This window comes from Pseudomonas siliginis, assembly GCF_024072275.1.
Taxonomy (GTDB): domain Bacteria; phylum Pseudomonadota; class Gammaproteobacteria; order Pseudomonadales; family Pseudomonadaceae; genus Aquipseudomonas; species Aquipseudomonas siliginis.
This window is the reverse complement of record NZ_CP099598.1, coordinates 631,482-746,824: the sequence shown is the minus strand read 5'-3', so window position 1 is coordinate 746,824 and position 115,343 is coordinate 631,482. Positions and strand designations below refer to the sequence as shown.

86 protein-coding genes and 2 tRNA genes (2 of these 88 cut by a window edge) are annotated in these 115,343 nt (G+C 60.9%); 48 read left to right on the top strand and 40 right to left on the bottom strand.

The window, feature by feature from the left end; all coding sequences use genetic code 11:
* Nucleotides 1-2,058, bottom strand: the 5' portion of a protein-coding gene (locus tag NF676_RS03765) for a type III effector 1 (protein WP_435406604.1). The gene continues 1,767 nt to the left of window position 1, outside the view; the window shows 2,058 of its 3,825 coding nt (coding positions 1-2,058); its start codon is at nt 2,056-2,058; its stop codon lies off the left edge, out of view.
* Nucleotides 2,059-2,381: 323 nt separating this feature from the next.
* Between NF676_RS03765 and prmA the strand changes: the two genes are divergently transcribed.
* The 8 genes from prmA to NF676_RS03725 all read left to right on the top strand — a co-directional run bounded on the left by prmA (nt 2,382) and on the right by NF676_RS03725 (nt 12,732).
* On the top strand, nt 2,382-3,260 hold the full coding sequence (gene prmA / locus NF676_RS03760; RefSeq protein WP_252879367.1) for a 50S ribosomal protein L11 methyltransferase: 879 nt from the start codon (nt 2,382-2,384) through the stop codon (nt 3,258-3,260).
* A 30-nt stretch (nt 3,261-3,290) separates the two neighbouring features.
* The gene (locus tag NF676_RS03755) at nt 3,291-4,550 is read left to right on the top strand and encodes a DUF3426 domain-containing protein (protein WP_056787688.1); all 1,260 of its coding nucleotides are present in this window, start codon (nt 3,291-3,293) and stop codon (nt 4,548-4,550) included.
* A 184-nt stretch (nt 4,551-4,734) separates the two neighbouring features.
* Nucleotides 4,735-5,745 (top strand): tRNA dihydrouridine synthase DusB, encoded by a 1,011-nt coding sequence (gene dusB, locus NF676_RS03750; RefSeq protein ID WP_101158318.1) that lies wholly within the window; start codon nt 4,735-4,737, stop codon nt 5,743-5,745.
* Nucleotides 5,742-6,062 (top strand): DNA-binding transcriptional regulator Fis, encoded by a 321-nt coding sequence (gene fis / locus NF676_RS03745; RefSeq protein WP_002555375.1) that lies wholly within the window; start codon nt 5,742-5,744, stop codon nt 6,060-6,062. The genes dusB and fis overlap by 4 nt, the downstream gene beginning before the upstream one ends.
* A gap of 83 nt (nt 6,063-6,145) precedes the next feature.
* On the top strand, nt 6,146-7,753 hold the full coding sequence (purH, locus tag NF676_RS03740; protein ID WP_041480673.1) for a bifunctional phosphoribosylaminoimidazolecarboxamide formyltransferase/IMP cyclohydrolase: 1,608 nt from the start codon (nt 6,146-6,148) through the stop codon (nt 7,751-7,753).
* A gap of 147 nt (nt 7,754-7,900) precedes the next feature.
* Nucleotides 7,901-9,196 (top strand): phosphoribosylamine--glycine ligase, encoded by a 1,296-nt coding sequence (purD, locus tag NF676_RS03735; protein WP_252887255.1) that lies wholly within the window; start codon nt 7,901-7,903, stop codon nt 9,194-9,196.
* 99 nt (nt 9,197-9,295) lie between these two features.
* On the top strand, nt 9,296-12,073 hold the full coding sequence (locus tag NF676_RS03730) for a hybrid sensor histidine kinase/response regulator (protein WP_252887254.1): 2,778 nt from the start codon (nt 9,296-9,298) through the stop codon (nt 12,071-12,073).
* A 62-nt stretch (nt 12,074-12,135) separates the two neighbouring features.
* Nucleotides 12,136-12,732, top strand: a complete 597-nt coding sequence (locus NF676_RS03725) for a MarC family protein (protein ID WP_016771870.1) — start codon at nt 12,136-12,138, stop codon at nt 12,730-12,732.
* 78 nt (nt 12,733-12,810) lie between these two features.
* Here the strand turns inward: NF676_RS03725 and NF676_RS03720 are convergent, their stop codons facing one another.
* The 8 genes from NF676_RS03720 to NF676_RS03685 all read right to left on the bottom strand — a co-directional run bounded on the left by NF676_RS03720 (nt 12,811) and on the right by NF676_RS03685 (nt 27,124).
* A complete protein-coding gene (locus NF676_RS03720; protein ID WP_252887253.1) occupies nt 12,811-19,917 on the bottom strand; it encodes a TcdA/TcdB pore-forming domain-containing protein in 7,107 nt (2,368 codons plus the stop codon).
* Between the two features lie 368 nt (nt 19,918-20,285).
* On the bottom strand, nt 20,286-21,986 hold the full coding sequence (gene cobJ / locus NF676_RS03715; RefSeq protein ID WP_252887252.1) for a precorrin-3B C(17)-methyltransferase: 1,701 nt from the start codon (nt 21,984-21,986) through the stop codon (nt 20,286-20,288).
* Entirely contained in the window at nt 21,986-22,720 is a 735-nt protein-coding gene (locus NF676_RS03710) for a precorrin-2 C(20)-methyltransferase (protein ID WP_370695113.1), read from the bottom strand. Before NF676_RS03710 ends, cobJ begins: the two co-directional genes overlap by 1 nt.
* Nucleotides 22,717-23,343, bottom strand: coding sequence for a precorrin-8X methylmutase (locus tag NF676_RS03705; RefSeq protein ID WP_056787678.1), 627 nt, complete (start codon nt 23,341-23,343; stop codon nt 22,717-22,719). Before NF676_RS03705 ends, NF676_RS03710 begins: the two co-directional genes overlap by 4 nt.
* Nucleotides 23,336-24,634, bottom strand: coding sequence for a precorrin-3B synthase (gene cobG / locus NF676_RS03700; protein WP_252887251.1), 1,299 nt, complete (start codon nt 24,632-24,634; stop codon nt 23,336-23,338). Before cobG ends, NF676_RS03705 begins: the two co-directional genes overlap by 8 nt.
* A 155-nt stretch (nt 24,635-24,789) precedes the next feature.
* A complete protein-coding gene (locus NF676_RS03695) occupies nt 24,790-25,440 on the bottom strand; it encodes a hypothetical protein (protein ID WP_252887250.1) in 651 nt (216 codons plus the stop codon).
* A gap of 51 nt (nt 25,441-25,491) precedes the next feature.
* Nucleotides 25,492-26,529: a hypothetical protein gene (locus tag NF676_RS03690; RefSeq protein ID WP_252887249.1), complete on the bottom strand. Its 1,038-nt coding sequence runs from the start codon at nt 26,527-26,529 to the stop codon at nt 25,492-25,494.
* On the bottom strand, nt 26,453-27,124 hold the full coding sequence (locus NF676_RS03685; RefSeq protein ID WP_252885247.1) for a hypothetical protein: 672 nt from the start codon (nt 27,122-27,124) through the stop codon (nt 26,453-26,455). Before NF676_RS03685 ends, NF676_RS03690 begins: the two co-directional genes overlap by 77 nt.
* Before the next feature lie 225 nt (nt 27,125-27,349).
* Between NF676_RS03685 and cbiE the strand changes: the two genes are divergently transcribed.
* The 8 genes from cbiE (at nt 27,350) to NF676_RS03645 (ending at nt 35,799) form a co-directional block, all read left to right on the top strand.
* On the top strand, nt 27,350-28,561 hold the full coding sequence (cbiE, locus tag NF676_RS03680) for a precorrin-6y C5,15-methyltransferase (decarboxylating) subunit CbiE (RefSeq protein ID WP_252887248.1): 1,212 nt from the start codon (nt 27,350-27,352) through the stop codon (nt 28,559-28,561).
* Nucleotides 28,554-29,651: a cobalt-precorrin-5B (C(1))-methyltransferase gene (locus tag NF676_RS03675; protein ID WP_252887247.1), complete on the top strand. Its 1,098-nt coding sequence runs from the start codon at nt 28,554-28,556 to the stop codon at nt 29,649-29,651. The genes cbiE and NF676_RS03675 overlap by 8 nt, the downstream gene beginning before the upstream one ends.
* Nucleotides 29,648-30,364, top strand: coding sequence for a cobalt-precorrin-6A reductase (locus NF676_RS03670; protein ID WP_150638220.1), 717 nt, complete (start codon nt 29,648-29,650; stop codon nt 30,362-30,364). Before NF676_RS03675 ends, NF676_RS03670 begins: the two co-directional genes overlap by 4 nt.
* A 317-nt stretch (nt 30,365-30,681) precedes the next feature.
* Nucleotides 30,682-31,080, top strand: a complete 399-nt coding sequence (locus NF676_RS03665) for a DUF2946 domain-containing protein (protein ID WP_041480684.1) — start codon at nt 30,682-30,684, stop codon at nt 31,078-31,080.
* A gap of 48 nt (nt 31,081-31,128) precedes the next feature.
* The gene (locus NF676_RS03660; RefSeq protein WP_056787657.1) at nt 31,129-31,608 is read left to right on the top strand and encodes a copper chaperone PCu(A)C; all 480 of its coding nucleotides are present in this window, start codon (nt 31,129-31,131) and stop codon (nt 31,606-31,608) included.
* Between the two features lie 21 nt (nt 31,609-31,629).
* Nucleotides 31,630-32,076: a DUF2946 domain-containing protein gene (locus tag NF676_RS03655; protein WP_252879356.1), complete on the top strand. Its 447-nt coding sequence runs from the start codon at nt 31,630-31,632 to the stop codon at nt 32,074-32,076.
* A gap of 84 nt (nt 32,077-32,160) precedes the next feature.
* Nucleotides 32,161-34,281, top strand: coding sequence for a TonB-dependent copper receptor (locus NF676_RS03650; RefSeq protein WP_252887246.1), 2,121 nt, complete (start codon nt 32,161-32,163; stop codon nt 34,279-34,281).
* Between the two features lie 144 nt (nt 34,282-34,425).
* A complete protein-coding gene (locus NF676_RS03645; RefSeq protein ID WP_252887245.1) occupies nt 34,426-35,799 on the top strand; it encodes a PepSY-associated TM helix domain-containing protein in 1,374 nt (457 codons plus the stop codon).
* A gap of 51 nt (nt 35,800-35,850) precedes the next feature.
* On the opposite strand, the gene NF676_RS03640 is transcribed toward NF676_RS03645, so the two are convergent.
* Nucleotides 35,851-40,890, bottom strand: coding sequence for a DUF4329 domain-containing protein (locus NF676_RS03640; protein ID WP_252887244.1), 5,040 nt, complete (start codon nt 40,888-40,890; stop codon nt 35,851-35,853).
* A gap of 129 nt (nt 40,891-41,019) precedes the next feature.
* Here NF676_RS03640 and urtA point away from each other — a divergent pair, with 129 nt between their 5' ends.
* From urtA to ureC, 11 genes are all read left to right on the top strand, one after another.
* A complete protein-coding gene (urtA, locus tag NF676_RS03635; protein ID WP_056787644.1) occupies nt 41,020-42,285 on the top strand; it encodes an urea ABC transporter substrate-binding protein in 1,266 nt (421 codons plus the stop codon).
* Nucleotides 42,286-42,500: 215 nt separating this feature from the next.
* A complete protein-coding gene (gene urtB / locus NF676_RS03630; RefSeq protein WP_056787641.1) occupies nt 42,501-44,003 on the top strand; it encodes an urea ABC transporter permease subunit UrtB in 1,503 nt (500 codons plus the stop codon).
* Nucleotides 44,003-45,082, top strand: a complete 1,080-nt coding sequence (urtC, locus tag NF676_RS03625; protein ID WP_056787639.1) for an urea ABC transporter permease subunit UrtC — start codon at nt 44,003-44,005, stop codon at nt 45,080-45,082. The genes urtB and urtC overlap by 1 nt, the downstream gene beginning before the upstream one ends.
* Nucleotides 45,079-45,948, top strand: a complete 870-nt coding sequence (urtD, locus tag NF676_RS03620) for an urea ABC transporter ATP-binding protein UrtD (RefSeq protein WP_431078302.1) — start codon at nt 45,079-45,081, stop codon at nt 45,946-45,948. The genes urtC and urtD overlap by 4 nt, the downstream gene beginning before the upstream one ends.
* A 135-nt stretch (nt 45,949-46,083) precedes the next feature.
* A complete protein-coding gene (gene urtE, locus NF676_RS03615; RefSeq protein ID WP_016771889.1) occupies nt 46,084-46,782 on the top strand; it encodes an urea ABC transporter ATP-binding subunit UrtE in 699 nt (232 codons plus the stop codon).
* A 43-nt stretch (nt 46,783-46,825) separates the two neighbouring features.
* Nucleotides 46,826-47,665, top strand: coding sequence for an urease accessory protein UreD (locus tag NF676_RS03610; protein ID WP_252887243.1), 840 nt, complete (start codon nt 46,826-46,828; stop codon nt 47,663-47,665).
* 227 nt (nt 47,666-47,892) lie between these two features.
* Nucleotides 47,893-48,195, top strand: coding sequence for an urease subunit gamma (ureA, locus tag NF676_RS03605; RefSeq protein WP_003221215.1), 303 nt, complete (start codon nt 47,893-47,895; stop codon nt 48,193-48,195).
* Between the two features lie 9 nt (nt 48,196-48,204).
* Entirely contained in the window at nt 48,205-48,738 is a 534-nt protein-coding gene (locus tag NF676_RS03600; protein WP_252877350.1) for a GNAT family N-acetyltransferase, read from the top strand.
* 5 nt (nt 48,739-48,743) lie between these two features.
* Entirely contained in the window at nt 48,744-49,280 is a 537-nt protein-coding gene (locus NF676_RS03595; RefSeq protein ID WP_236169796.1) for a GNAT family N-acetyltransferase, read from the top strand.
* Nucleotides 49,277-49,582: an urease subunit beta gene (locus NF676_RS03590; RefSeq protein WP_095180936.1), complete on the top strand. Its 306-nt coding sequence runs from the start codon at nt 49,277-49,279 to the stop codon at nt 49,580-49,582. The genes NF676_RS03595 and NF676_RS03590 overlap by 4 nt, the downstream gene beginning before the upstream one ends.
* 139 nt (nt 49,583-49,721) lie before the next feature.
* The gene (ureC, locus tag NF676_RS03585; RefSeq protein ID WP_041480696.1) at nt 49,722-51,422 is read left to right on the top strand and encodes an urease subunit alpha; all 1,701 of its coding nucleotides are present in this window, start codon (nt 49,722-49,724) and stop codon (nt 51,420-51,422) included.
* A 60-nt stretch (nt 51,423-51,482) separates the two neighbouring features.
* On the opposite strand, the gene NF676_RS03580 is transcribed toward ureC, so the two are convergent.
* The 3 genes from NF676_RS03580 to NF676_RS03570 form a co-directional block, all read right to left on the bottom strand.
* Nucleotides 51,483-52,883 carry an SET domain-containing protein gene (locus tag NF676_RS03580; RefSeq protein WP_252887242.1) on the bottom strand — a complete coding sequence of 467 codons (1,401 nt, stop codon included), beginning with the start codon at nt 52,881-52,883 and terminating at the stop codon, nt 51,483-51,485.
* Between the two features lie 203 nt (nt 52,884-53,086).
* Complete coding sequence (locus tag NF676_RS03575; protein WP_016771896.1) at nt 53,087-53,392, bottom strand: chaperone modulator CbpM; 306 nt, start codon at nt 53,390-53,392, stop codon at nt 53,087-53,089.
* Between the two features lie 23 nt (nt 53,393-53,415).
* Nucleotides 53,416-54,360, bottom strand: coding sequence for a DnaJ C-terminal domain-containing protein (locus NF676_RS03570; protein WP_024011397.1), 945 nt, complete (start codon nt 54,358-54,360; stop codon nt 53,416-53,418).
* A 290-nt stretch (nt 54,361-54,650) separates the two neighbouring features.
* Here NF676_RS03570 and NF676_RS03565 point away from each other — a divergent pair, with 290 nt between their 5' ends.
* A complete protein-coding gene (locus NF676_RS03565) occupies nt 54,651-55,925 on the top strand; it encodes an Hsp70 family protein (RefSeq protein ID WP_130929365.1) in 1,275 nt (424 codons plus the stop codon).
* 172 nt (nt 55,926-56,097) lie between these two features.
* Here the strand turns inward: NF676_RS03565 and NF676_RS03560 are convergent, their stop codons facing one another.
* The 3 genes from NF676_RS03560 to NF676_RS03550 all read right to left on the bottom strand — a co-directional run bounded on the left by NF676_RS03560 (nt 56,098) and on the right by NF676_RS03550 (nt 58,606).
* Entirely contained in the window at nt 56,098-57,111 is a 1,014-nt protein-coding gene (locus tag NF676_RS03560; RefSeq protein ID WP_016771899.1) for an AI-2E family transporter, read from the bottom strand.
* Between the two features lie 331 nt (nt 57,112-57,442).
* The gene (locus NF676_RS03555) at nt 57,443-57,748 is read right to left on the bottom strand and encodes a PsiF family protein (RefSeq protein ID WP_016771900.1); all 306 of its coding nucleotides are present in this window, start codon (nt 57,746-57,748) and stop codon (nt 57,443-57,445) included.
* A 63-nt stretch (nt 57,749-57,811) separates the two neighbouring features.
* Nucleotides 57,812-58,606 carry an AraC family transcriptional regulator gene (locus NF676_RS03550; protein WP_252877347.1) on the bottom strand — a complete coding sequence of 265 codons (795 nt, stop codon included), beginning with the start codon at nt 58,604-58,606 and terminating at the stop codon, nt 57,812-57,814.
* A 96-nt stretch (nt 58,607-58,702) separates the two neighbouring features.
* Here NF676_RS03550 and NF676_RS03545 point away from each other — a divergent pair, with 96 nt between their 5' ends.
* Entirely contained in the window at nt 58,703-59,590 is an 888-nt protein-coding gene (locus NF676_RS03545; RefSeq protein ID WP_252887241.1) for a DMT family transporter, read from the top strand.
* Between the two features lie 96 nt (nt 59,591-59,686).
* On the opposite strand, the gene NF676_RS03540 is transcribed toward NF676_RS03545, so the two are convergent.
* Nucleotides 59,687-60,565, bottom strand: a complete 879-nt coding sequence (locus NF676_RS03540; RefSeq protein WP_252887240.1) for an esterase/lipase family protein — start codon at nt 60,563-60,565, stop codon at nt 59,687-59,689.
* Nucleotides 60,566-60,858: 293 nt separating this feature from the next.
* Between NF676_RS03540 and NF676_RS03535 the strand changes: the two genes are divergently transcribed.
* Nucleotides 60,859-61,389, top strand: a complete 531-nt coding sequence (locus tag NF676_RS03535; RefSeq protein WP_041480703.1) for a ferritin-like domain-containing protein — start codon at nt 60,859-60,861, stop codon at nt 61,387-61,389.
* Between the two features lie 101 nt (nt 61,390-61,490).
* Here NF676_RS03535 and NF676_RS03530 read toward each other — a convergent pair whose 3' ends face one another.
* Nucleotides 61,491-63,566 carry an AsmA family protein gene (locus NF676_RS03530; protein ID WP_252887239.1) on the bottom strand — a complete coding sequence of 692 codons (2,076 nt, stop codon included), beginning with the start codon at nt 63,564-63,566 and terminating at the stop codon, nt 61,491-61,493.
* 383 nt (nt 63,567-63,949) lie between these two features.
* Between NF676_RS03530 and NF676_RS03525 the strand changes: the two genes are divergently transcribed.
* The 7 genes from NF676_RS03525 (at nt 63,950) to NF676_RS03495 (ending at nt 69,144) form a co-directional block, all read left to right on the top strand.
* On the top strand, nt 63,950-64,333 hold the full coding sequence (locus tag NF676_RS03525; RefSeq protein WP_041480705.1) for a DUF2790 domain-containing protein: 384 nt from the start codon (nt 63,950-63,952) through the stop codon (nt 64,331-64,333).
* A gap of 154 nt (nt 64,334-64,487) precedes the next feature.
* The gene (locus NF676_RS03520) at nt 64,488-65,120 is read left to right on the top strand and encodes a TetR family transcriptional regulator (RefSeq protein WP_056787610.1); all 633 of its coding nucleotides are present in this window, start codon (nt 64,488-64,490) and stop codon (nt 65,118-65,120) included.
* Between the two features lie 300 nt (nt 65,121-65,420).
* Nucleotides 65,421-65,921 (top strand): urease accessory protein UreE, encoded by a 501-nt coding sequence (gene ureE / locus NF676_RS03515; RefSeq protein ID WP_056787607.1) that lies wholly within the window; start codon nt 65,421-65,423, stop codon nt 65,919-65,921.
* Nucleotides 65,918-66,592 carry an urease accessory protein UreF gene (locus NF676_RS03510; RefSeq protein ID WP_150638248.1) on the top strand — a complete coding sequence of 225 codons (675 nt, stop codon included), beginning with the start codon at nt 65,918-65,920 and terminating at the stop codon, nt 66,590-66,592. The genes ureE and NF676_RS03510 overlap by 4 nt, the downstream gene beginning before the upstream one ends.
* 23 nt (nt 66,593-66,615) lie before the next feature.
* The gene (gene ureG / locus NF676_RS03505) at nt 66,616-67,230 is read left to right on the top strand and encodes an urease accessory protein UreG (RefSeq protein WP_016771910.1); all 615 of its coding nucleotides are present in this window, start codon (nt 66,616-66,618) and stop codon (nt 67,228-67,230) included.
* 27 nt (nt 67,231-67,257) lie between these two features.
* Nucleotides 67,258-67,830: a HupE/UreJ family protein gene (locus tag NF676_RS03500; protein ID WP_041480708.1), complete on the top strand. Its 573-nt coding sequence runs from the start codon at nt 67,258-67,260 to the stop codon at nt 67,828-67,830.
* Between the two features lie 180 nt (nt 67,831-68,010).
* Nucleotides 68,011-69,144: an AGE family epimerase/isomerase gene (locus tag NF676_RS03495; RefSeq protein WP_252887238.1), complete on the top strand. Its 1,134-nt coding sequence runs from the start codon at nt 68,011-68,013 to the stop codon at nt 69,142-69,144.
* Between the two features lie 95 nt (nt 69,145-69,239).
* Here the strand turns inward: NF676_RS03495 and NF676_RS03490 are convergent, their stop codons facing one another.
* The 8 genes from NF676_RS03490 to amaB form a co-directional block, all read right to left on the bottom strand.
* Nucleotides 69,240-70,004 (bottom strand): SDR family oxidoreductase, encoded by a 765-nt coding sequence (locus NF676_RS03490; RefSeq protein ID WP_016771914.1) that lies wholly within the window; start codon nt 70,002-70,004, stop codon nt 69,240-69,242.
* A 744-nt stretch (nt 70,005-70,748) separates the two neighbouring features.
* A complete protein-coding gene (locus NF676_RS03485; RefSeq protein WP_016771915.1) occupies nt 70,749-71,465 on the bottom strand; it encodes an ABC transporter ATP-binding protein in 717 nt (238 codons plus the stop codon).
* The gene (locus tag NF676_RS03480; protein ID WP_016771916.1) at nt 71,462-72,334 is read right to left on the bottom strand and encodes an ABC transporter ATP-binding protein; all 873 of its coding nucleotides are present in this window, start codon (nt 72,332-72,334) and stop codon (nt 71,462-71,464) included. Before NF676_RS03480 ends, NF676_RS03485 begins: the two co-directional genes overlap by 4 nt.
* Nucleotides 72,331-73,632, bottom strand: a complete 1,302-nt coding sequence (gene livM, locus NF676_RS03475; protein ID WP_024011385.1) for a high-affinity branched-chain amino acid ABC transporter permease LivM — start codon at nt 73,630-73,632, stop codon at nt 72,331-72,333. Before livM ends, NF676_RS03480 begins: the two co-directional genes overlap by 4 nt.
* 3 nt (nt 73,633-73,635) lie before the next feature.
* A complete protein-coding gene (locus tag NF676_RS03470) occupies nt 73,636-74,550 on the bottom strand; it encodes an ABC transporter permease subunit (protein ID WP_041480712.1) in 915 nt (304 codons plus the stop codon).
* A gap of 241 nt (nt 74,551-74,791) precedes the next feature.
* On the bottom strand, nt 74,792-75,925 hold the full coding sequence (locus NF676_RS03465) for an ABC transporter substrate-binding protein (protein ID WP_041480713.1): 1,134 nt from the start codon (nt 75,923-75,925) through the stop codon (nt 74,792-74,794).
* Between the two features lie 368 nt (nt 75,926-76,293).
* Nucleotides 76,294-77,577: an L-pipecolate oxidase gene (amaA, locus tag NF676_RS03460; protein WP_252887237.1), complete on the bottom strand. Its 1,284-nt coding sequence runs from the start codon at nt 77,575-77,577 to the stop codon at nt 76,294-76,296.
* Between the two features lie 197 nt (nt 77,578-77,774).
* Nucleotides 77,775-79,265, bottom strand: a complete 1,491-nt coding sequence (gene amaB / locus NF676_RS03455) for an L-piperidine-6-carboxylate dehydrogenase (RefSeq protein WP_290128313.1) — start codon at nt 79,263-79,265, stop codon at nt 77,775-77,777.
* 164 nt (nt 79,266-79,429) lie between these two features.
* Between amaB and NF676_RS03450 the strand changes: the two genes are divergently transcribed.
* The 3 genes from NF676_RS03450 to nadE all read left to right on the top strand — a co-directional run bounded on the left by NF676_RS03450 (nt 79,430) and on the right by nadE (nt 82,599).
* Nucleotides 79,430-80,329, top strand: a complete 900-nt coding sequence (locus NF676_RS03450; protein ID WP_041480716.1) for a LysR family transcriptional regulator — start codon at nt 79,430-79,432, stop codon at nt 80,327-80,329.
* Nucleotides 80,330-80,543: 214 nt separating this feature from the next.
* Nucleotides 80,544-81,767, top strand: coding sequence for a nicotinate phosphoribosyltransferase (pncB, locus tag NF676_RS03445; protein ID WP_076565435.1), 1,224 nt, complete (start codon nt 80,544-80,546; stop codon nt 81,765-81,767).
* 4 nt (nt 81,768-81,771) lie between these two features.
* Nucleotides 81,772-82,599 (top strand): NAD(+) synthase, encoded by an 828-nt coding sequence (gene nadE / locus NF676_RS03440; RefSeq protein ID WP_252887236.1) that lies wholly within the window; start codon nt 81,772-81,774, stop codon nt 82,597-82,599.
* A gap of 167 nt (nt 82,600-82,766) precedes the next feature.
* On the opposite strand, the gene azu is transcribed toward nadE, so the two are convergent.
* On the bottom strand, nt 82,767-83,210 hold the full coding sequence (azu, locus tag NF676_RS03435; RefSeq protein WP_252887235.1) for an azurin: 444 nt from the start codon (nt 83,208-83,210) through the stop codon (nt 82,767-82,769).
* A 342-nt stretch (nt 83,211-83,552) separates the two neighbouring features.
* Between azu and NF676_RS03430 the strand changes: the two genes are divergently transcribed.
* Both NF676_RS03430 and NF676_RS03425 read left to right on the top strand, forming a co-directional pair.
* Nucleotides 83,553-84,140, top strand: a complete 588-nt coding sequence (locus NF676_RS03430; protein WP_024011379.1) for a cytokinin riboside 5'-monophosphate phosphoribohydrolase — start codon at nt 83,553-83,555, stop codon at nt 84,138-84,140.
* Between the two features lie 68 nt (nt 84,141-84,208).
* Nucleotides 84,209-84,397, top strand: coding sequence for a hypothetical protein (locus NF676_RS03425; RefSeq protein WP_016771927.1), 189 nt, complete (start codon nt 84,209-84,211; stop codon nt 84,395-84,397).
* 209 nt (nt 84,398-84,606) lie between these two features.
* Here NF676_RS03425 and NF676_RS03420 read toward each other — a convergent pair whose 3' ends face one another.
* The 4 genes from NF676_RS03420 to NF676_RS03405 form a co-directional block, all read right to left on the bottom strand.
* Nucleotides 84,607-85,497: a transglutaminase family protein gene (locus NF676_RS03420; protein WP_041480721.1), complete on the bottom strand. Its 891-nt coding sequence runs from the start codon at nt 85,495-85,497 to the stop codon at nt 84,607-84,609.
* On the bottom strand, nt 85,497-87,983 hold the full coding sequence (locus tag NF676_RS03415; RefSeq protein ID WP_252887234.1) for a circularly permuted type 2 ATP-grasp protein: 2,487 nt from the start codon (nt 87,981-87,983) through the stop codon (nt 85,497-85,499). The genes NF676_RS03420 and NF676_RS03415 overlap by 1 nt, the downstream gene beginning before the upstream one ends.
* Nucleotides 87,984-88,071: 88 nt before the next feature.
* The gene (locus NF676_RS03410) at nt 88,072-91,347 is read right to left on the bottom strand and encodes a transglutaminase family protein (protein ID WP_252887233.1); all 3,276 of its coding nucleotides are present in this window, start codon (nt 91,345-91,347) and stop codon (nt 88,072-88,074) included.
* 456 nt (nt 91,348-91,803) lie between these two features.
* Nucleotides 91,804-94,107 carry a YgiQ family radical SAM protein gene (locus tag NF676_RS03405; RefSeq protein WP_041480755.1) on the bottom strand — a complete coding sequence of 768 codons (2,304 nt, stop codon included), beginning with the start codon at nt 94,105-94,107 and terminating at the stop codon, nt 91,804-91,806.
* Between the two features lie 229 nt (nt 94,108-94,336).
* Between NF676_RS03405 and NF676_RS03400 the strand changes: the two genes are divergently transcribed.
* Nucleotides 94,337-97,042, top strand: coding sequence for a hypothetical protein (locus tag NF676_RS03400; protein WP_252887232.1), 2,706 nt, complete (start codon nt 94,337-94,339; stop codon nt 97,040-97,042).
* A 3-nt stretch (nt 97,043-97,045) separates the two neighbouring features.
* Nucleotides 97,046-101,686 carry an NEL-type E3 ubiquitin ligase domain-containing protein gene (locus NF676_RS03395; RefSeq protein WP_252887231.1) on the top strand — a complete coding sequence of 1,547 codons (4,641 nt, stop codon included), beginning with the start codon at nt 97,046-97,048 and terminating at the stop codon, nt 101,684-101,686.
* A gap of 39 nt (nt 101,687-101,725) precedes the next feature.
* Here the strand turns inward: NF676_RS03395 and dnaB are convergent, their stop codons facing one another.
* From dnaB to rnr, 7 genes are all read right to left on the bottom strand, one after another.
* Entirely contained in the window at nt 101,726-103,123 is a 1,398-nt protein-coding gene (dnaB, locus tag NF676_RS03390; protein WP_016771936.1) for a replicative DNA helicase, read from the bottom strand.
* Nucleotides 103,124-103,242: 119 nt separating this feature from the next.
* The gene (rplI, locus tag NF676_RS03385) at nt 103,243-103,689 is read right to left on the bottom strand and encodes a 50S ribosomal protein L9 (RefSeq protein WP_003221136.1); all 447 of its coding nucleotides are present in this window, start codon (nt 103,687-103,689) and stop codon (nt 103,243-103,245) included.
* An 18-nt stretch (nt 103,690-103,707) separates the two neighbouring features.
* On the bottom strand, nt 103,708-104,601 hold the full coding sequence (locus NF676_RS03380) for a hypothetical protein (protein WP_016771937.1): 894 nt from the start codon (nt 104,599-104,601) through the stop codon (nt 103,708-103,710).
* A gap of 36 nt (nt 104,602-104,637) precedes the next feature.
* Nucleotides 104,638-104,868 (bottom strand): 30S ribosomal protein S18, encoded by a 231-nt coding sequence (gene rpsR / locus NF676_RS03375; protein WP_002551829.1) that lies wholly within the window; start codon nt 104,866-104,868, stop codon nt 104,638-104,640.
* Between the two features lie 29 nt (nt 104,869-104,897).
* A complete protein-coding gene (rpsF, locus tag NF676_RS03370; RefSeq protein ID WP_016771938.1) occupies nt 104,898-105,320 on the bottom strand; it encodes a 30S ribosomal protein S6 in 423 nt (140 codons plus the stop codon).
* Between the two features lie 306 nt (nt 105,321-105,626).
* Complete coding sequence (gene rlmB / locus NF676_RS03365; protein ID WP_024011372.1) at nt 105,627-106,391, bottom strand: 23S rRNA (guanosine(2251)-2'-O)-methyltransferase RlmB; 765 nt, start codon at nt 106,389-106,391, stop codon at nt 105,627-105,629.
* A complete protein-coding gene (rnr, locus tag NF676_RS03360; RefSeq protein ID WP_024011371.1) occupies nt 106,388-109,018 on the bottom strand; it encodes a ribonuclease R in 2,631 nt (876 codons plus the stop codon). The genes rlmB and rnr overlap by 4 nt, the downstream gene beginning before the upstream one ends.
* Before the next feature lie 225 nt (nt 109,019-109,243).
* Between rnr and NF676_RS03355 the strand changes: the two genes are divergently transcribed.
* The 4 genes from NF676_RS03355 (at nt 109,244) to NF676_RS03340 (ending at nt 112,479) form a co-directional block, all read left to right on the top strand.
* Nucleotides 109,244-109,330: transfer RNA gene (locus tag NF676_RS03355), tRNA-Leu, on the top strand.
* 180 nt (nt 109,331-109,510) lie between these two features.
* A tRNA-Leu gene (locus tag NF676_RS03350) sits at nt 109,511-109,597 on the top strand.
* 306 nt (nt 109,598-109,903) lie between these two features.
* Nucleotides 109,904-110,914, top strand: coding sequence for an extracellular solute-binding protein (locus NF676_RS03345; RefSeq protein ID WP_016771941.1), 1,011 nt, complete (start codon nt 109,904-109,906; stop codon nt 110,912-110,914).
* Nucleotides 110,914-112,479, top strand: a complete 1,566-nt coding sequence (locus NF676_RS03340) for an ABC transporter permease (protein ID WP_252887230.1) — start codon at nt 110,914-110,916, stop codon at nt 112,477-112,479. Before NF676_RS03345 ends, NF676_RS03340 begins: the two co-directional genes overlap by 1 nt.
* Before the next feature lie 90 nt (nt 112,480-112,569).
* Here the strand turns inward: NF676_RS03340 and NF676_RS03335 are convergent, their stop codons facing one another.
* Nucleotides 112,570-114,504: a methyl-accepting chemotaxis protein gene (locus NF676_RS03335; protein ID WP_041480726.1), complete on the bottom strand. Its 1,935-nt coding sequence runs from the start codon at nt 114,502-114,504 to the stop codon at nt 112,570-112,572.
* A 139-nt stretch (nt 114,505-114,643) separates the two neighbouring features.
* Nucleotides 114,644-115,343, bottom strand: partial view of an adenylosuccinate synthase gene (locus NF676_RS03330; protein ID WP_016771943.1) — the 3' portion only. 590 nt of this gene lie beyond the right edge of the window; only the last 700 of its 1,290 coding nucleotides appear in the window; its start codon lies beyond the right edge, outside the window; it ends in the stop codon at nt 114,644-114,646.

The following is a 115,343-nucleotide window of genomic DNA, read 5'->3' as shown; positions in this document are numbered from 1 at the left end:
TGAATACACCGCGTCGCTCAATCGCGCCTGACTTCTGGCAACGCGTAAATCCCGGTCCATCTTTGACAGCAGCACGTTGCGGTAGGCAAAGCGACGCGGTTCGTAGGCAGCATCACGCGGGTCGAGATATTTGCCACGGATCTCGCTGGCGTATTTTTCACCCAGCCACGCCCGGCGCAGATACAGCGCCAGATCGGCGCTGCGCACCTGGCTCAGATCCTGGCCAACCGACGATCGCACGCCTTTTTTCGGATGTTCGATGCCGGAGTTGTCATCGTAGCCGTGAATGGCCAGGTCGAGCAGCGTGGCCACCTGCTGCTTCCTGCGGTCGGCGACGCCAGGGTTGTAATCGATCAACACAGTGGCCGGATCGACCGGTTCCAGCACGTTCTTGCTGCGCATATAGGGCGTGATCACTGCGGCAACCGAGCGCCTGGCGAAATCGACAAAAACCTCGAAACCGCCCAGCAGCTCGTTGAAAACCTGCTGATGAACGCTCAGTTCCTGATTCAGACTGCTGATGCGCCGGCGAGCCTCGAGCGCGAGCGTCGTGTACCAGCGCAGCGAGTTGTCCTGCTCGACCCGCTGCAGGTTGTTTGCCAGGGCCATTTTTGCAGCGGCTTCGACGCACTCGTCGAACGGCAAGGGCGTTCGTCGAAGGTCACTCTGCATGCCCCAGAGAGCAGGACTGGCCGCCGCAGCCACAAGATAATCACGTGCCGGGTGATGTGCCGTCGGCGAAAGCTGCTGCAACAGATACTCGCGACCGGATTCGCTCTGCGTCCAGCTCCATACTTCGCCGGTCAACGCCGCAATCGAAGGCAACCGGACCCACTCCTGACCGTCGGGTTTGTTGGGCGCGTACAGCACCAGGTTATTCACCGCTTGCTCAGTCTCTGCCTGGTAGAACACCAGAAGATCGGCGCATTGCATGCCGTTGGGCAGCATCAATGCGGCCACTTGCAGCGGTTTCATTGCCGCTTGCCCAGACCACATCTGCTCCAGACGCTCATGGTCGGAGTCCGACAGATGAGCTGCGCAGCGCGCGATGAATGCGCTCTGCCTGAGCCGTACGGCAAACCAGTCGACAAGTGCCCTTTGCACCTCTATACGCTCGTACTGTTCGGCGAGAACGCGCAGGTAATCCGCCGGATAATCCTGTTCCGCCAGCATGTCGGCAATGAATGCCGGCTTGAGTGACTGGTTGCGCAATGGCGCAGGACTGCTGATCTCCAGGACCGCTGCGAAGTCCTGCCCGATCGGCCCGCATGCCAGCAGATCACTGAGGCTGCGATTATGGGTCGGCTCACCGACCGCCGAGCGCCATCTGAGCCGCACGTCGATCCGGTCTGGTTCAACCGCCATGTCGAGCTTGAGCTGAATGTATTCGATGGCCTGCCGGCGGGCAAAGTCGCGCAACGAGCCGTGGCCCTGCAGCAGGTCATCGAGAGCTGCCTGCGCCAGTGAGGTCTGCTCCTGATAATCGCGCAACAAGGTGCGATCCGGCTCCTTCAGCGCCTTCATCCATGACGGCAGTTGCGCAAAGGAATGCGCCTCGAGAATCTTTTTCTCTGCGCCGGTTGCCAGGGCAGTCAACCGGTACCGACGCGTGCTGCGGGCCTGAACCCGGTCGATTTTTCTGCGCAATTGATCCAGTGTCAGGCCCGCCAGTTGGTCACGGCGCAACAGCAACTCGATGTCCTTGATATAGCGCCGCAGCTTGCGCTTGATCAGGCGATCAAACAGCGCTTCCTGCCCTTTTGTCGTCCAATGTTCTCGCAGGTATTTTTTGTACTGGTCGAGGAAGTGCAGCGAAACGCTATCCACCGTCCGGATCACATGCTCATGACGGCTGGACGGTAAACCGGGGTCAGCGCCCCCAGGCCAGCGAAATGGCGCGTCCTGGAGCGCCAGGAACATGACTGGCCGGCCGTCGATAAGCTTTTGCAGAATGGCGTCAAGCAGCGCAACCACAAAGCCCGGGGCGAAATGGCCGTCCGGGTAATGCCTGCGCAGTTCAGTCAAAGCGAAATGCTCCAGCGCCTCGAGCAACGTCATCTGGCTGTTCAAGCGCTTGTCGATCATCACCTGCCAGCGCGTAATGCGCAGCAGGATCTCCTGCACCGACCCCGTAGACGCAGCGGCTATCGGTGGTTTTTCTTCTACAGTCCCTTGTTGATCCGCCATGTCGCCCAGCCTTTTGTTGCGTAGAGATGAGCGCTCACTCTATTTGCCGACAAAAGTGCTCAGGCCATACATATGTATATCGCGGCCGCGAATGTGTAACAGCCAAGCGGTGTGTCCACTTTGCCGGCGACCTGGCGTAAACTGCGCGCTTTTGCAGCTTCGGGCTGCCCCACAGATTTTCAAAGGTGCCCGCCATGCCTTGGCTGCAAGTCCGTCTCGCCATCACCCCGGAACAAGCCGAAACCTACGAGGACGCATTCCTCGAAGTCGGCGCCGTGTCGGTGACTTTCATGGACGCCGAAGACCAGCCGATCTTCGAACCGGAACTCAACACCACGCCGCTGTGGTCGCACACCCACTTGCTGGCGCTGTTCGAAGGCGGTACCGAACCGGAACCGGTCCTCGCCCATCTGGAATTGCTGACCGGCAGCCCGTTGCCCGAACATCACAGCGAAGTGATCGAAGATCAGGACTGGGAACGCAGTTGGATGGACGGTTTCGAGCCGATGCGTTTCGGCCAGCGCCTGTGGATCGTGCCGAGCTGGCACGCCGCGCCCGAGCCTGACGCGGTCAACCTGCTGCTGGACCCGGGCCTGGCGTTCGGCACCGGCACCCACCCGACCACCGCGCTGTGCCTGGAATGGCTCGACGGTCAGGATCTGAAAGGCTGTCACGTGCTCGACTTCGGCTGTGGCTCGGGGATTCTGGCGATTGCCGCCCTGCTGCTCGGCGCCAAGGAAGCCGTGGGCACCGACATCGACGTACAGGCACTGGAAGCCTCGCGCGACAACGCTGGGCGCAACAACATTGCCGATGAGCTGTTCCCGCTGTACCTGCCCGAAGATCTGCCGCAGGTTCAGGCCGACGTGCTGGTCGCCAACATTCTCGCCGGCCCGCTGGTGTCGCTGGCGCCGCAGCTGTCCAGCCTGGTCAAGAGCGGTGGGCGCCTGGCGCTGTCGGGCATCCTCGCCGAGCAGGGCGAAGAAGTAGCGGCAGCTTATGCGCAGGACTTCGAACTCGACCCGATCGCCAATCGCGATGGCTGGGTGCGCATCACCGGGCGTCGGCGCTAAAATGACCGCTTGCCTGAACCGGATCGCCGCATGACCGACAGTTTCGTCACCCAATGCCCGCATTGCCAGACCAGTTTCCGCGTCAACCATGCTCAATTGAGCGTGGCGCGCGGGGTGGTTCGTTGCGGCTCCTGCCTGCAAGTGTTCAATGCCGCCAAGCAGCTGCTCGAGCAACATTCCGGCAAGGACACGGTGACGCCGGCCGCACCAGCGCTGCCTGAAGCGCCCGCGCCTGTCAGCGATTCTGCGGTCGTCGAACAGATCCCCGCACCGCGCGCCATCAGCCAGAAGCAATGGAGCGCGTCGGAACTGGATCTGGACAGCCTCGATCTGGACGAAGAACTCGCCCGCCTCGAACAGCGCGAAATCCAGCCGGCCGCCGAATTCGGCCGTACCCGCGAAGAATCCTTGAGCGCCCGACGCGACAGCCCGGAGCCGGACGAAGGCACATGGCCCGACAGCCTGTTCAGCGAGCCTGCGGATGAGCGCAGCGTAGCGCCGGATATCGAGCCGGATATCGACGGCATCGAAACCCTCGAACCCGAGCGCACCGAACCTTCGCTGTCGCTGGAGCCGGTGGATCTGGATGACGAGCCGCCGATCCCGCAACTGCGCCTGCATGACCCGATCGATCCCAACGCCCGCCGCGAACGCCTGTCAGCCAGCGACGACAACGATGACGACGATCTGCCATTGATCACTTCGCCGCGCAAAAAACGCGAACGGGCCGAGCCCGGGGTGCGCGCCGAGGTCCTGCAGGATCTGACCGACGACCCGCTGCAACTGGACTGGCAGCAGCGCCGCTCGCCCTGGGGCCGGCGCCTGCTCTGGCTGGTGCTGGTGGTGTTGGCGGCCGGCGGCCTTGCCGCCCAGTACATCGCCTATCACTTCGAGGAACTGGCGCGGCAGGATCAATACCGACCGTGGTTCCAGCAGATCTGCCCGCAGATCGGCTGCACGGTGCCGTCGAAAGTCGATATCGGCAAAATCAAGAGCAGCAACCTGGTGGTGCGCAGCCATCCCGATTTCAGCGGGGCGCTGGTGGTCGACGCGATCATTTACAACCGGGCGACGTTTTCCCAGCCGTTCCCCTTGCTCGAACTGCGTTTTGCCGACCTCAACGGTCATCTGATCGCCAGTCGTCGCTTCAAACCCGGCGAGTATCTGAGCGGCGATCTCGAAGGCCTCGCGGAAATGCCGCCGCAGACGCCGATCCACATCGCCCTGGATATTCTCGATCCGGGGCCGAAAGCGGTGAATTACAGCCTGAACTTCCACTCGCCGGAATGAACCGCTTCAGCGTTTCCCGATTGACGGCATTTTTCTGACTGATCGCGGCTGACCAAACCGTTGGCGATAACAGAATAACTGTTCAGATTTTGTTCAATTCAGCCTTTAACCAGTCATCGAGAGCGGGTATCATGCCCACCCTTTTTCGAACTCTCATGATCCGGCCCCACTTCAGGGAAGTCCTATGTCGGCGGTACGCATCGGCCCATATACATTGCAGAACGGTTTGATTCTCGCCCCGATGGCGGGCGTCACCGACCAGCCCTTTCGTCAGCTGTGCAAGCGTCTGGGCGCAGGGCTTGTAGTCTCGGAAATGGTCACCAGTGACATGAGCCTGTGGAATACCCGCAAGTCGCGCATGCGCATGATCCACGAAGGCGATCCCGAGCCGCGCTCGGTGCAGATCGCCGGTGGCGACGCGCAGATGCTGGCCGATGCGGCACGGGCCAACGTCGAACTGGGCGCACAGATTATCGATATCAACATGGGCTGTCCGGCCAAAAAGGTCTGCAACAAGGCCGCCGGCTCCGCGTTGCTGAAAGACGAAACACTGGTGACCGAGATCCTCCAGGCCGTAGTGGCCGCGGTTGATGTGCCGGTCACCCTGAAGATCCGCACCGGCTGGGATCGCGAAAACAAGAACGGTCTGAACGTGGCGAAGATCGCCGAACAGGCCGGGATCACAGCGCTGGCCGTGCATGGCCGCACCCGCGCCGATCTGTACACAGGGGAAGCCGAGTACGACACGATTGCCGCGATCAAGCAGGCCGTGTCGATCCCGGTGTTTGCCAACGGCGATATCGATTCGCCGGAAAAGGCCCGATACGTGCTTGATGCGACCGGTGCCGATGGCCTGCTGATAGGCCGGGCCGCTCAAGGGCGGCCATGGATTTTTCGCGAGATCGAACACTTCCTGCGCACCGGCGAGAAATTGCCGGCGCCGGAACTGAGCGAAGTGGAACGCATCCTGCTGGAGCATCTGGCTGCCCTTCACGCCTTTTATGGTGACGTGATGGGCGTGCGCATTGCCCGCAAGCATGTGGGCTGGTATCTCGCAACCTTGCCGGGCGCCAGGGAGTTTCGCGCCCGTTTCAATCGTTTGGATGGTACGGAAACACAATGCGCCGACGTTCGGGAGTTCTTCGCCGAGCGTTACAAGAGCCTGACAGGGGACGAAGAAGGGGTGGCCGCATGACGATGATGACCGAGACTTTAGTGAGTGGAACAACACCCGTGAGCGACAACGTGAATTTGAAACAGCACCTCAACACACCGAGCGAAGAAGGCCAGACCCTTCGCGGGAGTGTCGAGAAGGCGCTGCACAATTATTTCGCCCACCTTGAGGGCGCGTCCGTCACGGATGTGTACAACCTGGTGCTGTCCGAAGTCGAGGCGCCCCTGCTCGAAAGCGTGATGAACTACGTCAAGGGCAACCAGACCAAGGCCAGTGAGCTGCTGGGACTGAACCGCGGCACGCTGCGCAAAAAACTCAAGCAGTACGATCTGCTGTAAGCATTCAATCAAACCAGAAAGGCGCCCGCGTAAAAAACGGTCGCCTTTTTTGCTGACTTCCTTTGCTTTTGATGGAAATTGAGATGACCGACCAGACTACCCGCCTGCCGATCCGCCGCGCCTTGATCAGCGTTTCCGACAAGACCGGGATCCTCGAATTCGCCAAGGAGCTTGAAGCTCTGGGCGTCGAGATCCTCTCCACCGGCGGAACGTTCAAGCTGCTGCGCGACAACGGCGTTGCCGCAGTGGAAGTCGCGGATTACACCGGTTTCGCCGAGATGATGGACGGTCGGGTGAAAACCCTGCACCCGAAAATCCACGGCGGCATCCTCGGTCGTCGCGGTACTGACGACGCGATCATGAACGAGCACGGCATCAAGCCGATCGATCTGGTGGCGGTCAACCTGTACCCGTTCGAAGCGACCATCAACAAGCCAGGCTGCGACCTGCCGACCGCCATCGAGAACATCGACATCGGCGGGCCGACCATGGTCCGTTCGGCAGCGAAAAACCACAAAGACGTGGCCATCGTGGTGAATGCCAGCGATTACGCCAACGTTCTGGAAAATCTCAAGGCCGGCGGCCTGACCTACGCTCAGCGTTTCGACCTGATGCTCAAGGCCTTCGAACACACCGCCGCCTACGACGGCATGATCGCCAACTACATGGGCACCGTGAACCAGGGCGCTGAAACTTTGAGCACTGAAGGTCGCAGCGAATTCCCGCGCACCTTCAACAGCCAGTTCATCAAGGCTCAGGAAATGCGCTACGGCGAGAACCCGCACCAGAGCGCGGCGTTCTACGTGGAAGCCAGGCCGGCCGAAGTCGGCATCGCCACCGCGACCCAGCTGCAAGGCAAAGAACTGTCGTACAACAACGTCGCCGACACCGACGCTGCGCTGGAATGCGTGAAGAGTTTCGTCAAGCCAGCCTGCGTGATCGTCAAGCACGCCAACCCGTGCGGCGTGGCGGTCAGCCCGGACGCTGAGGGCGGCATTCGTCAGGCTTACGAACTGGCCTACGCCACCGACACCGAGTCGGCGTTCGGCGGCATCATCGCCTTCAACCGTGAACTGGATGCCGAGACCGCCAAAGCGATCGTCGAGCGCCAGTTCGTTGAAGTGATCATCGCCCCATCGGTCAGCGAAGAAGCCCGCGCCATCGTCGCGGCCAAAGCCAACGTACGCCTGCTGGCCTGCGGCGAGTGGTCGGCTGAGCGCGCCGCTGCCTGGGATTACAAGCGCGTCAACGGTGGCCTGCTGGTGCAGAGCCGCGATATCGGCATGATCAGCGCCGATGACCTGAAAGTGGTGACCAAACGCGCGCCGACCGAACAGGAAATCCACGATCTGATCTTCGCTTGGAAAGTCGCCAAATACGTCAAATCCAACGCCATCGTCTACGCCAAGAACCGCCAGACCATCGGTGTCGGCGCCGGCCAGATGAGCCGCGTCAACTCGGCACGCATCGCCGCGATCAAGGCTGAGCACGCCGGTTTGCAGGTGGCCGGTTCGGTCATGGCGTCCGACGCGTTTTTCCCGTTCCGCGACGGTCTGGACAATGCGGCCAAGGTCGGCATCACTGCGGTGATCCAGCCGGGCGGTTCGATGCGTGATGCTGAAGTGATTGCCGCTGCCGACGAAGCCGGCATCGCGATGGTATTCACCGGCATGCGCCACTTCCGTCACTGATACACCGATTCAAATGTGGGAGCGAGCCTGCTCGCGAATGCAATCTGCCAGCGACGTTGACGTTGACTGACACACCGCTTTCGCGAGCAGGCTCGCTCCCACATAAAGCGCTCCAGCAGCGCCTGATAGATTTTTGAGGTTTTTGAAATGAATGTTTTGATCATTGGCAGCGGTGGCCGTGAACACGCTCTGGCCTGGAAAGTGGCTCAGGATCCGCGTGTGCAGAAGGTTTTCGTTGCACCGGGCAACGCTGGCACCGCCATTGAAGCCAAGTGCGAGAACGTCGCCATCGACGTGCTGGCCCTGGAGCAACTGGCTGACTTCGCGGAAAAGAACGTTTCCCTGACCATCGTCGGCCCGGAAGTGCCGCTGGTGGCTGGCGTGGTCGATCTGTTCCGCTCCCGTGGCCTGGACTGCTTCGGTCCGACCGCCGGTGCTGCGCAACTGGAAGGCTCGAAAGCGTTCACCAAGGATTTCCTCGCCCGCCACAAGATCCCGACCGCCGATTACCAGAATTTCACCGAGATCGAGCCGGCCCTGGCTTATCTGCGTGAAAAAGGCGCGCCGATCGTGATCAAGGCCGATGGCCTGGCTGCCGGCAAAGGCGTGATCGTCGCCATGACCCTGGCCGAAGCCGAAGACGCCGTGCGTGACATGCTCGCTGGCAACTCGTTTGGCGACGCCGGTTCACGCGTGGTGATCGAAGAATTCCTCGACGGCGAAGAAGCTTCGTTCATCGTCATGGTCGACGGCAAGAACGTGCTGCCGATGGCCACCAGCCAGGATCACAAACGCGTCGGCGACGGCGACAGCGGCCCGAACACCGGCGGCATGGGTGCCTACTCCCCTGCCCCGGTGGTTACCGCCGACGTACATCAGCGCGTGATGGATCAGGTGATCTGGCCGACCGTGCGCGGCATGGCCGAGGAAGGCAACGTCTACACTGGCTTCCTTTATGCCGGTCTGATGATCGACAAGGCCGGTAACCCGAAAGTCATCGAGTTCAACTGCCGCTTCGGCGATCCGGAAACCCAACCGGTGATGCTGCGTCTGCAATCGAGCCTGGTGCTGCTGGTTGAAGCCGCATTGGCGCAGGCACTGGACAAAATTGAAGCACAGTGGGATCCGCGTCCGAGCGTTGGCATCGTTCTGGCTGCTGGCGGCTACCCGGGCGACTACGCCAAAGGCGCAGCGATCAACGGTCTGGACGCGGCGGCAGCTCTGGAAGGTAAAGTCTTCCACGCCGGCACCGCGTTGAAGGACGGTCAGGTCGTCACTGCCGGTGGTCGTGTACTGTGTGCCACTGCCATGGGCGCCACCGTGGGTGAAGCTCAGCAGCAGGCCTACAAACTTGCCGCTGCCATCGACTGGGAAGGCTGCTTCTACCGCAAGGACATCGGCTACCGCGCCATTGCCCGTGAACGCGGCGAAACCCAGGAGTAAGCGATCCATCAGGCCCGGCGCGGGATGCCATTCCTCGCCGGGCTGTTCGGTCGTCGCGCATCGTTATATTCTGGCATCAACCTACGAAGGGATTTCGCCGTGCGCTGGCTCAGGATTGCCATAAGCTTCACCGTCACGCTGATGACCTTGCTCTGCATGCTCCCGGCCCAGGCCGCGCAAGGCAGTGGCTGGTCGGTATTGCTTGACGATCAGGGCATCCTGCAACTGAGCGACATCCGCTCCGCTCGCTACACCAATCAATTCAGCCCCATCGAGCTTGACCGTCTGACCGCGGCCGAACCCGAGGGCGCCCTGTGGCTGCGCTTCAAACTGGCGCCGGGCAAGCACGAACAAGTGCTGCGCATCTTTGCCCCCGACCTGTCCCAACTCAATCTCTACGTGCTCGACGGCGACCGGCTGATCGAGCAACGCAATACCGGCAACGAACGGCCCCAGGCCGAACATCCTTTGCCAAGCAGCGATTTCATGCTGCCGCTGCCCCAGGCCGACAAGCCGCTGGACGTCTACGTACGCATGGTCTCCGGCCATCAGCTGCGCCCGCACATCACCCTGCAAGCGGCAATCGAGGGCGCAGCCGATCAGAAGCAGACGCTGATTTTCGGCCTGCTGTTCGGCTGCCTCGCCATGCTCCTGCTGCACAACCTGGTGCGCTACGCCTACTCGCGCTCGCGCAGCAGTCTGTGGCTGGCGATCTGTGAGGGCCTGCTCGGACTGAGTCTGTTCCTGTTGCTCAATCTCGCCGGTCCGTGGTTGCCGAACTGGCAAGCCATTCAGACGCCGGGCGCTTATCTGGCATTGCTGCTGACGGCTCCAGCCGGATTGATGTACGCCCTGCGCTTCTTTGCACCACTGGGCCAGCATCCGCTGAACAAACTGCTGTGGGGCGACATTCTGCTGATCGTCACGTGCAGCCTGTTGCTGCTGTTCGTCAACACCTTGCCGCTGAACATCATCACCTACGCACTGGTCGCACTGGCCGGCCTGAGCATGTTGCTGGTGGGCTTCTATCACTGGCAGAAGGGCTATCGCCCGGCGCGTCTGTTCGTCGCCGCCATGATCGTGTTCAACATCGGCACCCTGGTTATCCTGCCGGCGCTACTGGGGCTGACCCTGGTCACGCCGCAAGGCCTGATCATGACGTTGATGTTGTTCATTTGCATCAGCGGTCTGCTGATGAGCGTCGCCTTGGGCGAGCGACAGCGCAGCATCACTGAAAGTCGTTTCAGCATCAGCCGCGACCTCGCGGCAAGCAACGCCGAAATCAACGCCAAAGCCGAATTCCTCGCCAAGATCAGCCACGAAATCCGCACACCGATGAACGGCGTACTGGGCATGACCGAGCTGCTGCTGGGCACGCCGCTGTCGGTCAAGCAACGCGATTACGTGCAGACCATCCACAGCGCCGGCAACGAACTGCTGACCCTGATCAACGAGATCCTCGACATCTCCAAGCTCGAATCCGGGCAGATCGAACTTGATGACGTGCAGTTCGACCTCAACGCCTTGATCGATGATTGCCTGAGCATCTACCGGGCCAAGGCCGAACAACAGAACGTCGAGCTGATCAGCTTCATCCAGCCGCAAGTGCCACGGGTGATCAGCGGCGATCCGACGCGCCTGCGCCAGACCTTGCTGAGCCTGCTGGAAAACGCCCTGAAGAAAACCGAAGAAGGCGAAGTGCTGATCGTCGTTGCACTGGACGAGCGCAGCAGCAAGCCGCGCCTGCGCATTGCCGTGCAGGACAGCGGCGTGCCGATGGAGTCGGAAGAGCGCGAAGCGCTGTTGCACGCCGAATTGCACAGCAAGCACTTCCTCTCGGCCAATCGCCTGGGCGGCAATCTCGGCCTGGTGATTGCGCGCCAACTGATCCGCCTGATGCAAGGCGAGTTCGGCATCAAGAGCGGCGCCACCCAGGGCAGCACTTTGTGGCTGACCTTGCCACTGGACCCGGATCGCCTCGAACATCCGACCTCCGACCTCGACAGCCCGCTGCAAGGCGCGCGGGTATTGGTGGTCGACGACAACGACACTTGCCGCAAAGTGCTGGTGCAGCAGTGCAGCGCCTGGGGCCTGAATGTCAGCGCCGTGCCGTCGGGCAAGGAGGCGCTGGCGCTGCTGCGCACCAAGGCGCATCTGCGCGATTACTTCGACGTGGTCCTGCTCGACCAGAACATGCCCGGCATGACCGGCATGCAACTGGCAGCGAAGATCAAGGAAGACCCGAGCCTGAACCACGACATTCTGCTGATCATGCTCACCGGCATCAGCAACGCGCCGAGCAAGATCATTGCGCGCAATTCGGGGATCAAACGAATACTGGCCAAACCGGTGGCCGGCTATACGCTCAAGACCACGCTGGCTGACGAGCTCAATCAACGCAACAAGGGCCAGGTCGCGTTCCAGCCGCAGGTCGTTACGGCGGCCACAGCGGCCAAAGTGCCCAGCGACTTCCGCATCCTTGTCGCCGAAGACAACACCATTTCGACCAAAGTGATCCGTGGCATGCTCGGCAAGCTCAACCTGCAACCGGACACCGCGAGCAATGGTGAAGAAGCGCTGCAAGCGATGAAGGCCCAGCGTTACGACCTGGTGCTGATGGACTGCGAAATGCCGATCCTTGATGGCTTCTCCGCCACTCAGCAACTGCGCGCCTGGGAAGTCAGCAATCAGCGCATCCGCACACCGGTTGTAGCCCTCACCGCGCACATCCTCGCCGAACACAAGGAGCGCGCCCGGCAGGCCGGCATGGACGGGCACATGTCCAAACCGGTCGAGCTCTCCCAGTTGCGCGAGTTGATCGAACACTGGGTTGCCCAACGCGATCAGCAGAACCGGGCCACGACCCAGCCGTCGTAAACCGACAGAATCTGCGGTGCCTGATAGACTCCCCCCGACTCCATCGCCAGTGAGCTTGCATCATGCTCCATGTGTTGTTCAGCGTTTATCTGAAGATGCTGGTGCTCTACAGCCCGTTCTTCGTGTTGTCCTGCTTTATCAGCCTGACCCGTGGCTATTCGCGCAAGGAACAGCGGCGTCTGGCGTGGAAGGTCGCCCTCGCGACGCTGATTTCCAGTGTGCTGCTCTATTTGTTCGGGCGGGTGATTTTCGATGTCTTCGGCATCACCGTGGACGCCTTCCGAATCGGTGCCGGCAGCGTGTTGTTCATTTCCGCGCTGGGCATGGCTCAGGGCAAACCGGCGGTGCAGGCCGATAACGTGCAGCAGGATGTGACCATCGTGCCGCTGACCATCCCGCTGACGGTCGGCCCCGGCACCATCGGCGCCTTGCTGGTAATGGGCGTCAGCCAGCCGCACTGGGACGACAAGCTCACTGCAATCATGAGTATCGCCCTGGCCAGTTTTACTGTCGGAGTGGTGCTGTATCTGTCCAATCGCATCGAGCGGATTCTCGGCGATCAGGGCTTGCAGATTGTCAGCCGCTTGATGGGGTTGTTTGTTTGCGCACTGGCCGCGCAGATCATCTTTACCGGTGTGAAAGGTTATCTGGTGCCTTGAGTATTGTTGCCGCGCATCTGCCACAATGAAACGCCGCGTACGCTCACCGTTCGCGGCGTTTTGCTATGCGGAGCGACCTCAGCGCAGCGCTGCGATCACCGCTGTCAGGCTGACCGTTGCCTCTGCGCCGCGCACAGTGGCAAACGCTTCCAGCCCTTGAGCCAGCGTGAACGTGTGTGGCCGCCCGGCAATGGGCAGCATCAGTAGCAGTGGGCGTTGTCCGTCGAAATTACGCAAGATCAGACTGTGCCCGGAGTCCTGATCGGTCAGTACCACACCGTCATCGACCCGTGACATCCACCAATGCCCGCACTCGTCCAGATCCAGATCCAGCAGGCAAGGTTCCGCCGTTTCAGCATCCGAAGCCTGTCGTCCATCGACCACGATGCAGTCCAGGCGCTGGAAGGAAACTTGCGACAGCCGATAACCCGAGGTCTGCGCACCGAAAGTCAGCAGCAGCCTGGCAACGCCATCGGGCAACAATGTTTCAATCTCTGTGATGTCATCACCTACCTCAAGCACCATGACCTCGGCGTCGCGATGGGCAAAACTGTCGGGCAGCCAGACGCCGTCGTTCGGGCCGGCGCTGAAAATCAGTTGGTCGAGCGGATCGAACAGCATCGGCTGCTTCGACCCGCGCGTACCGAGGAATGCCGACCACTGCCCATCACTGCGCCCGGACAGATCAAACAGCCGATCAAGTTGCGGCAGGTAATACAGATAGCGTCCGGTTGCACTTGCCACTTGTATGACAGGCGCGTGGGCATGCCCGTGCAACAATGCTCGCAGGCGTGCACGTAACTGTTCATCGCTCTGCCCCGGCACATGAGACCAGCGATTTTCCACTCCGACGATCATTGCCGGCTGGTTATCCAGCAATTGCAGATGCACCCCGTCGAGGGTCTGCGCCTCCAGCCCTTCACCCTGGCGCCGCACCTCAGCAAAAGTCCATGACGTCCAGACCTTTTCAGGCCTGTCGAGCACCTCCGGTTTCAGCAAACGATGGTCAGCGGCAAACACTCCCCGCAGTGCTTCGATCGCCATCAGCGGCTGGCGGTAAAGTTGTCCGGCGCTGACCTCAAGCAACCAGACAGCGCTTTGATCCGGGGTCAGACCGAGCAGCGCCAGCTCCTTGCCCTGACCGATATCGGCCACAGCGACTTTGCCATCGACACACCACGCCGTCAGGAACGCCTGACCTGCCCCATCACGTAAACCGAAAACCGGGAACGGCAGCAACGCTGCGACCGTGGCCAGCGAATGCAATGTGCTCAACCAATCGGGATTTCGCTGCAGCCAACGCTGCCCGACACCGGCGAACCGGAGAATCGAGGGTTTATCGGCCTGATCGAGCCATGCCTCATCGCTTCTGTGCGCAAGGGAAGGTACCCCGTACTGAAACACAATCACCTCGTCGATCGCTGCCGCTGCCGGCACGTCGACGATATCGATTTCGAACAGTCGGCCGTCGTCCTTGGTGGCGATGAAACGCTGATTGGTCTGAGTGACCTCCACCACATCGCGCTCGATCACCACATTCAGCCAATGACCGACACGGGGTTCGATGCCGCGGCTGATCGTCCGCTCCTGCTGGCTATAGAACAGCACCGCGTTGTTTTCAGGGCTGGACGGCATCAGCATCAACAAGTCTTCGGGCCAGGACAGGTCGTGCCTGGCCTCAATGCACTTGCCCGTCGTCTTGTTCAGCCAAGCCCTGTCGCGCAACTGCGACCCGGCATAGCCCTCGACAACAATGAACGGAGCACAAGACCAATCACTGCTGCTGGCGGCCATGTCTGACGAGACGCTCATGTCCGGGGCATCGGTTTGTCGAAGCGCTTCACGCGGCTCGAACCGATAGTCCTCGGCGGCAAAAGCGATCTGGCAAGCGGTCAGTTCTACATGCTGCCCGCTGATCCGGTACTCGACCGTGGTGGTGCCATGCAACGCTTCTGCCGTCAGCTTCTGCGTAATCCGCAGCGCTCCATCGGCTTGTTGTCGGCAGCCGATGATGGTCGAACCTGTACGCGGATTTTTCAGACGGTAGCGATGCTGGACAGTGCCGGTCAGCACATCGACCCGCCATACCGATGGATGATCGGGATGGTACAACCACGCATGGCGGGCGTTGACGCCTGCCAGAACCACACCCTCGTTCACCTCCTGCGGCAGGTTACGCGCGAACAGCACCCGATCCCGCGCAGTGTCGTAATAGCCGGTAGTCACCACTGGCCGGTTCGGCGAATCGAACGGCACTCTGAAGTTACGCAACGGCAAATAGGCTGCGGTCAGTTGTCCGCTTGCGACCTGAGCGCGCAAATAACGCTGCACCGGCGCCGGGATGCCGCTGGCGGTCATGGTTGCGCTACGCAGTTGAGTCACAGCGTTGTTTTCGTAGTCGAGGACAACGGCGATCAGATGCAGGCTGCGGCCCGTCCAGTCGATCCGGAACAGCCCCTCGGCCAATTCGATGACGCCGTCAAAACGATTCAACACCAGGCCATCGACCAGCATGTCAGGTGCGCTGTCGATGCTGTCCCGTGGTTTTGCACGAAAGCTGACCTGCTCGACCTGTGCCCAAGACGCCTGCACCGTCCAGGTCACCTGTTCCCAGCCCCGCGCTTGCTCGAAATTCACCGCCAGCAGGCCCGGCACCAACCGGATGCGGTATTGCCCCTGCGGTGCGGTGATCCGGTAGGCAATCTTCTTGCGCCACTCTGGTGGCAGGTCCGGAACCAACAGCTGACTGACCTCTGCGCTCAACTGCAGCTTGATCGTCGTGGCCATGAATACCGGATGCAGCTTGTAGAGTATGTGCGGCGCAAATGGCGTACTGAACAGGTAAAACACCCGGTTACCGAGCGCGTCATATTCCAGCTGATGTGCCAGGCGGTCGTGCAACCGCGGGTAGCGGGTTGTTGAAAAGGGCACGGTCCCGGCGCTGCCGAGTTGATATTCATAGCCGTAGTAACAGATTGGCGAACAAGGCAGCACCACCATCCTGGGCAAAGTACCCCAGACGCTGCCGACAGCAGGGCGTTGAAAGGCTCTGGGGATGTTGATCGCAGCATGCCGCCTGGCAGGATCATCGTCGTATTGCGGCAATTCCAGTGCACTGCCCTTCCAGGGGTAAAACTTCTGCCCTTCGAACGCCACCCTTCTGCTGAGCAGATCCACCTCGGTAATCACTGCCAGTGCGGGGAACTGCAAGACCGCACCAACGCTTTCGTAAGACTGCTGATAAGCGTCGTGAATCTGCGAGAGGTGCTCGCCGATGGCCGCAGCCTTGTCCATGATCTGCCCGAGATTGCTGGCAATCGCGGTCACCCCGATACCGACGCCCAGTAGCGGCACGGACAGCGCTGCGGCGAACGCGCCCACCGTTCCGCCCGCCGCCAGGGCGACAATATCCAGACCCAGCGCCGCTGTGTTGAACGCCAGGGACGTGGAAAACCGCGCCCGCTGCTCATGATTCTCTGCCTGCGTCAGGTTGTAGATGTCGAAACCGATATTGGCCACGGAAAATGCCACCCCGACACCCGTGGCGGCCTGCCCGGCCAGACGTGCGGAGAACGAGGCCTGCTGCAACGCCCGCTCCGCCACCGCTAAATGGCGCACCAACTGGATGACCTGCACTGCATCGCTGGCCACACCAAAGCCCAACTGTGCATAACTGACGTACACCTGAAGTTGCAGGGCGACGGTCAGTGTCGGCGCTGTATCGCCAGCGCGGTACTCGCGCTGGCGCATTTCACTGATCAGCGTCTGGATCGCAAAGGCGAAACTGAGTCGGCTGCCACCGTCGTGATCAGGCGTGTGCCCGGGCCTGGCCGCACCGCCCTGCACGAGTCGTTCGACGTATTGCCTGATTCTCTGAAAGCGCGAATCCCGGGTGCTGACCGTCCGGGCATTTTGCGCATTGCGCAGATCCATCAGCGTAATGCTGTGGCCGCCGTCGGCGTTTTTGCTGTGGGTATCGAGCAACGGCACGTAATCACGCGCCAGGTTGTGCTCACGGCGCAAACGCTCGGTCGCCTGCTCGAACTCGCTGGCCCAGTAGCGTGCGTCCAGTTGCGCAAGGCTGGTGCCCAGCCGAGCGTTTTCCCCCAGAGATCGGGTACGGGCCAGCGCTTGCTTGTGCCAGATCGAGGCTCCCTGTGGATCGGCCAGCGCAACGTTGTGCAGAAAACTGTCCACGCGCAGATCCGATGACAGCCTGCGTTCGGCGATCGCCGCAGTGTCCAGCTCAGTGACGGTGAACTGCGCCGTGGCCATCTCACCCAGACCATAAAGCTTCGCCAGCGCGTTATCGTCCGCGCTCAGATAACGCTCTACGCCACGCTGCAGTTGCGCGCCATCGGCAAATCCGTAGAGGGCGAAGTTGGGATCGTAGAAGCGATAGGCCGCGTGCTCACCGGTTCGCACTTTCGCCAGCAGCAGGGCGTGGTCGCCAGTGTCGAGCAGCAGCACCGCAGGCGCCGCACTGGCGTCCAGCGCGGCGATGATGCTGTCCAGGCGTTGCACGCCGCGAACGCTGCCGACCTCGCCGGTGGGCAAGGCGCGCAGTTCGTCCAGCGCACTGCGCAACGCCCGCGATCCAAGTTCGTCGGGACTCGCGCTGGCGCTGGCGACATGCCCGACCAACGCCCGTTCCGCCGTCTCGCCAGCTGCAACGGCGGCGCCCATCAGCAGCGCCAGCGGATAACAGCGGCGCCCCGGGTCGCCCGCGTTGCGCTGCAACAGATCCTGCGGCAACTGCTTGACTGACACCGCGCCAGCCTTGAAAAAGACGTCACGCACTTGCCCGCTGCGCTGCAGGATCTGCGTGCGAAACTCCCGCTGCGCGCTGTGCTTGATCTGGCCGATACGTTCGCCCCACTGGCGCAGCGTCAGCGGCTCGGACATGGCTTGAACCTTGAGTTCGCGGGTCGTCGATGTGGCCGTCGGCAGGTCGCGTTCCAGTCCGTTCTCGAACGCCGCCGAGCGGCGCTGGCGCACGGCTTTTTCAATCGCATCGTAGCGCGCGAAAGTGCCGTCACGGTCGGTGGCGATGGCCAGGTCGCGCACCTGTTGCCAGGTATCGGCGAACCCGACATCGTCCACGCTCGTTGCGCCGAAAATCCCCCCGAGCACGACTCGCATCGCGGGGCTCAGTTGTTCCAGCGGCAGCGTACCGTGGGCGATCCGGCTGAACAGTTCGTTGAGATGGCTGACCGATTCCGCACCATGGGAGGTCGGCACAACCACAGGTCCTTGCGCCAGCACTTGCTGACGGGCGTCGAAGTCGATGACCACGGCTTGAGCGAAATTGACCTCCCCGCTCAACTTGTCTCGCATCGCTCGAATGAACGGCTCGCCCAGATCATCCATCAAGCGTTGCAGCACTGAGGTCAACAGCACCGGTTTGCCCTCGACAACGGGCCAGCCGCGCTCGAAGGTCAGGCTTCGATCGCTGAGCAGGTTGGACAAGCGTCCGGCATAACGAGACTTGAGCTTTCCCTCGGCCCACCGGGCGTGTTCCTTCTCCAGCCAGTCTTTTTCCGTGCCCCGGACGATCCAGCCGGAAATGGTTTCCTCTTCGGTATTGACGTTGTAGCCCTCGCGCAGACGCTGTTGCGCCAGCACCTGACGAGTGAAAAACGGATCGCAATTGGCTTCGATATATTCATGTAATCCAGCGAGTGCCGCGCCCGGGCCGGTGAGCGTTACCGTACCCGCCGCGTCATTGCGGATACCGTCCCGATAATAGGTGACAACCGCTTTAAGCAATTGGTAGGCATAAGCTTCATTCCAGCTGGTGAAGTTCGACCTGACCAACATCTCTTCAATGACTGTCGCCGCGACCGTGGTCAGGTTTTCACCGTCGGCCCAACCGGATGCCGAGTTGGCCATGCGCTTTTCAACTTCAGCGAGCACGTCGTAATTGAGCCGAATGACTTGCATGATCGACATCGTCATGCCGCTGCCCGGCTGGGCGATGAAATGAGCATTCATTTCTTCATTGATTTGCAGCCCCATGCGAAAGCCGTTCTCCGCAGCCTCCACGACTTTTGGCGCTATGAACAGTTCAAGGACGTCGGGTTTGCTGCGAGCAAAATCCTCGAGAAGTTGTTTGTGTTGCTCTGGAAGACTGTCGGTCCTGTCGGGGTAATGCTGCGGATCGCGCCCCGGCATCAACTGCGGATTGTTGTTCAACAGAAGTTGCAGAACCGCGATTTTCTGCGTCTGGCTGTAATCGCTGATATCGACACCGCCCAACTTGTCGAGCAGCGGCGGCAGATAATCCATGTCGGTATAACGCCCGCCTTCACGAAGCTCGGCCTGCAAACGCACCACATCGCTCGCCGCAGCGAAATTGCCGCGCATCGACACTTCGCGGCGGTAGACGTCCGCCAACAAGTCATCGGCAAAGGCGTGAGTGACATCGCGCAATTGCAGATCCGGACCCACCATCGCCAGATGGCTGTCGAGGCAGCGCTGACGAAAAGCCTGCAGCGACGCGCGGTCCTTGCCATAAGCACGCACCATCAGATCGACGCGTGCTTCATCGGTCCGCCCCTTCCACCTCGGCTGGCTGAGGTAGTCGAACATCTGCTGTTTCAACACCCGTGCACGCTCTTCAATCATCGCCGCCAATTGCGCGGCATGGTTGAGCTGGTCGCCACCGGTCGTCATGACATCAGCCCTGGCACTGTCGAGGATGACCCGGTTCATCTCGAAAGCCAGCAACGCATCGCTGTCGTACCAAAGGTTGAAGCGGTAACCCTCCGCCGCCATCACCTGGCGCCAGATATTCATGTAATCGCGCTGATTGACCCCGACTTCGCTTCCGCCAACCCAGACGAAATGGATGACTTTCGGCACCGGCCGGGTCGGCCCCGACAACATTTCCACGGTCGTCGAAAGCCGCGACAGATAACGTTGCAGTCCTCGCGCAATGTCATCGACAGCCACCGGAACAGGGGTTTTATTGCGTTTCAACAGCGCTGCAAGTTGCTCTTGAAACAGGCTCGCCAGGGTCAACAACGACACCGGGTCGGTCGTTTGACCGGCTTGCTGGTAATAGTCGTTCAGCGCTTGATATTGGGGGGTGGCAGAAAGCTCCCGCAATGCTTTTGAGAGTACGGAATACTCTTGCGCAGAAATGAATGCTCGCCCGAACGAGTAATCGTTTTTTAAAGCCATCACACACTCCTTGTTTATTTAATGGCCCATTGACGCGCGCACTCTTGCGCCGCTGCAGAGCGGTAAATTGATTTGAACGACACTCGACAAGTGCTATGAACACAGCACCCTAGTGGGCGAATACGCGCCACACAAACAACAAGGAATACAAAGCTTGTCCCCGGCAATATCTGATAACACCGGGAGCAGTTCGCTGTAACGGCAGCGTAATAATTATCGGACTGGCGCGCCCGTCGGCCATAAAAAATGGCCCTGCCCTGTGGGACATGACCATTGTTTATTGCTGGTGGAAAACAATTGAAACTTCAATCGGACTTACAACCGCTCAAACTTTCCAGTCGCTGAGAATTGCATGAGCGGAGGGTTTTTCAGGACAGCGGTTTTTCACCATACCAACGCGGCGTGTAAACCCACTCACCGCCTCCGGCACGGGCGAAGGTGCAGGTGGTCGAAGAACCGATCAGCACCATGGTGCGCATGTCCACCTGTTCCGGTGTCAATGCGCCCAGGGTCGTGGTGCGCAGCGTCTGCCCCGGCCGGCCGATGTCCCGACCGAGCACCACCGGTGTTTCAGGCAAGCGGTGCTGCGCAACGATCTCCAGCGCCCGGCCCAGTTGCCACGGGCGCGCCCGGGAAATCGGGTTGTAGAACGCCAGGGCCAGATCCGCTTGGGCGGCCAGATCCAGACGTTTCTCGATGATCGCCCAGGGCTTGAGGTTATCCGACAGTGACATCACGCAGAAGTCGTGGCCCAGCGGCGCACCGGCCTGAGCCGCAGTGGCCAACGAGGCGGAGACGCCGGGGAGGATTTCCAGATCAACGCTGTGCCACGCCGGATCGTCCGATTCGTGCAGGGCTTCGAGCACCGCAGCGGCCATGGCGAATACGCCCGGGTCGCCCGAGGAAACCACGATCACCGAGCGGCCTTCGGCGGCGAGCCTGAAGGCATGGCGGGCACGCTGCATTTCTTCACGATTGTCGGTGCAGTGCTGCACCTGATCGTCGCGGAACGGGCCAGCCATGCGCACGTAGGTTTCGTAGCCCAGCACATCGGTGGCGCGGGCCAGTTCGGTTTTCACCGCTGGCACCATCAGTTCTGCGGCGCCGGGGCCAAGGCCAATGACCGCGAGGCGACCGCGCGGGCGGCCGATCTGCGCGACGTCCAGCGGTTGCTCGGCAATCGCGATCGCCAGATGTTCTGCGCTGATCACCTTCGCCGCAGGCACTGCCACGCGGGCCAACGTCTGAAGATCGCTTTGTGCTGCCACGAAGCGCAGTGGCACGCCCAACTCGAGCGCAGCCTCGCGCAAACTCGATGAGGCCATTTCAGCCTCTGCTGCCACCAGACACGCCAGTGCCGGCACGGCGACACTGGCCTGTTGCAACGCAGCGCGAACGGCGTTCGACAGATCTGCCACGTCAGCGCTCACTGCCACCGCCACGCTGCGCGGGTAAATCAGTAATTCATCGGCGCTGGCCACCCGCTGCACACTGCTCACATGAATCGACCGCTGCGCCTGCGGATCCTGCGGCAACTGCGCCTGATCGAGCCATGGCGCCGCGCCTTCGATGCGCACGCTGTGCCCGGCGAGCAGGTCGGAAACGAAGCGTTTGCCCGATTCCAGATCCGCCAGTGCGTAGCCGCTTGGCGGATTGAGCAGGCAGGTACCAAAGCGCAATTCGCCGCTGGTGGTGATCGCCGGCGCCACTTGCAACGCCGCCGCGATGTCCCGGGCCATGACGTTGACCCCACCGAGTCCACCCAGCAATGGCACCACCGCGCTGCCGTCTTCGGCCACCGCCAGCACCGCTGGTTCGGCGCCTTTCTCCAGCAACAGCGGCGCCAAGGTGCGAATGACAATCCCCGCCGCGCACAGGGCAATGATCGGCGTGTCCTGTTGATACAACGCGCGCAGGGTCGCGCCGAATTCCTGATAGCTGCTGTCGGCGCCTTCAACCCGTCCGGCAAGGCCATGGATTTGCGCCGCCGGGTAGACCTGCTGAATGCGCCGCGCCGTCGCGAGGCTGCCCTGGCCGAGAATGACGATGGCGGGAGTCGTTTGGCTCATCAACCTTGCCACCGTTCGCCCGGGACGATGATCAGCGAGAAGTACGGCGAGGACATCGGCTCGACCTGATCCATCGGCACGATCTTCTGGTTGGCCATGGTCGCGCGCTCGACATACAACGCACGCTCGGCGAGGCCGAGTTCTTCCAGCACCTGACGGACCTTGGGAAAGTTGCGCCCCAGTTTCATGATCACCGCCGCATCGGCATCGGCCAGACGCCGTTTCAGTTCTTCGTGGGGCAGCACGCCGGAAAGCACCGACAGGCTCTGATTGCGATACACCAGCGGCGCGCCGAGCACCGAAGCGCCGCCGAGCATCGAGCACACCCCGGGCACGACTTCGGCCTCGTAACGGCTGGCGAGACGATCATGCAAATACATGTAGGAGCCGTAGAAGAACGGGTCGCCTTCGCAGATCACCGCTACGTCGCGGCCGGCGTCCAGATGCTCGGCGACCGCCACAGCGGCTTCGTCGTAGAAATCACTGATCACCTGCTCATACGACAGCGGCGCCGGCAACGCCTCGGTGGTCACCGGATAGACCAGCGGCAGCAGGTTCTGCGCCTCGACCAGATGCGCCTCGATGATCCCGAACGCATTGCCCTTCTTGCCCTTGGCCACGAAATACGCGACCACCGGCGATTCGCGCAGCAGGCGCAAGGCTTTGACAGTGATCAGTTCCGGATCACCGGGGCCGACACCGAGGCCGATCAGACGTCCTTTGGCCTGCATCATTCGATCTCCGTGGCGAGGGCATTGACGGCGGCCGCGGCCATGGCGCTGCCGCCCAGCCGACCCTGCATGATCACGAACGGCACGCCGCGACTGTCGGCGGCCAGCGCCGCTTTCGATTCGGCAGCGCCGACGAAGCCGACCGGGAAGCCAAGGATCAGTGCCGGTTTCGGCGCGCCGGCGTCGAGCATTTCCAGCAAGTAGAACAGCGCGGTCGGTGCGTTGCCGATCACCACCACACTGCCTTCGAGGTGCGGGCGCCACAGTTCCAGCGCGGCAGCCGAGCGGGTGTTGCCCAACTCGCGGGCGAGCTCCGGCACGCTGTCGTCGCGCAAAGTGCAGATCACTTGGTTATTGGCCGGCAGGCGCGTGCGGGTCACGCCTTCGGAGACCATCCGCGCGTCGCAGAGAATCGGCGCACCGGCCGCCAGTGCATCGCGCCCGGCCTTGCCCGCGCCCTCGGAGAATTGCAGACCGTCGATGGCCTCGACCATGCCGCAGGCGTGGATCACTCGCACCGCAAGTTTTTCCAGATCGGCGGGAATGCGCGCCAGATTGGCCTCGCGGCGAATGATCGCGAAGGAGTTGCGATAGATCTCCTGACCGTCGCGGATGTAATCAAGCATCAAGGGGGCTCCGGGAGCGGGCGTCGAGCAGGGTCGCGGCCGCTTCAATAGTAAGATTGCAGGCGTGCAGCGTGCCGAATCCGGGCTGTGCTGCATCGCGAAAATAGAGGTCGTAATGACCGGGGGCAACGGCCAGCAGCGTCGCTGGCGCGCAGTGGGCGGCGGCGCAGGAGCGCGAGCAACCCGACAGGTGCACGCTGAGGCCTGCGGGCAGCAGAGGTGCAAGTTGCCGGGCATCCTGCTTGGTGTCGGCCAGGCCTTTGCCGCAGCCATCGGCGCCGGTGCAGGCGATCAGGCGAGCCAGTGGTTCGGCCTCGGTCGTCAACAGGCCCAACGCCCGCAACTGCTCAAGCACGTTGTCGGTATCAGTGGCTTTCACGTTCGGCAGCAGCAGGCTCTGCCACGGCGTGAAGCGCAGACTGCCATCGCCAAATTGACGGGCCAGTTGTGCCGCGCCACGCAGCATCGCCGGATCAAGTCGGCCCAGTGGCGGCACCGCGCCGACGTAGCAGAGACCTTGCGTGTTTTGCTGATGAGCGCCGATGTGCAGCGCGTCTGCCGACGTCGGGCGCTGCCAATTGCTGATCGCCTTGAGCGATACGCGCTCGCGCAACGACTCAAGGAACGCGAGCCTTGGCAACTCGTCGAGCAGATGGCGCATCCGTGTTTGCTCTGGCCGGGCCAGGTCGAGGAACAACTCCAGCGCGGCGACCACCAGCGCGTGAGCGTTGTCCAGGCTCACAGCGCCGAGCGGGCGATCGGTCGGGCAACCGGCCAGACCGAATGCCCAGAGGATTTCGCCGTCACGCTCGAATGCCGACAGCCACAGATCATGCGGATGTTCGAGCATCGCCAGCGCTTCGCCGCCATCGAGCTGCACGGCGAACTTGGCGCTCAACTCATGGAAGCGCGGATGACTTTGCAAGGTGTCGAGGATTTGCCCTGCGAGCGGGCGCGTGTCGATCAGCATCTGCCGATCGATCCCGGCGGCAGGGCTGAGCATCAGATTGCGCACATCGTCGCCGGCAGCGTTCTTTGGCCCGAGGCCAGCGGCCAGCAAGCGCTCGATCAGCGCTGCCGATTGCGCACCGATACCACGAATCTGCAGGTTGCCGCGATTGGTCGCTTCGATCGCACCGCTCGCAAACGCTTCGGCGGCAGCGGCCACCGCATCGGCCTGATCGGCACTGATCGAACCGCCATCAAGCTTGATCCGGCAGATACCGCCGTCCAGTGCCTGGACGATACGCAGCAACCCCGGGCAGGCCGAGGGGCGTGAGGCAGTGGACATCGGGCGTTCGTTCAAGGGGCTGACCGGTTGTGTGGCAGAAGCGCTTCGCGGGCGGAGCGCGCGGTATTATGCCTGCTTTGCCCACCGGTATGAAAAGTCTGCCCTCTGTCTCGACCGGTGGGGCAGGCAGGCTTCAGTTGTTGCCTCTGCCGCGCTCAGGTCAGGGCGATAATCTGCTTTTCGCGCCGCTCACCCAATAACGCAATAATCCTGGCTCTCGAGAAACAGTAATCATCGGCATCTATAAGAGCCTTGTAGCAATCAACAGCAAGGTTGCCCACTATCTGCTCGGCATTGAAGCGTTGCTCAAGCACATTGCCCGGAACAGGCTCTTTGACGGCAAACGAAATGACGACCATCGTAATCGTTGATTCCGCAGATACGCTGCCAAGCATGAAGCGAATCGACTTGCCCTCTTGCAGAGTATTTCGCTGAAGCAACTCAAGGGCCGCACCGTTGCTCTCCAGTTGCGAGGTCAGATTGGCAATTACCTGTTGGTTCAAAACTGCCGGCGCCCAACCTTGCAAGAGTTCTTGAGTCAACTCCAGCAAAGTAAAAGTATCGGGCGTTGTGACAGGCGCGCTGATAACCGGATCGTCGAAAAACAAAGCACCGGTGACTTTCAAAGCCGTTTTATTGGCATCATTCCATGCCTCGTATTCAACAGCATCGGGAACTTTATGCGAGGCGACCGTTTGTGAATAAAGCAGCGCATCGAGACTGTCGTCAATGTCAGATGCCGACAGCTCTTTACTCACCAGCACTAATGCCCCTGCGCATACGAAAACCTTCGAAATCGCGAACATTTGCATCTCCCACAAAAAACCAGAGGCTTGCGCCTCTGGCATTAATCAATTTCAGGCCGACTGGCCAAATTCGTAGCTGAGCGCTTTCTCACGTTGCTCAGTCAGAGCCTTGACAATCAATGGTTCTACCATTGCATAGTCTTCCTCATCCATATACATCGTGGCGCCGGCGTTATAAATCTCCACAGCAGATGTTGCCCATTCTACAAACAGTACTTTGGTAGGTTGAGCCGAAGCCAGATATTGCACAGCAGCGATTGCCAGGGTGATACCACCCTCATCATCCTGCGAAGCCGCACTCATGCAAAAGTTGCCACCTTCGGCTTTCTTCGAGTTGTTCTCGAACAGCGTCAGGGCCTGTGGTTCATTTTTCAGTGCATCCATGGTCGCATCTGCCACAGAGGACAATACTTTAAGGGCTGCCTGGCCCTGTCCTACTGCTGCACCAACAGCGGTATGCAGAACAGACAGGACAACATTATCCATGGTCAATTTTTGCGAAGTAGCGGTATATCGATTATAAGGCTGGCTGAAAGCAAACCAGCCAGCCAGTTTCATCAATCGCATAAACTCGTTATAGCGCTGTTCCTTTTGGTTGGACGCTGGATATTTGAGCAAGGCAACCAGATCGGCATACATGTAGGTGTTTTTAACGATTCGCTTGCTGCGCTTGGACATGCTTGCATCAAAGCCTGCAATACCCGAACCCATGATTGCAGCATTCAGTTCATCTTTATCAACCGGCAAGCTACTGCCAACACTTGCCGAACGCGAGCGCAGCACTGGCTGCGCAGCGATAAACTCATTGGTTTGTGCAATCAAACTAAACCGCTCAACAGCGGAGATTACATCTTTATTCAGCTCAGTCATAAATGAATTCCTTTCATGATTAAAACACCGACTTGGTGTGGAAAACAAACTAACCACAGCACCGGAGTTAATCAAATCGAAAATCCATGCATTTAATTTCAGACCGTCATACAAACCATCAAACAAAGCTGTACAACTAACATCAAGCGCCCCGAGCCAACTCAATTTCACGCGTGCGCATATCAAGCACTGCAGCAGCCAACTGAAGCCGATTTTCATTTATCGCGGCAGACCTGATCAAAAAGCGCCTGGAGCGGATATCAAGCTCCGAACCCGTATGCTGAATAGTCCAGAACAAATAGGTAGAGGACCACTTCGCATCAAGCAAGCGAACGTTACTAACGACAATCTCCAACTCCCTATTGAAATTGTACTGAGCAGGAGAAAAACGAAAATCGCTCCATTCCCGAGCGCTGCCTCTAAATACGTCTATGGCATCCGAATGTGTCTCAAGCATATGGAACGCTTCCTTCATTAGCCCGACTTTCTCCCGACTTAGTTGTTGCGACAAGGATCGCGCCCAGACGTCCAGAGCATTGCCGGTAAAGTTCTTGTCAACATGGATTACCGGAGCTTGCTCCAGGCTCCAGCCGACAGACCAGAGCACCCCGGAATAATATTCGAACCAAGCAGCTGGCTCACTGTTTCTGTCATGACGCAAATCGGCTCTGTATTCTGCCCAGCGCATACTGTCTTTGACGAATCGTTTGTCTTCCGCAGTCAACCCGGAAAAGTAGGACAACAGATTATTCCCCATCACCGTCGCACTGCCTTGGTCGGGCAGTGCTGAGATACTGTTCAAAACATCGCTCATTTCAATTATCCATTCGATTGTTCAATTTACTAAAAAAGTACCTTCCGGATAGCCACAAGCACTTCCAGCGGAACGCCAATTCAATACTTGCGAAGAACTCGAAAAATCACAAAAGACAATGTAAACATTGAATGTCGGCGATCCTCAAAAAAGGACAGCAGCCAGTTATCGATTGTCGCGTTATCATGTCGCCCGCTTCGCTGGACGCAGGATCTGGAGTATGAAATGGGCGATTGGCTGACCGTTGTGGGTATTGGTGAAGACGGCTTCAAAGGCCTGGGCAAGAACGCCCGGCGTGCTCTGATGGGCGCTTCGCGGATCGTCGGCGGCCAGCGTCAGCTGGATCTGCTGCCGCCGTGCATCGGCGGCGAGCGGCAATTGTGGCCGAGTCCGTTTTCCCTAGCGCCGGTGCTCGAGTCGCGTGGCGCGCCGGTCTGCGTGCTGGCCAGCGGTGATCCGATGTTCTACGGCGTCGGTGCCAGTCTGGCGCGTCAGGTGCCGAGCGCCGAGATGGCGATCATCCCCGCCCCTTCGTCCTGCGCACTGGCGGCGGCGCGCCTGGGCTGGCCGTTGCAGGAGGTGACGATTGTGTCGCTGGTGGCGCGTCCGTTGGCGGCGCTCAATGCGCATCTGTTCAGCGGCGTGCGTCTGTTGTTGCTGAGCAATGACGGCAGCAGCCCGGCCGCCGTTGCGCAATTGCTCTGCGAACGTGGTTTCGGCCCAAGTCGCATGACTGTTCTGGAGCATTTGGGCGGCGACGCCGAGCGGCGGATCGATCGCAGCGCCAGTGACTGGGAAAATGCGCCGATTGCCGATCTCAACGTTATCGCTGTCGAATGTCTGGCCGAACCCGGTGTTACCGGCCTGTCACGCCTCGCCGGTCTGCCCGATTCGGCGTTCCGTCACGACGGCCAGCTGACCAAGCGCGACGTGCGCGCCATCACCCTCGCTCGCTTGGCGCCGAAGCACGGCGAACTGCTCTGGGATGTCGGCGCCGGCAGCGGCTCGATCGGCATCGAGTGGATGCGTGCGCACCCGAGCTGTCGCGCCATCGCGGTCGAGGCCGACGAGGGCCGTCAGCAATTGATCGAACACAACCGCGATGCGCTGGGCGTACCCGGCCTGCAACTGATTCGCGACAAGGCGCCGCAAGCGCTCAATGGCCTTGAACGTCCGGAAGCGATTTTCATCGGCGGCGGCGTCACCCGTGAGGGTGTATTCGAGACCTGCTGGGACCAGCTCAAGCCCGGCGGCCGATTGGTGGCCAACGCCGTGACCCTGCAAAGCGAAGTCACCCTGATGCACTGGCGCGAACAATACGGCGGTGAGCTGACGCGCATTCATGTCGCCCAGGCACAACCGCTCGGCGAGTTCGATACCTGGCGTCAGGCGTTGCCGATCACCCTGCTGGAACTGGTCAAACCCCTCGATGCGTGACGAAACCGCCGAACAGCCCGCGCCCCTGCGCAGCGGCCTCACCACCGGCAGCTGCGCCACCGCCACCAGCCTCGCCGCCGCGCGCCTGTTGCTCACCGGCATCAGCGCCGACGCGGTGCAGATCACGCTGCCCAAAGGCAAACAGGTGCAGATGCGCCTGGAGTTCTGCCGCTTGAGCGAGGACGGCGCCGAAGCCGGGACGATCAAGGATGCTGGCGATGACCCTGACGTCACTCACGGCGCCCTGCTCTATTCACAGGTGCGACTGTCCGCCGAACCGGGAATCCACTTCAACGCCGGTGTCGGCGTCGGCACGGTGACCCGACCCGGCCTGGTATTGGCCGTCGGCGAGCCGGCGATCAATCCGGTGCCGCGCAAAATGATCAGCGATCACCTCGCCTTGCTCGCCGCCGAAACCGGTTATGGCGGCGGCTTCGAAGTCACAGTCAATGTCGAGGGCGGCGCAGAACTGGCGCTGAAAACCATGAATCCACGGCTGGGCATTCTTGGCGGCCTGTCGATCCTCGGCACCAGCGGCATCGTCCGGCCATTTTCCTGCGCCGCTTACATCGCCTCGATTCATCAGGGCATCGACGTAGCGAAAACCAATGGTTATCTGCACATCGCCGCGTGCACCGGCAACGCCAGCGAAGACACCATGCGCCGGGTCTATGACCTGCCGGAAATCGCCCTGATCGAGATGGGTGATTTCGTCGGTGCGGTGCTCAAGCATCTGCGCAAAGTACCTGTGGATAAACTCAGCCTGTGCGGCGGCTTCGGCAAGATCAGCAAACTCGCCGCCGGGCATATGGATCTGCACTCACGGCATTCGAGCATCGATTTGCCGCAACTGGCCGAGTGGGCGGCGGCGATTGGCGCGGATGCGGCATTGCAACAAGGCATTCGCGAAGCCAATACCAGCCAACAAGCCTTGGCCATGGCCAGCGCGGCGGGCATCGCTTTGGGGGATGAGGTTTGCCGCCATGCGTTGAATTTCGCCAGTAGCGTCGTGCCGGCACAGGTCCAGGTCGAGGTGTTTGCCATTGATCGTCAGGGCGGGATTGTCGGGCACGCCGGAGGTTTTGCATGAAACGGATCTTGCTGCTCGGCGGCGTGACTGAAGCGCTGGCGATTGCCCGCACGCTCGGCCCACAACATATCTACAGCCTCGCTGGTGTTGGCCGGGTGCCGAGCGATTTGCGCTGCCAGGTTCGGGTCGGCGGCTATGGCGGCGCTGAGGGTCTGGCGCAGTTCATCGCCGATGAACGCGTCGATCTGCTGCTCGACGCCACGCATCCGTACGCCGCACAAATCAGCGCCAACGCCGCCCGCGCGGCACAGCTCGCCGGCATCCCCTGCTGGGCCTTGCGCCGGCCCGCCTGGCAACCGCAAGCAGGCGATGACTGGCGCGAGGTCAGTGACTGGGCCGAACTCATCGCCGCCCTGAAACCGTTCCACCGCCCGCTGTTCACCCTCGGCCGTGAACCGCTGCAACACCTCGACGAAATCCCCGCCCACCAGTTCTGGACTCTGCGCGCTCTCGACGTTTATCCCGGCAACACGCGCTGCGAAGTGATCGGCGCCCGTGGGCCGTTTCTGCTGGAAGACGAGCGAGCGCTGTTCGAGCGCCGGCAGATCGATGTATTGATCAGCAAGAACAGCGGCAGCAGCGCCACCGAGCCGAAGCTTGAAGTGGCGCGCGAGCGTGGCGTTCCGGTGCTGGTGTTGAAGCGGCCGGGGTTGCCGGGGGTTGATCGGGAATTTGGATCTGTCGGCGACATCCTCTCAGCCCTCTCCCGCTGAATCGGCACAGCCCTTTGTGGGAGCGAGCCTGCTCGCGAATACGTCCGCACCGGCAGCCCATCAGTGCCTGACAAATCGCTTTCGCGAGCAGGCTCGCTCCCACAGGAACCGTGGATGTTGCTGATATCTGTGCACACTCACAAAATTTGTGGGAGCGGGCTTGCCCGCGAAGGCGTCAGGTCTGGCACTGCAAATTCAAGTAGCTACACTCCTTTAACAGCTCACTGCGACACCAAACCGCACGACGCTTTTTTACTTATCGGCCCTGATCAGGCTAAATGGGCCGCGCCTGATCGCCCACCCAACGGACCTGTCCCATGAACCGACGCCGGTTAGCATTTGCCTGGATCGCCTGCTTTGCAGTGCTGTTCAACATGCTCGCCATGCCGCTGAGCGGGGCGATGGCGCAGGCGGCCAGTTCACCGGCCGAGCAGATACTGTGGAGCAGTTTCTGCACCGGCAGCGGCATGAAGATGGTGGCGATCGACATCGGTGCCACGGATCAGAAGGCCCCGCAAAACGACAACCATTCGAACATGCAGCACTGCTGGTGTTGCTCAGGCGGGGCGCCATTGCTGGCGCTGCCGGGGCATTCGCCGCAGCTGTATTTCGCGCAATTTGAAAGCAACCGCAGCGTTGCGCCCGCCTCCCTGCAAACCCCGACGCCGCGCCAGCAATGGCCGAGTCTCAATCCCCGTGCCTCCCCTCTGGTCTGATTGGTTCGCGCCCTGAATCCGCGTTTCAAATCGTTCTGGAGAACTGCCATGTTGAAGAAACTCTTCGTCCTCGCTGCGCTGCTTTTGCCGGCGTGCTTTGCCCATGCCCACGAATACAAGGTGGGTGCGCTGGAAATCGCCCATCCGTGGTCGCAGGAACTGCCGCCGAATGCGCCGACCGTCGCCGCCTATTTCATCATTCACAACACCGGCAAAAGCGCCGATCGCCTGCTCAGCGTCGACTCGCCCATCGCTGCACAAGCGCAGTTGCATGAGCACGTCATGCAGGGCGATCTGATGAAGATGCAGCAGGTGCCAAGCGTGCAAATCCCCGCCGGCGGCACCGTGACCTTCGCGCCGATGGCCTACCACGTGATGCTGCTCAACCCGAGCGATCGCAGCCTGCTCAGTGACGGCAAGCGTTTCCCGATGACCCTGCATTTCGAAAAGGCAGGTGACGTCAGCGTTGAAGTTGCCGTGCAGAAGAAACCGCCGGAATCGGCCCAGGGCCACGTGCACGCTCAGTAACTGTTTCGGCTGACTTCGCCCATGCGTCCGTTGCGCGCCAGGCCCGTCCCGCATCACCGTCAGACTCAAGCGCTGACGCGTGGCAGCTGGATCGCCCTGTTCGCCATGTTGATGATCTTCATCGGTCCACTGATTTCTCAGTCGATGCCGATGGATCAGCACGCCTCGACGTCGATGCCAATGAGCATGGACATGTCGATGGACATGCCCGGCATGGATCACAGCGGCCATGACGCCCAGCCTGCTGCCGAGCATTGCCCGCCGCAATCTTCGCATCACGTGCTGTGGGAAAAGTGCGGCTATTGCACCCTGCTGTTCAATTGCCCGGCACTGACCGGCGGCGGCGATTTCGTCGCTTTCAACATCCCGCCACCCAACACCTTCACCACACCCTCGCCGCGTCTGGGCCATGCCCGCCAACCCTTCTTCCCCGGCGCCCGCACCCGCGCCCCGCCCATCGCCACGTAAACACGCACCTCTGATTGCACACGGTTGAGAAGACAGCGCCAGGCTGCCGACCGTGGTGTTTACGACTGTTCGATGGAAATTGTCATGTCCAGGTTTACTGCTGTCCCCTGCGCGGAATCTGCCCGCGCGCACTTTGCCCTGAACGAATCGCGGATTCGTTGCAGGCACGCTATTGCCGTCCTTTGCGGCGTACTGCTGACACCGCTGGCGCTGGCCGACGCTCACGCCGGCCATGAACATGAACTGAGCCCGACGGTGATCACTGCCATCGCCCCGAGCTCGCCACTGACGATCGTCACTAACCCCAAGGATCCGCGCCAACCGGTGCCGGCCAGTGACGGCGGCGATTACCTGAAGACCATTCCCGGCTTCGCTCTGGTGCGCAATGGCGGCACCAACGGCGATCCGGTGCTGCGCGGCATGTTTGGTTCGCGGCTGAACATCCTCACCAACGGCAGCATGATGCTCGGCGCTTGCCCTGGCCGGATGGACGCGCCGACTTCGTACATCTCGCCGGAAACCTACGACAAGCTCACGGTGATCAAAGGTCCGCAAACCGTGCTTTGGGGTCCCGGCGCATCGGCCGGTACGGTGCTGTTCGACCGTGAGCCGGAGAACTTCGGCGAACTCGGCACGCGCGTCAACGCCAGCCTCCTGGCTGGCTCGCATGGACGTTTCGACAAGGTTGTCGACGCCGCTGCCGGCGGTCCTCTGGGTTACGTGCGGGTGATCGGCAACACTGCGCATTCCGATGACTATCGCGACGGCAACAACGACATCGTCGCCTCGCGTTACGACAAGTGGAACGGCAATATCGCACTGGGCTGGACGCCGGATGCCGACACCCTGATCGAACTCACCGCCGGCAAGGGCGATGGCGAGGCACGGTATGCCGGACGCGGCATGGACGGTTCGCAGTTCCTGCGCGAGAGCCTCGGTCTGCGCTTTGAAAAATCCAACATCAGCGAGGTGCTGGAAAAACTGGAAGCGCAGGTCTACTACAACTACGCCGACCATGTGATGGACAACTACACCCTGCGCACGCCGTCCGGCACCGGCATGATGGCGGGACCGATGGCGTCCAACGTCGACCGTCGTACCCTCGGTGCACGGATCAAAGCAACCTGGCGCTGGGCTGATGTTCAGCTGATCACCGGCCTCGACGCACAGACCAACGAGCACCGTCAGCGCAGCTCAATGGGCATCGATACCTACAAGGACCTGCCTTACAGCAAGGACGCCGATTTCCACAATTACGGCGTGTTCAGCGAAATGACCTGGTACGCCGCCGAGCGTGATCGCTTGATCACTGGCGCCCGTGTCGACCGTGCTTCGGCGAAGGATTACCGGCAAACCACAGGGTCGGGGATGATGTCCCGCCCCAACCCGACCGCCGACGACACCCGCGCCGACACCCTGCCCAGCGGCTTCATCCGTTACGAGCATGACCTCGCCGACAGCCCGACCACGCTCTATGCAGGCCTCGGCCACGCGCAACGCTTCCCGGATTACTGGGAGTTGTTTTCGCCCAAGTCCGGCCCGGCAGGATCGGTCAACGCGTTCGACTCGATCAAACCGGAAAAGACCACGCAGTTCGACTTCGGCGTGAACTACAAGAGCGCCGACCTCGAAGCCTGGGCCTCGGGTTACATCGGTGTGGTACGCGATTACATCCTGTTCGACTACACGCCGGGAATGATGGGCATGAGCACCTCGCGCGCCGAGAACATCGACGCGCGGATCATGGGTGGCGAACTCGGAGCTGCCTACAACCTGACCGACAACTGGAAAGCCGATGCGACCCTGGCCTATGCCTGGGGCAAGAACAGCAGCGACGGCTCGGCATTACCGCAGATGCCGCCGCTGGATGCGCGCTTCGGCCTGACCTACAGCGAGGCCAAGTGGAGCGCCGGCGCATTGTGGCGAGTGGTCGCCGCGCAGCACCGCATCGACGCGAACAAGGGCAACGTGGTCGGCAAGGATTACGCCCAGAGCTCGGGCTTCGGCGTGTTCTCGCTCAACGGCGCGTACCGCATCAACAAGCACTGGAAGGTCAGCAGCGGCGTCGACAACCTGTTCGGCAAAGCCTACGCCGAACACCTGAATCTGGCCGGCAATGCCGGGTTCGGCTATCCGACCAACGACCCGCAAGCGCTCAATGAACCGGGGCGCACGCTCTGGACCAAAGTGGATATGAGTTTCTGACACCCACCCATGTGGGAGCGAGCCTGCTCGCGAAGACGGCACCACGGTCGGCATCGATATCGACTGAACAACCGCTTCGCGAGCAGGCTCACTCCCGCAGGTAAACAGACAACGAAAAGAACCAAGCCAAGCGGAGCACACGTGATGCAAAAGCCTCAACCCAATTTCTACAACCTGGCCTGGCGCTGGCATTTCTATGCCGGGCTGTTCGTCGCGCCGTTCATGGTGATGCTGGCCCTGACCGGGATCATTTATCTGTTCAAACCGCAGCTCGATTCGCTGATGTACAGCAGCCTGCTCGAAGTGCCGGCCGGGCACCACACGGTGCCGGCCGATGACTTGCTGCAACGGGTGAAAAGCGCTTACCCACAAGGCCAGGTCACTCAGTATCTGCCGCCGTTGAATGCTGAGCGCAGCGCGCAATTCGTGGTGAAGAACGCCGGTCATGAACTCAACGTGTTCGTCGATCCGTACCACGGTGAGATCCTCGGCGAGCAGGATGCCAAGCAGAACCTGCAAGCCATCGCCCGTGCGATCCACGGCGAATTGATGATCGGCACAGTCGGCGATCGCCTGATCGAAATGGCCGCTGGCTGGGGCGTGGTGCTGGTGGTCTCGGGGCTGTTCCTGTGGTGGCCGCGTGGTCAGGCGGCGGGCATTCTATGGCCGCGTTTGAACAGCCGCGGTCGAGTGTTGTGGCGCGATCTGCATGCCGTCACCGGTTTCTGGGGCGCGACATTGCTGTTGGTGATGTTGCTCAGTGGCATGACCTGGACCGGTTTCTGGGGCAAGCAATACGCGCAGGTGTGGAACGTGTTTCCGGCAGCGATGTGGGACAACGTGCCGACCTCCGACATCGAGGCACGCAGCCTCAACAGCGCCACCCGCCAGACCGTGCCATGGGCGATGGAAAATACGCCGATGCCGATGTCCGGCGACCACGCCGAACACATGAATCACGGCAATGCCCATGCCGGCCCCGCAGCACCCGCGATCAGCCTGCAGGACGTGCAGAACATCGCCAGTGAACGCAAGGTTGAACCCGGCTACAGCATCACCCTGCCGACCACCGCCACCGGCGTGTTCACCATTGCCGTGTTCGCTGATGACCCGCGCAACGACGCCACCCTGCACGTCGATCAGTACACCGGCAAGGTCCTCGCCGATGTCCGCTTCGAGCACTACGGCACCGTCGCGCGCGCCACGGAAATCGGCGTGATGCTGCACGAAGGCAAGATGTTCGGCACCTTCAACCAGATTGTCGTGCTGCTGATCTGCCTGATGATTCTGCTCAGCGCCGTCAGCGGCGTGGTGATCTGGTGGAAGCGTCGGCCTGAAGGCAAATTCGGTGTGCCGCCGCTGCGCCATGACCTGCCGAAGTGGAAAACCGGCGTGGCGATCATGCTGGTGCTGGCGGTGGTGTTTCCACTGGTGGGGGCGTCGCTGGTGGTGGTCTGGTTGCTCGACCGGTTTCTCGTGCCCCGACTTGGCCAGCGTGCCGCGCAGGTGCAGCGTTGATGGGACGGGCGCGGGCCGTTGCGGCGGCCCACGCCTGTTCATTCATTTCACTTACAACTCGTCGCGCAAGCGCACGGTTCCGGGTGTCGGGGTCTGCTGACGACGGCTTCGCCAGGTAGTGTTCATGCGGCCGGTCTGGCGCCAGTAATAACCGCCGATCAGCACCCGAAACTCACCCAGCGCCATAAGCCGCGAAAGAAACTCTCCAGGGCTCAGCCGGCTGATCCAGCGTCCGCCCTCGAAAGTGGCTGAGCGGGTCAGCAACAGATCTCTTTCCGCCCTTGAATACACAGGTGTGTACTTGAGCAGCACATCGTGCGGCGTTGAATAGTAGTAGTGCAGGATATGCAGGCCTTTTTCCGTGGGTGCATGGGTGTGCGCATGCACCAGCGAAGGCGCAGCGTAATTGGCATAGACCTGATCCACGTCCGCCGCCAGCGTGGTGTTGCCCGAGACATGCAATTGATGGGTGGCCATCACCGAGTAACCCTCGGGATAACGCGGCGCCGGATCGCGCCAACTGACAGCCGGATCCGCGACGGTACGCAGTATGCGCAACAGCGGATTGTCCTCGTTGGCGAGGTACACGATCGGCTCAAGCGGAACGAAGCGACGGCTGGACGGGTTCGCCAGAATCGCACTCTCATAACCGGTGCCTATTACCGCCTGGCCGGCTACCCGCCCATGAACATGGCAGGCGGCATCATCGGGATGATGAAAGACAGGTCCCAGCGCTGGCGCCGGATGCTCGCGCCAGCGTTGCTCACTGGACACCTCGGTCAGCCGTGGCTGCCAGTGTTCATCCACCTGACCATGCCGCGACCAGTATTCACTCGTTTCAATTACCTCAAGTCGGCCGGCATGAGCCATCCGTTGGACATAGTCGAAAAATCTGAACGTACCGCTGGCAATGCCCCGCTCATCGACCGCCGCTTCCACCTTCGACACAAAGGCATTGGGGCGCAGTTGCACTTGCCCGAACTCATCGTAGAAAGTGCCGGGCTCGAATGCATGCAGTTGCAATTTCAACAACGCGCCATCGGCGCAGGAGAAGTAGATCGGCCGGTACCCCTGAGGCGTGTTGGCCCATGCGCAGGCTGCCTGGACATCGTTGGGCAGCAGAAAAAAGTGCCGCATATCGTCCGCCCGCGCGCCCAGCGGTGGCAGCGCTGCTCGCAAGTAAATGGCGCTCAGACTGAAGCCTGGCGGCAGCTTGCCCTGCTCGAACACTCGATCCAGCGCCAACCCCGAACGCTGCACCGCGACTGGCAGAGTGGACACGAACAGCCCCTCCGGGCCGTTCAAAACGTAGCCGAAGGTCTGCGTATCCCTGCTCAACGACAGTTGATGAGCGTAACGCGCGGCAGCGTCTGCCTGGATGAACAGCGGGCTGCCGACCGGGCTGCTCAACGCCTTGTCATAATCTGCGGCCGGCAACAGATCCCCGGAGTATGGTGCCCACTGGATAATCTGGCGCGGTTGCCCCCAGATCGCGCTTGCGGCGACCACCCACAGACGTCCGGCCCTGGCCAGATCGTTCACCCATTCGACGGGTTTCAATTGCCGATCGCGCAAGCGCTGTCTTATCGCTTTTGCATCGACGACGGACAGCCGCTCGCCCTGATCAAGCAGTTGCGAAAGCAGTTCGGCTTGCGGCCGATAGCCAATCACCGCGCCATCCGGACAGAACAGGTACTCATCCCGTGGGGCGGGTGTATAGCGAACCAGCGAACCGTCCGCCGCCACCCGGTATTCCTCTTTGATGCCGCGTTTGTTGAACGCCGACTCCAGCACCTCGACCGAAAACACGTTCTGGTACACCTGCTTTTGCACAGGCGCCAAGACCAACGACACCTCTTGGGCGACGCGCGAGCGGTACCGCGCCACGATGCGACAACCCGCAGGAAACAATCCGGCGGCGCGACTTTCCTCAGGGCAGATATCGGTGAAATCGAAATCCTCATGGCTGACTTCAACAGGCACTGTGGCAACGTAGCGCTTGTCGACCGTCTCCAGAATCAGCCCGCCATGCACTCGGTCGGTCACCAGAGGCACGAGTGTCCTGGCGTGGACGGCCGCGTCGTCAGCTGTCTGAAAAACCGGACCGAGCCTGCGCCGTTCGAGATTTGCGTACGGTTGCCAGGTGACATTGATCTGCCCCGTCCGGTCCCAGCACAGACCGGTGCGCATGACGGAGAGCTCGCCGCTGCTGGCGACCTCATGGATAAAGTCGGTCGGTAGACGGTTGCCAGCGGCCAGATCGCTTTTGATCTGTTCAAGCGTGCGCTGGGACGAGGCGTCATGAAACAGCTTGCTGGACTTGCTCCACACATATTTGAGCAACGCACCATCGCGCACTGCGAGATAAAGCGCTGCGGGAACGTCCGGCACCATGACCGGGCGCCGGCCACCGTAATACATCGAGGCTGTCAGGTGGTCCGGCGAAATGAAGTAATGCGCCAGCCAGTCATCCGGACTTTTCGTCGGATCACCGGCACGTTGCGATGCGTAGAAATTGCCGTGCAGTTCAAAGCCCTCGGGCAACGCATGCCAGGGCTCAGAGGGCAGGTCGGCGAATACCGCATCGAGCCTGAAAAGATTTTTGCCTTGATCACTGACGGGCACCAGCTCGGTAGCCACATACTCTGGCCGGCTCTTGTGCCTGAGAATGAAGCCGAAGTACGCGCGCGTTTCGCCCTGTGGACGAAAGTCCCCCATGCATCGGTCCCGTGCAGCCTCATCCGCCGAGGGGAAAATCGCGCCGAATGCCACACCTTCCATGCGTTTCCAGGGCAACGGCAACGTCAGCGGCGGCAACGGTATTTGCGGCTGCGGGAGTGGCGTGGGTTTGGGCAGGATCGGCTTGTCTCTGTCCGGCTGGGGATACAGAAGCGGCGGCAGTTGCACCACCGGCAACTGCGGCACGGGCAAAGGCGCGGGCGTGGTGCGCAGCGACCAGGCGGGCGGCACCCGCCCGCGATAGCCCCACAGTTCATTATCGATCAGAACCGTTAAACGTCCGGCCGCTGCCTGTTCACGAATGAAGTCCTGCGGGCGTTTACGGCCGCTGTCCAGTTCCAGCGCCAGGGCGCCCGGATGCTGGCGCGTGCCCAGGCGCCGGACCAGTTCTGTGGAGACCGCTGATCCGTTGACTTCATACCTGACGAGACTGTCCGGCGCCGCGCTGACATACAAGGCAATCTCGTCGAGCAGGACTTGCCTGACCTCCGCCACACTCAACATCTGCAAGCTCACAGCCGCTTCCTGATACGCCCAGCCAAAAAGCTCTGCATCCACCGGCAAAAGTTGTGACAGCGCCGTGTGTGAGACGTAACGGGCGTGCAGCGCATGGTCGTCGGGAAAGACCGGACGCCCATGATTGTCCATCGGATAAAGCCTGCCCTGACTGAGCGTGTCGATATCTCCCGGCAACGGTTCGGTCACCACGAAGCGCTTGTCGCTGCGCTGAAAAACATACCCGGCGTACGGTTTGTCACGGCGCAGGCCGGCGAGTTCATGGGCATGGCGCACGGCATCATCGGCGCACAGAAAAGCGCCGCTCAATCGCGGCCAGGGGAAGTTCGCGAAGGGTTGCCATTGCAGATCCACCGGCCCCAGATGCGCCCACAGCGCACTGCCGCGCACGACCTCCAGGGTCCCGGCCAGTACCAGCATCGAGACAAATGCGCGGGTATCCAGTGTGCCGGCCAACAGCCTTGCCTGCACTCCATTGTCACCGACCGTGCCGTCCGACTGCGTAACGCTCAGTGCCGCTTCGATCGAATCGCCGCTGAAGCGGTACTTCAACATCGCATGATCCTGCGCCCGCATGTACAGCGACAACGCATGTCCCGCTTTCGCCAGATGTTTGCTGCGGGCATTCGCTTCGATAGCGACGGCGATCTCCCGGGGCGTGAAGAAGTTCTCGTAGAGCCACGGCTGAGCGGGTGGAAACTGCGCAGGGTCGGGCCGCGAGGCGAAGTAGAAGCCCTCCAGCAAATACCCCCTCGGCAGCTGCAATTGCCCTTGGGCATCAACCGGAAATATTCGCTCAGGATCCCATGCAGCCAGTCCGGCCGGGCGCGCATGGGTGGCGACATACTCCTCGCCAATCAATTTTTTCAATATCAGGCCCGTCGTCTGTGCGCCTCTGGATTTCAAGGCGGCAAGCACGGCGCGTTCGGCATTGACGCATACCCGGGTCATCAGCGGCAGTTCGGTGACCACACCCGTAGAGAACGACGCGCCGGCCTTCCAGTCCGCAGGTACGCGCCCCACCGAGTAGCCCCAGTCGGCATTCGAAACAATGACTTTGAGTTCACCCACGGTCGCCAGCTTGTTGATCACCGCCATCACGTCATAGGCCCCCGCCGGATGGCCCGACGGCCCGCCGGACTGCTGCCAGAGGAAGTAGTCGCGTTCCTCGGGCGAGCCGCTCGAGATGTATTTGAGCAAGCTGCCATCCGGGCCTGAAAGGTAAGCGCTGCGGAAAAAATCCCGCGCCGACACATCGCCAATGAAATCGCCGCCTGAATAGAAGCTCATGAACAGCCTGAGCAGGGTTTCATCCTGACGCCGATTGCCATTGCGGAACTCGGCATGGATCGGCGGATGGCTGTGTACGCTGGCGATACATCGGTAGCCCAAGGGATGGAGCATGCCGCCAAGGGCATCGGTCTGCACAATCGTGCCGAAGTCGAAGCGCGTGGCTTCACCTGCGATGGGAGAGGTGGCGAGGAATTTCCCGTCCGGTCGCAGCAGGACCACGCTGCCGTACTCTTTGTCCGGGTTGAGTGGAATTCGTGTGTGCACCCAATAGGCGGCGTCTTCTTCAGTCAGAAAAGCCGGGCTCAGTGGGGGCAGCTTGAACGTTGCTGAAGAACTTGCGGTACGACCGGATCGGCCTGAGACATGACTCATAAAAACCTGCGCTGAGAATCGGATGAGCAACTGAGTGTGGCCCTTCGGTTTTCTCGAGCTGTGGTACAGGGTTATCGCTTTTGTATCCGCATCTGAGTGCCAGCGGGCGCCCCAATCTGGCGCAACTCGACGCACCATCGCCCGCCTGCCGTCCCCTCCTGGTGCACGCATTCAGCGCGCAAGCGCTCTGGCACGACATTTTCTTGCCTGAACGCGACCGGGCACAGCCTTTGCAAAACACAGCTTCAGTCGTCCGCATCTGCCAACCAGAAAAAATCGAATGTTCATGGAGATCGCACAATGAAGCGTCGCAGTTTGATCAAGGCTTTCACACTCACGGCATCCATTGCCGCGATGGGCATGACCTGGACTGTCCAGGCCGCCGAGACCATCAAGGTCGGGATTCTGCATTCGTTGTCCGGGACCATGGCGATCTCCGAAACATCGCTCAAGGACATGGCACTGATGACCATCGACGAGATCAACGCCAAGGGCGGTGTGAACGGCAAGATGCTCGAGCCGGTGGTGGTCGATCCCGCTTCCAACTGGCCGCTGTTCGCTGAAAAGGGCCGACAGCTGCTGACCCAGGACAAGGTCGCGGTGGTGTTCGGTTGCTGGACGTCGGTGTCGCGCAAATCGGTACTGCCGGTGTTCGAAGAGCTCAACGGTCTGCTGTTCTACCCGGTGCAGTACGAAGGCGAAGAGATGTCGCCGAACGTCTTCTACACCGGCGCCGCGCCGAACCAGCAAGCGATCCCCGCCGTTGAATACCTGATGAGCGAAGAAGGCGGCAGCGCCAAGCGCTACTTCCTGCTCGGCACCGACTACGTCTACCCGCGCACCACCAACAAGATCCTGCGCGCGTTCCTGCATTCCAAAGGCGTGGCCGACAAGGACATCGAAGAGGTCTACACGCCGTTCGGTCACAGCGATTACCAGACCATCGTTGCCAACATCAAAAAATTCTCCGCCGGCGGCAAGACTGCGGTCATCTCCACCGTCAACGGCGACTCCAACGTGCCGTTCTATAAAGAGCTGGCCAACCAGGGCCTGAAAGCCACCGACGTACCGGTGGTGGCGTTCTCGGTCGGCGAAGAAGAACTGCGCGGCATCGACACCAAACCGCTGGTGGGCAACCTCGCGGCGTGGAACTACTTCGAGTCGGTGGAGAATCCTGCGAACAAGAAATTCGTCGCGGACTGGAAAGCCTATGCGAAGAAACACAACCTGCCGGGCGCCGATAAAGCCGTGACCAACGACCCGATGGAAGCCACCTACGTCGGTATCCACATGTGGGCGCAGGCGGTCGAGAAAGCCAAATCCACTGACGTCGACAAGGTTCGTGAAGCACTGGCCGGGCAGACCTTTGCTGCGCCGTCCGGTTACACGTTGACCATGGACAAGACCAATCACCACCTGCACAAGCCCGTGATGATCGGCGAAATCCAGAGCGACGGGCAGTTCAACGTCGTGTGGCAGACCGAAGGCCCGATCCGCGCGCAACCATGGAGCCCGTTCATTCAGGGCAACGACAAGAAGCCGGATTATGCGGTGAAGAGCAACTGAGGCGAATTCAGTTTTTGAGGCGAGCATGAGACTTCCCCCTCACCCCAGCCCTCTCCCTCAGGGAGAGGGGGAAAGGGAGCCGATCTTCATGCTCTTCAGACCCTGAGTTCGACTCGAGTTCGCAGGTCGCAGCACATCGTCCAGACACCTCGGTCAGTCCCCTCTCCCTCCGGGAGAGGGTCAGGGTGAGGGGGCGGTTGAACAGGACACCACTAATGCCCACTGCCATACACCGCGTACTTCTCGCCATCGCACTGTTGCTGCCACTCCTGGCCCACGCCGGCGACGCCGAAGACTTCGTCGCGGCCAATCCGATGCAACAGGCCAAACTGCTGGAAGCCTGGGCCGCGCAGCCCGATCCGGCGCGTATCGAATTGCTCAACGCCCTGCAACAAGGCGAGCTGACGATCGACGGCCAAGCGAAAACCCTGCGCCTGAACAATCGCCTGCGGGGTCTGATCGACACCGCAATGGCCAGCCATCAATTGCTCGCCGCTGACAGCAAGATCCGTCTGGGCGCCGCGCAGCAATTGCAGAAAAGCGCGAAACCCGCGCAGCTGAAATTTCTCGACCGGCAGCTCGCTGGGGAAAAAGATCAAAGCGTGCATGCCGCCCTGAGCCTGGCGCTGGCCAATCTGCAACTGGTCGACAGCGACCCGGCGGTGCGCCTCGCGGCGGTACGTCTGCTCGGTGAAACCGGCGACCCGCTGGCACGCACACGCCTCGAAGGCCTGCTCGAGCCCGGCGTGGAAAGCGATGCCGGCGTGCGCACCGCCGCCGAAACCAGCCTCGCTCAGGTCAAGCGCAAGCTGCTGATCGGCGAAGTGCTCGGCCAGGCCTTCAGCGGCATGTCGCTGGGCTCGATTCTGCTGCTCGCGGCCCTCGGCCTGGCGATCACCTTCGGCCTGCTCGGGGTGATCAACATGGCGCACGGCGAGATGCTGATGCTCGGCGCCTACTCGACCTACGTGGTGCAGTTGATGTTCCAGCGTTACGCGCCGCAAGCCATCGAGTTTTATCCGCTGATCGCGCTGCCGGTAGCGTTTTTCGTCACCGCCGCCATCGGCATGGCCCTGGAGCGCACAGTCATCCGCCACCTTTACGGTCGGCCACTGGAAACCCTGCTCGCGACCTGGGGCATCAGCCTGATGCTGATCCAGCTCGTACGGTTGGTGTTCGGCGCGCAGAACGTAGAAGTAGCAAATCCGGCATGGCTGTCCGGCGGCATTCAAGTGCTGCCCAATCTGGTGCTGCCGTACAACCGCATCGTCATCATCGCTTTCGCATTGTTCGTGGTGGTGCTGACCTGGCTGCTGCTGAACAAGACCCGCCTCGGCCTCAACGTCCGCGCCGTCACTCAGAACCGCAACATGGCCGCCTGCTGCGGCGTGCCGACCGGGCGCGTCGACATGCTCGCCTTTGGTCTCGGCTCGGGCATCGCCGGACTGGGAGGCGTGGCGCTGAGCCAGATCGGCAACGTCGGTCCCGACCTTGGCCAGAGCTACATCATCGACTCGTTCCTGGTGGTGGTGCTCGGCGGCGTCGGCCAACTGGCCGGTAGCGTGCTCGCCGCATTTGGCTTAGGGATCGCCAACAAGATTCTCGAACCGCAGATCGGTGCGGTGCTCGGCAAGATCCTGATCCTCGCGCTGATCATTCTGTTCATTCAGAAACGTCCGCAAGGCCTCTTCGCACTGAAAGGACGGGTGATCGACTGATGAACCAGCCTCTGTTAGTCACGGCCACACAAAAGGCCGGGCCGAAAGTCACGCTCGCGGTCGGCGGGGTGATCCTCGCGCTGCTGATCGTTCTGCCGCTGCTCTCGTTGTTGTCGCCGGACAATGCCCTGCACGTCTCGGCCTACACGCTGACCCTGGTCGGCAAAATCCTCTGCTACGCCATCGTCGCTCTGGCGCTGGATCTGGTCTGGGGCTATGCCGGCCTGCTGTCGCTGGGCCACGGCCTGTTCTTCGCCCTCGGCGGGTACGCGATGGGCATGTACCTGATGCGTCAGGCCGCCGGCGATGGCTTGCCAGCGTTCATGACTTTCCTGTCGTGGAGCGAATTGCCGTGGTACTGGACCGGCACCAGCAGCTTCCTCTGGGCCATGTGTCTGGTGGTGCTGGCGCCGGGGTTGCTGGCGCTGGTGTTCGGCTTCTTCGCCTTCCGTTCGCGGATCAAAGGCGTGTATTTCTCGATCATGACCCAGGCCCTGACCTTCGCCGGCATGCTCCTGTTTTTCCGCAACGAGACCGGTTTCGGAGGCAATAACGGCTTCACCAATTTCCGCACGATCCTCGGTTTCGGCATCACCGAACCGGGCACTCGCGCGGTGCTGTTTCTGGCCACGGTGTTGCTGCTGGTGGCGAGCCTGTTCATCGGCTGGCGTCTGGCGCAAAGCAAGTTCGGTCGGGTGCTGACGGCGTTGCGTGATGCGGAAAACCGTTTGATGTTCTGCGGCTACGACCCGCGCGGTTTCAAGCTGTTCGTCTGGGTGCTGAGTGCGGTGCTGTGCGGTCTCGCCGGAGCGCTGTACGTGCCGCAGGTCGGCATCATCAACCCCAGCGAAATGTCGCCGACCAACTCGATCGAAGCGGCGGTGTGGGTCGCCCTTGGCGGGCGCGGCACGCTGATCGGGCCGCTGCTCGGCGCCGGCGTGGTCAACGGCATGAAGAGCTGGTTTACCGTGGCCTTCCCGGAATACTGGCTGTTCTTCCTCGGTGCGCTGTTCATCGTCGTGACGTTGTACCTGCCCAAGGGCGTGATCGGTCTGCTGAAGAAACGAGGTGAACAATGAGAGTCACAGCGAGTGCTGAATTCATGCTGGAGCCGGCGTTTTTCCCCGTGGAACCGAACAAGGACGAAGGCACCAGCCGCGACTCGATCGGCCTCGGTCAGCGCGTCGGCCCGGGCCTCGATACGCGTCACGGCACGATCCTCACCCTGGAGGACATCAGCGTCAGCTTCGACGGCTTCCGTGCGTTGAACAATCTCAACCTGTACATCGGCGTCGGCGAACTGCGCTGCATCATCGGCCCCAACGGTGCGGGCAAGACCACGCTGATGGACGTGATCACCGGCAAGACCCGGCCCAGTCACGGCAAGGCCTGGTTCGGCGAAACCCTGGACCTGACGCAGATGAGCGAAGTGCAGATTGCCCAGTCCGGCATCGGCCGCAAGTTTCAGAAACCGACGGTGTTCGAAGCCTTGAGCGTGTTCGAAAACCTGGAGCTGGCGCAGAAGACCAACAAGTCGGTGTGGGCCAGTTTGCGTGCACGCCTGAGCGGCGAACAGAAGGATCGCATCAGCGAAGTGCTCGAGACGATTCGTCTGACCACCTCGGTCAATCGCCAGGCCGGCCTACTGTCCCACGGCCAGAAGCAGTTTCTCGAGATCGGCATGTTGCTGATGCAGGACCCACAACTGCTCCTGCTCGACGAACCGGTGGCGGGCATGACCGACGCCGAAACCGAGTTCACCGCCGAGCTGTTCAAATCGCTGGCGGGCAAGCATTCGTTGATGGTGGTCGAGCACGACATGGGTTTCGTCGGCTCGATTGCCGACCACGTCACGGTGCTGCATCAGGGCAGCGTTCTGGCGGAAGGCTCGCTTGAGCAAGTGCAGGAAAACGAGCGCGTGATCGAGGTCTACCTCGGCCGCTGAAGACCTAGATCGTTCCCACGCTCTGCGTGGGAATGCCGCCATGGACGCTCTGCGTCCGCCGTTATGTGACGCGGAGCGTCACGGGATGCGTTCCCACGCAGAGCGTGGGAACGATCACCGGGGGAGAATTCGAACATGCTGCAAGTCGACAAGCTGCATCAGTACTACGGCGGTAGCCACATCCTGCGCGGCCTCAGCTTCGACGTGAAAGTCGGCGAAGTCACGTGCCTGCTCGGGCGTAACGGCGTGGGCAAGACCACCCTGCTCAAATGCCTGATGGGCCTGCTGCCGGCCAAGGAAGGCGCGGTGAACTGGGAAGGCAAACCGATCACCACGTTCAAACCGCATCAGCGCGTGCATGCTGGTATCGCCTACGTGCCGCAGGGCCGTGAGATCTTCGGGCGCCTGACGGTAGAAGAAAATCTGCTGATGGGCCTGTCGCGTTTTCCAGGCTCAGAAGCCAAAGAAGTCCCGGGTTTCATCTACGAATTGTTCCCGGTGCTGCTACAAATGAAGCAGCGCCGTGGCGGTGATCTGTCCGGCGGTCAGCAACAGCAACTGGCAATCGGCCGGGCGCTGGCCAGCCGCCCGCGCCTGCTGATTCTTGATGAGCCGACCGAAGGCATTCAACCGTCGGTGATCAAGGAAATCGGCGCGGTGATCAAGCAGCTCGCGGCGCGCGGTGACATGGCGATTCTGCTGGTCGAGCAGTTCTACGACTTTGCTGCAGAACTGGCCGATCAATACCTGGTGATGTCGCGGGGCGAGATCGTTCAGCAGGGTCGCGGTGAAAATATGGAGGCCGAGGGTGTACGCGGGCTGGTCACGATCTAACGCGCCGGTCTAATCTGTAGCTTCCTAACGATAATCACAAACCATGAATTCGATTGTTGCACCTGCCCTGTTTACTCCGAGCTGGCACGCCGAGCTGGAACTGGCGTACGCGCGTTTCGGCGATTGCACGCGTCCGGTCATGCGCCGTCACCTCGGCCCGCTGCGCGTGCAAAAGCATCTGTACGCCGAAGGCCCCGAGGTCTGCCAGCACATCATCGTCCATCCGCCGGGCGGAATTGCCGGTGGTGATCGGCTAGACATCAAGGCCCGCATCGAACACAACGCCTGGGCACAGATCACCAGCCCCGGCGCCGCCAAGTGGTATCGCGCGGGCGGGCCGGCTTATCAGCAGCTCGACTTGCAAGTCGCTGCCGGCGCGACTCTGGAATGGCTGCCGCAGGAAACCATCGTCTACAGCGCCGCGCAAGCCGAGTTGACCACAACGATCGAGCTTGAAGGCGATGCGCGGCTGTTCTACTGGGACGTGGTGGCGCTGGGCCGCCCGGCCAGCGGCGAGCGTTTTGACCTCGGGCATTTTCAGGCGCACCTGGACATCCGCCGCGACGGTCGGTTGCTCTGGCACGAACGGCAGCGCATTGTCGGCAACGATGGTTTGCTCGACTCGCCAATCGGGCTGGATGGGCAACCGGTGTTCGCGACGATGCTGGTGACCGGTGAGATAGACGCCGAGCTGCTGGAGCGTTGCCGCTCGCTGGGGCATGGGGTACGCGGGGATCTGACGCAATTGCCGGGACTGCTGGTGGCTCGTTGCCTGGCCAGTGAGGCGTTGCTCGCCCGCGCCTGGCTCATCGATTTGTGGCGATTGCTCAGACCTGCGCTGCTGGGGCGCGAAGCTATCGCGCCAAGAATATGGAGCACCTGAAACCCCGACCCTCACCCCCCGCCCTCTCCCGGAGGGAGAGGGAGCCTGACCGAGTCGTCTGAAATAAATTTATCTGCCTGAACGAATATTGCTGACTGAATTGGCCATTGAAAACAACCAAGATCAGTCCCCTCTCCCTCGGGAGAGGGCTAGGGTGAGGGGCTGCTCCAACTGGCACCCCACACTTCTCGAGAGCCACCCGAATCTGCCCTGATGGAACCCGAACCATGGACCTGACCCCACGCGAAAAAGACAAGCTGCTGATCTTCACCGCCGGCCTCGTCGCCGAGCGGCGGCTGGCCCGTGGCGTAAAACTCAACTACCCGGAAGCCATGGCCTACATCTCCGCCGCGCTGCTGGAGGGTGCCCGCGACGGCCAGACCGTGGCCGAGCTGATGCACTACGGCACCACCCTGCTCAGCCGCGAACAAGTGATGGAAGGCATCCCGGAGATGATCCCGGAAATCCAGGTCGAGGCGACGTTCCCCGACGGCACCAAACTGGTCACCGTTCACCAGCCGATCGTCTGAGGCCGCGCCATGACTTACGCCATTCGCGATGCAACCCGGGCCGACCTGCCGGCGATCCGCGACATCTACAACGACGCCGTGCTCAACACCACGGCGATCTGGAATGAACAAGCGGTCGACCTCGGCAATCGCCAGGCATGGTTCGACGCGCGTCAGTTGCAGGCGTACCCGATTCTGGTGATCGTCGACAGCCACAACGCGGTGCTGGGTTACGCCTCGTTCGGCGACTGGCGGCCGTTCGACGGTTTCCGCCACACCGTCGAGCACTCGGTGTACGTGCGCAGCGATCAACGCGGCAACGGCCTCGGCCCGCAACTGATGACCGCGTTGATCGAACGCGCCCGCGCCTGCGGTAAACACGTCATGGTCGCTGCCATCGAGAGTGGCAACGCCGCGTCGATTCGCCTGCACCAGCGCGCCGGTTTCAGCGTCACCGGGCAGATGCCGCAAGTGGGCACCAAGTTCGGCCGCTGGCTCGATCTGACCTTCATGCAGTTGACCCTCAACCCCGGCGCACAGCCGCCGGATACTCACAAGGAGTGATGTCGATGAACGCCGCCCAGTTGCGCCGCGTCAACGCTGAAAGCTTTGCCCACTATCGCCAGGGCCTGATCGACCTGCTGCTCGACGCCGTCGGTTACGGCGCCAGCGTCGGTTTTATGGCCGACCTCGATGAGGTGCAGGCGCGCGCATATTTCGATGAGGTGCAGGACAACATCAACAAGGGCAGCACGCTGCTTTGGGTGGTGGTCAAGGACGAGCAGGTGCTGGCCAGCGTGCAACTGGGCCTGTGCCAGAAGGCCAACGGCCTGAACCGCGCCGAAGTGCAGAAGCTGCTGGTACGCGAAGACGCCCGGCGGCGCGGTCTCGGTCAGCAACTGATGCAGGCGCTGGAACTCGAAGCGCCCAAGCACAAGCGCGGCATGCTCTATCTCGACACCGAGGCCGGCTCGCCGGCGGAAGATTTCTACAAGGCGCTGGGCTACGTGCGCGCCGGCGAAATCCCTGATTACGCCTGCGATCCCAACGGCACCTATCGCCCGACCGCTCTCTATTACAAAGTCCTGCAAGGAGCCCAGCGATGATTCCTGGCCAATACCAGATCCAGCCCGGCGACATCGAACTCAACGTCGGCCGTCGCACCCTCAGCCTGAAAGTCGCCAACAGCGGTGACCGGCCGATTCAGGTCGGCTCGCATTTCCACTTTTTTGAAACCAACGACGCGCTGACCTTCGATCGCGCCGCCAGTCGCGGCATGCGCCTGAATATTCCGGCGGGCACGGCGGTGCGCTTCGAGCCGGGGCAAAGCCGTGAAGTCGAACTGGTGGATTACGCCGGGCATCGCCGGGTGTTCGGCTTTGCCGGCCGCATCATGGGTGATCTCTAAACAACACGGTGCCCGCTCTGGCCCCTTCGCGAGCAGGCTCGCTCCCACATGAGAACGCGATCAAATGTGGGAGCGAGCCTGCTCGCGAAAGCGAGTAATGCGAGCGATTTCAGACCCAATTGAATCTCAAGGCATGCCCATGAAAATCTCCAGACAAGCCTACGCCGACATGTTCGGCCCCACCGTCGGCGACAAGGTGCGCCTGGCCGACACCGAGCTGTGGATCGAAGTCGAAAAGGACTTCACCACCTACGGCGAGGAAGTGAAATTCGGTGGCGGCAAAGTCATCCGCGACGGCCAGGGCCAGAGCCAATTGCTCGCCGCCGAAGTGGTCGACACGCTGATCACCAACGCGCTGATCATCGACCACTGGGGCATCGTCAAGGCCGACGTCGGCCTCAAGGACGGGCGCATCGCCGCGATCGGCAAGGCCGGCAACCCCGACGTGCAGCCCAATGTGACCATCGCCATCGGCGCCGGCACCGAAGTGATTGCCGGCGAAGGCATGATCCTCACCGCTGGCGGCATCGACACGCATATCCACTTCATCTGCCCGCAGCAGATCGAAGAAGCGCTGATGAGCGGCGTCACCACCATGATCGGCGGCGGCACCGGGCCTGCCACCGGCACCAACGCCACCACCTGCACCTCCGGCCCGTGGCATCTGGCGCGCATGCTCCAGGCCGCCGATGCTTTCCCGATGAACATCGGCCTGACCGGCAAGGGCAACGCCAGCCTGCCGGAGCCGTTGATCGAACAGGTCAAGGCCGGCGCAATCGGCCTCAAGCTGCACGAAGACTGGGGCACCACTCCGGCGAGTATCGACAACTGCCTCAACGTCGCCGACCAGTACGATGTGCAGGTGGCGATCCACACCGATACCCTCAACGAATCCGGCTTCGTCGAAACCACCCTTGGCGCGTTCAAGGGCCGCACCATCCACACCTATCACACCGAAGGTGCCGGTGGCGGCCACGCGCCAGACATCATCAAGGCCTGCGGCTTTGCCAACGTGCTGCCAAGCTCGACCAACCCGACCCGGCCGTTCACCCGCAACACCATCGACGAACACCTCGACATGCTGATGGTCTGCCATCACCTCGACCCGAGCATTGCCGAAGACGTCGCCTTCGCCGAAAGCCGGATCCGCCGCGAAACCATTGCCGCCGAAGACATCCTCCACGACCTCGGCGCGTTCTCGATGATCAGCTCCGACAGTCAGGCCATGGGCCGTGTCGGCGAAGTCATCACGCGCACCTGGCAGACCGCCGACAAGATGAAAAAACAGCGCGGCCCGCTGCCACAGGACGGCGCAGGCAACGACAACTTCCGCGCCAAACGCTACATCGCCAAGTACACGATCAACCCGGCAATCACCCATGGCATCAGCCATGAAGTCGGCTCGATCGAAGTCGGCAAGTGGGCCGATCTGGTGCTCTGGCGCCCGGCGTTCTTTGGTGTGAAGCCGACGCTGATCCTCAAGGGCGGTGCGATTGCCGCCAGCCTGATGGGCGACGCCAACGCTTCGATTCCAACACCGCAACCGGTGCATTACCGCCCGATGTTTGCCAGCTACGGCGGCTCGCTGCACGCCACCAGCCTGACCTTTATCAGCCAGGCGGCGCAGGAGGCCGGATTGCCGGAAGCCTTGGGATTGAAGAAGCAGATCGCTGTGGTGAAGGGCTGCCGAGACGTGCAGAAAACCGACCTGATCCACAACGACTATCTGCCGAACATCGATGTCGATCCACAGACCTATCAGGTCAAGGCCGATGGCGTGTTGCTGTGGTGCGAACCGGCGGAAACGCTGCCGATGGCGCAGCGCTATTTTCTGTTCTGATGAAGGCGTGCGCTGAATACGGACGCGCAGGTCCGTATTCAGTCGCGATCGCTCAGGCAGTCACGGGAACAGTTTCGCGATGTCCGCATCGCTGTAGTTGTAATCGATGCGTAACTCGGTTCCCGCCGGAATGTCTTCGGTAGCGAAGATGGCGTTGAGAATGAAGTCCCGGGTGACCAATTCCTTGCCTATCCACTGTTGCGCTTCGACATCGAACGGTACGAACTCGACGTTGTAACCCTCCGTAGCCTGACGAACCGGCTTGCCCGTTGCGTCATACCAAAAGCGCGTGTTGATCCGGGAAATAATCGTGTCACCAACCAGCGCGAATTCGTAGGGGATCAAATATCCAGGCCCTGGTTGATAACGGACGCCGACCTTCATGGTGTATGACTGCTGGGGCAGCGGCACAAGACGTCCCGGCATGATCGCGCCAGCATAGACACCGACCACCTCGCCTCGGGTGATGCGCCGGTTGGCGACCACCATTGACTGGCCGACCAGGGCCCGCTCTCCGGGCACCGTCATGTCGGCCTCGGTGAACAATCGCCATTGCAGCTTTTCTTCATACAACCGCGCGACATGCTCGTAGGCGCCAAACTTGATGTAGGGCTTGATCTGCTCGGAGGTATAACGGCTGCCGTCTTCGAAACGCGCCAGGGTCTGGAGCTTCTTTATCCTGACAGGCCGGCCGGCCATGTCCCGGAAAGGGTATTTGCCGTTATTGGCACGGTCGTAGACCCCGGGCCGATTGGTGAGGAACGAAAACCGTGTTTCGCTGCGCATTGCACGCAATTCCTCAGCGGTGAAGGGTTTGACGGGCATCGACTCGGACGCCAGATAAAAATGTTCCTGCGTTACACCGCCATCGTCGGGCAGCTCCTCAACGGCAGACTCATAGTCTTCATCGCTCTGGCGCGCCACCCTGCGGCTTTTACCCGGGACAGCGGCAGCGTCCGGCGACGCGCCGGACTCTTCAAGCGCGTACCAGTGCTTGTTCAACGGATCGTAGGCAAGCACAGGGCCGGACGGCTGCAGCTCGCTGGACAATCTGGCCCGATGCAGACCGGTCTCGGCATCGACGCCGATCAGCACCGTACCACCGCCCTGCAGGTCCGCGTATTGGCGTCCTTTGAATACGCGAAACCCGTCAACGTCCGCTTGCGGTAGAGGGGCTGTCGAGGCAATCAGGTAACGCTCCAGAGCCGAGGTTTTAAGCTTCGGGACGGGACCAGATGTAGACGGCGTCGGGTCGACGTGCACGCTGTGCGGGGCAACTGCAGTTTCCATTTGCTGCGTGTTGCTGCCGGGCTCACTGGCATCGGGCGGGGTCTTGCGAATGAACGGACCGGGGGTCAGGTGCGGCGACTCGATACCGTGCGTGGCGGAATCCCGGGATGTGCGCCCAGGGGTGGTGATATCGACTGCGCCCGGCTTGGGCGGCTTGGGTCTGACTGGCATTGACAGGCTTCCTTGCAAAGATTGCGCAGCGCTGGCCAGTCTGGCTGGCGCTACGACCGTCGGCATCCATTGCCAACATGTGCCCGGAAAACTATCAGACCATCCTGCCGGTTCATACCGGACGAAACACCCGCAAACATTAATCAGGCGGGAGCGGGCCAGCACGCGATGAGGCCAGCTAGGACCTCACGGCCTCAAACAATTTATTCGACCACCAACCGCCCCAAACGCTGGCGCAACATGCGGTTCTCGGCACGCAACTGCTTCACCTCGTCCAGTAGATCCAGCGCCAGCGCCACGCCTTCCCACTCCAGTTCCAGATCACGGCGCAGCTTCGCCGCACGCTTGGCCAAGGCCAATTCGTAATCGGTGAAGCGCCATTCCCGGGGCTGCGCGCCCTGAGGTTCGAGGATGCCGTGCTCGACGATTTCGATCACGTAGACGTCCGACAAATCGGCCGCCTCACAGAATTCTGCCAGGTCCAGTTGAACGATCAGGGGGCTGCTCATGATGGGCTACTCCGTCGTCGGGTTCAGAAGTTCTCTCGCGGATTGAAGGCGGCTTTCTTCGCCAGTTCCTGCCACAGCGCCTTGACCTCATCGTCGGAGGCTTTGGGCATCACGGCCTTGAGCTGCACGAACAGATAACCGCGTTCGCCGGCCTTGTTCAGCAGGCCATGGCCCTTGGCGCGCATGCGCTGGCCATTCTGGCTGCCGGCCGGGACCTTGAGGTTGATCTTGCCGGTCAGGGTCGGCACGGCGACTTCGGTGCCCAATGCCAATTCCCACGGAGCCAGGGGCAAGGTGATGATCAGGTTTTCGCCTTCGACATCGAATTTCGGGTGCGGCGCAAAACGAATGGTCAGGTACAGGTCGCCATTCGCCCCGCCACCGATGCCCGGTGCGCCCTGGCCCTTCAGGCGAATTCGCTCGCCATCGGTCACGCCGGCCGGAATCTTCACGTTCAGGCTCTTGCTGGTGTTGCTGACATGCTGGCCGTGCGCGTTGTATTGCGGCACCTGAAAGGTGACTTTCTTCGATTCGTTCGACAGGGTTTCTTCGAGGAAGACCGGCAGTTCCATTTCCACGTCTTGCCCTCGACGTCCGCGTGATTGGCGGCTCTCGGCGCCACCGAAACCGGGGCCGCGATTGCCGAAGATCGAACTGAAGAAGTCCGAGAAGTCGCCCGTGTCGCCACCGCCGCCACCGAAGCCGCCACGGCTCTGCCAGCCCGGTGGGCCCTGAAACGGCTGACCGTGCTGGCCATAACGGCGCAGTTCGTCGTATTCGGCGCGCTTGTCGGCGCTTTTCAGCGCTTCATAGGCTTCCGAGGCATCCTTGAACTTGGCCTCGGCGTCTTTTTCCTTGCTGACGTCGGGGTGGTATTTGCGCGCCAGCTTGCGATAGGCCGCCTTGATGGCCTTGTCGTCGGCTGTCGGCTCCACGCCGAGTATCTTGTAATAGTCTTTGAAGTCCATGGAAGGATCACCATCCGTTATCGATTTCGCGCCGAGACCAGCATGCGCCGATTGGCACGTGCCGGGTTGACCGATCTCAAGTTTGTGACCGGGTGGCGCCGCAGAAGTTTATCGGCAGTGGACGACGGTTCTTGCGACCGCCGGTGTGTCTGCCGGCCCATGCCAGCAAGTTTGGGGCGATGCGGTGGTTTTCAACTGTCCGGGGGCGAAATAGCGGATGACCGGCCTTCGAATCTGCCGCGCACTGACATACACTGCGCGGCCGTTTTTTTGACCGGAAACCGAAAGACATGAAAGACGCCTCTCCAGCCCGTGCCTGCGGCATCGACTTCGGCACGTCCAACTCCACCGTCGGCTGGCTGCGCCCCGGCATGGACACCATGATCGCGCTGGAAGACGACAAGATCACCCTGCCGTCGGTGGTCTTCTTCAACATCGAGGAACGTCGCCCGGTCTACGGTCGCCTGGCCCTGCACGAGTATCTGGAAGGCTACGAAGGCCGGCTGATGCGCTCGTTGAAAAGCCTGCTCGGCTCCAAGCTGATCAAGCACGACACCAGCGTCCTCGGCACGGCGATGCCGTTCAAGGATCTGCTCGGGCTGTTCATCGGCCAGCTCAAGAGCCGCGCCGAAACCGCCGCCGGTCGGGAATTCGAGCAAGTGGTGCTGGGTCGCCCGGTGTTCTTCGTCGACGACGATCCGCTGGCTGACCAGGAGGCCGAAGACACCCTGGTCGAAGTGGCGCGCAAAATCGGCTTCAAGGACGTGTCGTTCCAGTACGAGCCGATCGCGGCAGCGTTCGACTACGAGTCGACCATCGAGAAAGAAGAGCTGGTACTGATCGTCGACATCGGCGGTGGTACCTCCGACTTCTCGCTGGTGCGCCTGTCGCCCGAGCGTCGCGGTGTCGACAACCGTCACGATGACATCCTCGCCACCGGCGGTGTGCACATCGGTGGTACCGACTTCGACAAACAGCTGAGTCTGCAAGGCCTGATGCCGCTGTTCGGCTACGGCAGCCGCATGAAGAGCGGCGCCTACATGCCAACCAGCCACCACATGAACCTGGCGACCTGGCACACGATCAACTCGGTGTACTCGCAGAAATCCACGCTGGCACTGGGCAGCATGCGCTACGACATCGAAGACACCGGCGGCATCGATCGCCTGTTCAAGCTGATCGAACAGCGCGCCGGGCACTGGCTGGCGATGGAAGTGGAAGAAACCAAGATCCAGCTGACCCACGCCGACAGCCGCCACGTGCCGCTGGACCGCATCGAAGCCGGGCTGAGCGTCGAGCTGAGCCGCGCGTTGTTCGAATCGGCGATCGAGGCTTTGCTGGAGCGTGTGCGTGGCAGCGTTACGCAATTGCTCAATGATGCCGGCGTGGCGGTCGATCAGGTCGACACGGTGTTCTTCACTGGTGGTTCGAGCGGCATCCCGGCCCTGCGTAACAGCGTCTCGGCGATGTTGCCGAACGCCCGGCATGTCGAAGGCAACATCTTTGGCAGCATTGGTAGCGGTTTGGCGATTGAAGCGATGAAGCGTTACGGTTCGATGGCCTGATCACAATCTGTGGCGAAGAGCCTTTGTGGAGAGGGGATTTATCCTGTGGCGAGGGGATTTATCCCCGTTGGGTCGCGAAGCGGCCCCCGCCTTATGAAAGCAGGGGCCTGCTGCGCAGGCCAACGGGGATAAATCCCCTCGCCACAGATGCATTCAATTTAGTTGCCTGGCCTTAGACCATCCCGCCCAGCTTCAGCTCACTCTTCAGATACGCGTAATAAATCGGCCCTGCCACCACCCCCGGCAAACCGAACGCGGCTTCGAACACCAGCATCGCCAGGAGCAACTCCCACGACTTGGCACTGATCTGCCCGCCGACGATGCGCGCGTTGAGGAAGTATTCGAGCTTGTGGATAACGATCAGATAGCCCAGCGCTGCGATCGCCACCCAGATCGACAGCGACAGACCGACGATGGTGATCAGCGTGTTCGACATCAGGTTGCCGATCACCGGCAGCAGGCCGAGCAGGAAGGTCAGCACGATCAGGGTTTTGGTCAGCGGCAGCTTGATGCCGAACATCGGCAGGATCACCGCGAGGAAGATCCCGGTGAACACGGTGTTGAGCAGGGAAATCTTGATCTGCGCGAAGACGATATTGCGAAACGCCTGCACCAGCAGATGCAAACGGTCGAACAAAGCGGCGGCCAGCGGCTTGCGCTTGGTCACGTCGGGGATGCGCTGCAGGGCGATGATCGCGCCGAGCACCATGCCGATCAGCAGGGTGACGAACATGTGCGCGGCGTCCTTGCCGACCAGTTGCAGGTCGGCCAGATGCTTGCTCGCCCACTCGCCGATCGCCACGCGAAATTCCGCCGCACTCGCCGGCAGGTAGGCATCGATGAACGGCGGCAACTGCCCGCGCGCGCGATCGACTACGCCCATGAATTTATCGAGCGAGGCGCCGGGGTTTTCCGCTTCATGCAGGAGGAAACTGATAGCCCCGGCGAAGATCAGCGCCAGCGCACTCACCACCAGCGTGCCGAGCAGCGCCACCGCCAACCAGCGCGCACGCCGCCCTTCGATCAGCCGTTGCAGTTGCGGGGTGAGCATGTTGACCAGCTCGAACACCAGCAACCCGGCCAAAAGACTGGGCAACAGGCGCAGCGGCAGCACCAGCAGCAGACCGCCAAAAATGATGATGCAACTGACCCAGAACACAACATGACGCTGAGAAAACGTTGGCATACAGCCTCAAAACGAACGGCGTGAAAGGATGGGCAGTCTGCCAGCGATCCTGGGTTAGCACTAGGGATATGCGGGGTTTCGGATTTTCGTGCAAGGCTTGCGAATTTCCCCCTCACCCTAGCCCTCTCACAGAGGGAGAGGGGACCGATTGGGGGTTGCTCGAAAAATTTTCCGACCTGAACGTGCAGTGCCGAATCCGCAATCGACCCGGTATTTCAGACCCCAGTTCCTGTCGGCATCAATGCGGTCGGTCCCCTCTCCCTCCGGGAGAGGGTTAGGGTGAGGGAAAATCTCAAGCCGACCGAGTCAATCGGACACCCATGGTGCCCCCTTATTTTTTCTTCAGACACTCACTCATGAACGCCTTGCGCGCATCGCCGGTCAGTGCCTTGGTTTTCGCATCGGCATTACAGGTGGTCATCTTCTGCTGCTGCGGGGTCAGCTCCTTGCCATCGTTGGCCGCTGGTGCCGCTTTCAGGCAGGTGCTCATGAACGCCTTGCGCTCATCGCCCTTCAAACTCTTGGCGGTCGCATCGGCATTGCAGGTGGTCATCTTGTTCTGTTGCGCCGTGGCGGCGAAACCCTGGGAACACACAAGCAGCCCGATCATCAACAACGGCACACGCAACATCTTCATGGAGTTTTCTCCTTGTTGCCGCACCGATGGATGCGGCCTCTGTCGCAGTGTAGTCAAAGCTTGTTACACCTTCCTGCCCTCGAGGTGGCTGCGCCGATACTGCTCCGGCGTGCACCCGGCCTGGCGGGCGAACATGGCGATGAATGCCGAGCCGCTGCTGTAGCCGAGGTCGAAAGCGATTTCCTGCACCGAACGCGAGGTCTCAAGCGCCTCGATCGCCGCCAGATAACGCAAGCGCTGACGCCACTCGCCAAAACTCATGCCCAGCTCACGAACGAACTGCCGCGCCAGCGTGCGCTCGCTGACATGCACTTGCGCGGCCCAATGCGCCAACGGTTGGTTGTCGCCCGGCGCGGCCTGCAAGGCGTCAAGAATCGTCAGCAAGCCCGGGCTGCTCGCGTACGGCAGATAACATTCCTGCACCGGTGCCTGTTGCAGTTGATCGACCAATACCTGGGCCAGACGCTGATCGGCTTCATGCTCGGGGATCTTCACATCGCGGGCGGCGAAGTCTTTGAGGATGGCCTTGAGAATGTCGCTGATTGCCAGCGTGCAGGCCCGCGCCGGCAATCGCGCGCAGACGTCGGGATCAAGACACACCGCGCGGTAGTTGACCGGTTGATGGCTGTAGAAACTGTGCTCGACCTCGGGCGGCACCCACACCGCGTACTGTGGCGGCGACATGAAGCGGCTGCCGTCGACATCCATGTGCAGCACGCCATGGGCCGCGTATTCCAGCGTGCCCCAAGGATGCCGGTGTGGCGCGGCATATTCGTGGGCATTGAAATCGGCGTAGCGGAAATACACCGCTGACGGCAGTTCGCTGAAATCCAGCAGATCGATGTGTTTGCTGTTCATGCTGTCCGGATGCAGAGGCAGGTTGTCTGGATCGCAGTATAGGCCTGCATCCAGACAGGCGATAATCGCGTTTCATCAACGTTCTGGTTTTGTCCCATGCAATACCCGTTTCCCCTGCTGGCGATTTTCATCTGGGCCGGCAACACCGTGATCAACAAACTGGCGGTCGGGGCAATCTTCCCCGCCGAGATCGGTTTCTATCGCTGGCTGCTGGCCGGCGTGCTGTTCACGCCATTCATGCTCTCGAAAGTGATCGCACACTGGCCGCAGATTCGGCCGAATCTGGGGCGGATTTTCGTCCTCGGCGTGCTCGGCATGGCGGTGTATCAGAGCCTCGCCTATTTCGCTGCAACACTGACCACCGCGACCAACATGGGCATCATCCTGTCGCTGATGCCATTGATGTCGCTGGCCATGGCGATCATCAGCCTCGGCCAGCGCCTGACCGCTGGTGCGCTGGTCGGTGCGGTGCTGTCGTTCGCTGGCGTGCTGGTGGTGGTGTCATCCGGCAGCCTCGGAGCGCTGCTGCAACACGGGGTCAATCTGGGCGATGCGATGATGCTGATCGCCACGCTGGCCTACGCGGTTTACAGCACGCTGCTGAAAAAGTGGCAACTACGCCTGCCGCCGCTGGTGCTGCTGTACTTGCAGGTGCTGGTGGCGATTGTGGTGTTGTTTCCGTTGTTCGCTGTTTCGCCGAAGACCGGTTTGAATCTGCAGAACGTGCCGCTGGTGCTCTATGCATGCCTGCTGGCTTCGATGGTCGCGCCGCTGGCGTGGATGCAAGCGGTGCAGCGGCTGGGACCGAGCCGGACGACGTTGTTCTTCAATCTGCTGCCGCTGATTACCGCGTTGATCGCAGCGCTGGTGCTGAAGGAACAGTTAGCGATGTATCACCTGGTGGGCGGTTTGCTGACCTTGGGTGGGGTGGTTTTGTCGGAGCGCTGGACCACCGTGTTGGGCCGCCGGGTCAGCGTTGCCTGATAAGGCCCCTTCGCGAGCAGGCTCGCTCCCACATTGAAATGCAGACACCTGTGGGAGCGAGCCTGCTCGCGAAGAACGATGACGCGGTCTGTTTGGCTATAACCCTGCAGCCTCCAGCCGCGCCGCATGCTCGACAAACAGCATTACCGGATCCGCGCCCTTGCCCACCAGTCCCAGCGACTGATTGACGATGTCGAAATGATCCAGCGGATAGTCATCACCGATCACCGTGCCCAGATGCGAGCTGTAACGGCCGACCATGCCATCGCACTGCCCCGGCTCGCGGACGAAGGTCTTGGCAAACAAGCGACAACTGCGGTTGGTGCCGTCAAAAAGATTGCCGCCACGATCGGTCTTGCCCGGTTGCAGCGTCCCTGACCAGGAGTAATAGCGCACACCGTTGACCTCTTCCGACCCCTGGCCGCCCCAGACTTCAGGCAGCCCTTGTGGATAACGCTGATTGAATAATGCGACGCCCGCCGTGGTCAGCGATTGGTGGGAAGCGTGGATATCCACCGGCAGTTTCGGCCCGTGATAACCCGTGTCGAGCAATGCCATGACCCAGCCGATCAGGCGCAGCAACGCTTCGAGCAAGCGCCCCTTGGCGCTGTTGGCGGGATAGTGCTTTTCCAGATAATCGGCCAGCTCGGAACCATGATTCGGACCGGCCACCGAAGTCACCGAGGCCACCAGATCCGGGCGCTTCGCCGCCGCATATCGTGCGGTCAACGCGCCTTGGCTGTGGCCGAACAGATTGACCTTTTGCGCCCCGCTCTCGCGCAGGATTTCCTCGATCCGCGCCAGCAACTGCTCGCCGCGCACTTCAGTAGAGTTGAGCGGCGAAACCTGCACCGCGACCACCGTCGCACCACCACGGCGCAAGGCCTTGATGATGCCGAACCAATACGGGTAAAGCACCAGCCGGACAAAGCCGAGCATGCCCGGCACCAGCACCAATGGATAACGTGTCGACATGGGTTACATCCTTGTGCGCGGTGAGTGGATGCCAGACCTGCAAGACGCCCGCCAAGCATCCAACGTGACGATGACAACTGAACGATGAGCCTACTTCAGCCCGCCACGATCCGCTCCACCGAAACCGGACTGACCAGCGTCAGGCCCTCCCGACATAGCAGTCTTCAGCAGTTCCTGCAGCGCGTCCGGCATAAATCGCATAAAACTTTTCGCTTCGCTCAAGACTCACAACCTGGGTAGCGACCGCGTCTTCAGAACGTGGCGCCTATCGGATTAGCCTCCAGGAGAATGAAATGAGTGACGTGCATTTGTCTGATGTTCAAACCCTGCGCGAACGCGCGCGGCAACACGTGGAAAACGGCGCGGTCACCGAGGGCTACAACGCCAACCGTGAAGAAATACTGCGTTTGCTCAACGAGTCGCTGGCCACCGAACTGGTGTGCACCTTGCGCTACAAGCGCCACTACTTCATGGCCAGCGGCCTGAAAGCCAACGTCGCCGCCGACGAATTCCTCGAACACGCCAACCAGGAAGCCGAGCACGCCGATCGCCTCGCCGAGCGGATCGTGCAACTGGGCGGTGAGCCTGAGTTCAACCCTGACCTGCTCAGCAAGATGTCCCACGCGCAATACGTGGCCGGCAACACGCTCAAGGAAATGGTTTACGAAGATCTGGTGGCCGAGCGCATTGCTATCGACAGCTATCGCGAAATCATCCAGTACATCGGTGACAAAGACCCGACCACCCGCCGCATCTTCGAAGACATCCTCGCCCAGGAAGAAGAACACGCCGACGACATGGCGGATATCCTCAACGATCTGTAACCCTTAACAGCAAAAGATCGCAGCCTTCAACAGCTCCTACAGGGGGAACGCATTCCAAATGTAGGAGCTGCCGAAGGCTGCGATCTTTCGATCTGCCCTGCTTACTTACTGGGTTTAACGGTCACCGGCGCCTTGCCCTGCTTCATCTGCTCCAGCAACGGCGCGCACTGATTCGGCTCGCCACCGCTCGGCGCCACCAGCGCCAGCAATCCCGCCGCCGGTGCGGCAATCACGCCCAGCGCAACCATCCCCGCCCCGCGCAGCATCAACGGTACGGCTTTGACGCCGGCATCCGGTTTGATGAACTTGCCGCGCACATACAGCGGCGAGCGCAGCGAGATCAGACGCCAGCCCTTGGATTCCGGGGTCACGGTCAGATCGAGTTGTTCGGTGGCCATGTTCGCCGTGCCATCGATGTAGATGATTGCGTTCTCGGTATCGAAGACAAACAGCCGTGTCGTGGCCAGGCCGGTCTTGATGTCGAAGTCCGCCGCCGCGCAATTGATCTTCACTTCCTTGTCGCCAAAGATCTTGCCGACCACGTAGTTACCGACGTTGAGCCCGGCCAGCTCCATCAACTCACGGCTGATTGCACCGTCGTTGATCAGCATCTTCAGATTGCCGTTGGCACCACCGAGCAGCTTGGCCACGGAGTTGCCCCGGCCACTGATGTCGGCATCGCCATTGAGCTCACCGAAACTGGTCTTCATCGGCTCGAAGGTCGGGAACAACTCTTTGAGTTTGAATTTGCGTGCGGTCAAACGCGCCCGGCCTTCCAGCGGCTCGGTGCGGCCATTGAGGCGAATCAGCGCATCCAGCGTGCCGCCGGCGACGCCAAAGCGCAGCGGTTCTAGGCTGAGCTCGCCGTCGTTGAGTTTCAGATGGGTATAGAGGTCTTTGAACGGCAGCTTCTCGCTGTGGACGATGCGTTTGCCGGTGAACTCGACATCGGCGTCCATGGCCCGCCAGCGATCGGTTTTGAATTCTTCGACCGGCAGGACTTTGTCCGCCGGTTGCTTGCTCGCGCCGCCACGGGCCTTTTGCTCGGTGTTGGAGTCGGCGCCGATCAGTGGCGCGAGGTCGGCAAACAGCAGTTGATTGGAGAGCAGCGCACCGCTGAGTTTCGGCCGTGGCTGGCTGGCGACGTAGGTGAGGTCGCCGTGGATGTCGCTGTCGCCGATCTTGCCGTTGAATTTCTCGTAAGTGAATCTCGCCCCGGCCTCGTCATGCAGCCTGGCGATCAGGTGACCGTCGGTGGAATACGGTGGCGTGTCCGGTAGGGTCACGCCGGTCAGCGGGTAGAGATTGCCGAGGCTGTCTCCAGCGAGCTTGAGGCGCAGATCAAGAGCGCCAAGATTCAGCGGGTCAGTCAGGGTGCCGGCCAGTTCGATACGGGTATCGCCGATCTTCGCCTGGGCCTGCAACGGGAACGGCTTGCTCGCGTCCTGCAACGCCAGCAACCCGCCGATCTTGCCCTGCCCGGTGAGGTTCTGCCCGTGGTACTGGCCTTTGACCTTGAGCGCAAAGGCGTAATCCTGCGGTGCGCCGCCCTTGTCCTGAGCAGTTTTCGCCGCTTTGTCGCCGACGATCTCGCTGAATGGAATCGGCTTGCCGAGCGGGTCGATCAACACATCGAGATTGGTCTTCAAGGTCTGATCGTCGAGGGTCACGTGGCCCTTGTCGAAACCGATCGCGCCGATATCGACCACCCAGCTCGAAGGCTCGGCGTTCGGGTCCTTGGGATCGAATTTGAACGTCCAGTTGGCGCGGCCATCGGCCAGACGTTGCAGCTCGGCATTCGGCTCGGTCAGGTCGATGCGCGGAATCACCACGCGCTGGGCCAGCAGGGCCAGCGGCGAAATGCGCAGCTCGACACGTTTCAGAGTGACCATCTGCGGCTGCTTCGACCAGTCAGGATTACCCAGGCTCAGATCCTCGGCGACCACGTGCGGCCAAGGCACCCAAGAGCGCCAGCCGCCCTCTTCCGGCTCGCGCTGCCAGATCACCGCGAGGTTGCCATTGATGGCAAACGCCCGGTGCAGTTCTTCCGAGACTTTGGCATTGATGGTCGGTTTGATCCGGTTCCAGTCGAAGAACACGATGATCAGAATCAAGGCTGCCAGCAGCAGCACGAGGATGGCGAAGATCCAGCTGAAGATTTTTCCAGTGCGCGTCATGCACAAAGCTCCTGATCACGACCGCACGCCGATTACCCGACGCACAGCTGAAACGGCAGACCTAAGCGGCCCCTATGCAGTCTGTGACTGGCGAAAGGCCCGCAGGTTTAATCGAAAGGCAGTTTAAGCCATAAAAAGCGCAGCAAAACTGACCGATCGGTCGAGCAGTGTTACCGCGACCCGCACTTTTGCGAGGCACGAGTGAGTCGAAAATACCCACGACGGTGCAAAACCGTCGCCCGCAAAGGCCCGATCTAGAGCCTTCGCGCCGAACAATCAATTCTGTTGATTATTACCATTGCGTTTATGAACTTTTATATCGACATATCGAGAGTAGCATTGCCCTCGTACCCACTTTATCGCCCTCCCAAGGAGCCACTATCATGAAACGCCAATTACTGCTCAGCCTTACCCTGTCGATGCTAGCCAGCACTGCTTTTGCCCTGCCCGCTGCCGATCAGGCCACTCCGCAAGTCAAAGACAGCCACTCGGTGTTCAGCCAGACGCTCGCTGAAGACGGCTACGACAAAACCCCACAAGGCCAGACTCTGGCTGAAGACGGCTATGACAAGACCCCTCAAGGTCAGACTCTGGCTGAAGACGGCTATGACAAAACCCCACAGGGCCAGACCCTGGCTGAAAACGGCCGCAATCGTCTCGAAGAAAAAGGTCTGGTGGAAGACGGCTACGACAAGACTCCCCAAGGTCAAGCCCTCGCCGAAGGTGGTGGTGATCGTGTAATCGAACGCAACAGCGCCGTGAGCTGAGCCTATGACGGCCCAGCGAAAAAGCCCAATCAGCGGATTGGGCTTTTGACTTTTCAGCTTCTGTGAATCCCTCGCTGCATGACTCCCCGTTCGACGCCGACAAAGCCGATTTGCTAGAGTGCGGCGCTTGTCCTGCCGAAGAACACACCCTGCGATGCTGCCCCGCGCCGAACAGAAACAACAGACCCGCAACGCCCTGATGGACGCTGCCCGCCACCTGATGGAAAGCGGCCGAGGATTCGGCAGCCTGAGCCTGCGCGAAGTGAGCAAGACCGCCGGCATCGTGCCCACCGGTTTCTACCGGCACTTTGCCGATATGGACGAGTTGGGTCTGGTACTGGTCAGCGAAGTCGGCCAGACCTTCCGCGAAACCATCCGCCTGGTGCGGCACAACGAATTCGTCATGGGCGGCATCATCGACGCTTCGGTGCGCATCTTCCTTGATGTGGTCAACGCCAACCGCTCGCAATTCCTGTTTCTCGCCCGCGAACAATATGGCGGCTCGCTGCCGGTACGCCAGGCGATCGGACGCCTGCGGGAGAACATCAGCGCCGACCTCGCGGCGGACCTGGCGCTGATGCCCAAGCTGCAACATCTGGACATCGCCGGTCTGAGCGTGATCGCCGACCTGATCGTCAAATCGGTGTTCGCCACCCTCCCCGACATCATCGACCCGCCCGCCGAGGCCTTGCCGGAGCATCTGACGCCGCAGGCGAAGATCACCCAGCAACTGCGCTTCATCTTTATCGGCCTCAAGCACTGGCAAGGGCTGGGCAGTACCGAGTAATCCCCTTCTCTATCTGACACAGCGCAAAGCCTCTGTGGGAGCGAGCGTGCTCGCGAAAGCGCTGGGTCAGCTGAATACATCTGTCTGACACGGCGCATTCGCAAGCAGGCTCGCTCCCACATTGAACATCCGTCACGGCATCGAATTGGTGCATGACAAATCCTTCATGCACCAAAACCTTCCAGAATCGCCGCGCCTGTTGAAAGATCAGGCAAGCGCCGACAGCTATTTCCTACAGATCACCCGATTGGCGCGGCGCTTGCTCTAGCCCATTCAACGTTCATTGCTGGAAGCTTTCCGATGCTGGTGATTCATCGCAGAATCGACCCTCAACCCGTCTGGGCCGCCGAGCTGCACCTGACCTTCGAAGCGCGCAGCAAAAGCCGTTTGCGCTGTTTCAGTGCCGAAGGCGAAGACGTCGGGTTGTTTTTGGAGCGCGGCCAGCCACCGCTGTATGACGGCGAATGCCTGCAGGCTGAAGACGGCCGTGTCGTGCGCGTCTGCGCCCGCCCTGAACAACTGCTCCATGTCACTTGCGCCAATGCGTTCGAACTGACCCGCGCGGCCTATCACCTCGGCAACCGCCATGTCGCCCTGCAAGTCGGCGGTGGCTGGCTGCGCCTGCTCGACGATTACGTGCTCAAGGCGATGCTCGAACAGCTCGGCGCGCAGGTCGAGGCTATCGAAGCGCCGTTCCAGCCGGAACACGGCGCTTACGGCGGCGGCCATCATCATTCCCGCCACGGCGACGAAGACTTCAACTACGCGCCGAAACTCCACCAGTTCGGCGTGCGCCTGTGAATCCGGCCTGGGCGCTGCTGCGTCTGGCCAGTCCGCAATTGCCGATTGGCGGCTACAGCTATTCCCAGGGTCTGGAAATGGCGGTGGATAATGGCCGGGTCCACAACCCGGACGGCGCCCGCCGCTGGATCAGCGATCAACTGCTGCTCAACCTCGCGCGCTTCGAAGCGCCGCTGCTGTTGGCGCATTGCCAGGCCGCAGCAGATGAAAACTGGGCCGAATTACGACAACTCTGCGAGAGCCACCGCGCCAGTCGCGAAACCCGCGAGTTGCATCTGGAGAGCCGGCAGATGGGCTACTCCCTGCAGCAGTTGTTGAACGGTTTGCCAGAACTCGATGCGCCCGCCCGCGACTTTCTTGAACAGACCACAGAACCGCATCTCGCCCTGTGCTGGGCACTGGCGGCACGCGCCTGGGGCATCACCCCGCAGGACGCTCTTGCCGCGTGGCTGTGGAGCTGGCTGGAAAACCAGCTCGCCGTGTTGATGAAAACCCTGCCGCTGGGCCAGCAAGCCGCCCAGCGCCTGACCAGCGAACTGCTGCCGCTGCTGCAACAGGCGCAGCACGACGCGACCCACCTCAACCCCGAACACATCGGCAGCGCCGCGTTTGGCCTGTCTCTGGCGTGCATGGCCCACGAGCGCCAGTACAGCCGTCTCTTCCGCTCTTAGGGCTGTTTATTTTGGAGAATGAAATGGATACACAACCTCTGCGCGTCGGCATCGGCGGCCCGGTCGGTTCCGGCAAAACCGCACTGACCCTGGCCCTGTGCCTGGCCCTGCGCGAGCGCTACAACCTCGCCGTGGTCACCAACGATATCTACACCCGCGAAGACGCCGATTTCCTGGTGCGCAACGAAGCCCTCGCGCCGGAGCGGATCATCGGCGTGGAAACCGGCGGCTGCCCGCACACGGCAATCCGCGAAGACGCCTCGATCAACCTTGAAGCAGTCGACCAACTGAACCGGCGTTTTCCCGGGCTGGATCTGATTCTGGTTGAATCCGGCGGCGACAACCTCTCGGCGACCTTCAGCCCGGAGCTGTCCGACCTGACCATCTACGTGATCGACGTCTCCGCCGGCGACAAGCTGCCGCGCAAGGGCGGCCCGGGGATCTGCAAGTCCGACCTGCTGGTGATCAACAAGATCGACCTCGCGCCACTGGTGGGCGCCTCGCTGGAAATGATGGACAGCGACACCAAACGCATGCGCAACGGCAAGCCGTTCGTGTTCAGCAACCAGAAAACCGGTCAGGGCCTTGAAGAAATCATCGCCTTCATCGAACGCCAGGGCCTGCTGACCGCCGCCTGATCCACTTATCAACAAGGAAGCTTATCCATGACACTCAAACGCATTCTTGGCGCCGTGGCGCTGCTGCTGACACCGGCACTGGCCTTCGCGCACCCTGGGCATGGCGACAGCGGCCTCGTCGCGGGCATCAGCCACCCGATCGGCGGGCTCGACCACTTGCTGGCAATGCTCGCCGTCGGTTTGTGGGCGGCGCAGCAACAAGGCGCGGCGCGCTGGGCGCTGCCGTGCACGTTTGTCGGCACCATGCTGCTGGGCGGCCTGCTCGGTTTTGAAGGGCTGGAGTTGCCGGCGCTGGAAAGCGGGATTGCTGCTTCGGTATTGGCGCTGGGCCTGGCCGTGGCACTGGCCGTGCGTCCGCCGCTGGTGATGGCGGTGGCAGCGACGGCGCTGTTTGCGCTGTTCCATGGCGTGGCGCATGGGCTGGAGCTGCCGGAAATGAGCAGCCCGTGGGCGTATGCGGCCGGGTTTGTCGCGGCGACAGCGGTTTTGCATGCGCTCGGTTATGGCGTGGTGCGAGTTCTTCCGCAGGCAGCGGCGCCGCTGGTGCGGTTGGCGGGTGCGGCTTCGGCGGCGACTGGGGTGTGGTTGCTCGCAGGCTGATTTTTTATTGCCTGAACTGGCCTCTTCGCGAGCAGGCTCGCTCCCACAGGTTTTGTGTTCGCTGCAAATCCACTGTGGGAGTGAGCCTGCTCGCGAAGACGGCCTGACAGACACCGCCTCTCTCAAGCGGTGCTCTCTGCTACCATGTCGCGCAATCGCCCCAGCCCGTGACGCCCGCCCATGCCCCACGCTTCCCGCTCCACCGCCCTGCCCGAATTGACCGCCCTGTTTGGCCAAGTGCAGCAGCACTTCCTCGACGTGATCGTGCCGCTGTGGCAAGGCCCGGGCTGGAATGCCGACATGGCGTTGCCCTATGAGGCGCTGGACGCTACACACCAACCGTTGCCAGTGCAGCGCTATCGGGCGATGGCCTGCGCACGGCAGCTGTATCTGTTCTCCAGCCTGATCGGGGTTGTGGATAACGCCGAAGTCCGCGCCGCCGCGTTGTTCCGTTCGCTGCAACGGCATTTCCATGATGCCGAGCACGGCGGCTGGTTTTACAGCATCGATGCGCAAGGCAAGCCGCTGGACCAGCGCAAGGATCTCTACACCCACGCCTTCATCCTGTTCGCCTGCGCGCATTACTGGGACAAGTCCCGGGATTCGCTGGCCGAGTCGACATTGAACGCCGCGCTGGAAATCATCGGCCGCCGATTCGCCACCGGCGACGGTTTGTACGAAGCCTGCCTTGAGCGTGACTGGCTCACCCTGCAAACCGGGCCACTGCAAAATCCGCTGATGCATCTGGCCGAAGCTTTTCTGGCGACCCTCGCCGTGCGTGAAGACCCGCAAACGCAGAAGGCCCTGCTTGAGTTATGCACAGCCATGCACAAGCAGTTCGTCGATCCGCAATACGGCGTGTTGATGGAGAAGCCGCTGGGTGCTGTGGATAACTGGTACGAGCCGGGACACCAGTTCGAATGGTATTTCCTGCTCGAATCGTCGGCGCTGTTGCGCGATTCGAAACTGCATCGGGCACTGGATCGGGCATTTGCTTTTACCGAGCAGTACGGCGTGCTGGAGTCCTGCGGCGCGGTGCGGGCGATGCTTGATCTGGAAAGCAATGGTCGGCCCAGGGATTCCACCCAACGGATCTGGGCTCAAGCCGAGTACCTGCGTGCGCTGACCTTGCGGGCGGACAGCGAAGCGGTAGTGCTGCGCCAATTGCAGGCGTTGCAGCAGCGGTTTCTGCATGCCGGCGGCTGGCATGAGTGTCGCGATGAGAATGGAGAGGTCAGCCGCAAGGACATGCCTTCGACCACGCCTTATCATTTGGCGACTTGCTACCACGGTTTGGCTGCGTATCTTCGCTGACCGAACAATTGCTATCGCGAGCAGGCTCGCTCCCACATCTTGGAATGCATTCTCCTGTGGGAGCGAGCCTGCTCGCGAATGGCCTCAGCGCGGTATCAAGCCTTGTTACGCTCGATGGCAAACCCGGCCCAGGTCTGGCTCACCGGCATCAGCTCCAGGCTATTGATGTTGATATGAGCCGGGGTGTTCATCACCCAGAAAATCGTCTCGGCGATGTCCTGCGGCTGGATCGGCTCGGCGCCGGCGTAAGTGGCGTTGTAGCGTTCCTGGTCACCGGCAAAACGTACCAGCGAGAACTCGCTTTCGCACAGGCCGGGTTCGATGTTGCTGACCCGCACGCCAGTACCCTGCAGGTCGCAACGCAGGTTCAGCGAGAACTGTTTGACGAAGGCTTTGCTCGCGCCGTACACGTGGCTGCCCGGGTACGGGTAGTTACCGGCGATGGAACCGAGGTTGACGATACCGGCGCCACGGCCGTGGGCAATCAGCCGTGGCAGCAGCAGGCGAGTGGCGTACATCAGGCCTTTGACGTTGGTGTCGACCATGGTGTCCCAGTCATCCAGATCGCACTTGGGCGCCGGATCGACGCCGAGCGCCAGGCCGGCGTTGTTGATCAGGCCACGGAGTTTGGCGAACGACGGCGGCAGGTTGGCGATAGCCTCCTCCATCGCTTTGCGATCGCGCACATCGAGAACCAGACCATGCACTTCGGTCTGCTTCGACAGTTCGGCGCACAGGGCATTGAGGCGTTCTTCACGACGGCCGGTCAGGACCAGCTTCCAGCCAGCCTCGGCAAAACGCCGGGCACAGGCTTCACCAAAACCGGACGTCGCGCCGGTGATAAACAGGGTGTCGGACATCGTGTTCTCCTTGCTTCGGCCGCCACGGCAGCCCTTGGAATAGAAAATCAGCAGGCAGCATGCCCGCCCTCGCGAATACGGGCAACACTTGCCAGCTGTACAAAAAACAACCAGACCTGCCAAGACCACAGCCAGCGTGGCCTGTAGCCATGTGCACGCATGTTATCCACAGTCTGCTCCACAGTTTCCGGGGGCAAGTGCAAACGCGCAAAGCCGCGCCACACAAGGCTTTGCGGGCGAAATGGAAAGTTTTTTGCTTGACCGTGATGCGGGGGATGTGCGGGACAGGGCATTTTGCACGACGGGCGGTGTCACCGGGTGATTGCGCGAGGCCAGCAATTACGGCGCTCCGCGAGGTCTTTCCAGAGTTTAGTCACAGACTTATCCACAGGCTTGCGCACAGGGAATTGCCATGTCTCTGCCCCCCAGAAAAAGGTTGACAACGACGCCGCGCGCTCCAGCAAAAATGCCTGATCAAAAAACAAACACATCCCTGCAAGCCACGTTTCATAAGGCTTGCAGCCAGATACACCCACGTTATTCACAGCCAGCTCCACAGTAACCGGGGACAAGTCAAAACTGTGGAAAAACAGCCATTTGCAGCGTCTATATGTCGCGCTTTGGCAGCTTGGGGAATTTGTTTTCCACAATTTTGGGAATTACCCAATTTACCTGTGGTGGATTCCAAAAAATAAAAAAGCCCCGGGACTCTCGTCGCCGGGGCTGTGTGCAACCGCGAGAAAATCAGTGCCCACCCAGATAGGCGTTACGCACCTCCTCATTCACCAAAAGCTCTTTGCCGGTGCCGGTCAGACGGATTTCGCCGTTGACCATCACATATGCCCGGTCCGACAGCTTCAGCGCATGGTTGGCGTTCTGCTCGACGAGGAAAATCGTCATCCCGGTTTTTGCCAACTCACGCAGCGTGGCGAAGATCTGCTTCACCACGATCGGCGCCAGACCCAGGCTCGGTTCATCGAGCAGCAACAGCTTCGGCCGGCTCATCAGCGCACGGGCGATGGCGAGCATCTGCTGTTCACCGCCAGACATGGTCATCGCCCGCTGATTGCGTCGCTCCTCAAGCCGTGGAAACAGCTCGAACATGCGCTGCATGTCCTCTTTGGCGTACTTGTCGCCAATCGGGATGGTGCCCATCAGCAGGTTTTCCTCGACGGTCATGTCGGGGAAAACCCGCCGCCCTTCCGGCGACTGCGCGATACCGTTGGAGGCGATGTAGTGCGAGGACTTCTGCGTGATGTCGACGCCCTGATAGAGAATCTGCCCGCCCGCCGCTCTGGGCTGGCCGAAGATCGACATCAGCAAGGTCGACTTGCCGGCGCCGTTGGAGCCGATCAGGCTGACGGTCTCGCCTTCGTTGATTTGCAGAGAAACGCCTTTGAGCGCCTGAATCGGGCCGTAGAACACGTCCAGATTGCGCAGTTCGAGGATCGGTTGGCTCATACCAGCTCCTCTTCATCGGCGCCCAGGTAGGCCGCGATCACTTTTGGATCGTTACGGATCGCTTCAGGCCCGCCCTCAGCGATGACGATGCCGTGGTCCAGCACCACGATGTGGTCGGAAATGCTCATAACCATGCCCATGTCGTGTTCGATCAGCACCACGGTCAGATCGTGCTCGTCGCGCAGCAGCCGGATCATCGCGCTGAGCGCTTCGGTTTCCTGAGGATTGAGGCCGGCGGCCGGTTCGTCGAGGCAGATGATCTGCGGCCGCGTGCACATGGCCCGGGCAATTTCCAGACGCCGTTGTTGGCCGTAGGACAGCTCACCGGCCAGACGGTTGGCGCAGTCCACCAGATCGACCACTTCGAGCCAGTAGAACGCGACATCCAGCGCATCGCTCTCGGCCTTGCGATAGCCCTTGGTGTTGAGGATGCCGGCGAGCATGTTGCGGTTGACCCACATGTGCTGCGCCACCAGCAGGTTTTCCAGCACCGACATTTCCTTGAACAGGCGAATGTTCTGGAACGTACGGGCGAGACCGGCACGGTTCACCAGGTGAGTACCGCCGAACATTTTGTAGTACATGCGGCTGAGGAAGGATTTCGGCGAAACGAAATCGGTCGGTTTGAACGACTCGCCCAGCAACTGGATGACGTTGGTCTGCTGGCCGCGCACATTGAGTTCGATCTTGCCGCCCGTGGCCTTGTAGAAACCGGTCAGGCAGTTGAACACCGTGGTCTTGCCGGCGCCATTGGGGCCGATCAGGGCGAAGATCGAATTGCGTTTGACCTTCAGGCTGACATCGCTCAAAGCCTTGATGCCACCGAAATGCATCATCAGTTTTTCAACAGAGAGTACGACTTCACTCATGGCGCAGTCCTCTCGTAGTGAATGGCACCTTTGCGTGGTTTGACCCCGGTGCGGCTGATGCGGATCAGCCCGCGTGGTCGCCAGATCATCATCAACACCATCAGGATGCCGAACAGCAGCACGCGGTATTCAGCGAAGCCACGCAGCAGTTCCGGGGCGACGGTGAGCACGAATGCGGCGATGACCACGCCGATGGTCGAACCCATGCCGCCGAGCACGACGATGGCGAGGATCAGCGCCGATTCGAAGAAGGTGAACGAGGTCGGGTTGACGAAGCCTTGATAGGTGGCGAAGAACACCCCGGCCAGACCCGCCGTCGACGCACCGATGGTGAACGCCGAGAGCTTGACCAGTACGTGGTTCAGGCCCATCGAACGGCAGGCGATTTCATCTTCACGCAGGGCTTCCCAGGCGCGACCGACCGGCATCTTCACCAGCCGATGCTTGACGTACAACACCGCCAGCACCACCAGGAACAGCACCGCGTAAATGAAGTAATACTTTACGTCGGGGTTGTAGGTCAGACCGAAGAACTCATGGAACGGCACCCCGCCATCCTTCGCCCGCTTGCCGAACTCCAGACCGAAGAACGTCGGCAGTGGCGCCGGCATGCCGTTCGGGCCGCCGGTCAGGGACAGCCAGTTGTTGAGCACCAGACGAATGATTTCGCCGAAGCCCAGGGTCACGATCGCCAGATAGTCACCGTGCAGACGCAGCACCGGGAAACCGAGAATGCAACCGGCCAGGCCTGCGGTGATCGCCGCCAGCGGCAGCACGGTCCAGAAACCCAGACCCAGATATTGATAACCCAATGCCAGACCGTAGGCACCGATGGCGTAGAACGCCACGTAACCAAGGTCGAGCAGCCCGGCCAGACCGACCACAATGTTCAGCCCCAGCCCCAGCAGCACGTAGATCAAACCAAGGATGACCACCCCCAGCAGATAGGAGTTGGAGACAAACGGCACGATGATCGCCAGCACAATGATCAGCGGAATGATCCAGCGCAGCCGCGATTTGTAGTCCGCCGGCAGCACGTGCACGCCGGAACCGGTGCTCTCGAACCCGTCGAGGATCTTCAGGCCCTTGGGGGTTTGCAGGAACAGGCTGAGGGCAAAGCGACCGGCCATGACGATGGCAATGATCCACGCCACGCGAGTCGCTTCGAGGTTGAAGCTGTAGCCGTCGAGGACGACGCCGACAATCGGCCCGAACACGATCAGCGCAATCAGGCCGGCAAGAATCGCCTCGACCAGACTTTTTTTGATATCGATGGATTTTTCAGTGGTTGCAGACATCGCTTACACCTTCGACACAAGAGGACGGCCCAACAGGCCCTGCGGCCGGAAGACCAGTACGAGGACGAGCAGCGAGAAACTGAACACGTCTTTGTAGTCGGAGTTGACCAGACCGGAGAACAGCGACTCGGAGATGCCGAGGATGATCCCGCCGAGCATCGCGCCGGGCAGTGAACCGATGCCGCCCAGAACCGCTGCGGTGAACGCCTTGATGCCGATGATGAAGCCGGCATAGAAGTCGAACGTGCCGTAGTTCATGGTGATCAGCACACCGGCCAGTGCCGCCATGGCTGCACCGATGATGAACACGTAGGAAATCACCCGGTCGGTGTTGATCCCCAGGATCGAGGCCATCTTGCGGTCTTGCTGGGTCGCACGGCACATGCGGCCGAGCTTGGTGTATTTGATGATGTAGGTCAGCAGCCCCATGCCGACAAACGCGGCGATCAGGATGAAGACTTTGGTGTAGGTCAGTTGCACGAAGCCGGTGCCGACTTCAACACGCCAGGCACCGGTCAGCAGCGTAGGCACGCCCTGTTGTTTGGCGCCCTGAGCGATCTGTGCGTAGTTCTGCAAAATCAGCGAAATACCGATAGCGCTGATCAGCGGCGCCAGGCGGGTCGAGTTACGCAGGGGTTTGTAGGCGACACGCTCGATGACCCAGCCATACACCGCCGTGACGACGATGGTGAAGATCAGCGTACCGAGCATCAGCAGCGGGAAGGATTCGATACCGAAGTAAGCCAGCAGAGCCAGACTGATTGCCGCCAGGTAAGCGGAAATCATGTAAACCTCGCCGTGGGCGAAGTTGATCATGCCGATGATGCCGTAGACCATTGTGTAGCCGATGGCGATCAGGCCATAGACCGACCCGAGGGTCAGGCCATTGACCAGTTGCTGCAGGAAAATACCATCCATAACGCAATCTCACGCAGTGAGAACCTGCGCGCCCATGACGCGCGGTTCTTCTAGGAAAAATACAGATGTACGTCGGAGCAATGTCGGAGCGTGATCAGCCCGATCGCCACTGAATCCTGTGGGAGCTGGCTTGCCAGCGATAGCGGTGGATCAGCCAACTTGTGTGTCGATTGACCTGACGCCATCGCGGGCAAGCCCGCTCCCACAGGGTTTCAAGTGAGCCGAGTGATCGCTTCAGCCCTTACTTCTGCTTTTCCAGCTGGTGGTATTTGCCGTCCTTGTCCCACTGGTAAACCACGTAGTCGGAGACTTTCAGGTCGCCTTTGGCGTCCCAGGTCTTCTCGCCCATCACGGTTTTCACCGGGTTGGCTTTCAGCCACTTGGCAGCGGCTTCGCCGTCGTTTTTCTTCGCGCCATTGAACGCTGCCGCCAAGGTCTGAACCGAGGCGTAGGCGTACAGGGTGTAGCCTTCAGGCTCGGTGCCGGCCTTGCGGAACGCGTCCACTACGGTCTTGCTTTCCGGCAACAGGCGCGGGTCGGCGCCGAAAGTCATCAGCACGCCATCGGTGAATTGCGGGCCGCCAGCGGTGGTCACCAGTTCGTCGGTCACGATGCCGTCGTCGGACATGAACTTGACGTCTTTCAGACCTTGTTCACGCAGCTGGCGAACCAGCGGACCGGCTTCCGGGTGCAGGCCGCCGAAATAGACGACATCGGCGCCGGCGCCACGGATCTTGGTGACGATGGTGCTGAAGTCTTTCTCGCCACGGGTCAGGCCTTCGTACAGCACAGGCTTGACGCCGCGTTTTTCCAGCTGAGCCTTGGTGGCGTCCGCCAGGCCTTGGCCGTAGGTGTCCTTGTCGTGCAGCACGACGACTTTCTTGCCCTTGAGCATGTCGACGATGTAGTCGCCGGCAACGATGCCTTGCTGGTCGTCACGTCCGCACATACGGAACATGGCGCTGAGGCCGCGTTCGGTCACTTGCGGGTTGGTCGAGCCCGGAGTGATCGCGATGATCCCGGCTTCGTCGTAGATTTCCGACGCTGGAATGGTCGAAGAGGAGCAGAAGTGACCGACCACGCCGGCGACTTTCTGGTTGGTGAGGTCCTTGGCGACCGTCACTGCCTGCTTCGGTTCGCAGGCGTCGTCGCCTTTGACCAGGACGATTTTTTCCCCGTTGACGCCACCCGCCGCGTTGACCGCATCGGCCGCCGCCTGTGCACCCTTCATGTACTGCTCGCCGAATGCCGCGTTGGCACCGGTCATAGGACCCGCTACACCGATCTTGATATCAGCTTGAGCAAACGCAGAAACACCCAGCGCAGTAGCGACTGCGAGGGCCAGAAAGCCTTTCTTGTAAAACGTCTGGGACATGAGGTGGTGCTCCAAGGTTTTTTTTAGTTGGCACTGCGACTTCACTTCACTCAAAGCTCAGAGCAAGGCCCGTGCCATCGGTTTTTTATTCTTCAAAAAGTCGCTGCATTGTTGTTATTTCGACTGTTTCGGTCCCATTTTCATTGGGCGTGCAACCGTCTAAACCGCGGAAGGTGAAACCATTTGTTTTTTCAGGCGCAACCCGCACGCGCCATCATTGCAACCGCAGCGACAAACGACGTGCAACCAGCCTGTAACAGCCCGCGTCACCGAACTGCACACTGCTGGTGCGGGACTGCTACAACCCGCACCATTACAGGCTAGTCGCTGGATGCAAAAGCGCCGCTTGCGGCAACAAATTTCAACACTCAAATAACGATGCGCAGGCACTGGCCCGCGTGATACAGGGAAAACCCGGCCTCGTACAGGCAACTGCGCAAGCCCACACCGGCCAGGGGCTGCATCGGTGCGAAGGGAATCGGCAGTGCCTGCGGATCGCCGTTGCACAGGTAATCGGCGAAGGCTTTGCCGACGACCGTGCCGGTGGTGACGCCGCGACCGTTATAACCGGTGACGGCCACCAGTCCCGGCGCCGGCTCGAACAGACGCATCAGGTGATCAGGAGTAAACGCAATGCGCCCGGTCCAGGTGCATTGCCACTCGACCGGCTTCAGATTGGGGAAATAATGCCGCTGCACCCGATCGGCCCAGGCCTTGAGAAACCAAGTCGGTTTCTGATTGCCATTGCCGAGGCTGCCGAGCAACAGGCGCCCGTCCTTGTCACGGCGGATGCTGCTCAATACCTGACGGGTGTCCCACGAGCCCTGCCCGCCCGGGAGAATTTCTTGCGCAGCGTCTTCGGTAAGTGGCACCGAGGCGACCTGGTAGTAATAGCCGGGAAAGAAATTGCGCTTGAGTTCGGTCCAGTCGCCTTCGGTGTAAGCATTGGAGGCGATGACCACTTGTTCGGCGAGTACCGAACCCTGGGCGGTTTGCACCGACCACTTCTGCCCGACGCGCTCGAGGCGAGTCACCGGCGAATGATCGAACATCTGCCCGCCGAGCCCGCGCACGGCATTGGCCAGCCCGGTGACATAGGCCATCGGATTGAGCGTGCCGGCGCGGCGGTCAAGCAACGCGGCGGCGATTTTCTGCGTGCCGGTGGCTTGCTCGCAGGCCTTGCCGGTGAGCAGTTCGACCGGCGCGCCACGACGTTTCCATTGCTGCTCGCGACTGCGCAGATCCGCCTCGCCCTTGGCGTTATGCGCCATGTGCAAAGTGCCTTCGCGGCGCAATTGGCAATCGATAGCGTATTTATCCACAAGGCTGAACACCAGCGCCGGCGCCGCACCGAGCATGCGGTTGAGCTGACTGCCGACCGCCTCGCCGAACCCCGCTTCGATCTCGTCCGGAGGAATCCACATGCCGGCGTTGACCAGCCCGACATTGCGCCCGGAGCCACCGTGCCCTGCGCGATGCGCTTCCAGCACGCAGACGCTTTTGCCTTTTTCCAACAGATGCAGCGCCGCTGACAACCCGGTGAACCCGGCGCCGATCACACAGACATCGACCTTGACCTCGCCCTTGAGCGCGGTGTTATCCGGGCGTTGTGGCGTGAGCGTTTCCCACAGACATTCTTCGCGTAACGGCATTGCCAGACTCCAACAGAAACCCAACAAACACACAAACCTGAGTGAGCCCCCTGTGGCGAGGGGATTTAGCGAAACGTCGCACCGCCCCGCTGGGTCGCGGAGCGGCCCCAAAATTTCAAAAGCGACGACTGCTTCGCAGCCGAACGGGGATAAATCCCCTCGCCACAGTGCTCACTCCTACAGAGGATCTCCACCTGTCAGTCGAATGTAATGCCCTGCGCCAACGGCAATTCCAGCGAGTAGTTGACGGTATTGGTCTGCCGCCGCATGTACGCGCGCCAGGCATCGGAGCCGGACTCACGGCCGCCGCCGGTTTCTTTCTCGCCACCAAAGGCGCCGCCGATTTCCGCGCCGCTCGGGCCGATGTTGACGTTGGCGATGCCGCAGTCACTGCCGACCGCCGACATGAACCGCTCGGCCTCACGCACATCGGTGGTGAAAATGCACGATGACAGGCCTTGCGGCACGGCATTGTTCAGGCGCAGCGCTTCCTCGAAATCGCTGTAGCCGACCACGTAGAGAATCGGCGCAAAGGTTTCGCTGCAGACCACATCGCTCTGCTCGGGCATTTCCACGATGGCCGGCGACACGTAATAAGCATTGGGGAATTGCTCTTCCAGTTGGCGCTTGCCACCGAACACCCGGCCGCCTTCGCTCAGCGCCTGTTCCAGCGCATCCTGCATGTTTTCGAAGCTGTGCTTGTCGATCAGCGGGCCGACCAGATTGCCTTGCAGCGGATGGCCGATGCGTACTTTCGAATAGGCAGCCTTGAGGCGGGTGACGATTTCTTCCTTGACCGATTCATGAGCGATCAGACGGCGCAAGGTGGTGCAGCGTTGCCCGGCGGTGCCGACGGCGCTGAACAGAATCGCGCGCACTGCCATGTCCAGATCGGCGCTCGGGCCGAGGATCATCGCGTTGTTGCCGCCCAGTTCGAGAATGCTGCGGGCGAAACGCGCGGCGACTTTCGGCGCCACTTCGCGGCCCATGCGCGTGCTGCCGGTGGCGCTGATCAGCGCAACACGCGGATCATCGACCAGCGCTTCGCCGGCATCGCGACCGCCGATCACCACCTGGCACAGGCTCGGTGGGGCATCACTGAAATTTTTCACTACGCGATCAAACAGCGCCTGACAGGCCAGCGCGGTCAGCGGGGTTTTCTCTGATGGCTTCCACACCACCGGGTTGCCGCAGACCAGCGCCAGGGTGGTGTTCCACGCCCACACTGCGACCGGGAAGTTGAACGCGCTGATGACGCCGACCACGCCGAGCGGATGCCAGGTTTCACGCATATGGTGGCCCGGGCGCTCGGAGGCGATGGTCAGACCGTACAACTGGCGCGACAGGCCAACGGCGAAATCGCAGATGTCGATCATCTCCTGTACTTCACCCAGGCCTTCCTGAGTGATCTTGCCCGCCTCCCACGACACCAGCTCGCCGAGATCGGCCTTGTACTCGCGCAACACTTCGCCGAACTGACGCACCAGCTCGCCGCGACGCGGTGCCGGCACCTTGCGCCAGTGCTCGAATGCATGATCTGCGCGACTGATGTGCTGCTCGACTTCGGCAGCGCCCTCCCAGTTCACCGAGGCAATTTCACTGCCATCGATGGGCGAATGCACCGGCACCTTGCCGTTCTGGTACAGGGCCGGGTTGACTCCCAGACGATCAAGCAATGCGGCTACCATCGGTCTCTCCTCAAGCAAAAACAGAATGTGTGCGGCCATCCTTTGCATGGCCGGGCAGGCCTTTAGTTGTAGCCTCAGTGCGGCGATGCAACAAACGACCTTTACGCCAGATATCATTCCGTTTATTCATGCTGCCTAGCGAAAGACAAGAAAAAGGACTGGCCATGCTGAACAGACGCCACTTGCCCTCGATCACCGCGCTGCAATGCTTCGAGGCCGTGACCCGGCACCTGAGTTTTACCCGCGCCGCCGAAGAGCTGAACCTGACCCAGAGTGCGGTGAGCAAACAGGTCGCACAGCTTGAAGAACTGTTGCAGCATTTGTTGTTCCGCCGCGTGCGTCGGCGCTTGCAGATGACACCGGCCGGGGATTTGTATCTGGTCGAGGTCAGAAAAATCCTCAGCCAAGTGGAGATGTCGACGCATTACCTGCGCTCCTACGGCGGCGAAACCGAAGTCTTGCGTGTCTCCACCCCGTCGACCTTCGGCGCCCGTTGGCTGGTGCCGCGCCTGAAAGGCTGGCGCCTGCGCCATCCGTCGATTCATCTGGATCTGTGCAACGAGCAGGAAGCCGATGATCTGTTGCAGGGGCGCAGCGATCTGGCCTTCTATTTCGGCCAGGCTTCGCGACCGGGCACCGAATGCCTGAAATTGTTCGGCGAACAACTGGTGCCGGTCTGCGCCCCGGGCAGCCTGCCGGACACGCCATTCACTGACCCGACGCAACTCACCGACCTGGTGCTACTGCAAAATGCCTCGCGACCGCAGGCCTGGCACGACTGGTTCGACAGTCAGGGCTACCACACCGAACACAGCTACCACGGGCCGCGTTTCGAAACCTTTTACATGTGCATCCGCGCCGCCCAGGTCGGATGTGGCGTGGCGCTGCTGCCGCGGTTTCTGGTGGAAGAGGAATTGGCCGAAGGCAAACTGGTCATACCCTGGCAGCATGCGATGCCCAGCAGCGATGCCTATTACCTGGCCTACCCGGAGCACGCGGCGGAAGTGCCGAAGGTGCGGGATTTTGTGAAATGGATGCTTGAACAAATCGATAGCCCGGTGTGAGGTCAACCGGGATCCCTGTGGGAGCGAGCCTGCTCGCGAAAGCGTCGGGTCAGCCACATCATCTTTAACTGACACACCGCATTCGCGAGCAGGCTCGCTCCCACAGTGGATCTGCGGCGCTCTGAAAAAATGCTGGCAATCCCCACCGCCGATATGCGCCACTAGCGCCATCGATATAGACCGCGCCGGACGCGGCGCAACTGGAGACCCGTTTATGAGCGAGAGTGTGTTTGCCGATCGCATCGTGCAGAACCTGCTCGACACCGACTTCTACAAGCTGACGATGATGCAGGCGGTGCTGCACAACTACCCCAACGTCGAAGTCGAATGGGAGTTCCGCTGCCGCAATGCCGAGGATCTGCGCCCGTATCTGGCCGAGATCCGTCATCAGATCGAGCGACTGGCCGAGCTGAGCCTGAGTGCCGATCAGTTGAGTTTTCTCGAGCGCATCACCTTCCTGAAACCGGATTTCCTGCGCTTCCTCGGTCTGTTCCGCTTCAACCTGCGTTACCTGCACACCGGCATCGAGAACGGAGAGTTGTTCATCCGTCTGCGCGGGCCATGGCTGCATGTGATCCTCTACGAAGTGCCGCTGCTGGCGATCGTCAGCGAAGTGCGCAATCGCTATCGCTACCGGGAGACTTCGCTGGAGCAGGCACGCGAACAGCTGTATCGCAAGTTCGACTGGCTGACCGCCAATGCTTCGGCCGATGAGCTGTCGCAATTGCAGGTTGCCGATTTCGGCACGCGTCGACGCTTTTCCTTTGGCGTGCAGGCCGAAGTGGTCAACGTGCTCAAGCACGACTTCCCGGGTCGTTTCGTCGGTACCAGCAATGTGCACCTGTCCCGCGAGCTGGACATGAAACCGCTGGGCACCATGGCTCACGAGTGGATCATGGCCCATCAGCAACTCGGCCCGCGCCTGATCGACAGCCAGATCGCCGCGCTCGATTGCTGGGTTCGCGAATACCGTGGCCTGCTCGGTATCGCCCTCACCGACTGCATTACCACCGATGCGTTTCTTGGCGATTTCGATCTGTTCTTTGCCAAGCTCTTCGACGGTCTGCGCCACGATTCCGGGGACCCGGTGGCGTGGGGTGAAAAGTGCATCGCGCACTATCACAAGCTCGGCATCGACCCGATGAGCAAGACCCTGGTGTTTTCCGACAGTCTGACCCTGCCCAAATCGCTGGAGATTTTCCGCGCGCTGCACGGTCGCATCAATGTGAGCTTCGGCATCGGTACCAACCTCACTTGTGATATCCCGGGTGTCGAACCGATGAGCATCGTGCTTAAAATGACCGCCTGCAACGGCCAGCCGGTGGCGAAGATCTCCGACGAGCCTGGCAAGACCCACTGCAAAGATCCGAATTTCGTCGCCTATTTGCGACATGTGTTCAAGGTTCCTGCCGAATCCAGTCTATCTAGCAAGGAGTGAATTCATGCAAGCCGTACAGCGTGAGATTGCTGAGCAGCTCAAGGTGCAACCACCGTTCGCCGACGATCAGGCCCTGCAGGCCGAAGTCACCCGGCGCCTGACGTTCATCCAGGAATGTCTGGTCAATTCCGGGCTCAAGACCCTGGTGCTGGGCATCAGCGGCGGCGTCGACTCACTGACCGCCGGCCTCCTGGCCCAGCGCGCGGTACGTGAACTGCGCGAAAAAACCGGCGACGACCGCTACAAATTCATCGCCGTACGCCTGCCGTATGAAACCCAGTTCGACGAGCACGACGCCAAGGCTTCGCTCGACTGCATCGCCCCTGACGAAATCCACACCGTGAACATCGGCCCGGCGGTCAAGGCACTGGCGGCTCAGGTGTCAGCGTTCGAAGGCAAACCGGCGGCGTCGGTGGATTTCGTGCTGGGCAATACCAAGGCGCGGATGCGCATGGTGGCGCAGTACACGATTGCCGGAGTGGCGGGCGGTCTGGTGATTGGCACCGACCATGCGGCAGAAGCGGTGATGGGTTTCTTCACCAAATTCGGCGATGGCGCCTGCGACCTCGCCCCGCTCAGCGGCCTGGTGAAAAATCAGGTGCGCGCCATTGCCCGCAGCTTTGGTGCGCCGGAATCGCTGGTCGAGAAAGTGCCGACGGCTGACCTCGAAGACTTGTCGCCGGGCAAGCCGGACGAAGCGGCGCACGGCGTGACCTATGCCGAGATCGATGCGTTTCTGCACGGGGAAACAGTGCGGGACGAGGCGGCGAAGATCATCGTTGATACTTACAACAAGACTCATCACAAGCGGGTCATGCCGTTTGCGCCTTGAGGTATGGAAATGCCTGCACGAGCCTGTAGGAGCCTGTAGGAGCTGACGAGTGCAACGAGGCTGCGATCTTTTGATCTTGCTTTCAAGATCAAGATCAAAAGACCGCAGCCTTCGGCAGCTCCTACACAAAAAAAGCGTCCCGGGGGGACGCTTTTTTTGTGCCTGGTTTACTTGACGACGACGGTGCCTTTCATCATCGAGATGTGCCCAGGGAACGAGCAGAAGAAGCCGTAGTCACCGTCAGCTACCTTGGCCACATCGAAGGTCACCGAATCGGTTTCCTTGGCGCCGATGATCTTGGTGTGCGCGATGATGCGGGCGTCGCCATCTTTCAGGTAGTTCTTGTCGATACCGGCTGCCAGGCCGTCGGTAGCGATTGGCTGCATGTCAGCTTCTTTGCTGATCACCAGGTTATGGCCCATGACGTTCTTCGGCAGGCTGCCGGAGTGGGTCAGTTCGACGGTGAAGGTCTTGCAGCTCTTGTCGATCACGATTTCCTTGGTGTTGAAGGTCATCTGATCGGTGGAATCAACGGTGGTTTTGCACTCGGCAGCCATCAATTGGCTGCTGGCCAGCGCCAGCAGGGATACCGCAACAACTTTGGAAAACATGGTGAATCTCCAAGGCAGGGTTAACAAAAACACTAGTGGTGGAAAGACTGCCTGAAATCATCGCAAGTTCATATGACTTGAGTCAAAAATTGTATACAACTTTCAGGCTATGACACTCATCGACACAATCTAACGGCCATTTCGTACGGCCAGCCCTATGATCGGCCCACCTACTGAAACGGAGTGCCAGTCATGTTCTTTAATGGTCTGTTATGCAGCTTGCTCGCCGCCTACGCCTGTGGCGCCAGCGGTACTTTTGAATCACCTGAACGCGAAGTCTAGTCCTTGGAGCGCAGCGTGCCAGCCGTTACCCTGTGCGCCTGATCGACTCAGGAGTAACGCATGTCGCTGAAATCCGTTTGTGTGTTTTGCGGTGCCAACGCCGGTACCGTGCCGGCTTACACCGAAGCTGCCGTGGCCCTTGGCCGGGCATTGGCCGAGCGAAATCTGACGCTGGTCTACGGCGGCGGCGCGGTCGGCTTGATGGGCATTGTGGCTGATGCCGCGCTGGCCGCTGGCGGCGAAGTGATCGGCATCATTCCGCAAAGCCTGATGGACAAAGAGATCGGCCACAAGAGCCTGACGCGCCTGGAAGTGGTCGACGGCATGCATGCGCGCAAGGCGCGGATGGCCGAACTCAGCGATGCATTCATTGCCCTGCCCGGCGGCCTCGGCACGCTGGAGGAGCTGTTCGAAGTCTGGACCTGGGGCCAGCTCGGCTACCACGGCAAGCCTTTGGGGCTGCTGGAAGTGAACGGTTTCTACAGCAAACTCACGGCTTTTCTCGATCATATCGTCGGCGAAGGCTTCGTTCGCGCGCCACACCGTGACATGCTGCAAGTGAGCGAATCGCCAGATTCCCTGCTCGACGCCCTCGATCAGTGGCAGCCGACCGTCACACCCAAGTGGGTCGACCAAAAACCCGGTTAACCCCCGGACACCGATACAGGGCAGAATACGCGCCGCTCAACCTCACCTTCGACCCCAGAGGATCGCCCATGGCCAAACCCAATTACTCCTTCGCCAAACGTCAACGAGACCTGGCAAAGGAACAGAAGAAAGAGGAAAAGCTTCAGCGCAAGAAGCAAACCGCTGAAGAAGCGGCACTGAACCCTGACGGTGAAGTGGCGACCGATGATGATGTTGATGCATCCGATGCACCGAAAGATCAGACGCCCGACGCCTGAGCCCCACCGGGTTTGATGATCGAATCAGACCCTGCGGATTTGTGACGGGGCTGACAGTTCTGCTGCCGGCCCTCACAGCCCTGCTTTCCCTGAAACACCAAAATCCCCTGTGGGAGCGAGCCTGCTCGCGAATGCGATATATCTGTTACAAATCTATTGGCTGACCTGACGCTTTCGCGAGCAGGCTCGCTCCCACATTTGAAGACTCATCAATTCTGAGGCATCACCGTAACCCGCACTTCCGGGTCGTGATTACCCCCACCGAGAATCACTCCGCGCAGCGGCGACACATCGGAGAAATCCCTTCCCCACGCCAACGTGATGTGTTCCAGCGCCGGCCGCACATTGTTGGTCGGATCGAAATCCACCCAGCCCGATACCGGACAGAACACCGATACCCACGCATGCGAGGCGTCGGCGCCGATCAGGCGTGGCTGTCCCGGCGGCGGCTGGGTCAGCAGGTAGCCGCTGACATAACGCGCCGCCAGACCGCGCGAGCGCACACAGGCCAGCATCAGATGAGCGAAGTCCTGACACACGCCGCGTCGACGCTCCAGCACTTCCACCAGCGGCGTCGCCACCTGGGTGGCTTCGGCATCGAAGGTGAATTCGCTGAAGATCTTCTGCATCAGCGCCTGCACCCCGAGCAGCAACGGTCGCCCTGGCGGAAAACAGCTTTGCGAGAACTCGACGAAGCTGCGCTTCAAATGCACATAAGGTGACTGGAACCGGTAGCGACAGGCTTCGAGCAAGTCGGCGGACAACGGCTGACTGCTGTAGGTCAGCGCATCGCGGGTCTGCTCCCACGCTGGCGAGTGATTGAAATCCAGCGCCGGGCGCGCCAGCACTTCGACCGTCAGCCGGGCGTTGACCTGCAATTGGTCATGGGGCCGCTCAAAGGCCAACCGCGTCAGCGGATTGCCGAAAACATCCAGCTCATCCCGGCGCATGGTCGGTTCGGGGCTGATCAGCAACTGCTGCTCGGTGCAGCGTTGCCAGCTGCATTCGCGCGGCCACAGGTGCGCCAGTTGCTGCGCGAGGGAAACCGGGCTGTCGTAGTGATAACAGGTGTCGTGGAAGATCTGGTACTGAGCGCTCATCACACGGACACCGTTCGCTGGCTGACATCATCGACATGGGCGAAATGGCGCAGGGCCAGACGATCCGATACCTGGCCGCTGGCTTCGGCGATTTCCTGCAACAGATCGGCCAGACCATCCAGCGCGGCACGTACGCTGGATTTGCCGAACAGCGGGTTCTCCAGACAACCGAGATCAAACCGCGAGAGGCGTTCGACCAGCTGCGGCAGCGCGGTTTCGCGAGGTGCGCCGAAGTCGTCGTTCAAGCGTTTCAGCGTGCGGGTGACCAGTTTCAGCTGAAACAGCACCGCGTGGGGGTTCTGCTCATCCAGCAACAGCAGATCGAGCACCGGAATCAGTTGCGCCACCGCCAGATAGCGCGAGCGGTAGGTGATGCTGCTGTTACCCAACTCCAGCAACCACTCAAGCCCCGCCTGATCGAACGCACCCGCACCGCGCAGAAACGCGGCGAGGCTGCTGCTGAGAAATTGCAGGCGTTCGATGCGCCGGCCAATCATCAGAAAGCGCCAGCCTTCATCGCGGGTCATGTCATCCAGCGCAAACCCCGACAGCGCCGCCAGCGACATCACCAGACGGTTGAGGAAATCCAGCAGTTCGCCGAAGTCCGGTTCATCGACTTCCAGCTCCAGCGCCTCGCGCTGCAATTCGACCAGCGCCTGCCAGTTCTCCCGGGACAGCTTGCCGCGCACTTGCGAGGCGGCCCATTGCAGGCGTTGCAAGTTGGAGCGCAGGCTGAACGACCAATCCTCGCCCAGCAACGCAGCGAGCAGGCGCTCCGGCAGTTCGCCTTCATCGGGCAGCAAGGCCAGCCGCTCGCCGAGATCGACCGCTGCTTGCAGCGCCTGCGGATCATCGCCATCGACGTAACGCGTGAGCATGATGCGCAGCAGCCGCGCGCTGTCGTCGCAGCGTTCGCAGTAGCGGCCGAACCAGAACAGATTCTCCACTACCCGCGATGGCAGGTAAGGATCGCGCCGCACCAGATCGTGCACGCCGACATTGCGCTGCGCCTTCCACTGCTCGCCACTCGGCGCACGGTCGCTGAGCACCCAGGTGTCCTTGCTCGCCCCGCCGCGCTGCATCGACACCACTTCGGCATCAGCCTCGGCCGCCACTCGGGTCAGACCGCCCGGCAACACGCGGTAGCCATCGTGGCTGGCCACCGCATACATGCGCATGCCGATCGCGCGGGGTTGCAGATGACCGTCCTCGGCTTGCCAGACCGGCGCCTGCGACAGTTGCGCAAGCTCTTGCGCGACGTAGGCATAAGGCCGTGCCTGCATACGCTGCGCCAGCTCGAGGCGCTGGCTTTCATTCAAGTCACGGCCGAAAACAGGCGCGAAGCTCTGCGACGGGAACGCCGGTTTGATCAACAGCTCCGGAAGTTTTTCCAGCGCCTGCGCCAGCACCGGCGCTTCACCGCACCACCAGGTGGCGATCGAGGGCAGGATCAGTTCTTCGCCGAACAGGTACTGATTGATCTTCGGCAGAAACCCCAACAGCCCCGGCGATTCCAGCACGCCGCTGCCCAGCGCATTGGCCACCAGCACCCGCCCCTGACGCACCGCCTCAAGCAGACCGGGGACGCCAAGCGCCGAGTCGGTACGCAGTTCCAGCGGGTCGCAGAAATCATCGTCGAGGCGGCGCATGATCGCGTGCACCCGGCGCAGGCCACTGAGGGTTTTCAGGTAAACGGTGGCATTGCGCACCGTCAGATCGCCGCCCTCGACCAGCGGATAGCCGAGCTGGCGCGCCAGATACAGATGTTCGAAATAACTTTCATTGAACCGCCCCGGTGTCAGCAGCACCACCAGCGGTGCGTCATCGCCCTCCGGTGCCTGACGGGCCAAAGTTTCCTGCAAGGTGCGGAAGAAACCGGCCAGATGCTGCACCTTGAGATCACGGTACAAATCAGGAAAGGCACGGGAGACGATGGTGCGGTTTTCCAGCGCATAGCCGGCACCGGACGGTGCCTGTGTGCGATCGGCAGTGACCCACCAGCGACCGTCCGGCGTGCGCGCCAGATCCACGGCGTACAAATGCAAAAAAGCTGACTCGGGCGGAGCAATGCCCTGACAGGGCCAGAGAAAATTGTTGTGCCCGAAGACCAGCTCGGCGGGCAGCAGGCCCTCGCTGATCAACCGTTGCGGACCGTACAGATCCGCCAGCACTGCATTGAGCAAGCGCGCGCGCTGAGCGATGCCGGCGGACAAGTGCTGCCATTCATCTGCCGCGATCACATGGGGCAGCAGATCCAGTTCCCACGGCCGATCAGCGCCCTTGGGATCGGCATAGACGTTGTAGGTGACGCCGTTTTCCTGAATCTGCCGCGCCAGCAAGGCCTGACGCTGCACCAGTTGCGCGGGGCTGCTGCGCTGCAACTGATCGAACAGCCGCTGCCAATGCGCACGCACTGCGCCGCTGCCGTCGAGCAGTTCGTGATAGGTGCCCGCAGTCAGCGGGTAGCGGTCTAACAGGTCAGGCATGGAAAGCTCGGCAGACAGCAGGGAACGGTCAGACTAACGCAGGCACATGACACGCGGATATACGAAAAATCCGCGTGTTGCGTAGGCTCTAGAAACGGCGCAGATCGATGGTCATCGGTAGCTCGTCATTGATTTCTACTTTGGGTACGGGAAGTTTCCCCGGCGTGTGTCCGAGGCGGAAAAACCGCGCCATGCGCCGGCTCTCCGCTTCATTGGCATTGACCGGCAAGGTTTCGTAATTGCGCCCGCCGGGATGGGCCACGTGATACTGGCAACCGCCCACCGAACGCCCCATCCAGGTATCGAGCAGGTCGAATACCAATGGTGCGTGCACCGCTATGGTCGGATGCAGACAGTTGGCTGGTTGCCAGGCCCGAAAGCGCACCCCGGCGACAAACTCGCCTACTCGTCCGGTCGGGTGCAACGGCACCGCGACGCCATTACAAGTCAGCAGATAGCGCTGTGGCGGCAGGCCATTGAGTTTGACCTGCAAGCGCTCCAGCGATGAATCGACGTAGCGCAACGTGCCGCCCGCCGAGCCCTCCTCGCCCAGCACGTGCCAAGGTTCGAGGGCTTGGCGCAGTTCCAGCTCGATGCCATTGACGGCGTAGTCGCCGACCTTGGGAAAACGAAATTCCAGATGCGCCGCGAACCACTCGGCGCGCAACGGGTAGCCGGCGTTGTTGAGTTCGACGATAACGTCGGCGAAATCCTGCTCGATAAAGTGCGGCAGCAGAAAGCGGTCGTGCAGCTCGGTGCCCCAGCGCGCCAGTTTCGCCGGCGCGTAAGGCTCGCGCCAGAACCGCGCGACCAGCGCCCGCAGCAACAACTGCTGAGCCAGACTCATGCGCGCATGGGGCGGCATTTCAAAAGCGCGCAGTTCCAGCAAGCCAAGACGCCCGGTGGCGCCGTCCGGTGAATACAGTTTGTCGATGCAGAATTCGGCGCGATGGGTATTGCCGGTGACGTCGATCAGCAAATTGCGCAGCAGTCGATCGACCAGCCACGGTGCACATTCCTCGCCCGGTTCCGGCATTTGCGCAAAGGCGATTTCCAGTTCGTACAAGGCGTCATTGCGCGCCTCATCAACCCGTGGAGCCTGGGACGTCGGACCAATGAACAGCCCGGAAAACAGGTACGACAGCGAAGGATGGTTGTGCCAGTAACTGATCAGGCTGCGCAGCAGATCCGGCCGCCGCAGAAACGGTGAGTCCGCTGGTGTCGCGCCGCCGAGGACGAAATGATTGCCGCCGCCGGTACCGGTGTGGCGCCCGTCGATCATGAACTTTTCGGTGGTCAGGCGGGTTTGCCGTGCCTGTTCATAGAGAAACTCGGTGCGCTCGACCAACTCGTCCCAGCTTGCCGATGGCTGCACGTTGACCTCGATCACGCCCGGGTCCGGAGTGACACGGAAATTGCTGAGGCGCGGATCACTTGGTGGTTCATAGCCTTCCAGCAGCACCGGGCAGTGCAGTTCTTCGGCGGTGGCCTCAATGGCCGAGACCAGTTCCAGATAATCCTCGACCCGCTCCAGCGGCGGCATGAACAGATACAGCCGGCCTTCGCGGGCCTCGGCGCAGAATGCGGTACGGGTCAGCCAGTCAGCGGACTCATCGTTTTTCGGCACCCGCTCATCCAGCGCAGCAGGTTCGCCGTGCACACCGAGCTGCGCCGGATCCGGCAGTTCAGCGAAGTCCTGATTCGGATCGTTGGGACGGATGAACGGATATTCCGCCGCTTTCACCCACGGCTGCGAGGCCAGCGGCAAGCGGTAACCCAGCGGCGAATCCCCCGGCACCAGGCGACAGTGCTCGTCACGCAGATACCAGCGCCCGCTCTGCCATTGATCGCCCTTGGCCGTGCGCGCCAGCGGCAGCACCTGGCCGATCACCTTGTTCAGGCCCTGACTGAAGACCTTGCGCAATCGCGCGCGCTCCAATGGCTCTTCCAGACGCGAATCTTCGGCGCTGACGTTGCCGGGCAACGCACCCTCGCGCCACAGGTAGTAGAGATGATCCTCGTAGGCCGGGAACACAAAGCGCGCAGGCAACTTCAGCCGCTCGGCGACGCTGGCGAGAAAGCGTCCGGCCAGTGCGCCGTCGGCGCCATAGCCCTGCTGTTCGTCGGCGATCAATGCGTCGTTGTGCCAGATCGGCTGACCGTCGCGGCGCCAGCAACAATTGAGCGACCAGCGCGGCAACTGCTCGCCGGGATACCACTTGCCCTGGCCGAAATGCACCAGCCCCTGTGGTGCGTATTGCTTGCGCAGGCGCTGAAACAGTTCGGCGGACAGCCGGCGCTTGTCCGGCCCCAGCGCGGCGGTGTTCCATTCGGCGCCGTCCGGATCGTCGATGGAGACGAAGGTCGGCTCGCCGCCCATGGTCAGGCGCACATCGCCTTCGAGCAGGTCGGCATCGATCTGCCGGCCCAGTGCCTGGATCGCCCGCCACTGTTCATCGGTGTAAGGCTTGGTGACGCGCGGCGCTTCCCAGATTCGCTCGACCGACATTTCATGGCTGAACTGTGTCTCGCAAGGTTCGACCAGACCACTGATCGGCGCCGCCGAGGACGGATCGGGACTGCACGCCAGCGGAATATGCCCTTCCCCGGCGAACAGCCCGGACGTCGCATCAAGGCCAATCCAGCCGGCACCCGGCAAATACACCTCGCACCAGGCATGCAGGTCGGTGAAGTCGACTTCAGTGCCGGACGGGCCGTCGAGGCTTTTCACGTCGGCGGTCAGTTGAATCAGGTAACCGGAAACAAACCGTGCCGCCAGACCGAGATTGCGCAACAGCTGCACCAGCAACCATGCCGAATCACGGCAGGAACCGGAGGCGTGTTGCAGTGTGTGCTCAGGAGTCTGCACGCCGGGCTCCATGCGGATCAGGTAGCCGATGTCTTCACTGAGGCGCTGATTGAGCGCCACCAGAAAATCCACCGCAGGCAGCGGCGTGCGGTCGATGCTGTCCAGGTAAGCCTTGAACGTTGGCGTCAGCGGCAGGGTTTCGAGGTACGGCGCCAGCTCCTTGCGTTCATCGGCGGCGTAGCTGAACGGAATTCTCTCGGCGTACGGTTCGAGGAAGAAGTCGAACGGATTGAACACCGCCATTTCCGCGACCAGATCGACTTCGATGCGCAGCTCTGCGGTTTTTTCGGGGAACACCAGACGTGCCAGGTAATTGCCCTGGGGGTCCTGCTGCCAGTTGATGAAATGCTGCTCGGGCGAGACTTTCAGCGCATAGGAAAGAATTCGCGTGCGGCTGTGGGGCGCCGGGCGCAGGCGGACGATCTGCGGGCCGAGTTCGACAGCGCGGTCGTAGCGATAATGCGTGACGTGATGCAATGCGACATGAATCGACACGGCGTGCCTCCTGCGAGCCTTGGGCGTATGGGAAAGCGCGCAAGACTTATGCCATGCACAGGCTTGCGCGCTTTCGCGAAATGCTCAAGGCAGTACAGCACCAAAACCGGGCGATGCGAGGAAATGCTTGGACTCAGTTGCACGCAAATGTTGCGGACGCTGATTCTTGCGGTGTTTGATCGGACGCTTTCGCGAGCAGGCTCGCTCCCACATTTGGAATGCGTTCCCCCGTGGGAGCGAGCCTGCTCGCGAAGAGGCCAGCGGCAACAACTTGATCATTCCCACGCTCTGCGTGGGAATGCAGCCCGTGACGCTCCGCGTCACAACCATGTTCGACAATACTGCGAGTAACGGCTGGAACGCGGAGCGTCCCGAGAGGCATTCCCACGCGGAGCGTGGGAACGATCAGCAAAACGCCAACCCGAAGGTTGGCGTTCTGTTCAGCTCAAGCAGTGTTTAGCGCGGCACGACCGGCTTGCGTGTCGGCTTCGGCCCTTTGCCTTTGGCCGCATCCTTGCGCTCCTTGGCCGCCTGCTGGTTGCGGGCGAATGCCGCAGCCTTGGCCTGTTCACGCTTGTCCCACGGATTACCGCCATCACTGGCACGCGGCGGCAGACCGGTGTGCTGAGTGAGAATCTTGGTGGTCTTCTCTTTGGCGACCTTGTGGCTGCCGGCTGGCGTCGAGTTCTTGCGACGGGCGCTCTGGTAGCTGTCGGTGGCAGGCTGATGCGCCGGGATCAGTTGATCCTTGCCCGGCCCGATCAGATCGGCGCGGCCCATGCGGACCAGCGCTTCACGCAGCATCGGCCAGCCTTTCGGGTCGTGATAACGCAAGAACGCCTTGTGCAGACGACGCTGATCTTCGCTCTTGACGATGGTCACGCCGTCGCTCTTGTACGTCACCTTGCGCAGCGGGTTCTTGCCCGAGTGGTACATCGCCGTGGCGGTGGCCATCGGCGACGGGTAGAACGCCTGCACCTGATCGGCGCGGAAGCCATTGCCCTTGAGCCACAAAGCAAGGTTCATCATGTCTTCGTCGGTGGTGCCCGGGTGGGCAGCGATGAAGTACGGAATCAGGTACTGCTCCTTGCCCGCTTCCTTGGTGTACTTCTCGAACATGCGCTTGAACTTGTCATAGCTGCCGATGCCCGGCTTCATCATCTGGTTGAGCGGACCTTCCTCGGTGTGCTCCGGGGCGATCTTCAGATAACCGCCGACATGGTGAGTCACCAGCTCCTTGACGTATTCCGGCGACTCGACGGCGAGGTCGTAACGCAAACCGGAGGCGATCAGGATCTTCTTCACACCCGGCAGGGCACGGGCGCTGCGATACAGCTGAATCAGCGACGAATGGTCGGTGTTCAGGTTCGGGCAGATACCGGGGAACACGCACGAAGGCTTGCGGCAGGCGGATTCGATTTCCGGGCTCTTGCAGGCGATGCGGTACATGTTTGCAGTCGGGCCGCCGAGGTCGGAAATCACGCCGGTGAAACCCGGCACCTTGTCGCGGATCTCTTCGATTTCGCGAATGATCGACTCTTCGGAACGGTTCTGGATGATGCGGCCTTCGTGCTCGGTGATCGAGCAGAAGGTGCAGCCACCAAAGCAGCCACGCATGATGTTCACCGAGAAACGGATCATGTCGTAGGCCGGGATCTTCTCCTTGCCGTACGCCGGGTGCGGCACACGGGCGTAAGGCATGCCGAACACGTAGTCCATTTCTTCGGTGGTCATCGGAATCGGCGGCGGGTTGAACCAGACATCGAGCTCGCCATGCTTCTGCACCAGCGCACGGGCGTTGCCCGGGTTGGTTTCCAGGTGCAACACGCGGTTGGCGTGGGCGTAAAGAACCGGGTCGTTGCGCACCTTCTCCATCGACGGCAGACGAATCACGGTCTTGTCACGGGTCATGCGCGGGCTGGCCAGGATCTGCACGACCTTGGCTTCCTGCGGATCTTCGACCGGGCCTTTTTCCTGCTCGATGGCGCAGGCCTGGGTGTCCTGGGTATTCACGTACGGGTTGATGATCTTGTCGACCTTGCCCGGACGGTCGATGCGCGTGGAGTCGACTTCGTACCAGCCCTGTGGCGTGTCGCGACGGATGAACGCGGTGCCGCGCACATCGGTGATGTCTTCGATCTTGTGGCCCCACGACAGGCGCTGGGCAACTTCGACAATGGCCCGCTCGGCGTTGCCGTACAGCAGAATGTCGGCGCTGGCGTCGATCAGGATCGAGTTGCGCACGCGATCCTGCCAATAGTCGTAGTGGGCGATGCGGCGCAGCGAGGCTTCAATGCCGCCGAGCACGATCGGCACATGCTTGTAGGCTTCCTTGCAGCGCTGGCTGTAGACCAGACTGGCGCGATCCGGACGCTTGCCGGCCATGCCGCCGGGCGTGTACGCGTCATCGGAACGGATTTTCTTGTCCGCGGTGTAACGATTGATCATCGAGTCCATGTTGCCCGCCGCGACGCCGAAGAACAGGTTCGGCTCGCCGAGCTTCATGAAGTCGTCTTTGGACTGCCAGTTCGGCTGCGCGATGATCCCGACGCGGAAACCTTGCGACTCCAGCAGCCGGCCGATGATCGCCATGCCGAACGACGGATGATCGACGTAGGCATCACCGGTAACAATGATGATGTCGCACGAATCCCAGCCGAGCTGATCCATCTCCTCCCTGCTCATCGGCAGGAATGGCGCTGGCCCGAAACATTCGGCCCAATATTTGGGATAGTCAAATAACGGCTTGGCTGCTTGCATGTCGACGACCGGTGTTGAAGTGAAAAATCGCGGGCGCGGAATATAGCACAAATTTTGACCAATTCCGACGACGGTGGTCGGTTTCTCTGCGAGCTGGTCTCGCGCAGCCAGCCCGCGACACATCACGAGTTTTCGCTGAGCGTACGACGCACCAAAACGGCAAGGAAGCCGCCCGCCCGCAGCACTCCCCCGGGAGTAACGGGGCATTCAATGTAAAGGAAGACAGGCAATGTCACCCAAACCGCCAATCAGAGGCATCACTACCGTCTCGATCCATAATCCGCGACCCGATTATTCGCTAACCCGGCCTGGTTTCCCCCTGTCCTTCGATGGCGCGTCGGGGCTCAGGATTCCCACGCGCCCGACAACAACGATCGCAACAGCGATCGATCACGTGCTCAACCACATTATCCCCATGCCTGCGCGGGCGGCGGTCAGAACGGCGGCGGTAGCGCAATCTGTTGCCTTTGTGCACAACCGCCCTTTGAAGGATTACTGGATCACTTCGCTGGTTGTGCTGCCGGCGGCCGATGCCGAAGGCATGTCGACGCTCAATGGACGCCAGTATGTCCAGGTACCGGAGGGTGGCACCGTACAGGTGAGTCTGGACTCGGCCAGCGGTTTCTACCGGGCAAAATTGCCCAGCGAATTGCACGCGTCGGGACCGCTATTGCGCTTCGATACCGACAGCCGTCTCTGGCAGCCCATCGACACCTCGGCGCCCTCCACCTACCCCTTGTCCACGACCCGGCTGGAGGCGTTTCGCACCGATCTGGATTTCAGCACGGTCGAGCCGGACGGCGATGGCCTGTTGCGCTTCAACGGCAAACTCTATGTGCAGATCGAGAGCTACGCCTATCAGGTTCTGCATGATCTCGAGGCCTCGACACCGCACAGAGCGGTGATGCGCATCGTTCGCCCTGAAGATCCGATCGCCGCCGATGCGACAAACGTTTACGTCGCATCACGTCCCGGCAGGTCGGAAGCGATTACTTTCAATGCTCAATCCGGCTGGCGCGGAACCTCCTTGACAGGTGTAGCCGGAATGCCGAGAGGCGCAGCGGCGCGACCCTCAGACTTATGGCTGCATCTGGAGGTGACAGTCGCACTCGAGGGTATCAACAAGCGGATCAAGCAGGATCAGGATAAACGTGAACAGCTGATAAACGCCTGGCTGGAGGCGAGTAACGCGCAGGGAGAGCATGCGCAAACCGTTCGACGCGAAACAATGGCGCTGCTTGATCGCGAGGTTCACTGCCACAAAGAACTGAAACACCTTGGAAAGGCGCTGAAATACTACGAGGAGCAAAAATCCTCGATCAAGCGCTTCATGAAGCAGGACGCTTACCTGAACAACATAATCAGGCTGCAAAAAAAACAGATGCTCGCCTATCAGCAACTGATCGAATGCGGCTTGACGCGCCACGCCCTGGAGGGTCCGATGATCGACCTCGACCCGGAGCGGCTTCCGCGAACAGTCAACGTTCTGGGCAGGATGCTGAGTCATCTGAAAGAGCGCCAGCAAATCGCCGACAATCTGGTGAACAAATGGCGGGTCTCTCCAGACGAGTTCAGCGCGGATGTTCTTTCACCAATGGACACCCATAACGTTGTTGCCTCCTGGGTCCTGACCAAAAGTCTGATGCTGGATACCCCACAATCGGCCGGCAACGCCCCTCTGGCATCGGAACTGGCCACCCGCTTTGGTCAGGTGACCTTTGTTTACGGAGCGCTTGGCGCAGTTCCCGAAGTTTCCCACCCTGCCGTATTGAATAACCTGTTCCAGGAATGCACAGCCATCCGCCACTGGTTCGAACGCCTTGATCTGGCACCGGGGGAGCAGCACGCCACTTCACGCAGGGAGATCACTGCGGAAATCGAAATATTCGAGCAGACGCTGGTAGGCCGCTTGAACCAGTTTCTCCATCAGGCTGACCGTCCGGTGCTGACGTTCGACCAGCAGAACATTGATTTCGAGTTCATTCCGGCCCAGGACAGAAGCGGTCTCCAACCGCCGCCCAAGCTCATCTTTCGGGCAAAGAAAAACGGCGTCTACAAGCTCAATGTCGGCGAGTCTCGACGCACCGCGCAAAACGAAGAGGTGATTGAGGTCCGCAACCTCCACAATCCCAGGCAGCCGTCACAGACCTATGACCGAGGACGCGGTGAATGGCGTTCGCCGCGGACAACGCCGCAGAGGAGCTTGCCGTCATTGGTTGCCGAAGCCACTCGGCACCTTGACCGTGTCGACGCGCATGTCCGCGCTGCCCTCCACGAAGAACGGCAAAGAAACCATCCGGACAACATTGTCGAGATGCTCGAAAGCAGCGCCGGGGCAATGGATGACACCGTATTGCAGTTGCAGCGGGCGGAACTGGCCCATGATGAGACCACCGCGCTGATTCGGCGCCTGCAGGACGCCAGTGAACGTCTGCGCAATGAGGGCGAAAACATCCGCCTGCGAATCTATAAGGACAAGCATGTTCTGAACGTCGACCGACTGCTGTACCTGATCGACAAGGGCCACGTGAACGCCCGGAAAATCGAGAGCCGATTGAAACGTGGCAAGGGTTCGGACCGGCAATATCTCGACATCTATCTAGTCACCGATGCACATACCCACGATCCCCTCTGGCACGCACATTTTCATTATGCGAGACAGGATTCCCCGGACTTGAATTTCAACGTGCGCGGCGCGCATTTGAAAACCCTTGAACAAAGCAGCAGGGGTATTCAATCGCAGCGCAGGGAAGAACTGGCGCAGCGGCCGCATCAACCTGTCTGGCGCGAATATCTCGATGGACGCACAGCGCAGAAAATCTTCGACCTGGCCGCCGCCTCCGCTCACCCGATGACACAGCCTCAGGCAATGACGCCGAACAGGCCGGCAGCTTCCGCTGAAGAAGCTACCGTGCAACGACTACAAGGAATGTAAGACATGCCAAGCAAACCGCCGTCGAAAGTGACGCTTCCCGGTCATTCACATATTCGACCGGACACATCCATGGATACGCCCCCGCCACGCCTCAACCTGACCCCGCGCCCCGGCCTGGATCCGACCACGTTGAGCGGCCCGTCAATCCGCGCGAACAGGCCCACAGACGGTATCGATCCTGATGCAATCGTTCCTGCTCCCAACGTCACAGTGCAGGCGATTGCTTCAATGCATGACGCCTTCGCTCATGTGGGCCACCCGCCTGAGCATTACCGGCTCAGTGCAACGATCGGCTTGCCCGATGCCGACGCTGAAGGCCTGAGAACATTCAAGGGCCGCCATTACGTGGAAATGACCGATGGTGGCTTCGTGCAGGTGGGCAAGGATGCGCAGAGCGGCCTCTGGCGCGCCAGGCTGGCCAGTGAATCGATTCCCTCCGGACCGCTGATGCTGCACGACCCCGAGAGTGGTCGATGGCATGCGCTGGAATTTTCGCAACCAAGCACCTTCGCTTTATCGGGGGCGCGTCTGCAGGCGTTTCGCACGCCGCTCGACTTCAGCACCAGCTCACCCGACAGCGACGGGCTGCACCGCCATGACGGCAAGCTCTATGCAGTGATCGATAATCACGGCTATCAGGTCCTGTACGATTCCGATGCATCGACGCCTCTGGCCGAAGTGATGCGCATCGTTCGCCCGCAAGATCCTGTCGCCGCCGACATCGACAACATCTACAGCGCTACGCGCCCTGGCAGATCCGAGCCTGTGGTGTTCGATGCCCGTCAGGGCTGGCAAGGCATCGTAGTCGGCGGAGCCGGCGGAATGCAGCGTGGCAGTCCCGACCAACCGGCTTCACCGGGGCTGCGGGAACGGCTCAACACCGCGTTCAACCGACTGCGCACGCCACAATCGCGACTGCGAAAACTTTATCCCTCTCTGGACAGCGAGCAGATCCGCACGCTGCTGAGCCCCCACAGCGACGATGTACAAGGCTTCTTGACCCGCGTCGAGACTGAATACAAGACCTTGAAGCTGGAACTCGCGACGTGGCTGAAGACCAGTACGCTGGCCGGCGGGGCGGCCCATCCCTCGGTGGAGCGCGCCGCGCAAGAGATCAAGCGTTGCTGGAAACGGCAGACGGGAACAACGCTGCAGCTGGATCTTGGCGGCGCCGGCATCGCTGCGCTCTCGGCAGATTTCAGCCATGTACGCACGCTGCACTTGCAGGCGGTGGAATGGTCGGCGGGCTCCGAAACTTTTCTCAAGCGGTTCACAGCCCTTGAGCGCTTGAAAATCAACGCTTCGGCGCTCGATACACCGCCGGCGAACCTCACGCAGATGCCCGGCCTGAAGGAACTGGACCTGCGAGCGAACCGCATTGAACTGAGCGAGCAAACCGCCGGCGAGCTGGCTTCGCTCAGCCAACTGGAAAGCCTTGATCTGTCGGACAACCCGCTGGGCAAGACCCTGGACTTCAGCGGCATGCTCCAGCTCAAGACCGTGAGTCTGCGCAACACCGGGCTGGATGAATGGCCAACGGGGCTGCGAGATCAGCTAGCGATAGAGTCAATCGATCTGCGCGACAACCGATTGCGCGAAATTCCACAGACAATCATCAACCCGGCGAGTGATCAGTTGCTCGCCATCGCCAATATCAACCGCGTCACCCTGATCGAAGGCAATCCCTTCGCCAGCGGTTATTGGCGGCGGCTGGAAGTCTATTGGCAGCGGGTTACGGCGCAATACCCGGCACTGATCACCAGCGCACGCACGGCTGCATTCCGGATTGATGGCGACATTCCAGAAGTCGCCATGCTGCTGCAGATGCATCCAGAGAGAACCCCGCAAACTGCCCGGGAATACCTGATCGGTCTGGGGGATGATGCAGAAGCCACGATCAGCCGGCGTTTCGAGGAGTTCAAGGTGCTCGACGCACAGCTGCAGGCTTACGTCGCCGACAGCACGTCGGCAGCATCCAGCGCCGCCGGCCAGGAAAAGCTTCGGGCAGAATACATTGCCCGGACTATCAAGGACTGCTGGCTCCAGGAATCGACGTCGCTCATGCTGCCAGCAGTGAACGGACCGCTACCGTCACTGACGGCCGACTTCAGTCGGTTGAAAATGCTCATCCTCAATAACGTCGTCTGGTCCGACACTGCCGACACGTTCCTGTCGCGGTTGCCTGATCTGGACATTCTGACGATCACCCGCTCCGGCCTGAAAAAATTGCCCGCAGCCATCAGCGGGATGAGCCGGCTCGCCCACCTCAATCTGACTGAAAACCAGATAAAACTCGATGAGCACAGCGCTGGTGCATTGAGTGCATTGCATCAGCTGGTTACCGTCAAGCTCTCTGACAACCCACTGCAGATACCGCCCGATTTCAGCGCGATGTCCGGACTGCAGACACTGGAGCTGAGGAACACCGGAATCAGCGAGTGGCCCCTCGGGCTGGCTGACAAGACCACCTTGACCGGCGTCGACCTCAGCAACAATAAACTGCGCATCGTCCCCGACGCGCATATCAACCCGCCTGCCGATCAATTGGCCGTGGTCGCGCGGATCAACAACCGCACGCTGATTGAGGGCAACGACTTCCCTTCGCCTTACTGGAGAAAGTTCGATGGCTACTGGCGAAGACTCAATGAACTGCATCCCGAGTTGATGACTCCAGCCCACCCCGCCGTATTCGATACTGAGAACTCGCGAGCGCAACGCTACCGAAGACTGTTTCCGGGCAAAAGCATCAAGGCCTGCCGGGATTTTATCTGGAGCCATGACAAGGGCACTGTCGCGACCAGGCTGTTGGCGCTCGAGCAGGATTTCGCCGTGCTGAAAAACCAGTTGGATGACTGGGTTTTTTCCGGAGGCAGCAATCGTCTGCGCTATATCCGCGTCAATCAATTGCACGCCAACACTCAAACCCGCAATGAGCGCATCGAGGCACGTGACCGGATCATCAGTTGCTGGCGACGTGAAACGCCCGAGCAACACGCCTTCGACGGCACGCCGATAGGTCTTGAACTGGATTTGAGCGGTTTGACACTGCCAACCCTGCCGGATCTGAGCAGCGACTTCAGCCATGTCGGCTCACTCAAACTCAACAACATGAATCTCACCGAATCCCCGGAAGGTTTCCTGACCCGCTTCCGGCATTTGCGCTGGCTGAACATGGCGAACAATCGACTCAGGGATCTCCCTCCGGCCATCGGCGAGATGCACGGGATGACGCGGTTGTTCCTGCAGGGCAATCAACTGGAACTCACCGCCGAGACCGCGCAGATACTGGCCGGGAGAACCACTCTGAGGGCCTTGTGGATTCACGACAACCCGCACTTGAGCGTGAGCCCGGATTTCAGTGCGATCACTGACATGCGCGAGGTCGACATGTCCAATACGGGCATCGAAAGCTGGCCAACCGGACTGTTCGATCAGCCCCTGCTGGGCAAGGTCCATCTGAACGACAACCGGATCACGAGTCTGCCCGACTTTGTCGTCGCACCGGCAGCGGATCGCCTGACGCATTCGATTCAGGTCAACAGTGGCACTCAGATAAGCGGTAATCCCCTGAGCGCATACACACGAGAACGCCTGGCCGGCTACGGTGAATGGCTGAACCGCTCCGCAGCATCGCTCTACAATCCATTGAACCTGCTGACGACTTCTCTTTCGGCAGCCCACCCGCAAGCAGTGGCAACGAACTCTGTTTCGGTCTATCCGCAGTTGACCGTCGGCATGACGGCAGACGAGGCGATGATTCGCGCCGAGCAATTGAACAGGCTCAAAGCACAGGTGGGCTCAGATGGCTTTTTCAACATCATTTCCAAGCTCGCCCACCATGCCGATTTCCGCCGACAGATCTGGGACGTGGTCGATGCGATCAGCGAGAACAGCGTGCAGACACGTGCGCTGCGCAGAGACGTTTTTGATCGCGCCTGCGAGGCTGGCTGCACTGACCTTGCCGCTGCCACGTTTACAGACATGCAAGTACTGACCATGACGCACAAGGCGCGAATGCAGGCGAGGCAAGACGGCGATGGTGCTCGATTGGTGGACCTGTCCAGAAGCCTGTTCAGACTCAGACAGGTCGATGATCTGGCCGCAGCCGAAATCGCTGCGAGCAGGGCAATCGTCGACGATCCGCAAACTTCAGCGAGGGAGCGCAATATCCATCAGCTGCGCTTGCGCGACCCGCACGAGATGACGATGGCCTACCGCTTTGGGCTCAAGGATCGGCTGCAGTTACCGTTTCAGCCGCAGACACTGTCCTTTATCGGCATGGCCGGCGTCACATCGCCGATGCTGGAAGTGGCCTACCGAAAGGTCATCGCCTTGAACGACTCCCCCGATGAGTTTCAGGCTCTGGTATCGATGGATTTCTGGCAGGACTTCATCACGCACAAATACTCGTCCCGGTTCGACGCCGCACGTCAGCCCTATCAACAGAAACAGGCCGCACTGGACGCGCAGTCTGCGACAAATGCCCTGACCGAAACCGAATATCAGGCGCAAACCAATGACGTCACAGCACAGCTGGCCATCAGCGAAGCGACGCTGATCCAGGCACTGACCCGCGAGGAAATTCGCCCCGGTGACGGAGTCGAAACAACTGCAAGCAGCGAGACGGCAGCTTCGGCCGATTGAAACCGACCACGACAGCAGGCCGGATGATCCGGTCTGCTGTTACTCGTCGTCGTCGAAGTTGTAACTGCCCGGCGCGAGGTTTTCGAAGCGCGTGTACTTGCCGATGAACGCCAGCCGAATAAACCCGATCGGGCCGTTACGCTGTTTGCCGATGATGATTTCGGCAATGCCCTTGTGCTCGGTTTCCGGGTGATACACCTCGTCGCGATAAACGAACATGATCACGTCGGCGTCCTGCTCGATCGCTCCGGATTCGCGCAAGTCGGAGTTGACCGGGCGTTTGTTCGGGCGTTGTTCGAGGGAGCGGTTGAGCTGCGACAGGGCGACTACCGGGCAGTTGAATTCCTTGGCCAGCGCTTTCAGCGATCGCGAGATCTCGGAAATCTCGTTGGTGCGGTTGTCACCGCTGGAACCGGGGATCTGCATCAGTTGCAGGTAGTCGATCATGATCAAGCCGACATCGCCGTGCTCACGCACCAGACGCCGGGTCCGCGCGCGCATCTCGGACGGGCTGATACCGGCGGTGTCATCGATGAACAGTTTGCGATCATTGAGCAGGTTGACCGCTGACGTCAGGCGCGGCCAGTCGTCATCTTCGAGCTGGCCGGAACGCACCTTGGTCTGGTCGATTCGGCCGAGCGAAGACAGCATACGCATGATCAGCGATTCGCCTGGCATCTCGAGGGAGTAAACCAGGACAGCCTTCTCGCTGCGCAACACGGCGTTTTCCACCAGGTTCATCGCGAAGGTGGTTTTACCCATCGACGGACGGCCGGCGACGATAATCAGGTCGGACGGCTGCAAGCCGCTGGTCTTTTCATCGAGGTCGGTGTAACCCGTAGACAGGCCGGTGATGGCGTCGGCGGTGTTGAACAGGGTATCGATCCGGTCGATAGCCTTGGTCAGCAACTCATTGACGCCGACCGGGCCGCCGGTCTTCGGCCGCGCTTCGGCGATCTGGAAGATCTGCCGTTCAGCTTCATCGAGGATCTCTTCGGCGGTACGGCCTTCGGGGTTGAAGGCGCTGTCGGCGATCTCGGTACTGATGCCGATCAGTTGGCGCAACGTCGCACGCTGGCGGACGATCTGCGCATAGGCCTTGATGTTGGCGACGGACGGGGTGTTTTTCGCCAGTTCGCCAAGATAGCCGAGGCCGCCGACTTGCGACGTCTGACCTTCCTTGTCCAGCTGTTCGGCAAGGGTCACGACGTCGATCGGCGAGTTCTGATCAGCCAGTTTGGCGATCGCTCGGAAGATCAGACGGTGGTCATGTCGATAGAAATCGCCATCGGAGACTTGATCGAGCACGCGTTCCCAAGCGTTGTTGTCCAGCATCAGACCACCGAGTACGGCCTGTTCGGCCTCGATGGAATGCGGCGGCACCTTCAGGGCAGCGGTTTGCAGATCGTATTGCTCGGGAGCGGAGATATCGTTCATGGCCACTTGAGTATTAGTGAAAAGCAGGGAATTCAGAAAGACAAAGGGCACGACCTGTAAACAGGATCGTGCCCGATGTTAACCGTCTGATGGACAAGCCGCCAGCCGATCGATGTTGCTTAAGCTGCTACCACGACAACGCGTACGGTGGCTTCAACTTCGGCGTGCAGGTGCACGGCCACGTCGAATTCACCCACGTTGCGGATGGTGCCGTTCGGCAGACGAACTTCGCTCTTCTGCACTTCAACGCCGGAGGCGGTCAGTGCGTCAGCGATGTCGTGAGTACCGATCGAACCGAACAGCTTGCCTTCGTCGCCAGCGGTGGCAGTGATGGTCACTTCCAGCTCGGCCAGTTGGGCAGCACGGCTTTCAGCCGATGCCTTACGGTCTGCGGCGGCTTTTTCCAGCTCGGCGCGACGCTCTTCGAACGCAGCCAGGTTGGCAGCGGTCGCAGCGGTAGCCTTGCCGAAAGGCAGCAGGTAGTTACGGCCGTAACCGGCCTTAACGTTTACTTTGTCGCCCAGGTTGCCCAGGTTGGCGATTTTTTCCAGAAGGATCAGTTGCATGTGAAAATCCTCTAACTTTTAACCTTCACCGTTCGCGCTGTCGGTGTCTTTCGACACGTGACGACCGCGAAAATCAATCAGGCTGTCGACAATGGCCAGAACCACGAGCAACGGATAGATCAGCTGCATGAACAACAGCAGCGTGACGTACAACCCCACCAGCCAGAAACCGGCCAGTCGCTTCTGCCCGACCAGCCCGTGAATCAGGGCCAGCCCGGCGAACACCAGCGGTACACTGCACAACGGCGTCAACATGGCCATCTGTGCACCGAGATTCGGGCCCAGAAGCATCAACGCCAGCAGTAACATCGCCGGCCCCAGCGGGATGCGGATGGCGCGAAACTCGCGACCGAAACCACCCGGGTTGTACAACAACGCCTGCCAATGCCGCCCGACAATCAGGCTCAGCACGCTGACGATCTGCAACAAGGCCGCAATCAGTCCGGTCAGGACCGGTGCAATCAGGGACGCGAAACGCGCTTGCTCATCGACCGACAATTGCTTGTAGGTCTCACCGAGAAGTGCCGGCATGACCTTTATAAGGGCCTGTGCAAGCATCTCGATCTGGGCCGCAAACGCGACCCCGAGCACCACTGAAAACACCACTCCGATCACTACGCTGACCAGCAGCGTGCGGACCCAGGATTCGCTTGCGCGCAAAACCAACGCAAGCCCCGAAGACCCCAGCAGCACCAGAAGTGCCCGTGGGTCATCGGCATACAGCCACCAGATCAAGGCCGGCAGCAGTCCCAGTGACAGAACGCCAAGGGCGTCCGTCAATCCGCGCCGCAGCAGCACAAGGCTCCCGGCGGCAGCACCCAACCAATACAACAACGGCAATGTTGCACATCCGGCCACCACGAGAGTGGCCTGCATTCGGCCTCGCATGATGAACTCAGCTAAGGCGCGCATGCATTCAATCCTTTGCTACTTGTCGACTGCCCGGTCTCAGCGGCCGTGGCTGTCGGTGTAGGCCAGCAGGGCCAGGAAGCGGGCGCGCTTGATAGCGGTGGCCAGCTGACGCTGATAACGAGCTTTGGTACCGGTGATGCGGCTTGGAACGATTTTGCCGGTCTCGGATACGTAGGCTTTCAGAGTGTTGAGATCTTTGTAGTCGATCTCTTTCACGTCTTCAGCGGTGAAGCGGCAGAATTTACGACGACGGAAGAAACGTGCCATTTGATAGGCTCCTTAATAAGGTCCGTGGATTACTCGTCAGCGTTATCGCTGTTGTCGCTGTCATCACTGTCGGTGCCTTCGGCGCCTTCGTGCTCAGGACGGTCGCGACGCTCACGGCGCTCACTGCGGTTTTCTTCAGCCTTGAGCATCTCGGACTGGCCGGTAACGGCTTCGTCGCGACGGATGACCAGGTTACGGATCACTGCATCGTTGTAGCGGAAGTTGTCTTCCAGCTCGGCCAGGGCCTTGCCAGTGCACTCAACGTTCAGCATCACGTAGTGAGCCTTGTGAACATTGTTGATTGCGTAGGCCAGTTGACGACGGCCCCAGTCTTCCAGACGGTGGATTTTGCCGCCGTCTTCTTCGATCAGCTTGGTGTAACGCTCAACCATGCCGCCGACTTGCTCGCTCTGATCCGGGTGGACCAGAAAGATGATTTCGTAATGACGCATGAATGCTCCTTACGGGTTGTAGCCTGCCGCTCAAAAACGGTCAGACAAGGAGTGAATGACACTTATGGACTTGCTGGCGCGGGGCACTGGCGTGCCTGCCGTCACAGCAAGGGGCGCAATTGTAGAGAAGGGACTGCGGGCGCGCAAGGCAATTGGTGAATATTTGAACAACCACCGATCTTCCAGACACCGTAAACGAATGTGGGAGCGAGCCTGCTCGCGAATGCGGCCTGCCAGGCAACAATGACGTCGACTGACACTCCCTCTTCGCGAGCAGGCTCGCTCCCACAGTTGATTGCGTGAAGCTTATTTCTTCGCGGCAGCCTTGGCCTTCGCACCGCGCTGGCGCTGGGCTTCGAACAGGCACACGCCGGTGGCGACCGAGACGTTGAGGCTGCTGACGCTGCCGGCCATCGGCAGGTTCACCAGATAGTCGCAATGCTCGCGGGTCAGGCGACGCATGCCTTTGCCTTCGGCGCCCATGATCAGAATGGTCGGGCCGGTCAGGTCCTGGTCATAAATGCTGACCTCGGCTTCACCAGCGGTGCCGACTACCCACAAACCGCGCTGCTGAAGTTTTTCCAACGTGCGCGCCAGGTTGGTCACGGCTACCAGCGGAATCACTTCCGCCGCGCCACAGGCAACTTTACGCACGACCGGCGTCAGCGTGGCCGACTTGTCTTTCGGCACGATCACCGCCAGCGCACCGGCCGCATCGGCCGAACGCAGGCAGGCGCCGAGGTTGTGCGGATCGGTCACGCCGTCGAGCACCAGTAACAGCGGCGCGCCTTCGGTGCGATCGAGCAACTCGTCGAGCATCGCCTCGCCCCAGACCTGACTCGGGCTGACTTCAGCGACAACGCCCTGATGCACGCCTTCAACCCAGGCGTCCATTTCGCGACGCTCGGCCTGGCCGACCTGAACACGGTTTTCGTTGGCCAGCTCGACCAGCGTCTGCACGCGCGGATCGTTGCGGCTTTCCGCCAGCCAGATCTGCTTGACGCGCTTGGGGTGGTGACGCAGCAACGCTTCTACCGCGTGAACGCCGTAGATTTTTTCCAACTGACTCATGACTTCGCCTTCGGTTTACGCGCCCCGCCACTTTTGGCTGGAGCGGAACCCGCTTTTGGCGGGCCCTTACGGTGTTTGCTCGGCTTGGCTGGCTTGCCGTCGGTCGCCCTGTCAGGCGCCGACCGTCCGGTCTTTCCCCCGGACGCCGCTTTACCACCGTTTTTCGCATCGGCCAGCAAGGCCTTCTTCAATTCACGGCTTTTGCGCAGCTCGGCGTTTTTCGCCACGGCATCGCTCGGACGATAGGCTTCGGCAACCTTTTCCTTGGCCGGACGACGGCTGGCGGTTTTCGCTGGAGCCTTTTCTTCCGCAGCCTTGGCAGCAGGCGCAGCGGTTTCGGCGCCACGTTTCTTGCGACCGATCGGCGCGCTGATGGTTTTCTCGGCCATCTCGAAGTCAATCTTGCGCTCATCAAGGTCGACGCGCATGACGCGTACTTCAACGGTGTCGCCAAGACGGAAACTGCGACCGGTGCGCTCGCCCGCCAAGCGGTGATGCACAGGATCGAAGTGGTAGTAATCGCCCGGCAGCGCGGTGACATGCACCAGGCCTTCGACGTAGATATCGGTCAGCTCGACGAACAGACCAAAACCGGTAACAGCGGTGATTACGCCCGGGAACGATTCGCCCACGCGATCCTTCATGAACTCGCACTTGAGCCAGTTCACCACGTCACGGGTCGCTTCGTCGGCACGACGCTCGCTCATCGAGCACTGCTCGCCAAGCTGCTCCAGCGCCGCTTCGTCGTACGGATAGATGCGCGCTTTCGGAATGGTCATCGCACCGGCACGACGAACGTGCGGGGTGTCCTGTTTCGAATGGATCACGCTGCGGATCGCGCGGTGCGTGAGCAGGTCCGGATAACGACGGATCGGCGAAGTGAAGTGGGTATAGGCTTCGTAATTCAGGCCGAAGTGGCCGTCGTTTTCAGCGCTGTACACCGCCTGACTCAACGAACGCAGCATGACGGTCTGGATCAGATGGAAATCCGGACGATCCTTGATGCTCGCCAGCAGGGCCTGATAATCCTTCGGCGACGGACCGTCCTTGCCTTTGTGCAGGGACAGGCCGAGCTCACCAAGGAATGCGCGCAGCTTTTCCAGACGCTCTGGCGGCGGACCGGCGTGAACGCGATACAGCGCAGGAATTTCGTGCTTCTTGAGGAATTCGGCAGTGGCCACGTTGGCGGCCAGCATGCACTCCTCGATCAGCTTGTGCGCATCGTTGCGCACGGTCGGACGGATTTCCGCGATCTTGCGCTCGGAGCCGAAGATGATCCGTGTTTCCTGGGTTTCGAAATCGATCGCGCCACGCACATGACGGGCGGCGAGCAATACCTTGTACAACGCGTAGAGCTGCTTGAGGTGCGGCACGACGTCGGTGTACTCGCCGCGCAATTTGCGCGCTTCGGTAGCCTTCGGCGTTTCCAGCATCGCGCTGACCTTGTTGTAGGTCAGACGGGCGTGGGAATGGATCACCGCCTCATAGAAGCAGTAGTCGGTCATTTCGCCGGACTTGGAGATGGTCATCTCGCAAACCATGGCCAGACGATCGACTTGCGGGTTCAGCGAGCACAGGCCGTTGGACAGTTGCTCGGGCAGCATCGGAATCACGCGCTCGGGGAAGTACACCGAGTTGCCGCGAACCTGAGCTTCGTTGTCCAGCGCCGAGCCGATCTTCACGTAACTGGAAACGTCGGCAATCGCCACGTACAACTTCCAGCCACCGGAGAACAGACGCAGCTTGCCCGGTTTGGCTTCGCAGTAGACCGCATCGTCGAAGTCGCGGGCGTCTTCGCCGTCGATGGTGACGAACGGCAGATGACGCAGGTCGATGCGCTTTTCTTTGTCTTTTTCTTCGACTTCCGGCTTGAGCTTGGCGGCTTCTTTCACAACCGCCTCAGGCCAGACGTGCGGAATATCGTACGTGCGCAGAGCAACGTCGATTTCCATGCCCGGCGCCATATAGTTGCCGACCACTTCGACCACATCGCCTTGCGGCTGGAAACGCGGCGTTGGCCAGTGGGTGATTTTCACCTCGACGAACTGACCGATCTGCGCATTGGCGTTGCGGCCCGGGGTGACCAGCACTTCCTGCTGGATCTTCGGATTGTCGGCAACGACGAAACCGATGCCGCCTTCTTCGAAGTAGCGGCCGACGATGGTTTCGTGAGCGCGGGAAACCACTTCGACGATCACGCCTTCACGGCGACCACGACGGTCGAGCCCGGAAACCCGGGCCAGCGCACGGTCACCATCGAACACCAGACGCATTTGCGCCGGGCTCATGAACAGGTCGTCGCTGCCGTCGTCCGGAACCAGGAAGCCGAAACCGTCACGGTGACCGCTGATGCGGCCGAGGATCAGGTCGAGCTTGTCCACCGGCGCGTAAGTGCCACGGCGGGTGTAGATCAGTTGAGCGTCGCGCTCCATTGCGCGCAAGCGGCGGCGCAGGGCCTCGATCTGGTCTTCGGTGGTCAGACCAAACTCTTCGACCAGTTGCTCGCGGGCAGCAGGCGAACCCCGATCGGCGAGGTGCGCCAGGATCAGTTCGCGGCTGGGAATAGGGTTTTCGTATTTTTCCGCTTCACGAGCGGCCTCGGGATCGAGGGACTGCCAATCGGCCATTAGAGAGTTTTCACCTTGTCTATATGCGGGTTAGTTTGGCATAGGCGCCGGGAAACGGGAAATTTCCGCTTCTATAAGGCTTTGCATGGCCCTGTATCGACGCTCTGATAGGGTTTTGAACGCCGCTGGTAAAAAAATTCAGTTTTTTCTGCAGTAGGGGTTTACAGTTAAAAAGGCGCTCCGTATAGTGCGCGCCATCGACGAAGCACAAGCGCTTTCGATGATGCCCAGGTGGTGAAATTGGTAGACACGCCAGCTTCAGGTGCTGGTGACCTTACGGTCGTGGAAGTTCGAGTCTTCTCCTGGGCACCAATTTCGAGTTTGAGACTAGATCAGTTTCAAGACTCACACAAAACCCGCGAAAGCGGGTTTTTTGCATTTGCGGGAAAGCTTTTGTTCACACTGATTTATTAAAACCAAATCAGGGGTTTACAGATCAAAAAGGCCTCCGTATAGTGCGCCACATCAACAGCGGCAACGCTTGCGATGATTGCCCAGATGGTGAAATTGGTAGACACGCCAGCTTCAGGTGCTGGTGACCTTACGGTCGTGGAAGTTCGAGTCTTCTTCTGGGCACCAATTCAAATTCAAGGTTCAGACCCTGGATTTCACAAAAACCCGCGAAAGCGGGTTTTTGCGTTTCTGGCTCCCTGAATTTCCGCAGGTCTTGTAGGAGCTTGTAGGAGCTGACGAGTGCAACGAGGCTGCGATCTTTTGATCTTGCTCTTGCCCTTTATCGATCAACAGCAAAATCAAAAGATCGCAGCCTCGTTGCACTCGGCAGCTCCTACAAGATCACCTCGCCCCGCGCAAGGCGCACTTGAGAAACAATATCGTTTATCATTGTTGCAAGTTTTTGCAATGCGACAGTGAGGAACCCTGCGAATGACGTTTCGAAATACCCTGCGCCGAGGCCTGACCTTCACCCTCCTCGGCCTGGCACTCGCCACTCCCCTCACCCAGGCTGCCGATGCGGTTTCCCTGACTCTCTACAACGGCCAGCACAAGGAAGTCGGCGACGCGATTGCCAAGGCTTTCGAAGCCAAGACCGGCATCCACGTCAACGTGCGCAAAGGCAGCAGCAACCAGCTCGCCAGCCAGATCATCGAAGAAGGCGACCGCTCCCCCGCCGATGTGATCTACACCGAAGAGTCGCCGCCGCTGAATAACCTCGGCGAACAGGGTCTGCTGGCCAAGGCCGATGACGCCACGCTGGCAGTTCTGCCGGAAAAATACGTCGCCGCCAATGGCACCTGGATCGGCGTTACCGCCCGCGTACGCGTGGTCGCGTTCAATCCGAAACTGATTGATGAAAAAGACCTGCCGAAATCGGTGATGGAATTTTCCGAGCCGCAGTGGCAGGGCAAGGTCGGCTTTGTTCCGACCAGCGGCGCCTTCCAGGAGCAGGCCGTAGCGATCATCAAGCTGCACGGTCGTGACGCCGCCGAAGAATGGCTGACCGGCCTGCGCGCATTCGGCAAGACCTACAGTAACAACATGGTCGCGCTCAAAGCGGTGGAAAACGGTGAAGTCGCCACCGTACTGGTGAACAACTACTACTGGTTCGCCCTGCAACGCGAGAAAGGCAAGCTCGATTCCAAATTGCATTACTTCACCGGCGGCGACGCTGGCGGCTTGATCACCGTGTCCAGTGCTGCCGTGCTGAAATCCAGCAAACATCCAAAAGAAGCCCAGCAATTCCTCGCCTTCATGGCCAGCGAAGAAGGTCAGCGCGTGATCACTCAGACCACCGCCGAATACCCGCTGCACAAAGGCATGGAATCGGATCGCGGTCTCAAGCCGTTCAGCGAACTGGAAGCGCCGAACGTTACCCCGGCGGACCTGGGCAACGCTGAAGAAGCGCTGGAACTGGAACGCGAAGTTGGCCTGAACTGATGGCAGCATCGTTATCGGCCCCCGCCGCGTGCGGGGGTTACGTACCAAGACGCAAACGGCCGTCGATCTGGCTGGTGCTGCCGGTATTGCTACTGGTGTTACTGAGCCTGTTGCCACTGGCCTACGTCGGGGTGAAAGCCTGGCAGGCCGGCTGGGCCGAGGCGCTGCATTTGCTGTGGCGCCCGTATGTGTTTGGCCTGTTGCGCAACACCTTGGCACTGATGGTCGGCGTGACGATCACCTGCGCCGTGATCGGTCTGTCGCTGGCATGGCTGCTGGAGCGCAGCAATCTGCCGGGGCGACGCCTGTGGGGCGTGATCCTGTGCCTGCCGTTTGCGGTGCCGGCGTTTGTCAGCAGCTTCACCTGGGTGTCGCTGAGTGCGCAGTTCGAAGGCCTCGACGGAGCGATTCTGGTGATGAGCCTGTCGAAGTATCCGCTGATCTTCCTGCCAGTCGCGGCGACCCTGCGCAATCTCGATCCCTCTCTCGAAGAATCCGCCCGCACGCTGGGACAGAATCGCTGGGGCGTGTTTTTCCGCGTCACCCTGCCGCTGTTGTGGCCATCGCTGTTGGCCGGCTCGCTGCTGATTGCCCTGCACATGCTGGTGGAATTCGGCGCGCTGTCGATCATCGGTTTGCAGACCTTTACCACGGCGATCTACCAGCAATTCGAACTGGAATTCAGTAACGCCAACGCAGCGATGCTTTCGGCGGTGTTGCTGGCGCTGTGCCTGCTGCTGTTGTGGCTGGAACTGAGGGTGCGCGGCAAGGGCCGGCATGTGCGCACTGGCCAAGGTGCAGCGCGACAGGCTGAGCAAGTAAAGCTTGGGCCATGGGCTGCGGCAGGTCAGTTGTATTGCCTGTTGCTGGCGATTATCGGCAGCGGCGTTCCGCTGGGCATGTTGGCCTACTGGCTGGCGGTCGGCTCATCGGCGGCGTTCCCGGTAGCGGCGATCACCGAAGCGCTGTTGTCGTCACTGGCACTGTCGCTGGGCGGCGCGGCGCTGTGCCTGGTACTGGCGGTTCCAGTCGGCTTGCTGGTGGTGCGCTACAAAGGCCAATTGGCAATCTGGGCCGAACGTCTGCCTTATCTGCTGCACGCGCTGCCGGGCCTGGTGATTGCGTTGACGCTGGTGTATTTCGCCCTGCATTACGTGCCGGTGCTGTATCAGACGTCGGGCTTGCTGCTGATCGCCTATGCGCTGCTGTTTCTGCCATTGGCGCAGGCGCCGATTCGTACGGCACTGAACAAGGCTGCACCGCAGCTGGAAGAAGCGGCGCGGACCTTGGGCGCATCGTCGTTCACGGCGTTTTGCCGGGTGACATTACCGATCATTTTCCCGGCACTGGGCGCGGCGTTTGCGCTGGTGTTTCTCGATGCGATGAAGGAACTGACGGCAACGTTGCTGCTCAGCCCAACCGGACTCAATACATTGGCGACCGAGGTCTGGGCGCATACGGCGAATGTCGAGTTTGCGGCGGCGGCGCCTTATGCGGCGTTGTTGATTGTGGTCTCGGGGCTGCCGGTTTATCTGCTGACGACACGTATGTATCTGAGCCGCTGATACCGTTTTCGCGAGCAGGCTCGCTCCCACAATGGATTGAGTTTCCCTGTGGGAGCGAGCCTGCTCGCGAAGAGGCCAGCCCGGATAACATCAAGCGCGAAACTGCCCCAGGCTAGCCTTCAACTGCGCCGCCAGACCATCCAGCACCTTGCCACTGGCCGTGGTTTCCACCACTGCCTGCGCCGCTTTCTCGGCTTGGGCGTGAATCGTTTCGACGCGCCCACGCACTGCCTGCGCACCCTGCGCCTGATGCGCTGCTGCTTGTGTCGCCAGACCGATCGCCGCATGCACCTGCTCGACCGAAGCCTGCACCGACTGCTGCAAGCGTGCACTGTCGCGCAAGACCAGCAAACCTTCGCTGGCCTGCCGTCCGGCCTGGCCAATCGCCTCGACTGCCTCACGTGCGCCCTGCTGCAGAGCGACGATGTGCGCTTGAATATCGCCCGTCGAGCTCTGTGTTTTGCTCGCCAGTGCACGCACTTCATCCGCCACCACGGCAAACCCACGCCCGGTTTCACCGGCCCGCGCCGCCTCGATCGCAGCGTTCAATGCCAGCAGGTTGGTCTGTTCGGCGATGCCGTGAATCACCGTCAGCACCACCTCAATCTGCTCGCTCTGCTGCGCCAGCCGCTCGATGACCTTCGCCCCGGTATCGACCTGCCCGGCCAGTGCTTCGATCAGGCTGCCAACTTTCGCCGAAGTCCGGGTGTTCTCATCGGTGGCCTGACGAATATCGACAACCTGCTTGAGCGCCGCCTGCATCGCCTGACTTTCCGACTGCGCCTCGTCTGCCATTTGCGACAGCGCGCGCAGGCTTTCTGCAACTTCATCGCGCTGCATTCCGGCAGCCGCATCGGCGCCAGCGTTGCGCAAAGTCATCGCGCCGATTTCCACGCCAGTGCGCTGAGCGACATCACCCGCCTCGCGTACGATCGGCTGCAATTTATCCACGAAGCGATTGACCGCTGAGGCCATGTCGCCGATTTCATCCTTGCTGTTGATCTGCACACGCTTGGTCAGATCACCCTCGCCTGCTGCCAGATCGTCCATCGCTGCATTGAGCATTTTCAGACGATTGACCACCCGATGACCGAGCACCACGGCCAGCAACAGCAGCACGCCGCAACCGACCAGTGCCAGGCCAAGGCCAATGCGCCAGCGAAGAGTGGCGGCAGCTTCCTGAACGGTTTGTGCGGTGTTGGCTTTCATTTCACCAGCGGTGGCTTGCGCCGATTGCAGGCGCGCCTGCATCGCTTTGGCGCTGTCCGCCGCTGCGCCTTTAAGGCTGTCGCCGACCAGTTGATCGCTGCTGGCAATCAGCGCCAGGAAGCGCTTGTCGAGCTCGGCCAGATCGGTTTCCACCGAGGCTGTGGACACACCCATCAGCACTTTGCCGATTTCCACGCCGTTGGGATTGATCGAGGCCTCGAGGTAGTAGACCGAAGGATCATTCTTCGCCGCATCCAGCACTTTATCCAGCGCGCGCTCGCCCTGACCTTTTTCCAGCAAGGCCTTGTTGATCGGGTTTTCACGGTTGAGATAACGGGTCAGATGCTGGCCGGTGGCGTCGTCATACACCACGAACAGCACGTTGGGATTGCGCTGGGCGCGGCGGGCGAACTCCGAGAGCGTCGGCACGTCGCTGTCCCACATGGCACGCGGCGCTACGGATGCAAGCAACTGCGCCATGTCGTTGGCCGAATCCTTCAGATCCTTTTCCAGCGTCGCTCGCAGCTGCGCCTGCTCTTCTTTCAGACGCGCGGACAGGCCGACCGTCAGGCGCTGACGAGTGCTGGCCGATAACGCATCAAGACTTGAAGTGACTTCACGCCCGGCCTGCTCCAGTTCACCGGAGAGTTTCTGGCTGTCGGCACCCAGGCGCACAGCCAGATCGGCTTCCAGCGCGGTCACCGTGCTCCGCGTCAGGGCAACCGCCACCAACACCTGCACCAAAAGGGCGATACCAAGGGTAACGAACACTGGCCGCAACAAACGGCTTTGTAACAGTGAGAGAACGGCTGACACTTTAAATCCCTCTACTTCTGACGCCATTAATTTGATGGCACTCTTGTAGACAGATTCACAGCAAAGGTCATGCCGTCCAACAGGCATAAACGACAAAGGCCCCGATTAAGGGGCCTTTGTTTTTTACATCAACGACTTATCAAGCAAACGGATGACGCAGAACGATGGTTTCGTTGCGGTCCGGGCCCGTCGAAATAATGTCGATCGGCGCGCCGATCAACTCTTCAACGCGTTTGATGTAGGCACGAGCATTGGCCGGCAGCTCTTCCAGGGTTTTTGCACCCACGGTCGATTCGCTCCAGCCTGGCACTTCTTCGTACACAGGCTGCAGGCCTACGTAGCTGTCAGCATCGGTCGGGGCAACAGCATTGCCTTGCGCGTCTTTGTAGCCGACGCAGATGTTGATGGTTTCCAGACCGTCGAGTACGTCCAGCTTGGTCAGGCAGATGCCCGAGATGCTGTTCACATCGATAGCGCGACGCAGGATGACGGCGTCAAACCAGCCGCAACGACGGGCACGGCCGGTGGTAGCGCCGAACTCGTGACCCTGCTTGGCCAGGTGTGCACCGACTTCGTCAAACAACTCGGTCGGGAACGGGCCGGAACCGACGCGAGTGGTGTAAGCCTTGGTGATGCCCAGGATGTAGTCGAGGAACATCGGACCAACGCCCGAACCGGTCGCCACGCCACCCGCGGTGGTGTTGGAGCTGGTCACGTACGGGTAGGTGCCGTGGTCGATGTCGAGCAACGAACCTTGCGCGCCTTCGAACATGATGTCCTTGCCGGCACGACGCAGGTCGTGCAGCTCGGCAGTCACGTCGAGCATCAGCGGCTTGAGC

What these genes read in the sequence shown, in the direction of transcription:
- NF676_RS03420 (WP_041480721.1), bottom strand. Translation starts at nt 85,497, where the DNA reads ATGAGCGCTCAGTACCAGATCTTCCACGACACCTGTTATCACTACGAC.
- pncB (WP_076565435.1), top strand. Translation starts at nt 80,544, where the DNA reads ATGAGCGAGAGTGTGTTTGCCGATCGCATCGTGCAGAACCTGCTCGAC.
- livM (WP_024011385.1), bottom strand. Translation starts at nt 73,632, where the DNA reads ATGTCTGCAACCACTGAAAAATCCATCGATATCAAAAAAAGTCTGGTC.
- amaB (WP_290128313.1), bottom strand. Translation starts at nt 79,265, where the DNA reads ATGGTAGCCGCATTGCTTGATCGTCTGGGAGTCAACCCGGCCCTGTAC.
- NF676_RS03590 (WP_095180936.1), top strand. Translation starts at nt 49,277, where the DNA reads ATGATTCCTGGCCAATACCAGATCCAGCCCGGCGACATCGAACTCAAC.
- NF676_RS03645 (WP_252887245.1), top strand. Translation starts at nt 34,426, where the DNA reads ATGCAAAAGCCTCAACCCAATTTCTACAACCTGGCCTGGCGCTGGCAT.
- urtC (WP_056787639.1), top strand. Translation starts at nt 44,003, where the DNA reads ATGAACCAGCCTCTGTTAGTCACGGCCACACAAAAGGCCGGGCCGAAA.
- rplI (WP_003221136.1), bottom strand. Translation starts at nt 103,689, where the DNA reads ATGCAACTGATCCTTCTGGAAAAAATCGCCAACCTGGGCAACCTGGGC.
- NF676_RS03720 (WP_252887253.1), bottom strand. Translation starts at nt 19,917, where the DNA reads ATGGCTTTAAAAAACGATTACTCGTTCGGGCGAGCATTCATTTCTGCG.
- cobG (WP_252887251.1), bottom strand. Translation starts at nt 24,634, where the DNA reads ATGTCCACTGCCTCACGCCCCTCGGCCTGCCCGGGGTTGCTGCGTATC.
- NF676_RS03665 (WP_041480684.1), top strand. Translation starts at nt 30,682, where the DNA reads ATGAACCGACGCCGGTTAGCATTTGCCTGGATCGCCTGCTTTGCAGTG.
- NF676_RS03540 (WP_252887240.1), bottom strand. Translation starts at nt 60,565, where the DNA reads ATGTCGACACGTTATCCATTGGTGCTGGTGCCGGGCATGCTCGGCTTT.
- NF676_RS03430 (WP_024011379.1), top strand. Translation starts at nt 83,553, where the DNA reads ATGTCGCTGAAATCCGTTTGTGTGTTTTGCGGTGCCAACGCCGGTACC.
- NF676_RS03610 (WP_252887243.1), top strand. Translation starts at nt 46,826, where the DNA reads ATGAATTCGATTGTTGCACCTGCCCTGTTTACTCCGAGCTGGCACGCC.
- NF676_RS03520 (WP_056787610.1), top strand. Translation starts at nt 64,488, where the DNA reads ATGCTGCCCCGCGCCGAACAGAAACAACAGACCCGCAACGCCCTGATG.
- dusB (WP_101158318.1), top strand. Translation starts at nt 4,735, where the DNA reads ATGTCGGCGGTACGCATCGGCCCATATACATTGCAGAACGGTTTGATT.
- NF676_RS03550 (WP_252877347.1), bottom strand. Translation starts at nt 58,606, where the DNA reads ATGAACAGCAAACACATCGATCTGCTGGATTTCAGCGAACTGCCGTCA.
- NF676_RS03405 (WP_041480755.1), bottom strand. Translation starts at nt 94,107, where the DNA reads ATGCAAGCAGCCAAGCCGTTATTTGACTATCCCAAATATTGGGCCGAA.
- cobJ (WP_252887252.1), bottom strand. Translation starts at nt 21,986, where the DNA reads ATGAGCCAAACGACTCCCGCCATCGTCATTCTCGGCCAGGGCAGCCTC.
- NF676_RS03450 (WP_041480716.1), top strand. Translation starts at nt 79,430, where the DNA reads ATGCTGAACAGACGCCACTTGCCCTCGATCACCGCGCTGCAATGCTTC.
- urtB (WP_056787641.1), top strand. Translation starts at nt 42,501, where the DNA reads ATGCCCACTGCCATACACCGCGTACTTCTCGCCATCGCACTGTTGCTG.
- NF676_RS03650 (WP_252887246.1), top strand. Translation starts at nt 32,161, where the DNA reads ATGTCCAGGTTTACTGCTGTCCCCTGCGCGGAATCTGCCCGCGCGCAC.
- NF676_RS03560 (WP_016771899.1), bottom strand. Translation starts at nt 57,111, where the DNA reads ATGCCAACGTTTTCTCAGCGTCATGTTGTGTTCTGGGTCAGTTGCATC.
- NF676_RS03570 (WP_024011397.1), bottom strand. Translation starts at nt 54,360, where the DNA reads ATGGACTTCAAAGACTATTACAAGATACTCGGCGTGGAGCCGACAGCC.
- urtA (WP_056787644.1), top strand. Translation starts at nt 41,020, where the DNA reads ATGAAGCGTCGCAGTTTGATCAAGGCTTTCACACTCACGGCATCCATT.
- NF676_RS03600 (WP_252877350.1), top strand. Translation starts at nt 48,205, where the DNA reads ATGACTTACGCCATTCGCGATGCAACCCGGGCCGACCTGCCGGCGATC.
- NF676_RS03580 (WP_252887242.1), bottom strand. Translation starts at nt 52,883, where the DNA reads ATGCCAGTCAGACCCAAGCCGCCCAAGCCGGGCGCAGTCGATATCACC.
- nadE (WP_252887236.1), top strand. Translation starts at nt 81,772, where the DNA reads ATGCAAGCCGTACAGCGTGAGATTGCTGAGCAGCTCAAGGTGCAACCA.
- NF676_RS03425 (WP_016771927.1), top strand. Translation starts at nt 84,209, where the DNA reads ATGGCCAAACCCAATTACTCCTTCGCCAAACGTCAACGAGACCTGGCA.
- NF676_RS03415 (WP_252887234.1), bottom strand. Translation starts at nt 87,983, where the DNA reads ATGCCTGACCTGTTAGACCGCTACCCGCTGACTGCGGGCACCTATCAC.
- NF676_RS03535 (WP_041480703.1), top strand. Translation starts at nt 60,859, where the DNA reads ATGAGTGACGTGCATTTGTCTGATGTTCAAACCCTGCGCGAACGCGCG.
- NF676_RS03395 (WP_252887231.1), top strand. Translation starts at nt 97,046, where the DNA reads ATGCCAAGCAAACCGCCGTCGAAAGTGACGCTTCCCGGTCATTCACAT.
- NF676_RS03555 (WP_016771900.1), bottom strand. Translation starts at nt 57,748, where the DNA reads ATGAAGATGTTGCGTGTGCCGTTGTTGATGATCGGGCTGCTTGTGTGT.
- amaA (WP_252887237.1), bottom strand. Translation starts at nt 77,577, where the DNA reads ATGCCGTTACGCGAAGAATGTCTGTGGGAAACGCTCACGCCACAACGC.
- urtD (WP_431078302.1), top strand. Translation starts at nt 45,079, where the DNA reads ATGAGAGTCACAGCGAGTGCTGAATTCATGCTGGAGCCGGCGTTTTTC.
- NF676_RS03670 (WP_150638220.1), top strand. Translation starts at nt 29,648, where the DNA reads ATGAAACGGATCTTGCTGCTCGGCGGCGTGACTGAAGCGCTGGCGATT.
- NF676_RS03695 (WP_252887250.1), bottom strand. Translation starts at nt 25,440, where the DNA reads ATGTTCGCGATTTCGAAGGTTTTCGTATGCGCAGGGGCATTAGTGCTG.
- NF676_RS03470 (WP_041480712.1), bottom strand. Translation starts at nt 74,550, where the DNA reads ATGGATGGTATTTTCCTGCAGCAACTGGTCAATGGCCTGACCCTCGGG.
- NF676_RS03530 (WP_252887239.1), bottom strand. Translation starts at nt 63,566, where the DNA reads ATGACGCGCACTGGAAAAATCTTCAGCTGGATCTTCGCCATCCTCGTG.
- prmA (WP_252879367.1), top strand. Translation starts at nt 2,382, where the DNA reads ATGCCTTGGCTGCAAGTCCGTCTCGCCATCACCCCGGAACAAGCCGAA.
- rlmB (WP_024011372.1), bottom strand. Translation starts at nt 106,391, where the DNA reads ATGAGTCAGTTGGAAAAAATCTACGGCGTTCACGCGGTAGAAGCGTTG.
- rnr (WP_024011371.1), bottom strand. Translation starts at nt 109,018, where the DNA reads ATGGCCGATTGGCAGTCCCTCGATCCCGAGGCCGCTCGTGAAGCGGAA.
- urtE (WP_016771889.1), top strand. Translation starts at nt 46,084, where the DNA reads ATGCTGCAAGTCGACAAGCTGCATCAGTACTACGGCGGTAGCCACATC.
- dnaB (WP_016771936.1), bottom strand. Translation starts at nt 103,123, where the DNA reads ATGAACGATATCTCCGCTCCCGAGCAATACGATCTGCAAACCGCTGCC.
- NF676_RS03465 (WP_041480713.1), bottom strand. Translation starts at nt 75,925, where the DNA reads ATGTCCCAGACGTTTTACAAGAAAGGCTTTCTGGCCCTCGCAGTCGCT.
- NF676_RS03345 (WP_016771941.1), top strand. Translation starts at nt 109,904, where the DNA reads ATGACGTTTCGAAATACCCTGCGCCGAGGCCTGACCTTCACCCTCCTC.
- azu (WP_252887235.1), bottom strand. Translation starts at nt 83,210, where the DNA reads ATGTTTTCCAAAGTTGTTGCGGTATCCCTGCTGGCGCTGGCCAGCAGC.
- ureE (WP_056787607.1), top strand. Translation starts at nt 65,421, where the DNA reads ATGCTGGTGATTCATCGCAGAATCGACCCTCAACCCGTCTGGGCCGCC.
- NF676_RS03485 (WP_016771915.1), bottom strand. Translation starts at nt 71,465, where the DNA reads ATGAGCCAACCGATCCTCGAACTGCGCAATCTGGACGTGTTCTACGGC.
- fis (WP_002555375.1), top strand. Translation starts at nt 5,742, where the DNA reads ATGACGATGATGACCGAGACTTTAGTGAGTGGAACAACACCCGTGAGC.
- NF676_RS03495 (WP_252887238.1), top strand. Translation starts at nt 68,011, where the DNA reads ATGCCCCACGCTTCCCGCTCCACCGCCCTGCCCGAATTGACCGCCCTG.
- NF676_RS03675 (WP_252887247.1), top strand. Translation starts at nt 28,554, where the DNA reads ATGCGTGACGAAACCGCCGAACAGCCCGCGCCCCTGCGCAGCGGCCTC.
- ureC (WP_041480696.1), top strand. Translation starts at nt 49,722, where the DNA reads ATGAAAATCTCCAGACAAGCCTACGCCGACATGTTCGGCCCCACCGTC.
- NF676_RS03705 (WP_056787678.1), bottom strand. Translation starts at nt 23,343, where the DNA reads ATGCTTGATTACATCCGCGACGGTCAGGAGATCTATCGCAACTCCTTC.
- NF676_RS03480 (WP_016771916.1), bottom strand. Translation starts at nt 72,334, where the DNA reads ATGAGTGAAGTCGTACTCTCTGTTGAAAAACTGATGATGCATTTCGGT.
- NF676_RS03340 (WP_252887230.1), top strand. Translation starts at nt 110,914, where the DNA reads ATGGCAGCATCGTTATCGGCCCCCGCCGCGTGCGGGGGTTACGTACCA.
- ureA (WP_003221215.1), top strand. Translation starts at nt 47,893, where the DNA reads ATGGACCTGACCCCACGCGAAAAAGACAAGCTGCTGATCTTCACCGCC.
- purH (WP_041480673.1), top strand. Translation starts at nt 6,146, where the DNA reads ATGACCGACCAGACTACCCGCCTGCCGATCCGCCGCGCCTTGATCAGC.
- NF676_RS03380 (WP_016771937.1), bottom strand. Translation starts at nt 104,601, where the DNA reads ATGCGCGCCTTAGCTGAGTTCATCATGCGAGGCCGAATGCAGGCCACT.
- purD (WP_252887255.1), top strand. Translation starts at nt 7,901, where the DNA reads ATGAATGTTTTGATCATTGGCAGCGGTGGCCGTGAACACGCTCTGGCC.
- ureG (WP_016771910.1), top strand. Translation starts at nt 66,616, where the DNA reads ATGGATACACAACCTCTGCGCGTCGGCATCGGCGGCCCGGTCGGTTCC.
- NF676_RS03725 (WP_016771870.1), top strand. Translation starts at nt 12,136, where the DNA reads ATGCTCCATGTGTTGTTCAGCGTTTATCTGAAGATGCTGGTGCTCTAC.
- NF676_RS03565 (WP_130929365.1), top strand. Translation starts at nt 54,651, where the DNA reads ATGAAAGACGCCTCTCCAGCCCGTGCCTGCGGCATCGACTTCGGCACG.
- NF676_RS03710 (WP_370695113.1), bottom strand. Translation starts at nt 22,720, where the DNA reads ATGATGCAGGCCAAAGGACGTCTGATCGGCCTCGGTGTCGGCCCCGGT.
- NF676_RS03545 (WP_252887241.1), top strand. Translation starts at nt 58,703, where the DNA reads ATGCAATACCCGTTTCCCCTGCTGGCGATTTTCATCTGGGCCGGCAAC.
- NF676_RS03595 (WP_236169796.1), top strand. Translation starts at nt 48,744, where the DNA reads ATGAACGCCGCCCAGTTGCGCCGCGTCAACGCTGAAAGCTTTGCCCAC.
- NF676_RS03755 (WP_056787688.1), top strand. Translation starts at nt 3,291, where the DNA reads ATGACCGACAGTTTCGTCACCCAATGCCCGCATTGCCAGACCAGTTTC.
- NF676_RS03490 (WP_016771914.1), bottom strand. Translation starts at nt 70,004, where the DNA reads ATGTCCGACACCCTGTTTATCACCGGCGCGACGTCCGGTTTTGGTGAA.
- NF676_RS03525 (WP_041480705.1), top strand. Translation starts at nt 63,950, where the DNA reads ATGAAACGCCAATTACTGCTCAGCCTTACCCTGTCGATGCTAGCCAGC.
- NF676_RS03655 (WP_252879356.1), top strand. Translation starts at nt 31,630, where the DNA reads ATGCGTCCGTTGCGCGCCAGGCCCGTCCCGCATCACCGTCAGACTCAA.
- rpsR (WP_002551829.1), bottom strand. Translation starts at nt 104,868, where the DNA reads ATGGCACGTTTCTTCCGTCGTCGTAAATTCTGCCGCTTCACCGCTGAA.
- NF676_RS03500 (WP_041480708.1), top strand. Translation starts at nt 67,258, where the DNA reads ATGACACTCAAACGCATTCTTGGCGCCGTGGCGCTGCTGCTGACACCG.
- NF676_RS03575 (WP_016771896.1), bottom strand. Translation starts at nt 53,392, where the DNA reads ATGAGCAGCCCCCTGATCGTTCAACTGGACCTGGCAGAATTCTGTGAG.
- NF676_RS03685 (WP_252885247.1), bottom strand. Translation starts at nt 27,124, where the DNA reads ATGAGCGATGTTTTGAACAGTATCTCAGCACTGCCCGACCAAGGCAGT.
- NF676_RS03640 (WP_252887244.1), bottom strand. Translation starts at nt 40,890, where the DNA reads ATGCGTGCACCAGGAGGGGACGGCAGGCGGGCGATGGTGCGTCGAGTT.
- NF676_RS03400 (WP_252887232.1), top strand. Translation starts at nt 94,337, where the DNA reads ATGTCACCCAAACCGCCAATCAGAGGCATCACTACCGTCTCGATCCAT.
- NF676_RS03690 (WP_252887249.1), bottom strand. Translation starts at nt 26,529, where the DNA reads ATGAAAATCGGCTTCAGTTGGCTGCTGCAGTGCTTGATATGCGCACGC.
- NF676_RS03660 (WP_056787657.1), top strand. Translation starts at nt 31,129, where the DNA reads ATGTTGAAGAAACTCTTCGTCCTCGCTGCGCTGCTTTTGCCGGCGTGC.
- rpsF (WP_016771938.1), bottom strand. Translation starts at nt 105,320, where the DNA reads ATGCGTCATTACGAAATCATCTTTCTGGTCCACCCGGATCAGAGCGAG.
- cbiE (WP_252887248.1), top strand. Translation starts at nt 27,350, where the DNA reads ATGGGCGATTGGCTGACCGTTGTGGGTATTGGTGAAGACGGCTTCAAA.